The sequence below is a fragment of the Sorangium sp. So ce1504 genome, from assembly GCF_051521635.1.
Lineage (GTDB): Bacteria > Myxococcota_A > Polyangia > Polyangiales > Polyangiaceae > Sorangium > Sorangium cellulosum_B.
In genome coordinates this window covers 5,847,501-5,962,843 of record NZ_CP150365.1, presented here as the reverse complement: position 1 = coordinate 5,962,843, position 115,343 = coordinate 5,847,501, and the positions used below count along the sequence as shown (strand labels likewise).

At 70.9% G+C, this 115,343-nt stretch carries 80 protein-coding genes and 1 pseudogene; 38 read left to right on the top strand and 43 right to left on the bottom strand.

Annotation, left to right across the window (positions count from 1 at the left end):
• Positions 1 to 107 precede the first annotated feature (107 nt).
• From WMF39_RS22365 to WMF39_RS22350, 4 genes are all read left to right on the top strand, one after another.
• The gene (locus WMF39_RS22365; protein ID WP_437747486.1) at positions 108 to 680 is read left to right on the top strand and encodes a hypothetical protein; all 573 of its coding nucleotides are present in this window, start codon (positions 108 to 110) and stop codon (positions 678 to 680) included.
• A 349-nt stretch (positions 681 to 1,029) separates the two neighbouring features.
• Positions 1,030 to 1,851, top strand: coding sequence for a hypothetical protein (locus WMF39_RS22360; protein ID WP_437747485.1), 822 nt, complete (start codon positions 1,030 to 1,032; stop codon positions 1,849 to 1,851).
• Positions 1,852 to 2,077: 226 nt separating this feature from the next.
• Positions 2,078 to 2,473, top strand: coding sequence for a hypothetical protein (locus WMF39_RS22355; RefSeq protein WP_437747484.1), 396 nt, complete (start codon positions 2,078 to 2,080; stop codon positions 2,471 to 2,473).
• Positions 2,474 to 2,875: 402 nt separating this feature from the next.
• On the top strand, positions 2,876 to 3,508 hold the full coding sequence (locus tag WMF39_RS22350) for a hypothetical protein (protein ID WP_437747483.1): 633 nt from the start codon (positions 2,876 to 2,878) through the stop codon (positions 3,506 to 3,508).
• Positions 3,509 to 3,575: 67 nt separating this feature from the next.
• Here WMF39_RS22350 and WMF39_RS22345 read toward each other — a convergent pair whose 3' ends face one another.
• The 5 genes from WMF39_RS22345 to WMF39_RS22325 form a co-directional block, all read right to left on the bottom strand.
• Positions 3,576 to 4,520, bottom strand: a complete 945-nt coding sequence (locus WMF39_RS22345) for a formylglycine-generating enzyme family protein (protein WP_437747482.1) — start codon at positions 4,518 to 4,520, stop codon at positions 3,576 to 3,578.
• Positions 4,521 to 4,526: 6 nt separating this feature from the next.
• Positions 4,527 to 5,168 (bottom strand): hypothetical protein, encoded by a 642-nt coding sequence (locus WMF39_RS22340; RefSeq protein WP_437747481.1) that lies wholly within the window; start codon positions 5,166 to 5,168, stop codon positions 4,527 to 4,529.
• Positions 5,165 to 7,357 (bottom strand): hypothetical protein, encoded by a 2,193-nt coding sequence (locus WMF39_RS22335; RefSeq protein ID WP_437747480.1) that lies wholly within the window; start codon positions 7,355 to 7,357, stop codon positions 5,165 to 5,167. The genes WMF39_RS22340 and WMF39_RS22335 overlap by 4 nt, the downstream gene beginning before the upstream one ends.
• Before the next feature lie 145 nt (positions 7,358 to 7,502).
• Complete coding sequence (locus tag WMF39_RS22330; RefSeq protein WP_437747479.1) at positions 7,503 to 8,114, bottom strand: 50S ribosomal protein L11 methyltransferase; 612 nt, start codon at positions 8,112 to 8,114, stop codon at positions 7,503 to 7,505.
• Positions 8,115 to 8,247: 133 nt separating this feature from the next.
• Entirely contained in the window at positions 8,248 to 9,114 is an 867-nt protein-coding gene (locus tag WMF39_RS22325; RefSeq protein WP_437747478.1) for a fibrinogen-like YCDxxxxGGGW domain-containing protein, read from the bottom strand.
• 538 nt (positions 9,115 to 9,652) lie between these two features.
• Here WMF39_RS22325 and WMF39_RS22320 point away from each other — a divergent pair.
• The 11 genes from WMF39_RS22320 (at position 9,653) to WMF39_RS22270 (ending at position 29,493) form a co-directional block, all read left to right on the top strand.
• The gene (locus tag WMF39_RS22320) at positions 9,653 to 10,972 is read left to right on the top strand and encodes a CmpA/NrtA family ABC transporter substrate-binding protein (RefSeq protein ID WP_437747477.1); all 1,320 of its coding nucleotides are present in this window, start codon (positions 9,653 to 9,655) and stop codon (positions 10,970 to 10,972) included.
• Between the two features lie 81 nt (positions 10,973 to 11,053).
• On the top strand, positions 11,054 to 11,851 hold the full coding sequence (gene ntrB, locus WMF39_RS22315; protein ID WP_437554691.1) for a nitrate ABC transporter permease: 798 nt from the start codon (positions 11,054 to 11,056) through the stop codon (positions 11,849 to 11,851).
• A 5-nt stretch (positions 11,852 to 11,856) separates the two neighbouring features.
• Complete coding sequence (locus tag WMF39_RS22310; RefSeq protein WP_437748010.1) at positions 11,857 to 12,687, top strand: ABC transporter ATP-binding protein; 831 nt, start codon at positions 11,857 to 11,859, stop codon at positions 12,685 to 12,687.
• A complete protein-coding gene (locus WMF39_RS22305) occupies positions 12,684 to 13,565 on the top strand; it encodes an ABC transporter ATP-binding protein (protein ID WP_437747476.1) in 882 nt (293 codons plus the stop codon). The genes WMF39_RS22310 and WMF39_RS22305 overlap by 4 nt, the downstream gene beginning before the upstream one ends.
• A 387-nt stretch (positions 13,566 to 13,952) precedes the next feature.
• A complete protein-coding gene (locus WMF39_RS22300) occupies positions 13,953 to 15,707 on the top strand; it encodes a hypothetical protein (RefSeq protein WP_437747475.1) in 1,755 nt (584 codons plus the stop codon).
• A gap of 56 nt (positions 15,708 to 15,763) precedes the next feature.
• Positions 15,764 to 17,005 (top strand): vWA domain-containing protein, encoded by a 1,242-nt coding sequence (locus WMF39_RS22295; protein ID WP_437747474.1) that lies wholly within the window; start codon positions 15,764 to 15,766, stop codon positions 17,003 to 17,005.
• A gap of 360 nt (positions 17,006 to 17,365) precedes the next feature.
• The gene (locus WMF39_RS22290; RefSeq protein WP_437747473.1) at positions 17,366 to 22,426 is read left to right on the top strand and encodes an AAA family ATPase; all 5,061 of its coding nucleotides are present in this window, start codon (positions 17,366 to 17,368) and stop codon (positions 22,424 to 22,426) included.
• A 187-nt stretch (positions 22,427 to 22,613) separates the two neighbouring features.
• On the top strand, positions 22,614 to 23,636 hold the full coding sequence (locus tag WMF39_RS22285; RefSeq protein WP_437747472.1) for a sugar-binding protein: 1,023 nt from the start codon (positions 22,614 to 22,616) through the stop codon (positions 23,634 to 23,636).
• A 72-nt stretch (positions 23,637 to 23,708) separates the two neighbouring features.
• Positions 23,709 to 25,235 carry a sugar ABC transporter ATP-binding protein gene (locus WMF39_RS22280; RefSeq protein WP_437747471.1) on the top strand — a complete coding sequence of 509 codons (1,527 nt, stop codon included), beginning with the start codon at positions 23,709 to 23,711 and terminating at the stop codon, positions 25,233 to 25,235.
• Between the two features lie 24 nt (positions 25,236 to 25,259).
• On the top strand, positions 25,260 to 26,396 hold the full coding sequence (locus WMF39_RS22275) for an ABC transporter permease (protein WP_437747470.1): 1,137 nt from the start codon (positions 25,260 to 25,262) through the stop codon (positions 26,394 to 26,396).
• A 469-nt stretch (positions 26,397 to 26,865) separates the two neighbouring features.
• Complete coding sequence (locus WMF39_RS22270; protein ID WP_437748009.1) at positions 26,866 to 29,493, top strand: glycoside hydrolase family 15 protein; 2,628 nt, start codon at positions 26,866 to 26,868, stop codon at positions 29,491 to 29,493.
• Positions 29,494 to 29,517: 24 nt separating this feature from the next.
• On the opposite strand, the gene WMF39_RS22265 is transcribed toward WMF39_RS22270, so the two are convergent.
• From WMF39_RS22265 to WMF39_RS22255, 3 genes are all read right to left on the bottom strand, one after another.
• Positions 29,518 to 30,708 (bottom strand): ATP-binding protein, encoded by a 1,191-nt coding sequence (locus WMF39_RS22265; RefSeq protein ID WP_437747469.1) that lies wholly within the window; start codon positions 30,706 to 30,708, stop codon positions 29,518 to 29,520.
• Positions 30,705 to 31,928, bottom strand: a complete 1,224-nt coding sequence (locus tag WMF39_RS22260; RefSeq protein WP_437747468.1) for a sensor histidine kinase — start codon at positions 31,926 to 31,928, stop codon at positions 30,705 to 30,707. The genes WMF39_RS22265 and WMF39_RS22260 overlap by 4 nt, the downstream gene beginning before the upstream one ends.
• Before the next feature lie 241 nt (positions 31,929 to 32,169).
• Positions 32,170 to 33,678 carry a cobalamin-dependent protein gene (locus tag WMF39_RS22255; RefSeq protein ID WP_437747467.1) on the bottom strand — a complete coding sequence of 503 codons (1,509 nt, stop codon included), beginning with the start codon at positions 33,676 to 33,678 and terminating at the stop codon, positions 32,170 to 32,172.
• A gap of 209 nt (positions 33,679 to 33,887) precedes the next feature.
• Between WMF39_RS22255 and pucL the strand changes: the two genes are divergently transcribed.
• Positions 33,888 to 34,733, top strand: a complete 846-nt coding sequence (gene pucL, locus WMF39_RS22250; protein WP_437747466.1) for a factor-independent urate hydroxylase — start codon at positions 33,888 to 33,890, stop codon at positions 34,731 to 34,733.
• Positions 34,734 to 34,792: 59 nt separating this feature from the next.
• Positions 34,793 to 36,004 carry a PAS domain S-box protein gene (locus WMF39_RS22245; protein ID WP_437747465.1) on the top strand — a complete coding sequence of 404 codons (1,212 nt, stop codon included), beginning with the start codon at positions 34,793 to 34,795 and terminating at the stop codon, positions 36,002 to 36,004.
• Between the two features lie 97 nt (positions 36,005 to 36,101).
• Here WMF39_RS22245 and WMF39_RS22240 read toward each other — a convergent pair whose 3' ends face one another.
• The 4 genes from WMF39_RS22240 to WMF39_RS22225 all read right to left on the bottom strand — a co-directional run bounded on the left by WMF39_RS22240 (position 36,102) and on the right by WMF39_RS22225 (position 41,005).
• A complete protein-coding gene (locus WMF39_RS22240; RefSeq protein WP_437747464.1) occupies positions 36,102 to 37,433 on the bottom strand; it encodes a hypothetical protein in 1,332 nt (443 codons plus the stop codon).
• A 37-nt stretch (positions 37,434 to 37,470) separates the two neighbouring features.
• Positions 37,471 to 38,508 (bottom strand): hypothetical protein, encoded by a 1,038-nt coding sequence (locus WMF39_RS22235; protein ID WP_437747463.1) that lies wholly within the window; start codon positions 38,506 to 38,508, stop codon positions 37,471 to 37,473.
• Between the two features lie 326 nt (positions 38,509 to 38,834).
• Positions 38,835 to 39,806, bottom strand: coding sequence for a hypothetical protein (locus WMF39_RS22230; protein WP_437747462.1), 972 nt, complete (start codon positions 39,804 to 39,806; stop codon positions 38,835 to 38,837).
• Between the two features lie 275 nt (positions 39,807 to 40,081).
• Entirely contained in the window at positions 40,082 to 41,005 is a 924-nt protein-coding gene (locus WMF39_RS22225; protein ID WP_437747461.1) for a LysR family transcriptional regulator, read from the bottom strand.
• Positions 41,006 to 41,087: 82 nt separating this feature from the next.
• On the opposite strand from WMF39_RS22225, the gene WMF39_RS22220 reads away from it, so the two are divergent.
• The 5 genes from WMF39_RS22220 to WMF39_RS22200 all read left to right on the top strand — a co-directional run bounded on the left by WMF39_RS22220 (position 41,088) and on the right by WMF39_RS22200 (position 48,706).
• Positions 41,088 to 42,149 (top strand): MBL fold metallo-hydrolase, encoded by a 1,062-nt coding sequence (locus tag WMF39_RS22220; RefSeq protein ID WP_437747460.1) that lies wholly within the window; start codon positions 41,088 to 41,090, stop codon positions 42,147 to 42,149.
• Positions 42,150 to 42,774: 625 nt separating this feature from the next.
• Positions 42,775 to 44,289, top strand: coding sequence for a DUF1592 domain-containing protein (locus tag WMF39_RS22215; protein WP_437747459.1), 1,515 nt, complete (start codon positions 42,775 to 42,777; stop codon positions 44,287 to 44,289).
• 1 nt (position 44,290) lies between these two features.
• Positions 44,291 to 45,673 (top strand): DUF1552 domain-containing protein, encoded by a 1,383-nt coding sequence (locus tag WMF39_RS22210; protein ID WP_437747458.1) that lies wholly within the window; start codon positions 44,291 to 44,293, stop codon positions 45,671 to 45,673.
• A 165-nt stretch (positions 45,674 to 45,838) separates the two neighbouring features.
• Positions 45,839 to 46,846, top strand: coding sequence for an NAD-dependent epimerase/dehydratase family protein (locus WMF39_RS22205; RefSeq protein ID WP_437747457.1), 1,008 nt, complete (start codon positions 45,839 to 45,841; stop codon positions 46,844 to 46,846).
• 150 nt (positions 46,847 to 46,996) lie between these two features.
• Complete coding sequence (locus tag WMF39_RS22200; protein WP_437747456.1) at positions 46,997 to 48,706, top strand: RICIN domain-containing protein; 1,710 nt, start codon at positions 46,997 to 46,999, stop codon at positions 48,704 to 48,706.
• 169 nt (positions 48,707 to 48,875) lie between these two features.
• Here WMF39_RS22200 and WMF39_RS22195 read toward each other — a convergent pair whose 3' ends face one another.
• Together WMF39_RS22195 and WMF39_RS22190 are read right to left on the bottom strand one after the other, a co-directional pair.
• Positions 48,876 to 50,819, bottom strand: a complete 1,944-nt coding sequence (locus tag WMF39_RS22195; RefSeq protein ID WP_437747455.1) for a hypothetical protein — start codon at positions 50,817 to 50,819, stop codon at positions 48,876 to 48,878.
• 263 nt (positions 50,820 to 51,082) lie between these two features.
• Positions 51,083 to 53,545, bottom strand: coding sequence for a heavy metal translocating P-type ATPase (locus WMF39_RS22190; RefSeq protein WP_437747454.1), 2,463 nt, complete (start codon positions 53,543 to 53,545; stop codon positions 51,083 to 51,085).
• A 192-nt stretch (positions 53,546 to 53,737) separates the two neighbouring features.
• On the opposite strand from WMF39_RS22190, the gene WMF39_RS22185 reads away from it, so the two are divergent.
• Complete coding sequence (locus WMF39_RS22185) at positions 53,738 to 54,373, top strand: cadmium resistance transporter (protein WP_437747453.1); 636 nt, start codon at positions 53,738 to 53,740, stop codon at positions 54,371 to 54,373.
• A gap of 204 nt (positions 54,374 to 54,577) precedes the next feature.
• Here the strand turns inward: WMF39_RS22185 and WMF39_RS22180 are convergent, their stop codons facing one another.
• On the bottom strand, positions 54,578 to 55,588 hold the full coding sequence (locus tag WMF39_RS22180) for a hypothetical protein (protein ID WP_437747452.1): 1,011 nt from the start codon (positions 55,586 to 55,588) through the stop codon (positions 54,578 to 54,580).
• A gap of 68 nt (positions 55,589 to 55,656) precedes the next feature.
• On the bottom strand, positions 55,657 to 57,108 hold the full coding sequence (locus tag WMF39_RS22175) for a protein kinase domain-containing protein (RefSeq protein WP_437747451.1): 1,452 nt from the start codon (positions 57,106 to 57,108) through the stop codon (positions 55,657 to 55,659).
• A 385-nt stretch (positions 57,109 to 57,493) separates the two neighbouring features.
• Here WMF39_RS22175 and WMF39_RS22170 point away from each other — a divergent pair, with 385 nt between their 5' ends.
• Positions 57,494 to 58,297, top strand: coding sequence for a hypothetical protein (locus WMF39_RS22170; protein WP_437747450.1), 804 nt, complete (start codon positions 57,494 to 57,496; stop codon positions 58,295 to 58,297).
• 83 nt (positions 58,298 to 58,380) lie between these two features.
• On the opposite strand, the gene WMF39_RS22165 is transcribed toward WMF39_RS22170, so the two are convergent.
• A complete protein-coding gene (locus WMF39_RS22165; RefSeq protein ID WP_437747449.1) occupies positions 58,381 to 59,766 on the bottom strand; it encodes a glycosyl hydrolase family 18 protein in 1,386 nt (461 codons plus the stop codon).
• 483 nt (positions 59,767 to 60,249) lie between these two features.
• Positions 60,250 to 61,659, bottom strand: coding sequence for a sigma 54-interacting transcriptional regulator (locus WMF39_RS22160; RefSeq protein WP_437747448.1), 1,410 nt, complete (start codon positions 61,657 to 61,659; stop codon positions 60,250 to 60,252).
• Positions 61,660 to 61,877: 218 nt separating this feature from the next.
• Here WMF39_RS22160 and WMF39_RS22155 point away from each other — a divergent pair, with 218 nt between their 5' ends.
• The gene (locus WMF39_RS22155; RefSeq protein WP_437747447.1) at positions 61,878 to 63,614 is read left to right on the top strand and encodes a cellulose binding domain-containing protein; all 1,737 of its coding nucleotides are present in this window, start codon (positions 61,878 to 61,880) and stop codon (positions 63,612 to 63,614) included.
• Between the two features lie 297 nt (positions 63,615 to 63,911).
• On the top strand, positions 63,912 to 64,922 hold the full coding sequence (locus tag WMF39_RS22150; RefSeq protein ID WP_437747446.1) for a glycoside hydrolase family 11 protein: 1,011 nt from the start codon (positions 63,912 to 63,914) through the stop codon (positions 64,920 to 64,922).
• Between the two features lie 87 nt (positions 64,923 to 65,009).
• Here WMF39_RS22150 and WMF39_RS22145 read toward each other — a convergent pair whose 3' ends face one another.
• Positions 65,010 to 65,810 (bottom strand): DeoR/GlpR family DNA-binding transcription regulator, encoded by an 801-nt coding sequence (locus WMF39_RS22145; protein WP_437747445.1) that lies wholly within the window; start codon positions 65,808 to 65,810, stop codon positions 65,010 to 65,012.
• 190 nt (positions 65,811 to 66,000) lie between these two features.
• On the opposite strand from WMF39_RS22145, the gene WMF39_RS22140 reads away from it, so the two are divergent.
• Positions 66,001 to 67,218: an MFS transporter gene (locus tag WMF39_RS22140; protein ID WP_437747444.1), complete on the top strand. Its 1,218-nt coding sequence runs from the start codon at positions 66,001 to 66,003 to the stop codon at positions 67,216 to 67,218.
• Between the two features lie 66 nt (positions 67,219 to 67,284).
• Here WMF39_RS22140 and WMF39_RS22135 read toward each other — a convergent pair whose 3' ends face one another.
• Positions 67,285 to 67,914, bottom strand: a complete 630-nt coding sequence (locus WMF39_RS22135; protein WP_437747443.1) for a class I SAM-dependent methyltransferase — start codon at positions 67,912 to 67,914, stop codon at positions 67,285 to 67,287.
• Between the two features lie 133 nt (positions 67,915 to 68,047).
• Between WMF39_RS22135 and WMF39_RS22130 the strand changes: the two genes are divergently transcribed.
• Positions 68,048 to 69,313: a sulfotransferase family protein gene (locus WMF39_RS22130; RefSeq protein WP_437747442.1), complete on the top strand. Its 1,266-nt coding sequence runs from the start codon at positions 68,048 to 68,050 to the stop codon at positions 69,311 to 69,313.
• Between the two features lie 30 nt (positions 69,314 to 69,343).
• Here WMF39_RS22130 and WMF39_RS22125 read toward each other — a convergent pair whose 3' ends face one another.
• The 3 genes from WMF39_RS22125 to WMF39_RS22115 form a co-directional block, all read right to left on the bottom strand.
• The gene (locus WMF39_RS22125; protein WP_437747441.1) at positions 69,344 to 70,177 is read right to left on the bottom strand and encodes an alpha/beta fold hydrolase; all 834 of its coding nucleotides are present in this window, start codon (positions 70,175 to 70,177) and stop codon (positions 69,344 to 69,346) included.
• Between the two features lie 122 nt (positions 70,178 to 70,299).
• A complete protein-coding gene (locus WMF39_RS22120) occupies positions 70,300 to 70,449 on the bottom strand; it encodes a hypothetical protein (RefSeq protein ID WP_437747440.1) in 150 nt (49 codons plus the stop codon).
• Between the two features lie 156 nt (positions 70,450 to 70,605).
• The gene (locus tag WMF39_RS22115; RefSeq protein ID WP_437747439.1) at positions 70,606 to 72,930 is read right to left on the bottom strand and encodes an adenylate/guanylate cyclase domain-containing protein; all 2,325 of its coding nucleotides are present in this window, start codon (positions 72,928 to 72,930) and stop codon (positions 70,606 to 70,608) included.
• Between the two features lie 995 nt (positions 72,931 to 73,925).
• On the opposite strand from WMF39_RS22115, the gene WMF39_RS22110 reads away from it, so the two are divergent.
• Entirely contained in the window at positions 73,926 to 75,395 is a 1,470-nt protein-coding gene (locus WMF39_RS22110) for a protein kinase domain-containing protein (protein WP_437747438.1), read from the top strand.
• A 103-nt stretch (positions 75,396 to 75,498) separates the two neighbouring features.
• Here the strand turns inward: WMF39_RS22110 and WMF39_RS22105 are convergent.
• The 5 genes and pseudogenes from WMF39_RS22105 to WMF39_RS22085 form a co-directional block, all read right to left on the bottom strand.
• A pseudogene (locus WMF39_RS22105) lies at positions 75,499 to 76,021 on the bottom strand (transcriptional regulator); the annotation flags it as partial.
• A 70-nt stretch (positions 76,022 to 76,091) separates the two neighbouring features.
• A complete protein-coding gene (locus tag WMF39_RS22100; protein ID WP_437747437.1) occupies positions 76,092 to 76,799 on the bottom strand; it encodes a DUF4336 domain-containing protein in 708 nt (235 codons plus the stop codon).
• A gap of 66 nt (positions 76,800 to 76,865) precedes the next feature.
• Positions 76,866 to 77,471 carry a glutathione transferase GstA gene (gene gstA, locus WMF39_RS22095; RefSeq protein WP_437748008.1) on the bottom strand — a complete coding sequence of 202 codons (606 nt, stop codon included), beginning with the start codon at positions 77,469 to 77,471 and terminating at the stop codon, positions 76,866 to 76,868.
• 44 nt (positions 77,472 to 77,515) lie between these two features.
• The gene (locus WMF39_RS22090; protein ID WP_437748007.1) at positions 77,516 to 78,250 is read right to left on the bottom strand and encodes a Uma2 family endonuclease; all 735 of its coding nucleotides are present in this window, start codon (positions 78,248 to 78,250) and stop codon (positions 77,516 to 77,518) included.
• Between the two features lie 274 nt (positions 78,251 to 78,524).
• Positions 78,525 to 79,649, bottom strand: coding sequence for a formylglycine-generating enzyme family protein (locus tag WMF39_RS22085; RefSeq protein WP_437747436.1), 1,125 nt, complete (start codon positions 79,647 to 79,649; stop codon positions 78,525 to 78,527).
• Here WMF39_RS22085 and WMF39_RS22080 point away from each other — a divergent pair.
• From WMF39_RS22080 to WMF39_RS22065, 4 genes are all read left to right on the top strand, one after another.
• The gene (locus WMF39_RS22080; protein WP_437747435.1) at positions 79,638 to 81,086 is read left to right on the top strand and encodes a radical SAM protein; all 1,449 of its coding nucleotides are present in this window, start codon (positions 79,638 to 79,640) and stop codon (positions 81,084 to 81,086) included. The genes WMF39_RS22085 and WMF39_RS22080 overlap by 12 nt on opposite strands.
• Complete coding sequence (locus WMF39_RS22075) at positions 81,076 to 81,675, top strand: LysE family translocator (RefSeq protein WP_437747434.1); 600 nt, start codon at positions 81,076 to 81,078, stop codon at positions 81,673 to 81,675. The genes WMF39_RS22080 and WMF39_RS22075 overlap by 11 nt, the downstream gene beginning before the upstream one ends.
• Positions 81,676 to 82,051: 376 nt before the next feature.
• Positions 82,052 to 82,408: an FG-GAP repeat protein gene (locus WMF39_RS22070; protein WP_437747433.1), complete on the top strand. Its 357-nt coding sequence runs from the start codon at positions 82,052 to 82,054 to the stop codon at positions 82,406 to 82,408.
• A 222-nt stretch (positions 82,409 to 82,630) separates the two neighbouring features.
• A complete protein-coding gene (locus WMF39_RS22065) occupies positions 82,631 to 83,752 on the top strand; it encodes an acyl-CoA dehydrogenase family protein (protein ID WP_437747432.1) in 1,122 nt (373 codons plus the stop codon).
• 64 nt (positions 83,753 to 83,816) lie between these two features.
• Here WMF39_RS22065 and WMF39_RS22060 read toward each other — a convergent pair whose 3' ends face one another.
• Positions 83,817 to 89,840 carry an AAA family ATPase gene (locus tag WMF39_RS22060; protein ID WP_437747431.1) on the bottom strand — a complete coding sequence of 2,008 codons (6,024 nt, stop codon included), beginning with the start codon at positions 89,838 to 89,840 and terminating at the stop codon, positions 83,817 to 83,819.
• Positions 89,841 to 89,904: 64 nt separating this feature from the next.
• Positions 89,905 to 90,891 (bottom strand): response regulator, encoded by a 987-nt coding sequence (locus WMF39_RS22055; RefSeq protein WP_437747430.1) that lies wholly within the window; start codon positions 90,889 to 90,891, stop codon positions 89,905 to 89,907.
• A gap of 933 nt (positions 90,892 to 91,824) precedes the next feature.
• Here WMF39_RS22055 and WMF39_RS22050 point away from each other — a divergent pair.
• From WMF39_RS22050 to WMF39_RS22040, 3 genes are all read left to right on the top strand, one after another.
• Entirely contained in the window at positions 91,825 to 91,947 is a 123-nt protein-coding gene (locus WMF39_RS22050; RefSeq protein WP_437747429.1) for a hypothetical protein, read from the top strand.
• A 462-nt stretch (positions 91,948 to 92,409) separates the two neighbouring features.
• The gene (tkt, locus tag WMF39_RS22045) at positions 92,410 to 94,398 is read left to right on the top strand and encodes a transketolase (RefSeq protein WP_437747428.1); all 1,989 of its coding nucleotides are present in this window, start codon (positions 92,410 to 92,412) and stop codon (positions 94,396 to 94,398) included.
• 156 nt (positions 94,399 to 94,554) lie between these two features.
• A complete protein-coding gene (locus WMF39_RS22040) occupies positions 94,555 to 95,493 on the top strand; it encodes an AEC family transporter (protein WP_437747427.1) in 939 nt (312 codons plus the stop codon).
• Positions 95,494 to 95,536: 43 nt separating this feature from the next.
• On the opposite strand, the gene WMF39_RS22035 is transcribed toward WMF39_RS22040, so the two are convergent.
• The 4 genes from WMF39_RS22035 to WMF39_RS22020 form a co-directional block, all read right to left on the bottom strand.
• Positions 95,537 to 97,084, bottom strand: coding sequence for an Hsp70 family protein (locus WMF39_RS22035; RefSeq protein ID WP_437747426.1), 1,548 nt, complete (start codon positions 97,082 to 97,084; stop codon positions 95,537 to 95,539).
• A gap of 62 nt (positions 97,085 to 97,146) precedes the next feature.
• Positions 97,147 to 97,725, bottom strand: a complete 579-nt coding sequence (locus tag WMF39_RS22030; RefSeq protein ID WP_437747425.1) for a Uma2 family endonuclease — start codon at positions 97,723 to 97,725, stop codon at positions 97,147 to 97,149.
• Positions 97,726 to 97,938: 213 nt separating this feature from the next.
• Complete coding sequence (locus tag WMF39_RS22025; protein ID WP_437747424.1) at positions 97,939 to 98,343, bottom strand: PEGA domain-containing protein; 405 nt, start codon at positions 98,341 to 98,343, stop codon at positions 97,939 to 97,941.
• A gap of 123 nt (positions 98,344 to 98,466) precedes the next feature.
• Positions 98,467 to 98,853: a VOC family protein gene (locus WMF39_RS22020; protein WP_437747423.1), complete on the bottom strand. Its 387-nt coding sequence runs from the start codon at positions 98,851 to 98,853 to the stop codon at positions 98,467 to 98,469.
• Between the two features lie 283 nt (positions 98,854 to 99,136).
• Between WMF39_RS22020 and WMF39_RS22015 the strand changes: the two genes are divergently transcribed.
• The gene (locus tag WMF39_RS22015; RefSeq protein ID WP_437747422.1) at positions 99,137 to 100,969 is read left to right on the top strand and encodes a M2 family metallopeptidase; all 1,833 of its coding nucleotides are present in this window, start codon (positions 99,137 to 99,139) and stop codon (positions 100,967 to 100,969) included.
• 16 nt (positions 100,970 to 100,985) lie between these two features.
• Here WMF39_RS22015 and WMF39_RS22010 read toward each other — a convergent pair whose 3' ends face one another.
• From WMF39_RS22010 to WMF39_RS21980, 7 genes are all read right to left on the bottom strand, one after another.
• Positions 100,986 to 101,807, bottom strand: coding sequence for a GNAT family N-acetyltransferase (locus tag WMF39_RS22010; RefSeq protein WP_437747421.1), 822 nt, complete (start codon positions 101,805 to 101,807; stop codon positions 100,986 to 100,988).
• A gap of 287 nt (positions 101,808 to 102,094) precedes the next feature.
• Positions 102,095 to 102,664 (bottom strand): hypothetical protein, encoded by a 570-nt coding sequence (locus tag WMF39_RS22005; protein WP_437747420.1) that lies wholly within the window; start codon positions 102,662 to 102,664, stop codon positions 102,095 to 102,097.
• Positions 102,665 to 102,975: 311 nt separating this feature from the next.
• A complete protein-coding gene (locus tag WMF39_RS22000; protein WP_437747419.1) occupies positions 102,976 to 104,220 on the bottom strand; it encodes a ferritin-like domain-containing protein in 1,245 nt (414 codons plus the stop codon).
• A gap of 71 nt (positions 104,221 to 104,291) precedes the next feature.
• Complete coding sequence (locus WMF39_RS21995; RefSeq protein ID WP_437747418.1) at positions 104,292 to 105,584, bottom strand: cytochrome P450; 1,293 nt, start codon at positions 105,582 to 105,584, stop codon at positions 104,292 to 104,294.
• 49 nt (positions 105,585 to 105,633) lie between these two features.
• The gene (locus tag WMF39_RS21990; protein ID WP_437747417.1) at positions 105,634 to 106,245 is read right to left on the bottom strand and encodes a hypothetical protein; all 612 of its coding nucleotides are present in this window, start codon (positions 106,243 to 106,245) and stop codon (positions 105,634 to 105,636) included.
• Between the two features lie 114 nt (positions 106,246 to 106,359).
• Entirely contained in the window at positions 106,360 to 106,713 is a 354-nt protein-coding gene (locus WMF39_RS21985) for a hypothetical protein (protein ID WP_437747416.1), read from the bottom strand.
• A 716-nt stretch (positions 106,714 to 107,429) separates the two neighbouring features.
• Positions 107,430 to 108,116 (bottom strand): DUF1349 domain-containing protein, encoded by a 687-nt coding sequence (locus WMF39_RS21980; RefSeq protein WP_437747415.1) that lies wholly within the window; start codon positions 108,114 to 108,116, stop codon positions 107,430 to 107,432.
• A gap of 94 nt (positions 108,117 to 108,210) precedes the next feature.
• Here WMF39_RS21980 and WMF39_RS21975 point away from each other — a divergent pair, with 94 nt between their 5' ends.
• On the top strand, positions 108,211 to 108,693 hold the full coding sequence (locus WMF39_RS21975; RefSeq protein ID WP_437747414.1) for a hypothetical protein: 483 nt from the start codon (positions 108,211 to 108,213) through the stop codon (positions 108,691 to 108,693).
• Positions 108,694 to 108,712: 19 nt separating this feature from the next.
• Here WMF39_RS21975 and WMF39_RS21970 read toward each other — a convergent pair whose 3' ends face one another.
• Positions 108,713 to 113,338 (bottom strand): HEAT repeat domain-containing protein, encoded by a 4,626-nt coding sequence (locus WMF39_RS21970; protein ID WP_437747413.1) that lies wholly within the window; start codon positions 113,336 to 113,338, stop codon positions 108,713 to 108,715.
• Between the two features lie 143 nt (positions 113,339 to 113,481).
• Positions 113,482 to 115,041, bottom strand: a complete 1,560-nt coding sequence (locus tag WMF39_RS21965; protein ID WP_437747412.1) for a hypothetical protein — start codon at positions 115,039 to 115,041, stop codon at positions 113,482 to 113,484.
• Positions 115,042 to 115,343 lie beyond the last annotated feature (302 nt).

The following is a 115,343-nucleotide window of genomic DNA, read 5'->3' as shown; positions in this document are numbered from 1 at the left end:
GAGCTGGCGGCGCCGGCACGGCGGGCGCGGCGCCGACCGGTGGCACGGGCGGCGCGTTCCCGGCCGGCGACGAGTTCGAAGGCAGCGCGCTCTCGCCGGACTGGACCGTGCTGCGGCCCGACCTCGCGGACGTGGTGGTGGGCGGCGGCGCGCTCTCGCTCACGCCGCACGGCGGGGCGCTGTGGTACCAGGCGAGCCAGGGCGTGCTTGTCTACAAGCTCGTGACCGGCGACTTCAAGGTCACCGCCACCGTCCACGCCCGGCGGGCGTCGAACCGCGACCAGACGCCGAACCAGTTCGCCGACGTCGGCGGCCTCATGGGCCGGAATCCGAGCGGGAGCTCCGAGAACTACGTGCTGGGCGTGGTCGGATACGCCGAGATGAACCAGCTCGCCGTCGAGCACAAGAGCACCACCAACAGCAAGAGCACGTACGGCGAGACGGCCTTCACCGCCGACGCCGAGCTGCGGCTCTGCCGGACGGGCGCGACCTTCACGATCTACTATCGCCACCCGGGCGACACGGGGTGGCCGACGTCGGTCGCGCCCATCACCCGCGCCGATCTGCCGGCGACGCTTCAGGTCGGCATGATCGCCTACACGGGCGTGCCGTCCCCCGACTACGTCTCCATCTTCGATCGCATCACCTTCGAGCCGGTCGGCGCAGGTTGCGATCGCTGACATGACGTGGCCGGCGCGCCTCCACAGTCGTTCGGCCAGCGAACCTTCCCGTGACCGAGGCAGCTTTTCCTCTTCCAGCGCCGCGTATCTGTCGTCAGGGATCGTCGTGAGGCGCTCCATGAGAGCTTGTCCGTCGGTCTCCGCGATGTACGGCCCCAGCCGCTTGCCGCTTGCCCCTCTCGCTGCGCACGGCAAACGTCGTCTGGTCCTCGGCGCTCTTCTCGAAAACGCCGCCCCGCGCGAGCCGTAAGCCCCGTGTCCGTTGTCACCGGGTCGGGTCAGCGTAGCATTGCCGTCGCAGCGCGCCGCCTCGGCCCGCTGCGTTCGAAAAGGGGAACATCCTATGCACATGCAACTAGCTCGCGCTTGTCTTCGCGTGCTGTCGGTCGCTTCGGTCGTCGCCCTCCTGGGGTGCAACGTCGAGGTCGAGAGCCCGGATCAGGGCAACGGCGACGTCGACGGGGGCGAGGACGAGGCGATCGGCACCGCCGAGCAGGCGTTTGCCGCGTTCGGGTACAGCAGCGCCACCGCGACGTCGGGCAACGCCTTCCAGAACCTCGGCACCTGGAGCGGGAACGCGGCCTACATCATGGGCGTGACCGGCAACCTCCGGGACGGTGGCAACGTCGCGATGTACAGCTGGCTCGGCACGGCGCGCGTGTTCGCGCACGCCGACTCGGGTGTGTCGGTTCGTGCCTACGGTGGGCTCGCCAACCCCGGCACCATGATCACGCAAGTCGGTTACTCCAACAACAGCTATACCACGACCAGCCCCAGGGTGTACCTCGCGTCCACCAGCAACAACCGACGCTGCTTCCTGACGCAGGTCATCAACTACGAGGGCGGCGACAACTTCGCCAGCGCGTCGGACTACATCGGCGTGGAGAAAGACGGCGGCTCTTGGTACCTCCACGGGCAGGGGAAGGTCGCCGGCTACGCGAGCTGCGTACAGGTGACGGACTACCTCGGCGAGGCTTACCACGGCATCCAGGCAGGGTCGGTGAACCTCGGCCCCGCGGTGGACGGCAAGACGTGCTGGCTCAAGGGGATCGGCGGCATTCTCCGCGGCGGCGTCTCCACCGGCGTGGTCGTCCAGTACGACGCCACCCAGTCCAGGTGGGAGATGAACGTCTCCACGAACACGCAGGGCTTCGTGGAGTGCAGCATCTGATCGGCCGAGGTCCGGCGCCGGCGATCCTCTCGAGGACCGTCGCGCGCTCGGCTTCGTTGGCCGCTCGCGCTCAGGCGGTCGCGTTCTTGCGCTTCCGCGCCGGGAGCGCGCGGCCGCTACGAGGAGCCTGAATTTCAGATAGCGTTTGGACTTCTCGCTCCTGGACTGCGGCCTGCGGTCACGACCCGACGCCTCGCGCGTTGGGGCGAATGGACAGGAGGTACCGATGGACGAGCCCTGTGGACGCGATCTGGCGAACAACGCGGTGGTTCCCGAGCGGCTGGCGGAGCTGTTCCGACACGTGGCCGACAACCTGGAAGCCCACGCGCGCTGGGTGGGCAGCGCCACGCCCGAGGCCCGCCTCGAAAACGACGCGATGCGCCGGGTGGCCGCCGGCTACCGCGAGATCGGCGAGGCGGCGGGCCGCGCCGCGGAGACCATGCGGGCTGCGGGCGATTTGCCCGCCGCCCCCCACGACCTCGCGCGCTTCGACCACGGCGCCTTCGAGGCGTGGATGCGCCGCAAGATCGAGCTTCAGCGCGGTTTTGCGGCGCTGCTGCTCGAGCACGCCGAAGCCTCCGAGCGCGTCCTGCGCTCCATGGCGGCCGACGATCGCGGGTGACGGCCGCGCGCTGCGTCAGACCCTCAGCGCATCGAGCTGCCAGCAGCGCTCGCGTGGGGCGCGCTGGCAGCAGAATTCGAGGCATTTGAATGCGGATCGTCGATCGAGCCACGGCTCGCTCCTGCGGATGCGACGAGGCGCTCAGACGCAAGCGGAACGACGCCCCACCAGGGCCAAGGGAGACGTCCATGCCGAGACGACGTGCACTGACGACGCCGAGCGCCGCCGCTGCCGAGCTGAAGCCGACCAGCTGCGCAAAGAGAGCGCTCAAGCCCTTGATCTCAGGGCTGCCTCATCGTCGATGTAGGGATGATTCTTTCTGATACGGCGCCACTTTTCAGGAGGAAGGTCGATCGTGTAAGGGATTTCTAGATTAACCAACGTGTGTAACGTGGCTGTACGGTGGACGGCCGCTACGACGAACTTGACTCCCGGATCGCTCTTGTATTCTCTAGATCCCACCATGCGCCCATCTTTTCGCTGCCTTGGGATCCCTGCGTCGTCGATACGTCCTGCATCTACTCGGCGGACCTCGGGGGCGGTGTCACGCAAACTGCGGCGGCTGGTTATATCATCAACTGCGGCGCAGGCACCGGGGACAGCGCGTGGGGATGCAGGTGTTGGGACGACTGGAGCGACGTGTATTTCGACATTCCCAGCAATGCGTCCGGCTCGGAGATCTGCACGAACCTGGCAGAGCCATGCAAGTCGCTTCATCCCGAGACGGTGCTTCGCGATGCCACCTGCAGCCGGGTTCACCGAACTGCGAGCCGTGGCGTCTGCTATTCCGAGCTCGATTGCCAACAGCCGTCCAGCTTGGGAGGGCTGGATGTCGTGTTGCACACGTCGTTGAACATCAGCTGTAAGCAGGAAGATCCGGCATTGGGGTGGCAGTGCGGGTGCAGCGCAGCGGACCATCAAGTCATCACCGTCGACGCCGAAGACGCGCTGGGCGCCTGTGACGCCGCCGCCGCACCGTGCCAGGAACTGGCAAAACGGGGCGCGACCGCTGCAACCTCTGCAACCGCTGAGTGACGCGTCCGGTGTCAGGGATGGCATTCCCAGCCGATGGCCGTCTGGCGCTCGGCTGACGCGGCGTCGCCTACTTCGTCGCCTGGGCCGCCGGCTCGACGACGCAGCGGATGCCGAGGAACCCGCAGCGGTACGTCGCCTCGAAGCCGCCCGGCCGCGCGGTCCTGACGAGCGGCGCGATGCCGTCGCGCCAGCTGCCGCCGCGGGCGATGCGCATCTTGCCCTTGCCGTCGTTGGCGCTGGTCGTCCACTCGAAGACGTTGCCCGCCAGGTCCTGGATGCCCTGCGGGGTCGCGCCGGCCGGGAAGCTCCCCACGTCGCACGCGGTCTTGCGCGCGGCGCCGCCGCCGGACCAGCAGAGCTGATCCTTCGGGGCCTCCTCGCCCCACGGATACGGCCGCGCCTCCTCGCCGCCGCGGGCCGCCCACTCCCACTCGTCGTCGCGCGGCAACCGCTTGCCCTGCGCCGCGCAGTAGGCCTGGGCCTGCGAGAAGTCGACGCAGACCATCGGCTGCTTCTCCTTGCCGGCCACGCCGTAGGTCGACGCCTCCTTGGCGCAATTGGCCAATGTATCCGTGCACTTGCCATCCTTGACGCACGCCGCGAAGGCCTCCGCGGTGACCTCGGTCCTGTCGACGCAGAGGTCACCCACCGTGGCCTTCACCTTGAGCGGGCCCATCACGAAGCTGCCGCCCGGGACCCGGGCCATGCCGTCGGGGCAGCCGTCCGATGGCTTCGCCGCCTCGGCGGGCGCGGCGGTCGGCTTGGCGCCGGCCTGCCCGGCGCTCCCGGGCGCCGAGGCCACCGCCGGGTCGGGCTGGGGCGGCGCCGGGGCGAGCGCCGCCCCGGCAGTCGAGGCGGGGCTCGTGGCCGTGGGCTGCGCGGCGGGCGCCTGATCGGCAGGCAGGCCGCCGGGAGCCGCGGGGGCGGCGCCGCACGCGACGATTAGGACGCCGCTCGCAGCGGCAAGGAGGAACAGCGAGGAGATGGCGCGAGGCGTGGTGGGGGATCGCATGGTCTCTCAGGAGGCGGTCACGGTCGGCGCCGGCTCGTCTTCCAGCCATTGCTCCTGGATGACGATCGCGGGCAACAAGGTGAACGGCCCGTCGTAGCCCGGGCCGAACGTCAGGATCTGGATCACCCGCCGATCGCCGCGGCGGATCGGGAACATCACCTCGCCCCCGCGCGGGAGCTCGCTGCCGCCGCGGGGCGGATCGATCCAGAAGGCCACGCCCTCGGACTTCCCGCCGAGCAGCGAGATGGCCGAGACGGTGAGCTCCGGGCAGCGGATGCGCAGCCACTCCCTCGCCCTGTACGCGCGGCAGCCCGCGGCCGCGGGGCCGGCGCGGGAGAGGCGGACGCGGGGCGCCGCCTTCCACTCGGCGGCTGTGGGCTGCCTGGACGGCTCGGGCGGGAAGGGCGCGGCGTCGAGGGGCAGCTCGTCGCCGGCATCGGTCGCGCCGGCGTCGGTCGCGCCGGCGTTCCTCGCGCTGGCGTCGGCCGTGGCGCCCGCCGCGGCCTTCGCGGCGCTGGCGTCGGTCGCGGCGCTGGCCGCGGCCTTGGGCGCGCCGTCTGGCTGCGCTCCGGGCGCGCCGGACGCCGCGGCCAGGACGGAGGCCACGCCAGCGCCCATCAAGGCGAGCAGCACCGAGCGCGGCCTCATAACGTCTCCAGGAACGCCACGAGCGCCGCCCTGTCCTCGGGCGACAGGTGGCTGGTCTTGCCCATCCAGTCGGCGTTCTGCTCGATGAGCTCTGCCAGCGTGCCGGCGCGCCCGTCGTGAAGGTAGGGCGGCCGGCCTCCGACGAAGCGCAGCGACGGCGTCTTGTACTCGGGGCGCGGATCATCGTCGTAGCCCGGCGGCGGCGGTCGCTTCGGCATCGGGTACGCCGTGCGATCGGTGTAATCGCTCGTGGGGACGTGGCAGCGGGAGCACTTCGCCTCGTCGCTGTGGAAGATCTCCCGGCCGCGCTTCACGCGCTCGTCCGGCGCCCTTTCGGCGCTTGGCGGCGTGACGAGGCCCCGGCGGAGGAACATCGCGAGATAGGTCGCCCGCGCCGCGAGGCTGGTCGGCGTATGGTCGATCGGCAGCCCGCCCCAGCGGTGCAGCCGCATGCCCGTCCGGAGCCTGCTCACGAGGTCCTCGCTCTCGCCGTGCCAGCCGTACGGCCCGGCCGCGCCCACGTTGCCGGCGAGCATCGGGGTGCGCCGCGGAACCCCTCGCTTCTTGGCGACCTCGGGGATGTTCTCCGGCCGCCCGACGAAGTTCGCGTGCTCGCCGTCGGCCGTGCTGAAGGTGGCCTCGCGCCAGACGTACCCGTCGTCGCGCCCGTCGGGGTGGCATCCCGCGCAGCCGAGGTTGCCGCTCACGGTGGCGTCGAGCGCGTTGTAGAAGAGCCGGCGGCCCTTCGCGACCTCCGGCCCGAGCGGATCATCGGCGAGGTGCACGAGCGCCGACGGCCCTTCCGCCGCGCCCGCGGCGGCTGGCGCCGGCGCGGGGCTGGCCGAGCCCGCCAGGCCCGCCGCTCCCACGGGCGCGACGGTCGAGCCCGCCGCCGCGTCGTGCAGCCGGATCGCCGCCACGTCGCCGGTCGATCGGCAGAAGATCCACGCCGTCGCCTCGTCCGCGGAGAGCGCGAGGCCGGTCGGCGCGCCGCACGTGCCGGCCACGCGGATGTGCGGATCGTAGCGGCCGCCGACCGGGTAGCTCCTTACGATCGCGAGCGTCGGATCCACCGCGGTCGCGTCCACCTCGAGCACGAGATCGTCGCCCTCGCCCGCGACGAGCAGCGTGCGCGCGCGCTTGCGGTACGCCATGGCGCGCGGCTGGGTGACGGGCGTGACGCCCGCGCCGGGCAGGGTGATCACGCTCTCCGGGGTGATCACCTGCTCCGCGAACGCCGACCGGAGCACCGGCAGGTTGCCGTGGTGCGGCGGGGCGAGCGGCTCGTCCCGGCCGGTGATCAGCACGTCCACGGTCGCGGCGCCGAACCACGCGGCGTGGCCCATGGCGCCGAGCGCGTGCCGCGCCGCGAACAGGCGCCGCCCGTCCTCGGAGAGCGAGAGCGCATAACCCAGCGACGCGGCGAGCCGCTCGCCCGACGGCGCGCGCAGCGGCGAGGCGGGCAGGGCGACGCGCCGGACCTTCGGCGCCCCGCCGAGATCGTCGATCCTCGTGAGATCGGCGCCGACGAGGTGGCTCACGTACGCGGCGCTGCCGTCGGGCAGCACCGCCACGCCCCGCGGCTCGCGCGCCACGTCGACGGTCCACCGCGTCTGCCTGGCCTCGAGGTCGACGGCCGAGACCTTGTGGGTCCACGCCGAGGTCACGATCGCGGTCTTCTCGTCGGGCGTGACCGCGATGCCCCACGCGTCGGCGGGCAGCGGCACGCGGCCCACCTCGACGAGGCCGGCCGCAGGATCCGGCCGGAAGATCAGCAGCAGCCCCGGGTCGCGGACGGTGGCGAGCACGCGTGCGTCGTGCTCGCCGCGCCCGCCGAGCGCGAGCACCTGCGCGGGCCTGCCTGGCGCGGGGACGCCTGCGCCGGGCCGGGCGGGGTCGAGCGGCAGCGGCACGACGCGCACGACGCCGTGGTCCTCGTCGGCCACATAGAGCGCGTCCCCGCGCGCGGCGCGGGACAGAGCGCCGCCCTCGCGGACCGGCGCGCGCAGCGGCGTGGCCGTGGACGGAGGCAGGGGAGCGGCCGGAGCGCCCGCGCCGCTGGCCGAGGAGCTCGCGCTGCCGGCCGGGCCAGGCCCCGCGTCCGCGCCGGGCGCAGGGCCGCGGGAGCAGGCGCTCGCGGCGAGCGCGAGGAGCGCGGCGAGGTGGCGTGTCGCGGGGAGGGTCGGCAAGGGGTCGCCGGATGTTCGCGCGCCCTCGCGCCCCGGGTCAACGGCCGCGCTGCGGGAGGGCGCGACGGCGCTGCTCCCTCATGCTCCTCCTCCGGTTCCGGTCATGGAGTCATGCGGTCGTCCGGGTGAGCCCGCCGCGCCGAGATCATGTCGCGGCTCGGCCATCGGCGCGCGGCTCGGCGTCGCGCCACACGAGCGCGCGCCACGCGCCCCGCTCGAAGATCTCCGGTCGACGGTCGGCCAGGAGCGGCGCATAACGCGCCACGATCTCCGGAACGTCGGTGGACACGAGCCCCGAGAGGATCAACGTCCCGCGGGGAGCCAGGCGCGCCACGATCCGAGGGGCGAGCGCCGTGAGGACGTCCCGAAGGATGTTGGCCACGACGATGTCGAACCTCCCGTCCGGCCACGTCGCCGAGAAGCTCACGCGCGCTTCCACCGCGCTCCGCCGCGCGTTGTCCGCCGCGATCGCGTTCGCGGCGGCGTCGATGTCGACGCCGATCGCCTCGCCGCCGAGCTTCGCGGCGCCGATCGAGAGGATCCCCGTCCCGCTCCCCACGTCGAAGAGGCGAAAGCCGCTGCGTGGCGCGAACGACGCGAGCGCCTGGAGGCACATCCGCGTGCTCTCGTGCCGGCCGTCGCCGAACGCGTGGCTCGGGCCGAGGACGATGGTGCGGTCGTCGACCTCCTCGCCCCGCGGATCGGTGATCACGCGAAAGCGAGGCGGCACGTCAACGGGGGTCGAACGGTCGCTCATGCGTCGTCGAAGTCTGCCACCGCGGCAGCCCGGGTGTCAGCCGCGCGATGGCCCTCGGGGGCGCCGAGCGGCGGGGGTTGGCGACGCCCCGGCCCGGCCCAGCGGCGAGCGATCTGGTCCGGGCGGGGCGCGATCACCAGCGGGTCCAGCGGGAGATCCGCTGCAAGCGCGTATACCCGCTCCCGTCGTCGGAGAGCCCGTACGACGTCGCGTCCGGAGTGCTCATGTGCGGGCCCCAGCCCTCGTCCTCGATCGGCTCATCGTCGTCCGCGCCGAGGTTGTAGACGAAGCAGTGCCCGTAGTGCTGTGTGACGCCCGCATAGGCGCCCGCGCAATTGCCGTCGTCCTTGGTGTCTGCGTCGAAATCCGGCGACGACCACCCCGTGGCGAATTGCCACGAAAAGAGGTGCTCATCCCCGCCGACCCGTATCGGCGTGAGGAGGTGCATGTCCCCGGTGTCGATGCCCTCGGCGGTCGCCCGCATCACCTCGGCGACGGTCCCTGCGATGTCCTCGATCTCGTCGCGGTATTCCCGGCCGGCGATGTACAGCGACGGCTGGTAAAGGTTGTCGCCGAGCGACGGCGTCCCCTTGGTGGCGAGCCGATCGGCATACAGGATCTTCCAGAACGGGAGCGTCGCGCCGTCCGCTGACCCGACGCTGTTGTAGACGAGCGCCCAGCGATCGCCGTCCACAGGCTCACCGCAGTAGACCTCGGCCTGCTCCTCTGGGCCGGGCCCGTCGGGATCGAGCGCGTAGACGCCGCTCGGGGCGCTCTCGGGGACGGCGCCGCACCGGTCATAGACGCACCCTTCGCTCGCCTCCTCGGCGCAGTCTTGCCCGCCGGCGCCACCGCCACCCCCACCCCCACCGCCGGCGCCCCCGCCCGCCTCCAGGTGATACGGCCCATCGAGCCCGGCGAGGGACGTACACCGGCACGCCAGAAGGCACGCCGCCGCCCCCACCCACGTCGCGGACCCGCTCGTGATCGTCGCTCCCATGACCTGCTGCCTGCCGCATCACACCCGCCGGATCGGCGTGGCGCTCCTCCTGCGCCGCGCGGACGCTACAGCCTCACCCCAGGCCTGGCAAGCAACCGGTCCGTTCGCGACGCTCCCCGACCGCTCGCTCGGGCGCGCCGCTGCCCCGCAGTCATTGAAACTGAAGACGAAGGCGGCGTGGCGAACGCAACGAACATGACCGACATGACGAACGCAACGAACATGACGAACGCAACGAACGTGAAGTGAATGAAGAAAAATATCCTACAGAAACTTCATAGAAACAGGCGCCCATGCATCGTCCTTGGCAAATCCTGGGCCCGTGTATGGCTGAGGCCATCCAGGGCGCACACCCGCGGCGAGAGCGAGCTCACCCTGCCGATCTCGCCGCGGAGCTGGCCTAGCTCATCCTCGAACGAACAGGCGATTTCACGGACGGCGCCCCGGAGCGCAGCCCGTCCAGTCTGCCCCGACCGGCGGGCGTGTCCATCTCCATGCGCCCGAGGCTCCACGGTCATCCCAGCAAAGGATCTTTGGAATGAAGAGACGAGAACCTGCGAGTGAGGCCCCGAGCGCCACGCCCCTCCACCGCCGGCGTTTCCTCGGCGGTGCGCTCGCGCTCGGGGGAGCCGCGCTCCTCCCCGCTTGCGAATCGCGGTCCGAAGCGTCGGCGAAGCCCGCGGCGAACGCCGCGCCCCTCATCCCGGACGCCGCCAGGCCCGAGGTGTCCGATCTGCGCTTCGGCATCATCGCGCTGACCGACTGCTCTCCTCTCGTGATCGCCCACGAGAAGGGGTTCTTCAAGAAGTACGGCATCAACGCGACCATCGTGAAGGGCGCGAGCTGGGCCGCGATCCGCGACTCGCTCACGAACGGGGATCTCCAGGCGACGCACATGCTCTTCGGCATGCCCCTCGCCTCGACGATGGGGCTCCTCGGATCGCCGAAGATGCCCATGGTCATCCCGTGGCTGCTCAACCGCAACGGCCAGGCGATCACGATGAAGAGCGACCTCCGGGGCAAGGTGGCCGGAGATCCCAGGGCGCTCAAGCCGTTCGTCGAGGAGGCGAAGGAGAAGGGGGCGCCCATGACCTTCGCGATGACGTTCCCGCCTGGAACGCACGCCATGTGGACCCGTTATTACCTGGGCGCGGGCGGCGTCCACCCGGACAAGGACGTCGCGCTCGTGACCATCCCGCCCGCCCAGATGGTCGCCAACATGAAGGTGGGCAAGATGGACGGCTTCTGCGTCGGCGAGCCGTGGAACGCCAGGGCGATCGCCGACCAGATCGGCTACACGGCCGTCACCACGCAGGAGCTCTGGAGGGACCACCCCGAGAAGGTGTGCGCGTTCACCGCCGAGTTCGCCGACAAGAACCCGAAGACGGTGAAGGCGGTGATCAAGGCGCTCCACGAGGCGAGCGTCTGGCTGGACAAGCTCGACAACCGCCCCGAGCAGGCGGACGTCGTGTCGAGGCCCACGTACATCAACTGTCCGCCGGAGCTCATCCTCGGCCGGCTGCAGGGGCGCTACGACTACGGCGACGGGCGCACGAAAGAGGACAAGGACTACATGATCTTCAGCGAGCGGGGCTGCAACTACCCGCAGCCGAAGTACGCGCTCTGGTGGATCAGCCAGTTCCGCCGGTGGGGCATGGTGGAGGGGAAGCCGGACTACGAGGGCGTCGTCAAGCAGGTCATGCGCCCCGATCTCTACGAGGAGGCGATGAAGGAGCTCGGGGTCGCGCACGGCGGCTGGAGCGACGCGCCCGAGACGCTGTTCGACGGCGTGACGTTCGATCCGAAGGACCCGGAGAAGTACGCGACGTCGTTCCCGGTCCACGCCCTGAAGGGATGAACCCACATCGCCATCGCCGCGCCGGCGGGAGGCGCGGCGGCGGAAGCGGAAGCGGAATCGGAAGTAGAAGAGGAGTGCTGCATGAGCGAGGCGAAGGCGATCTCTCCGAGGATTCGAGTCGACCACATGATCCTGCCCCTCTTCGGGGTGGCGTGCGTGATCGGGCTGTGGGCCGCCGCGAGCAGCCTGTGGACCCAGGCGTTGCCCTCTCCGCTCAAGACATGGGAGGTGAGCAGGCCTTACATCTTCGAGCCGTTCGAGAAGCGGGGAGAGCTCGACCAGGGCATCCTCCGCTTCACCTGGTACTCGCTCCAGCGGGTCGCCAAGGGCTACACGCTGGCGATCCTCCTCGGGACACCTATCGGCTTCTTCCTGGGCGCGTCGAGGCTGTTCAGGTCGAGCTTCGATCCCATCATCCAGATCCTCCGCCCGGTCTCGCCGCTCGCGTGGCTCCCGCTCGGCCTCGTGCTCTTCCAGAAGCCCGACCCCGCCGGCGTCTTCACCATCGCGATGTGCTCGATGTGGCCGACGGTCCTGAACACCGCGCTCGGGGTGCGATCGATCCCGCAGGACTACATGAACGTCGCCCGGGTGCTCCGGCTGTCGCGCATGAAGACGCTGTTCAAGGTGCAGCTCCCCGCGGCGCTCCCCTACATGTTCACGGGCTTCCGGCTCAGCCTGGGCATCGCCTGGCTGGTCATCGTCGCCGTGGAGATGCTGACCGGCTCGCCCGGGGTCGGCGGCTTCCTCTGGCAGGAGTACAACAGCCTCATCTACGAGCACATCATCCTGTGCATCATCACCATCGGCGTCGTCGGCTTCCTCCTGGACGCCCTGATGAGCCTCGTCGAGCGCCGGCTCAAGCTGGCGGGAGCGTGACGTCCATGCCGCTGGTCGAGCTCTGCAACGTCGGGAAGAGCTATGGTGGCGGGGCCACCCGCACCGAGGTGCTCAGGGACATCCACCTGGAGATCGAGAAGGGCGAGTTCGTCGCCGTCGTCGGCTATTCTGGCGCCGGCAAGACGACGCTCATGTCCCTCATCGCCGGGCTCCTCAGGCCGGACACCGGGGAGGTCAAGCTGAACGGGAAGGTCGTCCTGGGTCCGGGCCCCGACCGCGGCGTCATCTTCCAGAACTATTCTCTCCTGCCCTGGCTCACGGTCTACGAGAACGTCTACCTGGCCGTGGACCAGATCTTCGGCTCCTGGTCCACGGAGAAGAAGCGGGAGCACACCGAGCGCTACATCGCCATGGTGAAGCTCACCGAGGCCCGCGAGAAGAAGCCGGCGCAGCTCTCCGGCGGCATGCGCCAGCGGGTCTCGGTGGCGCGGGCGCTCGCCATGGATCCGGAGGTCCTCTTGATGGACGAGCCGTTCGGCGCGCTGGACGCGCTCACGCGCGCGACGCTCCAGGACGAGCTCGCGCGGATCTGGCGCGCCACCCGGAAGACCGTGCTCCTCATCACGAACGACGTCGACGAGGGCATCCTCCTCGCCGACCGGATCCTCCCGCTCAGCAAGGGCCCTCGGGCCACGCTGGGGCCAGGGATCACCGTCGATCTCGAGCGCCCTCGGGATCGCAAGGCCCTCAACCACGACCCGCGCTTCAAGGAGATCCGCGGCGCGGTGATCAGCTACCTGCTCGGCCCGGGCGCCGGGCCCAAGGCGGGCGAGAGCGCGCCCGATGCAGCGCGGAGCGCGGAGGCGGTCGCATGAAGAAGTACCTCGAGATCTGGAATGTCACGAAGACCTTTCCCTCGCCGAAGGGCCCCTCGGTCGTCGTCCGGAGCTTCGATCTGAACCTGAGGAAGGGAGAGTTCCTGTCCCTCATCGGCCACTCCGGGTGCGGGAAGTCCACCGTGCTGTCGATGGTCGCGGGCCTCTCCGAGATCACGAGCGGCGGTATCGTCCTCGCGGGCAGGCAGATCCACGGTCCTGGCCCGGACCGCGGGGTCGTGTTCCAGTCACCGTGCCTCCTGCACTGGATGACGGCGCTCGAGAACGTCCTGCTCGGGGTCGAGCAGGTCCACCGGCAGAAGAGCAGGAAGGACTGCATCGAGATCGCGACGCACTACCTCGAGCTCGTGGGGCTCGAGGAGTCCATGCACAAGAAGCCGCGCGAGCTGTCGTCGGGGATGCAGCAGCGGGTCGGGCTGGCGCGCGCCTTCGCCCTGTCGCCCAAGATGCTCCTCCTGGACGAGCCCTTCGGCATGCTCGACTCGCTCACCCGGTTCGAGCTCCAGGAGGTGCTCATGAACCTGTGGGCAGAGGACCAGAAGACGGCGCTGATGGTCACGCACGACGTCGACGAGGCCCTGTTCCTGTCGGACCGCATCGCGATGATGACGAACGGCCCGGGGGCGCGGGTCGGCGAGATCCTGGAGGTCCCGTTCCCGCACCCGCGGGACCGTCAGGAGGTGCTGGAGGACCCGATGTACTATCCTCTCCGAGAGCGGCTGATCACCTTCCTCGAGGGCCAGGCCCACAAGGAGAAGCCCACCGAGGAGAGCGTCCGAGAGTCCGTCCCGGAAGGCGCCGTGAAGACGGGGCGGTTCTGGAGCGCGCTCTGGAAGGGGACGAGGACATCAGCGTAGAGCGGGGGAGAAGGGAGCGGACGGCCGTCGCCGGGCTGCCCCCATGAACGTGCCTCTCCAAACAGCCTGCATGTCCTCTCCTCTCAAAGACCGTACAGCGTACAACGTCGCTTCCTCCGTCGAGGGCTCTTTGCGACGAACCTCACCAAAGCGCGGATTGCGGTCTCGCTGACCGTTCTGGGCAGAGCTCATCACGGCCAGGCGAACGCGAGCTCTGCGCTGCGCGCACAGGTGCGCGCAGCGCTTACGAGGCTCACCACCTCCGACAAAAATGGAGGGAGAGGGGCATGCCCTGAAACAAAAGCCATACGGACAAGCTGGAGTTGCGCGAATGTATCCTTTCTCCGACTGCGTCGGTTGCGGCAAGCGATCAAGCGAGGAAAGTGTATGCGCGTATCTCGAATCTTCGCGGCTGTCGGCATCGTATGGCTCTCTGGCGCCTGCGGCTCGTCCGAGGGCACCGGCTCGGGAGGCGAAGGTGGTGTCGCCACCACGTCAGGGCCCTCCAGCGGCGCGGCCGGGGGCAGCTCCTCGGCTGGTGGCTCTGGAGGGGCCAACGCTGGCGGCGGCGGGACGACTGGAACGGGCGGTGGCGAGACGACCGGAACGGGCGGCGCAAGCGCGACGGCCAGCTCTGGAGAAGGCGGCGCGGGCGCGGGCACAGGTGTTGGTGGCGCGGGTGCGGGCGGCGCGGGCGGCGCGCTCGCCAGCGGTACGGGCGCCGGCGGTACGGACGGCGTCGGCGGCGCGGGCGGTCCTGACACGGGGGTCGAGGTGCCGACCTGCGCGCCTTACGGGTCCACGTGCGCGGGCTCCGGAGATTGCTGTTCCGGCATCTGCGACAGCGCGACGAGCACCTGCGCGTCGCCGCTCAGCGTCTGCCTCGGGACAGGCGCCGCTTGCGAGGAATCCTCGGAGTGCTGTAGCCTCAACTGCGCTTCGGGCAGGTGCAGCGCGACCGCCTGCCTCCCCGACGGATCCGGCTGCACGGCAGGCGGCGCCGCGTGCTGCAGCGGCATGTGCGCCGGCGGGACGTGCAGCGACGTCAACGGCGCCACCGCATGCCAGACGGGCGGCAACCCGTGCACCGAGGACAGCCAGTGTTGCTCCCAGCTCTGCGGGCGAGACAACCGCTGCGTCCTCTACTCCTCGTTCTGCGTTCAGCGCAACGACGTCTGCACCGGCGACAGCGACTGCTGTACCGGCGTGTGCGTGAAGCGGAACGCATCCGACCCCGCGGGCTACTGCGGCGCGGAGCCGGCGACGTCGAGCCGCTGCAACAGCGGCGGCATCGACGGCGCGGTCTGCGACAGCTGCGGCTTCTGCTGCAGCCGCGTCTGCGCGCCGTACGGGCCCACCGGGATCGCTGTCTGCCAGCCGCCGAGCGGCTGCCGCGTGAACGGCGCCCTGTGCCAGCGCAACGAGGACTGCTGCGGCGGCGATCCCACCGCCGATCTGCCGGGCGCGGGCAATGTCGTCTGCGATAAGTCGGGGGATCCGGACGGGGAGATCGGCCGCTGCCGCAACCCGAACGGCTGCACGCCCCAGGGCGGCGTCTGTCACTTCAAGGACAGCTATTGCGCGGATACGTCCACCAGCGCCCCCAACAACTGCTGCAACTACCTGGGGAACGCCAGCAACTGCCGCCTCGACGCCCTCGGCGTGCCTCGGTGCAACGCGCTCACGGCCTGCCGCCAGTCAGGCGAGGACTGCGCCTCCGCCGACGATTGCTGCGACGGCGCTCCCTGCGTGTGGAACAGCGGTGCTGGGAAGCTCCAGTGTTATGACACGCCCGGAGAGACGACGCCCCAGTGTGTCACGGCAGGCGGACCCTGCACGAACAACGGCGACTGCTGCGTCGGAACGACGTGCGAGTACGAGCCGGGCTCCCTGTCGGGCACGTGCACGACAGACTCCCCGACAGGCGCGACCGGGAGCTCGAGCGCGACCGGGAGCTCGAGCGCGACCGGCGGAACGGGCGGCGCAGGCGGCGCAGGCGGCGGCGGTGGCTCGGACGGGGCGGGCGGCTCCACCACGCCGCGATGCGCCGAGTACGGGCAGCTCTGCGACGCGACGTCCGACTGCTGCAACGCCGGAACCGTGCAGTGTTACAACGGCATCTGCCGCATTCCTCCGGGCTGACGCCGCGCGCTGGCGCGTTGACTCGTGTCGATTCACTCGTGTCGAGGAGAATGGCTATGATCGGCAAGAACCGCGGGAACTACGCCCGCTCCTTGTTCCTGACATCGCTCTGGTGCCTGGGCTGGGCGCTCGCGTCGGGATGTTCGGTATCGGATGGCGGAACGGGCGCGGGCGGCGATGGCTCCGGCAGCGGCAGCTCCGCAAACGGCGGCGCCGGTGGAACGGACTCCGGTGGAACGGGCGGGGAGCCCTCCCTCGGTGGCGGTTTCATCGCGTCCGGGCCGGGCGCCAGCTCGGGCGGGGGGGAGGGCGGCGGCGACTGCGGCGGCCAGCAGGTCGAAGCTCAGCCGCGGCAGGTTCACCTCGTGATCGTGCTCGATCGCTCCGACAGCATGACCAAGGACTGGGAAGGGAGCGACCGCTGGACGATGATGAAGGGCGCCCTCGGCACCGCGCTCGACGTGATCCAGGACAGGATGTCCGTCGGACTTCAGCTCTTTCCCTCCGACGAGCACTGCGGCATGCCGGCGGGGGAGGACCTGAGCGTGGCCGTGGCGCCGGGCGCGACCTCCGTCCCCGCCATCAAGACCCTCCTGGATGGCACTGACCCCGGCGGCGCGACGCCGACCGCGGACGCCCTCGCGCGCGCCCTCGGGTACCTCACCGTGGGAGCTGGCGGCACCCTCGAAGGCGACAAGTACGTCCTCCTGGCGACCGACGGCGGTCCCAACTGCAACCAGGATCCGGCCATGACCTGCGAGGCCGCGACCTGCACCACGAACATGGATGGGGACTGCCCTTCGGGCGTGCCGAACTGCTGCGTCGCCGGCTTGACGGACGTGTGCCTGGACGACGTGCGCACGGTGCAGCGGGTGAAGGACCTGCGCGCGGCCGGTATCAAGACCTTCGTCGTCGGCATCCCCGGCGCGACGGCCTATGCCGCTGTGCTCGACCAGCTCGCCGTCGAGGGCGACACGGCCACGTCGGAGACCTCGCCCCGTTATTTCGAGGTGGTGGACGCGGCGAGCCTCGGCGATACACTGACCAGCATCACGAGGGATCTCGTGAGGACCTGCGAGCTCTCGCTGGAGACCGAGCCGCCGGACCGCGCGAAGGTGAACGTCTTCATCGACGATGAGGTGCTGCCGAAGCCGGGCGACGACGGCTGGGACTACGACGATTCGACGACCCCGCCCACCATCGTGATCAAGGGCGCCACGTGTGAGCACGTGAAGTCCATGGGGGCGGAGAGCGTCCGGGTCGAGTTCGGTTGTCCCACCGTCGAGGTGCCGCAATGACCTGCGCCTGTGACGCGCCCTCCCGGCGCGCCGCGTGATCGACCTCCTCCAGCCCTCCGAGAGCCAGCCCACATCGCATGAAGCGCCGCGCTAGCGCGCCGCACCGCCGCGCTCGGTGACGGGCGCGAACGCCAGACTCCGTCCGAGTTGGATATTAGCGCACAAATACTGAAAAATATCACCACGGACGAATCGATGTTCCGATTTCGGTGGTGACTCGGGGGCAGCGATCTAGACATAATCCGCCCATGGTGCGCTTGTGCGAGAACACCGTCCGTCCTGTCTGCTCGACGCGAGCAGCAGCGGCGGCGGGCCGGCCGAGCGCCCCGGCGAGGTGAGATGCTCTCCGCGACCTGTTCCGTGAGCCAGCCGATCTACGTCGACTCGAGCATCGAGGTGTTCGAAGGAACCTGGGGTGACGAGCGCAAGCCTGCTGTCTTCAAGGTCCTGAAGAGCGAGTTCCCGAGCGCGCGTGAGCTCGCGGCGCTCCGGCACGAGTACAACGTGCTCTGCGCGCTCGACGTCGAGGGCGTCGTCAAGGCCTACGGGCTCGAGAAGCACAGGAACGGCCTCGCGCTCGTGCTCGAGCGGCCGAGCAGGACGACGCTGCACGACATCCTGCGCGCCGGCCGGCTGGAGCTCAAGGCGGCGTTGACGATCGCCCGCTCGGCGGCCCGGGTCCTCGACGAGTTCCACCGCCGCAAGGTGATTCACAAGGACATCAAGCCGCACAACCTCCTCGTCGACCCGGACACGCTCGAGGTCCATTTCGTCGGCTTCGGCATCGCGACGCTCCTCCCGCAGGAGACGCAGCAGGCGATAAGCCCCGAGGCGCTCGAGGGGACGCTCGCGTACATGTCGCCGGAGCAGACCGGCCGGATGAACCGCGTGATCGACCGCCGCACCGACCTCTACTCGTTCGGCGTGACCCTCTATCAGATGCTCACCGGCGTCCTGCCGTTCACCGGCAGCGACCCGCTCGATCTCATCCATGGCCACATCGCGCGGACGCCGGTGCCGCCGCCCGAGCGAGTCCCGGGCGTGCCCGACGCGGTGTCCCGGATCGTGATGAAGCTCCTCGAGAAGAACGCGGAGGACCGGTACCAGAGCGCCTTCGGGCTCTTCGCCGATCTCGACGCGTGCCTCCGCCAGCTCTCGACCTCGGGCGCCGTGGCGCCCTTCGCGCTCGGCCTGCGCGACATCCCCGATACGCTGCGCATCCCGCAGAAGCTCTACGGCCGCGCCGAGGAGGAGCGCGCGCTGCTCGCCGCCTTCGAGCGCGCCGCCGGCGGGGAGGGCGAGCTCCTGCTCGTGTCGGGGTACTCGGGCATGGGCAAGTCGGCCCTGGTGAACGAGATGCACAGGGCCATCACCCAGCGAGGCGGCTACTTCACCGCAGGCAAGTTCGAGCAGCTGAACCGCGGTGCGCCGTACGCCTCGCTCGCGCGCGCCTTCCGGGAGCTCCTCCGGCACATCCTCACCGAGCGACCGGAGCAGCTCGCGCGCTGGAGCGCGGCGCTCGGCCGCGCGGTCGGGAGCACCGGCCAGCTCCTCGTCGACCTCATCCCGGAGCTCGAGTGGATCATCGGCCAGCAGCCCCCGGTCCAGCAGCTGCCGCCGGCGGAGGCGCAGGGCCGCTTTCACGCGATCTTCAAGGCGTTCGTCCGCGTCTTCGCGACCGCCGAGCACCCCCTCGTCCTCTTCCTGGACGATCTGCAATGGGCCGATCCGGCCTCGCTCAAGCTGCTCCAGGTCCTGGCCGCCGATCCAGAGCGCGGCCACCTGCTCCTCCTCGGCGCCTTCCGCGACAACGAGGTGTACGCGGCCCACCCGCTCCGCGTCGCGCTCGACGAGATCGAGAAGGCGGGCGCGCCGCTCCGCGAGCTCAAGCTGAGGCCGCTCGCCCTCGCCGACGTGATCGCGCTGCTCTCGGACGCGCTCTCCGCCGCCCGCGCAGACGTCGAGCCGCTCGCCCGCGTGGTGTTCGACCGGACCCAGAGCAACCCGTTCTTCGTGCGGCAGTTCCTGGGCTCGCTCCACGCGGAGGGCCTGCTCCGCTTCGAGAAGGGCGCCTGGACGTGGGATCTCGACGGCATCCGGCGGCGCACGGTCACCGACAACGTCGTCGACTTCATGGCGCGCAAGATCGAGGAGCTCGAGCCCGAGCTCGTCCGCGTCCTCCGCCTCGCGGCCTGCATCGGGCACGAGTTCGACCTGCGCACCCTCGCGGTCATCAGCGAGCGGCCGGCGCACGAGACCGTGTCCGCGCTGTGGATGATCCTGCAAGAGGGCCTGATCGCGCCCGTGGACGCCGACTACCGCCTCGCGCACGCGACCGACGACGAGGCGCAGACCGGCGTCGACTGGCGCGTCACCTACCGCTTCCTGCACGACCGCGTCCAGCAGGCGGCGTACTCGCTCATGAGCGAGGATCGCAAGCGCGAGATCCACCTCAGGATCGCGCGGCTCATGCTCGCCAGCTGCGAGGGCGCCGCGCGGGACGAGGCGCTCTTCGACATCGTCAACCACGTCAACATCGCGGCGTCCATCGTGACCTCGCCCGCGGAGCAGGCCACGGCCGCCGAGCTGAACCTCGCCGCCGGCAGGAGGGCCAAGGCCGCCACCGCCTACGAGGCGGCGGCCGGCTATTTGCGCGCGGGGCTCGGGTTTCTGCCCCACGGCGGCTTCGACGACCACTACGAGCTCGCCCTCGCGCTCCACAGGGAGCGCGCCGAGGTCGAGTCGCTGTGCGGCGCCTTCGAGGAGGCCGAGCGGCTCTGTACCGCGGCGCTCGCGCGCGCCCGGACGGCCATGGACAAGGTCGCTGTCCTCCTCGTCCAGGCGAACCAGTACCTGCTCCAGTGGCGCAATCACGAGGCGACCCTGGTCCAGAAGGCCGGCCTCCGGCTCCTCGGCTGTCCGATCCCCGAGGCCCGGGAGGAGGTCGCCGCGCTGCTCGAGCAGGAGCTCCAGGCGGTGCCCGTCCTCCTCGGCGCGCGCAGCATCGAGGAGCTCGCCCGCGCCCCGAGGACGACGAGCCCCGAGCACCCCGTGACGCTGGAGCTGCTCGTGAACCTGTTCTTCGGGGCCTACAACTCGAGCGACCAGACGCTCGCGAACCTCGCCATCGTGAAGATGGTGACGCTCTCGCTGCAGCACGGAAACAGCGATATGTCCGCGTTCGGATACGTCGCGTACGGCATGGTGGTCGGGCCGTTGCTCGGCGAGTACGAGACGGCGTATCGGTTCGGCAAGATGGCCGTCGAGCTCGCAGACCAGCTCGACAACCTCGTGCTCCGGGCCAAGACCTACCACATCTTCTCCGCGGACGTGCACAGCTGGACGCAGCCCCTGCGGAAGGCAGATCCCTATTACGACCGGGTCTACGACCTCGGGCTCCAGGCCGGCGACTGGACGGCCATGGGGTACATGATCAGCCAGAGCGGCTCGGACCGGCTCACCTACGGGATGAACCTCGCGGAGCTCTCGCAGCTCACCGAGACGCACCTCGCGTTCCTGCAGCGCGCCCGCAGCCATGACATCATCGATATCCTCCTCGCGGGCGTGATCCAGCCCCTCAGGTGCCTGCAAGGGCTGACGAGGGGCCGGTTCAGCTTCGACGACGACGGGTTCGACGAGGCGTCCTACGCGGCGAAGCACGGCGGCTCGCCCTACCACATGGGGTGGTTGTATTACGCCAAGATCCGGAATGCCTACCTGTTCGGCGACAGGGCGAGCTTTGCCGATCTGATGCCGAAGCTCGCCGTGATCGAGGGCGCCTTGCCGACGCACGCCAAGGTGCCCGAGGCGACGTTCTACGCGGGCCTCATGCGGATCGCCGCGTGGGAGAGCGCCGAGGGCGCGGGGCGGCGGGAGCACGAAGCGCACCTGCTGCGGCTCCTCGGGCGGATGAAGCGCTGGGCCGACGCCGGGCCGGACAACGTGCTTCACAAGCACCTGCTCCTGCTCGCCGAGCAGGCCCGCGTCGAGGGGCGCAGGGCCGAGGCGATGGACCTGTACGAGCGGGGCATCGAGGCCGCGCGGCAGGCCGACTACATCAACAACCAGGCGCTCGGCAACGAGCTTTACGGCAGGTTCTGGCTCGCCCAGGGCAGGGTCGAGTTCGCGCACATCTTCCTGCGCAAGGCGGTTTACCTGTACGAGCGCTGGGGGGCGACCGAGAAGGCCAAGGCGCTGCGCGAGGAGCTCGCGCCGGCCGACCCCTCGGCCCTGGGCCAGCCTCTTCCGCTCTCGCCGACCGGCACCGCGGTCCAGGGCCTCGTCGCGGGGGAGAGCTTCGATCTCGCCACGGTCCTCAGCACCGCCCAGGCCATCTCGAGCGCGATCGTGCTCGACAAGGTGATCGAGCAGGTCTTGCGCAGCGTGATCAAGAGCGCCGGGGCGAGCCGGGGGTTCCTCATCCTCGCGCGCGGCGAGGTGCTGACGATCGAGGCGATGATCGCGGTCGGCCCCGACACGGTGAGCCTGGGCCTCTCGATGCCCCTGGAGGCGCGCCTCGATCTGGCCCGCTCGGTCGTGCATTACGTGGCGCGCTCGCGCGAGGCGCTCGTGATCGGGCGCGCGGACGACGACCCGCGCCTCGCCGGCGATCCGCACGTGATCGCGCGCCGGCCGAAATCGATCCTGGGCTTGCCGCTCCTGCACCAGGGCCGGCTGAGCGGGGTGCTGTACCTGGAGAACCACCTCGCGGAGCACGCGTTCACCGCCGATCGCATCGAGCTCTTGCGGCTCCTGTCCTCGCAGGCGGCGGTGGCGGTCGAGAACGCGCTGCTCTACGCGGACCTCTCGGCCGTGAGCGCCGAGCTCCGTGAGGCCAACGAGCGGCTGGAGCAGGAGGTGAAGGAGCGGACGGAGGAGCTCTCTCTGGCCAACGTGCGCCTCTCCGCACAGAGCGCCGAGCTCCGGGACGCCAACGTGCGCCTGTTGCACGAGCTCGGCGAGCGCGAGCGCGCCGAGGCGGCCCGGGCCGAGCTGCAAGAGGAGGTGATCCGGTTCCAGCGGGCGAAGATCTCCGAGCTGTCGACCCCGCTCGTGCCCATCACGAGCGACGTGATGGTCATGCCGCTCATCGGCACGCTGGACGAGGAGCGCGCGCACGACGTGCTCGAGACCCTGCTCGACGGCGCGACGAGGAGCGGCACCCGCACCGTCATCATCGATGTCACGGGGATCAAGGGGGTCGATCAGCGCGTGGCGAACGCCCTGCTCAAGGCGGCGAACGCCCTCCGGCTGCTCGGGGTCCAGGCGGTGCTGACGGGCATCCGCGGCGAGGTCGCGCAGGCGCTCCTCCGGCTCGACATCGACATGTCCCGCATCGTGATCCGCGGGACGCTGCAGGGCGGGATCGCCTACGCCGTCGGCCGATCGGGCGGCATGAGCGCGCTGGGCACGCGGCGCTAGGGGGGCGAGAGGCGCGTGGCGATCTGCGCGTCGAATCGTGTAGACACGTCTGGAGCGGATCGCGCATCATGAGCTGGCCAGTTGACCGGGGATTCCAGCTGTGTCGTGGCCCGTGCGGCGGCACGAGGCGTATGGGCCCGTCGCGCGAGGCGGCTCGTGCCGGGTGGACGGGTGGAGGGGAGAGCGCATGTTGAAGAGCATCGGTCGGTTCATCGTCGGGGTGTGCGTGGCGGCGGGGCTCGCGACCCTGGGCTGCGACAACGGCGGCGCGCCGGCGGCGGGGGGCAAGCCGAAGCTCGCCTACATCACGAACGGCGTCGCCCCGTTCTGGACTATCGCCGAGAAGGGCGTCATCGACGGCGCGAAGGAGCACAACGTCGAGGTGAGCGTCGTGATGCCGAGCGACGTGAACGACCAGCTGCACCGGGTCGAGGATCTCCTGATCCGCGGCGTCGACGGCATCGCGATCAGCCCGATCGACGCGGAGAACCAGGTCCCGCTGCTCAACAAGGCGGCCGCGAAGACGAAGCTCATCACGCAGGACTCGGACGCTCCGAAGAGCGATCGCATCGTGTACATCGGCATCGACAACTACGTCGCTGGCCGGATGGCGGGGCAGCTCGTGAAGGAGGCGATCCCCGGCGGCGGCAAGGTGGCCATCCTGGTCGGGCGGCTCGAGGGCGACAACGCCCGCAAGCGCCGTCAAGGCGTGCTCGACGAGCTGCTCGATCGCCAGGACAATAGCGCTGGGAACGACCCGCTCAACCAGGAGCTGAAGGGGGCGAAATACACCATCGTCGCGACCCTGACCGACCAGATCGACGCCGCCAAGGCGAAGAGCAACGCCGAAGACATGATGTCGGCGCACCCGGACCTCGTGGGCCTGATCGGCCTGAACGCGTACCACACGCCCGCCCTGCTCGAGGCGGTGAAGCAGGCGGGGAAGATGAGCTCGATCCAGGTCGTCGGCTTCGACGAGCAGGACGCGACGCTGCGCGCGATCCAGGACGGCGAGGTGGTCGGCACGGTGGTGCAGAATCCGTACATGTACGGCAAGGAGTCGGTGCGCGTGCTCGCGGCGCTCGTGCGGGGGGATAACTCCGTCGTGCCCCAGGACAAGTTCATCTCCCTGCCGGCCCGGCAGATCCGCAAGGGCAACCTGGACGAGTTCTGGGCCGATCTGAAGCAGAAGGCGGGCAAACAACAGTGAGCCCGGCGTCGGGCAGCGCGGCGCCCGCGCGGCGCGCGCCCCGGGCTGGCGACGCTCGACGCGCTGACGCGAATGACAGCCTCCTCGCCTGAACCGGACGCGACGCCGCTGCTCGAGGCGCGCGGCCTGACCAAGCGCTTCCCCGGCGTGCTCGCGCTCAGCGGCGTGCACCTCGCGCTCGGCCGAGGCGAGGTGCTCGGCATCGTCGGCGAGAACGGCGCTGGCAAGAGCACCCTCATGAAGATCCTCGCCGGCGTCGAGGCGCCCGACGCCGGCGAGATGCTCTTCGACGGGCGGCCTGTCGCGCTCGGCTCCGTCAGGGAGGCGCTCTCCCGCGGCATCGCGCTCATCCACCAGGAGCTCAACCTGGCGGACAACCTCGATGTCGCGGCCAACATCTATCTCGGCCGGGAGCCGCGGCGGGGCGGCTTCATCGACGAGGGCAGGATGGAGCGGGAGGCGCGGGCGATCATGGCGCGCGTCGGCCTCGCGTGCTCGCCGCGCGCGCTCGTCGGCGGCCTGTCGCTCGGGCAGCGGCACCTTGTCGAGATCGCGAAGGCGCTCTCCGCGAACGCGCGGGTGCTCATCATGGATGAGCCCACGTCGTGCCTGTGCCCGCACGAGGCCGAGGCGCTCTTCCAGGTGGTGAGGGAGCTCCGCGCGGGCGGGATCAGCGTCGTGTACATCTCTCACCGCCTCGGCGAGGTGAGGGCGCTCTGCGATCGCGTGCTCGTGCTGCGCGACGGCGAGAACGCGGGCGAGCTCGCGCGCGGGGAGGAAATGAGCCACGAGCGCATCGTGCGATTGATGGTGGGCCGCGATCTCTCGCAGTTCTATCCGCACGTGCCGAACCCGCCCGGCGAGCCGGTGCTCGAGGTCTCCGGCCTCCGGACGTCGAGGCACCCCGAGCGAGCGCTCTCCTTCACGGTGCGCGGCGGCGAGATCGTCGGCGTGGCCGGGCTCCTCGGCGCGGGGCGCACGTCGCTGCTCCGGACGCTGTTCGGCGTCACGCCGGCGGCCGGAGGCGCCGTCCGCGTGGCCGGGCGGGCGATCACGCCGCGCGCCCCGCGAGACGCCATCGCCGCCGGGATAGGCCTGGTCCCGGAGGACCGCCAGCAACAGGGCATCATCCTGGAGATGGCGATCCGGGCGAACGTGAGCCTCCCGAGCCTCCGCGCGGCGCAGCGCTACGGCGTCCTCGACCGCGCGGGCGAGCGCCGGATGTCGGCGCAGACGATCCGGGAGCTCGGCGTGCGGACGCCGAGCGACGTGCAGCCGGTGCAGCACCTGTCCGGCGGCAACCAGCAGAAGGTCGTCATCGGAAAGTGGCTCTCGATGTCGCCGCGCGTGCTGCTCCTGGACGAGCCGACCCGCGGCATTGACGTCGGCGCCAAGCACGAGATATACCAGCTGATGGAGCGATTGGCAGCGAGCGGCATGGCCACCCTGTTCGTCTCCAGCGACATGGAAGAGGTGATAGGCATGTCCGACCGTGCGCTGGTGATGCACGAGGGGCGCATCGCCGGCGAGCTCGGCCGCGCCGAGCTGAGCGAGGAGGCGATCATGCAGCTCGCGACCGGCAGCGACGCCGCGGCGTGACAGGAGCCATCGAGGCCAGAGAGCATGTCTGTGACGACGACACATGACCTCGGGGCGCGCGGCGCCGCGCCGGCTGCGCTGCTCGTGCCCACCACGCGGCGGAAGGTGCTCGGCGTCTTCTGGCTCCTCCTCGCTGTGTCGCTCGGCACCGCGCTCCTGAACGGGAGGTTCCTCCTCGCGGAGAACCTCGAGAACCTGATCCGGAGGACGGCGCTGTTCGGCATCCTCAGCATCGGCGCGGGCTTCGTGATCATCACGGGCGGCATCGACCTGTCGATCGGCTCGGTCGTGGCGCTCGCCGGCTGCATGCTGCCGTGGCTCCTCTCGGTGCAGCACTGGCCGGCCTCGCTGGCGGTGCCCGTGCTGCTCGGCATCTCCCTCTGCATCGGGCTCGCGCACGGGCTGCTCATCACGAAGCTCCGGCTCCAGCCGTTCGTGGTGACGCTCTGCGGGCTCCTGCTCTACCGGGGCACCGCGCGCGGGATCTCCGGCGATCAGACGCAGGGGTTCGGCGTCGGGTTCGAGTCGCTGCGCTACCTGTCGGTTGGCACCCCGCTCTCGGTCCCCGTGCCGTTCCTCTCGTGGATCTCCGAGGGGCGCTTCAGCCCCTACGCGGTGCACCCGTTCACCGGCGTGAAGACGCGGCTCGCGCCGATCACGTGGATCGACATCCCGATGCCGTTCCTCTTGTTCCTCGCGATCGCGGTGGCGGCGTCGATCTTCCTGAACCGCACCGTCTACGGCCGCTATCTGATGGCGCTGGGCCGCAACGAGCAGGCGGCCCGCTACAGCGGGGTCGATACCGACAGGATGACGATCCTCGCGTATGTCCTCTGCTCGGTGCTCGCCTGCTTCGGGGGCATGCTGTTCGCGCTGGAGGTCAACTCGGCCCAGCCGGTCGATTTCGGCAATTTCTACGAGCTGTACGCGATCGCCGCGGCCGTGCTGGGCGGCTTCAGCTTGCGCGGCGGCGAGGGCGCGGTGCTGGGCGTCATCCTGGGCACCGCCCTCATGCAGGTGCTGCGCAACGCCATCAACATGCTGGGCGTCCCGACCCAGATCGAGTTCGCGGTCATCGGCGCCGTCATCCTGATCGGCGTCATCGCGGACGAGGTGGTCAAGCGCTACGCGGCGGCGAGGCGCAAGCTGGTTGGCGCGTGAGCTGATGAGCTCGCGGCGGCGAGGTCGACGCCGCGCTCCGTCGAGCCCGCGACGCGAGCTGCGCTGTTTGCGTCGATCGCCCTGCCGCGTGATGGTCTCGGTGCTGGTGGATCCGCGTCGACACGGCGCATAGAGCGCAGCGTCGCTGTCCTTGCCAGGAGCTCGGCATGGCGGCGCGCAGGTGCGCGCAAGCGCGCGAAGATCGCGTGCTACGCTACAGCATTGCTGGCGTCCCACGCGGAGCCGGAGCGAAGTGAGCGCAGGGGGCCCGGGCCGCGATCCGCCAGTTCCACGTAAAAACATCAACCAACTCGCTGGCTTACGGTAGCCGTGGAGCGGTCTTCACGCGACGGCCACCCGATGGAAGGGGAATGGCGTGATGCTGAAGCGCATTTCTTGTGACACTGCAATTATTTGCCTGGCACTCGGGCTCGCGGGCTGCGCGCTCGACACGGATGCAGAGGAGCCGATGGCCGGGGAGTCCGCTGTCCCGTTCCCGTTCGGCACCGTCGGCAGGGCCCCGTCGAAGGCAGAGGCCCTGAAGGCGCTCGGCGCAGGCATTGCCGCCAAGGGGGTCGGGGTACCCTCTGTGTGGGGACCTGCTGGGAAGTCCTTCCTCGGCACCTCGACGACCGCGGCCTCGAGGGTCTACTTCACCGGTCATCGCGGCGTCGTGTCCGAGGTGTTCTATCCGGTGCTCGACACCGTGAACACCGTCGATCTGCAGTTCCTGGTGGGGGACACGGCGAAGACCTTCGTCGACGAGGAGAAGCAGCAGAGCTTCACCGTGACCCAGCCGGACAAGCGGTCCATGCGCTGGCAGGCGACGACGACGAACAGCGCCCACAACTGGCGGATCACCAAGACCGTCTTCACCGATCCGGGGCGCCACGCGTTGATCCAGCGCGTCCGGTTCGACGCCCTGGGCGGCAGGAACGTCACCCAGTTCAACCTCTACGTGCTCCACAACCCGGCGATGGACAACTCCGGGGCCGGCGACACGTCGAGGACCGTCGAGGCAGGGGGGCGCACGCTGCTCGTCGCCTCGGAGAACAGCCGCGCCTCGGCGCTCGCCGCGTCGCGCCCATGGAAGGTGGTGAGCGGCGCGCCGATGGTGTCGAGCGGCTTCGTCGGCGAGTCGGACGGCTGGACCGACCTCCTCGGCGGGAACGTCGACAGGACGATGACCTGGCGAAACGATCTGGCGAGCGGCGGCAATGTGGCGCAGATGGGCTGGATCGACCTCGGCGCGAGCGCCGTCACCAGCGTCTCGTTCGACGTCGTGCTCGGCTTCGGCGCGACCGAGACCGAGGCGGCCTCCACCGCGAACGCGACGCTCGGCAGCAGCCTGAGCACGCTGCAAACCACCTACGACAACGGGTGGAAGACCTACGCGGCCGGGCTCAGCAGCCAGAGCGCCACCGCCGACGACCAGTATTACCTCGCGGCGATGTCGCTCAAGGCGATCCAGGACAAATCGAACGGCGCCATGATCGCGGGGATGGGCACGCCCTGGGGCGAGACCAACGGCGACGGCAACAACGGCGGCTACCACCTGGTCTGGGCGCGCGATCTGTTCAAGTTCGCCAGCGCGCTGGTGACGGCCGGCGACACCGCGACCGGGACCTCGGTTGTCAACTACCTGTTCAACACCCTGCAGCAGTCGAGCGACTGCGGCGCCGCCGAGTACGACGCGCCGGGCTGCCCGCAGGGCTACAGCCGCGTCGGCCGCTTCCCGCAGAACGCCTGGGTCAGCGGCTGGCAGTACTGGCAAGGCACGCAGATGGATGAGCAGGCGATGCCGATCATTCTCGCGTGGCGGCTCGGACCTTCCGTCTACAACCCGCTGTGGAAGAAGATCAAGAGGACCGCCGACTACATCGTCAACACCGGCCCATGGACCCAGCAGGAGCGCTGGGAGGAGAACGCCGGGTACTCGCCGTCGACCATCGCGGCGGAGATCGCGGGCCTCGTCTGCGCCGCGACGATCGCCCGCGCGAACGGCGACACCACCAGCGCGGCGCGCTACATGGCCGCCGCCGACGCCTGGCAGCAGGGCGTCGACCGCTGGACGTTCACGACCACGGGGTACCACGGCGACGGCCGGTATTACCTCCGCATCAACCCCTCTGCGCGGGGCAACACGGGCAGCGGGCCGCAGGTGTACAACCCGGTGTCCAGGCCGGACGCGGCGGTCACCTTCACGATCGGCAACGGCGGCGGCACGCACGACCAGCGGTACATCGTCGACGGCGGGTTCCTCGAGCTCGTGCGGATGGGGGTGAAGCGGGCCGACGATCCCTCGATCGTCGCGACGCTGCCCGAGTACGACGCCATCCTGAAGCGGACCATCGCCGGCAAGGGGGACGCGTGGTTCCGCTACAACTACGATGGATACGGCGAGAAGAACGACGGCGGCAACTTCGACGGAAACGGCGGTCGGGGCCGGCTGTGGCCCATCTTCACGGCCGAGCGCGGCATGTTCAAGATCGCCAGCACGGGTGTCGGCGCCGACGGCAACCCTTACCTGACCGCGGTGAAGGCGTTCTCGACGCCCCAGGGCTTCATCCCAGAGCAGGTATGGAGCGAGACGACGGACGTCACCGGCTGGTCCGTCCAGAAGCCGGCGAACGTCGCGGCGGGCACCCCGACGCGGTCGATGAGCCCCCTGAACTGGGCCATGGGAGAGTACATCAGCCTGGTGGCGTCGATCCGGGCGGGCAGGGTCGTCGATATCCCCTCGGTGGTCTGCGGCCGCTACAACGCGTGTGTGGTGCCGCCCGGCTCCGGCGAGGCAGGCGTCACGGTCAACGTCACCGCGACCACCGTGGTTGGCCAGCACATGTACGTCACTGGCAACACCGCGGCGCTCGGCAGCTGGAACACCGATCTCGGCGTCCCGATCGATCCGCGCAGTTACCCCGTGTGGACGAACCGCGTCAACCTGCCGGCCAGCAGCGCGTTCCAGTACAAGTACTATCGCAAGAACGCCGACGGCACCGTGACCTGGGAGAACCTCCCGGGCGGCGGCAATCGCACGATGAGCACGCCCGCGTCCGGCGGGACGCTCACGCTCGACGACACCGTGAGCTGGTGAGCCAGGCGCGGCGCGCGGGCGAGCCTACGCCGCGGGGCGCTCGGGCTCGCAGGCGCGCCCGGCCTTCATCGGGAGCGTGAAGAACACCCGCGTTCCCCGGCCGAGCTCGCTCTCCACGCGGATCGTGCCGCCGTGGCGCTCGATGAGGTCCTTGCAGATCGACAGGCCGAGCCCCGTGCTCTTCTCGCCGCCGGTCGACCGCGTGCTCGTCCTCCGGAACTTGCGGAACAGGCCGCTGATCTCGTCCGGGCGAATTCCCAGGCCCTGATCCTCGATCATCACCTCGATCGCCTGACCGAGCCTCCGCGCGCGCACCGTCACCGTCGTGCCCGGATGAGAGAACTTGAACGCGTTGCTGAGCAGGTTGCTCAGGACCTGCTCGATCCGCCCGACGTCACAGCAGACGAGCGGGAGATCCGCGGGCACGTCGACGTCCACCGAGATCCCCTTCCGGCCGGCGCCGTGCTCGTTCAGGGAGACCGCCGCCGCGACGATGCCTCGCAGGTCGGCCTCCTGCAGGCGAAGCGCGACGTTCCCGTGCTCCAGCGTCGTGATGTCGAGCAGGTCCTCGAGCAGCTGCAGCGCGAACTCGGCGTTGTCCTGGATCTTCAGGGCGTAGCGCCGCGTGTCCTCGGGCCCCGCGCCGGCGCCGGCCAGCTGCATCTTCGAGAACCACTGGATCGCCGCGATCGGATTGCGCAGATCGTGCGCGGCGACGCCCATGAGCTCATGGGTCCTCTGGGTCACCTCGGCGAGCTGCTGGTTCTCGAGGTGGAGCGCGTCGGCGCTCGTCTTGAGGCTCGAGAGGAGCCGCTGGAAGCGGCTGATGCGCTCGTGCTGCGCGAACGCGTCGCTCACGACGCCGGCGAGCTCCGGCGGATCCCATGGCTTGGAGATGAACCGGTACACGCCGCCCTCGTTGATGGCCTGGATGGCGGCGCTCGTGTCCGCATAGGCGGTCATGAGGAGGCGGACGGTCTCCGGGAATTCGGCCTTGAGCCTCGCGTAGAACTCCGTGCCCGTCGTGCCCGGCATCCGCTGGTCGCTGAGGACGACAGGGATGGGCCGCTCGCGCAAGATCGCGTGGCCCTGCTCGGCGCTCTCCGCGATGAGCACATCGTAATCGCGCCGGAGCTCGCGGCGGAGCGCCTTCAAGGTCTCGCGCTCGTCGTCGACGATGAGCAGCGCGGGCCGCTCGCCGGAGGCGCGCGTCATCGGTCGACCTCCTTCGGCAGCGTGATCGTGAAGGAGCTGCCCATCCCGGGGGTCGATCGGACGGTGATCGTGCCGCCGTGCTGATCGACGATGATCTTGTGCGAGATGGTGAGGCCGAGCCCCGTGCCCTGCCCGACAGGCTTGGTCGTGAAGAACGGATCGAAGATCCGGCCGAGGACGTCAGGGGGTATCCCGGCGCCGTTGTCCTCGAACTGCAGGACGACCCGGCGCGCTTCGTCGCGCCCGCGGATCACGATGCGACCGTTCCCCCGGCCCCGGCACTCGACCGCCTGGGCCGCGTTGATGAGGAGGTTCAGGAACACCTGGCTGAGCTCCGCCGGCTTGCAGCGCAGCATCGGCAGCTCGGCCCACTCGACCGTCACCTGGACGCCGCCGTTCTTCAGCGTCGGGCCCGCGATCGCGAGGGTGCTCTCCAGGCACTCCCTCAGGTCGCAGCGCTCCTCCTCCGCCCGGTCGATCCGCGTGAAGGTCCTGAGATCCTCGACGATCTTCTGCACGCGCGCGAGGCCGCCCAGCGTGCCTTTCACGAGATCCCCCGTATCCTCGCGCAGAAAGTCGGGCTCGACCTCCGCGCGGAGCGCCTCGGCGAGGCCCTTCACATCGTCCGAGCCTGCGCCGACGGCGGCCCGATCGAGCGCCTCGTAGGCGGCGAACAGCCGATCGAGCGACTCTCCCAGGGTGTGCACGTTGCTGCGGACGAAGGCGAGCGGATTGTTGATCTCGTGGGCCACGCCGGCGGCGAGCTTGCCGAGCGCGTTCATCTTCTCCGAGTGGACGAGCATCGATTGCGTGGCGCGCAGCTGCTCGAGCGACCGCTCGAGCTGCTTCTGCTCGGAGACGAGCCGCCGCTGGAGGCTCGTGATCCGCGAGTTGAGCGCGGACACCTCGGCGACGACGCGCTCGAGCTCGATGACGTCGAACTCGGCGAGGAGCAGCAGGTCGTGGCCGAGCCGCCAGACCTCTCCCCGGAGGCTGTGCGCGATCGACCGGAGATCCCCGAAGTGCAGCATGCCGCGGTAGATCGGCTCCTCGCCGCCGCGCCCGGCCGCGGCGAGCTCCGCGAAGCTCGGGCTGACGAGGCGAGCCTCGGCGCGACCCGGCTCGCCCGCCCCCCCGAGCAGCCGGCGCATGCCGTGGTTGGTGAGCCTCGGCGCGCCATCCGGCGTGAACACGCCGATCGCGAGCGCAGTCGAGGCCATGAGGAAAGCGGCGGCGCGCTCTGCGACTGGACCACTGAGCTCGTGTCCCGGCGGAGGGGTCACGAGCGGCGCTCCTTCATCTTCTCCTGCGCTTTGCGCCCTGCGCGGTTCCATCGGAATCATCGGAATCCGAGCCTCTCCCTCGCTCGCGGCGGAGACGATCTGTCTTTGGCAGGCCGGCGCGGAGCTCGCTATGCGAAACGCACCCCGCGTGGCCGGCGGTTGAAGGCGCGGAGCGGGGTCATGCGCTCCGCGCCGCGAGGAGCTGCTCCGCCGTGCGGACGGCCCGCTCTGCGCTCGGCGCCGAGCCGTCGGCCCCGAGCTGCCTCCAGAGGTCGTCGACGACGCGGAACGGCTGGCCGCCGACCAGGACGACGACGCCCCTGCACCGATCGTCGCCGCGCACCGCGGTGATCACCTGGCGGACGCTCGAGAGCTGATCGCTGAGCGCGGCCGAGATCGCGAGGACGTCGGCCTTCCGGTCGACGACCTCCTGGATGACGTGCTCGGCCGGCGTGCTGGCCCCGAGATAGAAGGTGTCCCACCCCGCCATCTCGAAGTAATCGGCGACGAAGCGCGCGCCGATCTCGTGGAGGTTCCCGTCCACGGCGGTGGCCACGAGGCGACGGCCGGCGCGATCGGCGCTGACGATGTGCGGATAGAGCTGGCTCAGGATCATCTGCGTGACCGCTGTGCAGTAGTGCTCGCCGGCGATGCTGAGCTGACGGAGCTGCCAGCGCCGGCCCACCTCGTACTGGCACGGCTGCAGCACGTGAGCATAGATGTCCTTGATCGGCGCGCCCGCGTCGAGCGCCTCCCGGATGGCCCGCACCGCTCGCCTCCGGTCCCGCGCGATCAGCGCGTCGAGGTAGCTGCACGCGACGGCGCCGAGCGGAGCCTCCGGGCGGACGAAGGTGGGATTCTCGGCGTGCGTCGAGGTGAGCCGCTCGAGCGCCGCCGCCAGGTACCGCCGCGGCGCCTCGGCGAGGCGCTCCGGCAGCGTGAGCGCGAGGACGTCGCCGAGCGCGCGGAGGTAGCCCACGAGCTCGGCGGGGTCGAGGCCGTGCTGCACCAGCAGCGTCTGTGCCCACTCCGCATAGGCGCTGAACAGCTCCGGCGACCCGTTGTCGACCGCCGCGGCGAGCTGCGCGACGTGGCGCCTGGCGTCGTCGAGGCAGAGGGCGCGCTTCGCGCCGGCGGCGAGCGCGTCCGCCGGGCGCCGCATGAAGCTGAGCGCGACGCTCATCGGCGCGATGCGCGCCGCCGAGCGCTCGATGGCCTCCGCCGGCGAGCCGGCCTCGCCGGCGGCGCACGGGGCCTCGGGGATGGCCGCCAGCGCGGCCGGCGTCACGAGGGGCGAGGCGCAGAGGCGCTCCCGGCCCGCGGCCAGCGCGTCCTGCGCCAGCGAAGAGAGCGCCGGTTCGAGCTGCTCGCCGATGCTCTCGCTCAGCGCGTCGAGCGCGGCGCCGAGCGCGCGCCGGGGCACCCCGAGCGCCTCGAGGAACACCGCCGTGAACGCGCAGTACTCGCAGAGCTGCCGGGCGCCCGCCGCGCGGAGCGCCGCCGCGAGGGCGTCGATGTGCGCCGCGAGGTCCACGTGGCAGCGCGAGAGCGCCTCGCGCTCGCCGCGCGCTCCGAAGGCGCGCGGCGCGACGGACGCGGCCTCGAGGCGGGCGAGCGCGGCGTCCCTCAACGATTCACGGCGAGCGACGAGCTCATCGGCCGCCCTGTCACGCTCTGTGGTCACCATGCCCGCGTATGTGGTGACGCGCCCTCGTCGCCGCACGCGCCATATCGCACGGGCCCGCCCGACGACGCTCCGGCGGGCGGCCGCCGCCGGAGCGTCGTCGGGTCGAGGGCGAGGGGACCCGCCAGGCTTGAGCCGGCGTCGCGCTTCAAGCTACCGTCTCTCCCGCGTCTCAAAAGAGCGTCGTCGCCCGGCGCGGGAGCTGAAGAACGATGTCAATCTCGTTGGTGCGGAACGCCTATGGCAAATCGAGGGTGCGGCTCGTGAAGGTCCGCCGCGCGGGCGCGCGGCACGAGCTCACCGACGTCCAGGTCGATGTCCAGCTGGAGGGCGAGTTCGACGACGCTTACACGAAGGGTGACAACAGCAAGGTGCTGCCCACGGACACGATGAAGAACACCGTGTACGCGCTCGCCAAGGGCCACCCGGTCGAGCCGATCGAGGACTTCGGCGTCCTGCTCGCCGAGCACTTCCTCGGCAAGCCGCACACCCGGCGGGCGAGGGTCGCTATCGCGGAGAACGTCTGGTCTCGCATCGACGCGGGCGGCGCGCCGCACCCTCACGCCTTCCTCCGCGCGGCTGGGGAGCGGCGGACCGCGGAGATCTCCGCGGCTCCCGGCGCGGTCGAGATCACGTCCGGCATCGCGGACCTCCTCGTCCTCAAGACCGCCGGCTCGGCGTTCTCGGGCTTCCCGCGCGACGAGTACACGACGCTCAAGGAGACCGGGGACCGCATCCTCTCGACGCTCATGGTGGCTCGCTGGCGCGCGGCCGGCCGCGACCCGGCGCCGACGGCGACGTGGGAGCGCGCCCGCCGCGCCCTGATCGAGACGTTCGCAGAGCGACACAGCCTCTCGGTGCAGCACACCATTCATGACCTGGGGGAGGCGGTGCTCGCCGCCTGTCCTGCCATCGACGAGGTGAGCCTCTCGCTCCCCAACAAGCACTGCCTGCTCGTCGATCTCGCACCCTTCGGGCTCACCAACGACAACGAGATCTTCGTGCCGGTCGACGAGCCGCACGGGCTCATCGATGCCACGATGAAGCGAGGGAGCTGACCGTCGGGCGCGGCCGTTTTTCTCGACATGCCGAGGACGTGCCCGGTACAGTGCGGCGCATGGACCAGGTGGCCGGGCCGGACGAGCTCGAGATCGCGACGAGCTACATGAACGCGGTCCTCAACGGACCGTTCATCGCCGTGGAGTGCAACGGCGACGTCGGGTCTCTCGAGATCGCCGCGTGGAGCGCCGGGGCGGAGCGGCTGCTGGGTTATACCGCGGAAGAAGTGATTGGCCGCCGCCTCGCGGACACGGCGTTAAGCAGCCCCGACGTCGACCTCTGGCGACGCCTCTGCGACGGGCAGGGCGGCGCGCCGCTCTCCGCCGAACACCGGCGGAAGGACGGGCGGGTCGTCGCGTGTGCGTGGGTGCACGAGCCGATGCGCGGCGCCGACGGCCAGGTGGTGCGCAGGCTCTTCCTCGGGCAGGACGTGACCCACCGCGGCCGCCTGGCGGACGCCTCGCGGGACGACTCGATCATCCTGCGCTCCATCCTCGATTACGTTCCGATCGCCGCGTGCAAGTATGATCGCGATGGGGTCTTCACCCATCATGACGGCAAGGGGCTCGAGAACTCGGGCGTGAAGCCTGGGGCGCTCATCGGCAAGAACGTCTTCGACCTCTACGGGTCCAGCCCGGAGGCCGCGGACGGGATGCGGCGCGTGCTGGCGGGAGAGGTGGTGGAGAACCAGGTCGAGACCCACGGCGTCACCTGGCGGTCCTGGCTGCTCCCCGTCCTCGACGAGCGCGGCGCGCCGAACGGCGCGGTCTCCGTGACGTTCGACATCACGGACATGAAGCGCAAGGAGGTCGAGCTCCAGGCGAGGCTCGACATGATCCAGGCCCAGCAGCAGGTGATTCGCGCGCTGTCGACGCCCATCATCGAGGTCTGGGATCGCGTGCTGACGCTCCCGATGGTCGGCGTCGTCGACAGCGTGAGGACCTCCGAGGTGATGGACAGCCTCCTCGACGCGATCTCGACCAAGAGGGCGCGCTTCGCGATACTCGATCTGACCGGGGTCGACGCCGTCGACACGAAGACGGCGAGCTACCTCATCGAGATGGTCCGCGCGATACGGCTCCTCGGCGCGGAGGGCGTGATCACGGGTATCCGCTCGAACGTGGCGCAGACGATGATCGCGCTCGGGGTCGATCTCTCGGGGATCATCACGATGGGCAACCTCCGCGCCGGTCTCAAGCTCTGCATCCAGCGGATGAACCGCGCCGACGCCGCCGCGGCCGACGGCGCGCGGCGGGCCGAGCCACGTTGATCGGAGCTTCGAGGGCACGATCGATATCGGCGCCTGACCGGTCACGAGCCCCGAAGCGGAGGGGTCGATGCGGGCATGGCGTCGCGCTCGGATCGGGCTATGGCGCCTTCGTCCGCGGCGGCGAGACGTCGAGATCCGCCATCTTTCCCTCTCGCTCCAGCCGCCAGATGTCCTCGTCGGTGACGAACTCCTGCGCGAGGAGCTCTCGCGCCCGCTTGATCTTCGCGAGGAGGACGGGCTCCATGACCGGTGTGCTCGACTCCTTGGTCGGCGCGGGCGGCGGCTTCATCAGCGAGAACGTCCCGCGCGCAGCGTTCCCTTCGGCCGTCTCCCCCTCGATAAAGTACGTGATGGTGAAGACATCCGGTTCACGCACCGTGTCGAGCCTCACCTCCACATCGACCCCTTGCCCCGGTGGGATCTCGACCAGGCCGAGCGACGCGTTCTCGCGCGGTGAGGCGTCCGAGGCTCCCGCGTAGTACCGCACCGCCGTGACGGTATCGATCCGGACCGGCGCGTCGCGGTGATGCCACAAGCGGAAGGCCTGCCGGACCACGCCGTCGCCGTCCTGCTCGGGAAATCGGGGCGTCGGCGTCGCCGCGAGGGTCACGATGCCTCGCTCGGCGAGGTCCTGAAACATCATGTTCGGGATCTGGAGCAGGGTACGGCCGGCGAGCTTCTCGCCCGCTTCGCTCTGGACCTCCACCCGGATCAAAAACTCGGAGACGAGCGCGGTTTGCGGCCGGCGCTCGTAGCTGTGGGTCACGAACGGCGCCTTCGTCTTCTCCGAGCCGCCGTCGTCGAACACCCAGGCATAACTCGCGGGCTTGAACGGCCTCGCGTCGGGGTTGTCCTTGACCCCGACGTCGACGATCCGCGCCGTGAGCTCGTAGTCACCGGGGGTGCTCGGCAGGAGCCTGTGGGTGATGACGACGATCCGCTCCGGCTTGCAGGCCTTGACCTTGTATCTCGGGACCTCGCTCTGACTCACCACGTTGTTCCGCCCGAACACGGCGATGGTCGGCATCTCGTATGAACCGTCCGTGTCGGGCCAGATGCGGAGCGGCACCCGCGATCCGGTTCGCGTGCCAATGACGCTGTGGAGGTATTCATCCGTACCGTTCGAGGTATGGGCGCGCACGGTGATGAGGTTCTCCTCGCCGGCGCACACCTCCGGCTTCTCGACCTCGATCTCGTCGATGCGGGGCGCCGGGTCTTCCGCGGGCGCCCTCGTGCTCGCCGCGGCGACGCTCGCCGCGCGCCTCGCGCTCGGCGGGGCCTCCGGCGCGCTCGCCTTCGGCGCTGCCCGGGCGGGCTCGGGCACCTCGGGAGGGCGGACCGACCAGACCCAGAGCCAGAGCGCGGCGGCGAGCGCCGCCACGCCGACCCACTGCGCCTTTGACCGACGCGCACCGATCCTGGTCCTCATGGCCTGAGCTCCTCATGTCAGCGTGCTCGAGCGATCGTCAGTACCAGCACCCGTACACATTGCCTCCGGAGTTCCACTGGACGTTGTGGTTCGTATCGGCGGACCAGACGGTCGCGCCGGCCTGGGTCCCCCAGGGGTGCCCGCTCCAGCCGCCGATGCGGTCGGGGCTGATGGACTCGGCGACGGTCTTCGGGTCGTCTCGGACTCCTCTCCACAAGCTGCCGCTGCCGGTGTCGCAGGCGTGCGAGGCCATGCAGTTCGCGACCTGATTGGCGGCCTTCTCGCAGACGTCCGAGAGGCAGGCGATCGATGTGCCGATCGAGCCCCAGAACCCCAGGCTGTTCTCGCAGCTGTCCATCACCCCGCCGTGAAGGGCGTTGGCCGCGCTCGCGAGCTTGGCGTGGCTGTACGTGTACGGGGGGATGGCGCCCTGGCCGTCGAGATGGTGCGCGTAGGCCAGGAATGACGAGCAGACCATACCGTTGTTCCACGCCGGCCCGCCGGTGGGCGTGCCCTCGGTGTTGCGGTACTGGAAGAACGAGTAGTGCACCCGGTCCCCGCGGACGCTCAGCCGAGGGATCTCGACCCCTCCGTCGATGATCGAGCGCTCGGCGTAGTAAGGCACCTCCCACCAGATGGTTTCGCCGATCGACGCGGCCCGCTTGGGATCGCCGACCTGATACGTCAGCGCGGCCGGGCCGATCCCGCCGCTCCCGTAGAGGAAGCGGTAGATCCCACCCTGGTTGACCTGCGCGAGCCCGGGATAACCATCGAGCAGATCGTTCGATACGATGGGCGTGCTGCACACCTCGGGCCAGGAGTTCTCGCGCGGCTGCTTCATGGTGGCATGCGTCACCCACCGTCCGGGGCCATGCGACAGCATCGAGTGCGTCCGGAACTCGCCGACTGCGTTAAGGACGTCTCCGATCGGCCCCGAGCCGGCGCTGAACACGGCCGCGCCGTTCGGCGCGTTCCAGCCGGCGCTGGAGTACCCGCACGCCTGCTCGGCTGCGGCAGCGGCGGAGGCGAGGCACGACGATACGATGACGAGCGGTAGGACGATCGCTGGTTTCAAGGGCGCACCTCCGATCGAGAGCTTGGCCGTCGGGACACGGGGCAGTGAAGCGGGCGCGTGGAGCGTCCCGGGCTCTGACGGACGAACGCCGCGAGCGGCCCGAGCCGGAGGGGGCGCTCGCTCGAGATACGAAAGAATGACGCTCCGAGGGGCGGCGCGTGCGGCTGCCCCACCCCCGGCAGATAGTGTGGTCCGAGGAAACCGTGGGCAAGCAGAAAATGGAGGCGCGATTGCCTTCGACCGCCGTGGTCGAGCCCGTCAGGCGGTCGGGCCTGGCTGATGCACAGGATGATGCACAGGACGGACCGGCGGGACCCGGGGACGCCTCATCGGTCGACAGGAGGCGGCGATCCCCCTCCCGGGGCTCCGAGCACCTCGACCGCCCCCTCCGACGACAGCAAGATCTGCGGATTGGCCTGCGCCGGCGAGATCACGTTGAGCACGCCCCTCGCGCGCACGCGCAGGCCTGGTTTGATGAACTTGTTGCGCGCGTCCACCGGGGCGCCGGGGTGCGCCGCCCAGCCCCGCGCGAGCTTGTCGCGGATCGCCTTGAAGAGCTCCGGATCGCTGAAATTGACGAGCGTATACTCGCGCTCCACCCGATCCCTGTCGACGACGCGCAGCGCCCAGATGTCGAATTTTATCTGCGGGCTCCTTGGGAAGAGCACGAGATCGCCCTCCAGCTCGACCGGCCGGCCATGACCGGCCTGCATGCGCTCCAGCACCTCGATTGGCCTCGAGACGGCCGGATCGAGCCGCAGGTGGATCGGGCGATCGGGGTGCTCGGCGATCACGTAATGCAACCGGATCTTGTCATTGCGCCACAGGTCTCGGACGTGCTCCGGGCGGGTCACGAAGACCGGCACCACCTTGTCTGCGAGCTCGACAACGAGGATCTTGCCCTCGGCGTCGACGCCGTGCACACGACCCACGAGCTCGCGCCCCCCGAGCAGCGCCGCGCGCGTGGTCGTGTCGTGTGCATACGGCGGCGCGTCCACGCCGGAGGAGAACCGCGTGATCACCTCGATGCGGCGCACGCGGACATGGCGCTGAGGGCCCTTCTTCTCGAGGCTGCCGAACACGCGCAGCCGGTCATGCCGCTGGAGCCCGGCGAGCTCCCGCGCGACCTCCGGCGACCCCGGGATCATCGGAAAGTCAGCGTAACGGAAGAAATCGTGCGGGAGCCGGTAGGTGAATACGAAGAGACCGGACGCAGGCGCCGCGCCGTGCATCCATCCATCGAGCCCGTGGCCGGCGAGCGCCGCGGCGATACCGGCATCATCGTCCGGGTCAATCACGGCCGACGGATCGCGCGGGGTCGGAGCCGCGTGATGGCTCGGAGTCGCGCGCGCGGGCAGCGCGGCCGGCGCCTGTGTTGGCGGGGGATGGCAGCCGGACGGAACGACCAGGAGGGCGAGAAGCCAGCCGAACACCGCGACCCAGCGTTGACCCATGCGCCAGCATAGCAGTATCGGAGTCGAACCTGCACGGAGGCCGTGGAGTGCCTGAGCGGCGCTATCGCGTGCTCCGGTCGAATCGCACCCGCAACGCGATCCACACGAACGTTGGAGGCTCATGGGGACGCCCTGGAGCGCCCTCTCGCGGTGGAGCTGGAGATCAGGCTCTCCCGGACGCTGCGATGGCGCGGGTCGGTCGTCCAGCGTGGATGAAACACGATGTGGAGCGTGAAGGGCTCGACCTCGAAGGGGACCGGTCGGGTCGTGAGCGGGAGCCCCGAGGCGCGGACGATGCGCGCGGGCAGGGTAGCGACGAGATCGGTCTCCGCTGCCAGCGAGAGCGCGAGCAGCAGCGACGGCACGCGCGCCTGCACGTCCCGCGATCGTTCGAGCCGCGCGATCGCCCGCTGCACCGACGAGAGCCCCGGCAGCGAGGTGCCCACGACGACGTGCCCGCACGCGAGGTACCGCTCGAGCGTCGCGCGCCCGCGCGTGAGCGGGTGCCCACGCCGCGTCACGATCACGTGTTCGTCGTCGACGATGGGGCGGAACACGAACTGCTCCAGCCCGTCAATGTCCACCCGCGGGACGAGCGCCAGGTCGACCTCCCCGCGCTCGAGGGCGCCGATCGTCTCCAGCGAGGGCTGGACGATGCGCAGCGTCGTCATCCGCCGCGCCTCGGCCTGCTGCGCGAGCCACGGCCTCAGCACGACCAGGGTGCCGTAGTCGGACGTCGCCACGCGCAGCGGAAACGGCTCGTCCTCGCGCTTCTGGCGGACCATGGGATCGAAGACCGTGCGCAGCGCCGACAGGGCGCGCTCCACGTCGGGCTGGAGCGTGAGCGCCATGGGCGTCGGCTCGAGGGCGCGGCCGGTGGACACGAACAAGGGATCGCCGAAGACCTCTCGGAGCCGCGCGAGCGAGCGGCTCATGTTGGGCTGCGTCGTGCCGAGGCGCCGCGCCGCCTGGGTCACGCTCCGCGTCTCGAGCAGGTGGTGGAGCGCGCGAAGCCCGTTGAAGTCGACGTCCTCGATCCGCATCGCCGGATCATATCCTGCACGACATACCAGGCATCACGCCGAAGCATGACCCGTGTGCGACCACGCGCCGTAGAACCGAGGCATGCGTGATGTCCCGCTCGATGAAGCTCCTTCGCTGACGCCGCCCGAGCCGCCGATCGTGCCTCGCCGGCCCTCCACGTCCATCCGCCCGTGGCTTCGCCGGATCGGCGCCGGGCTCGGCGCCGTCGTCGCGCTCGCGGCGGCGCTCGTGATCTGGGCCGGCGTTGGCAGCCCATCGAAGCTCCCGCGCGTGGAGCTCGCCGTGCCCCCGCAGCGCGCCTCCGCGTGGGAGGACGTGTTCGCGCGCGGCCAGCGCGTGCGCCTGTGCACCCTGGAGACGGGCGAGGTCGGCGGAGCGCGCTCGATGTTGCTCCGCAGCGACCACGTCGCGTTCGATCGCGCCCGCGAGCACGAGCCGCTGCCGATCTACGCGCACCTCGTCCGCCATCCCGCGCGCGGCGACGTGCTGATCGACGCCGGCCTCTCCGCCCCGTTCGAGCGCGAGCCGTTCGGCGACATCCGCGCGCCGGTGAGCTGGCTGCACCGGGCGATGGGCACGCGGTTCACGCTCCCCGCGGGGCGCTCGCTCGGTGCTCAGCTCGCGCGCTTCGGCTCGCGCCCGCGTCAGGTCTACCTGACCCACGTTCATGGCGATCACACCGCCGGCCTCGGCGAGCTCCCCCGCGACGTCGAGATCGTGACCGGCGAGGGCGAGGCCGACGATCTCGCGGGGCACCTGGGCTACGGGCACTTCGCCGAGGGGGCGACGCTCTCGGAGCTCTCGTTCGCGCGCGGCGTCCCCATGCCGCCGTTCGACCGGGCCATCGACGTGTGGGGCGACGGCGCGCTCTGGGCGCTCCCGACGCCTGGCCACTCGCGCGGTCACCTCTCGTTCGTGGTCAACGCAGAGTCCGGTCCGGTGCTGCTCATCGGCGATGCGTCGCATTATGCCTGGGCGTTCGAGCACGGCATCGGCCCGCGCGGTCCCTCGGCGAGCGACGAGGCCGTGGGACAGCGGAGCCTGGAGCGCCTGCGCGAGCTCGTCCGCGCCCACCCGAGCCTGCGCGTCGTCTACGGGCACGAGGCGCCCCAGGTGATCTGCGAACTCTCCCCCGCGCCGTGACGCCTCTAGGCGAGGCGCGCGTGACGTCGCTGGTCGAAATTGGAGAGCTTTCGGCGGTTCGTGATCAATACGCGCCGGAGCGGGAATTCTTCCAATGACTACTCGTGTGCGCGGCGTGTTTGGCCTGGAGAGGTGCGACGGAGTCGCGCTCTCGCCTCGCTGCCCAGGCCGTAGTGCGCCCGGTTCTGCTGGGCTGACGCGGCGCGTGCCGCGTCAAGTGACGGCCAGTCGATCCATAATATGACGGGAGTGGAGTCTTCGGGCAGTATCAGACTTCGCCAGCCGATGGTCCGTTGTTGACCGCTGTCCGGCCATTCAACGCTGGCGTCTTGCGCCGTGGATTGATGGGAGCAGCGCTTGACGTCTGCCGAGGCTTCACCGTAGGTTGTGACCGACGGTAGGAGGTCACGGTATGGCTGACTTAGGATATCGTCGCTGGCGAGCCGGTCACGCGCTCATAGCGACGCTCGCGCTGACGGCCGTAGCCGGGTGCGGTAACGGGCAGATCGGAGCGGCGGGCTCCGGCTCTGGCTCCGGCTCCAGCTCCGGGGAGGACGGCTCGACGTCCGGACAAGGAGATCCCCCGGTGTGCGGCGCCGAGCGGATCCTCGCTCCGCAGCGGCGTTTGACGCGATTCGAATACAACAACACGGTCCGAGATCTCCTCGGAACGTCCCTCACCCCTGCCGATCAATTCCCCCCGGATGAGATCGCCGGCGGCTTCAACAACAACGCGACGGTGCTGACCGTGTCTGCGCTGCACGCGGAGAAATACCTCCTGGCTGCCGAGGCGCTCGCGACCGAGGCCGTCGCGGGCGATCTGTCGAAGCTCGTGCCGTGTGATCCGGCCGCGGTCGAGGGGCAAGTCGCCCAGGAGGAGGCGTGCGCGCGGCAATTCGTCCAGGACTTCGGCCGTCGCGCGTACCGTCGGCCGCTCGAGACGTCGGACGTCGACCGGCTGATGCGCGCCTACGCCGCGGGACGCACGGACGGATCGTTCCGTGAGGGCATCGAGGTCGTCATCCGGGCCGCGCTGCAATCGCCGAAGTTCCTGTTCCGCCTGGAGCTGCGTCACGATCTCGATGCCTCCTCGTCGCGGGTGCGCCTCGACCCGTACGAGATGGCGTCGCGCCTGTCGTACCTCGTCTGGGCGTCCGGCCCCGACGACGAGCTGCTCGATGCCGCCGAGGCGGGCCTGCTCGATACCCGCGAGCAGCTCGCCGAGCGAACCCGCCAGATGCTGGAGCACCCGCGGGCGCGCCGGGCCATCACGGAGTTCTACAAGCAATGGCTCAACCTCGGGAAGCTCGAGACCATCGTCAAGGAGGAGAGCCTGTTCCCCGGGTACGACGACGAGCTCGTCGCGGGGATTCGCGCCGAGACTCCCGCGTTCGTCGAGCACGTGCTGTGGTCCGGGGACCACAAGCTCTCGAGCCTGCTCATGCTGCCCGTCGGCTTTGCCACCGAGTCCGTCGCCGAGCTCTACGGCGTGACGGTCCCGCCCGGCTCGACCACACCCCAGCTCGTGGAGCTCCCGCCGGACCAGCGCGCTGGGGTGCTCACGCAGCCCGCGTTCCTGGCCGTCCACGCGCACCCCGATCAGACCTCTCCGGTGCTGCGCGGCAAGGCCATCCGCGCGAAGTTCATGTGCCAGGATCCGCCGCCTCCTCCTGACGACGTCGACCTCACGCCGCCCACCGGCGAGGAGGGCGTTACAGCGCGTGAACGGTTCAACCAGCACGCCTCCGATGCCAGGTGCGCCGGCTGCCATCAGCTGATGGATCCGATCGGCTTCGCGTTCGAGAACTTCGACGCCGTGGGCGCGTACCGCACCGAGGAGGGCGGGCAGGTCATCGACGTCTCCGGGGAGATGGTCCTGTCCGATGACATGGACGGCCCGTTCGTCGGCGTTCGCCAGCTGGCGGAGAAGCTCGCCGGGAGCGTGCAGGTCCGCGAGTGCCTCGCGACGCAATGGTTCCGCTACACGGCGGGCCGCTTCGAGAACATCGACGACGAGTGCTCGCTCGACGGGCTGCGCGCAGGGTTCCACGGCTCCGAGGGTGATCTCGTGGAGCTCATCGTGGCGACGACGCAGACCGACGCGTTCCTGTACCGCAGCGCGATCGCAGAGGAGGAGTGACATGAAACCGCGAATGATCTCTCGACGGCGGATGCTCCAGGGCGCGCTGGCGGCGACGGCGACGATTCCGCTGCTGAACTCCGAGCTGGCCCGCGGGCAAGAGGCCACCGCGCCCAAGCGCTTCGTGGTGTTCTACACGCCGAACGGCACCATGGAGTCGAAATGGATGCCCACGGGCACCGAGACCAACTTCACGCTGAGCCCGCTGCTCCAGCCGCTCTCGCCGTTCAAGTCGAAGATTATCCCGCTGCGCGGGGTCAACATGAACGTCGTGGTCAACTCCAACATCGGCTCCGAGCACGCTCGGGGCATCGGGGGCCTCTTGACGGGGCGGGCGCTGCTCAAGGGCAACTTCAAGAGCTTCATGTCCACCAACGCAGGCTGGTCGTCGGGGATCTCGCTCGATCAGCACATCGCGAACAAGCTGCAGCCGAGCACGCTGTTCCGGACCCTGGAGCTCGGCGTCCAGGTCCGTGACGCGGAGGTGCGCGGTCGGCTCAGCTACGCCGGGCCGGACCAGCCCATCCCCCCCCGCGAGGACCCTTACGACACGTTCCAGCAGCTCTTCGGGGCCACGGTGCCTGGCCAGGGCCAGGACCCTGGCGGGTCCACCGCGCTGGATCGGCTCCGCGCGCAGCGGCGGACCGTGTTCGATATCCTCCGCGAGGACATCGCCGACGTGCGGCCTCGCATCGGCAAGGAAGATCGCCTCAAGCTCGACTCGCACCTGCAGTCGATCCGGGACATCGAGGCGCGCCTGGCCGGCGGCGGCTCCTCGACCGGCGGCGGCGGCACCCCGACGACGAGCTGCCAGGCCCCGGCGCTCGGCGACCGCATCGACCTCTCGAAGGACGACAACATGCCCGCCATCGGCAAGCTCCAGATGGATATGATGGCCGCGGCGCTCGCGTGCGACCTCACGCGGGTCGCCACGATCCAGTGGTCGTACGCCGAGAGCGAGCACCTCTACCCGTTCCTCGGTCTCACGCAGAATCACCATGCCATCTCCCACGAGTGGAACGCGGCGGGCGACGAGAAGTACATGAAGATCCACACGTGGTTCGCGGAGCAGCTCGCCTACCTGCTCGGTAAGCTCGACTCGTACGCGGAAGGGGATCGCACGCTCCTCGACAACACCGTCGTCCTGTGGGTCACCGAGATCGGCGAGTCGAGGCAGCACGCGCTCACGAACATCCCGTTCTTGCTCGCCGGCAGCGCGGGCGGGGTCTTCCGCACCGGCCGCTTCGTGGACTATCTGGCGAACGGCGGCTCTGCCCGCCAGCACAACGATCTTCTCGTCACGATCGCGAACGCGATGGGGACCGACGACAAGACCTTCGGCGACCCGCAGTACAGCACCGGCGCGCTTCCCAGCCTGACGTAGCCAGCTCGGCTCGGCACACACGGGCTCCCTGAGGACCCTCCTCCAGGGAGCCCCGGGTCGCGCACAACGCGCGGCCCGCGTCCCGGGTAGGTCTTGCATTTTTGCCGTGAAGTGTTGCATTTCTGGGCGTTGTCTTGCGTGAATGCAAGGGCCATCTTGGCCCCCATGAACAACCCATCGCTCGCCCCCAGCCCCTCGTCTCGCCTCCACGTCGTGCTCGGCGCCGGCCAGATCGGCCCGCGGGTCGCGGCTCTCTTGCTGGCGCAGGGCCATCGCGTGCGCCTGGTGCAGCGCACCCGCCGGGCCCCGGAGCGGCCGGGGCTCACGTCGGTGTGCGGCGACATCACCGATCTCGCCTTTGCCGAGGAGGCCACGCGCGGCGCGAGCGTGGTCTACGATTGCATGAACCCGCCCTACCACCTCTGGGCCACGCAGCTCCTGCCCATCGCGCGCGGCGCGGTGCACGGCGCGAGCAAGGCGGGCGCGAAGCTCGTGGCCCTCGACTGCCTGTACATGTACGGCGCGCCCGACGGGGCCATGCGAGAGGACTCGCCGCGCCGCCCTTGCAGCAGGAAGGGCGCGCTGCGCGTCGAGCTCGAGGAGCTGCGCCTCGCGGCCCAGCGCCGCGGCGACGTGCGCGTGGCCATCGGGCGCGCCAGCGACTTCTTCGGCGCCGACGTGCCGCTGTCCGCGTGGGGCGACCGTTTCTACGCGCGCGCGCTCGCCGGAAAAGCCGTGGAGTGCATGGGTGATCCCGAGATGCCTCACTCGTATACCTACGTGGAGGACGTGGCGCGGGGCCTCGTGACGCTGGGCGAGCGGGAGGAGGCGATGGGCCATGTCTGGCACCTGCCGACGGCGCCTGCCGAGAGCACGCGGGCGCTCGCGCAGCGCCTCGGGCGCGCCCTTGGCGTCGAGGTCGAGGTGGCGCGACTCCCGCGCGTCCTGCTGCGCGCGGTCGGCCTGTTCTCGCCCTTCATGCGGGAGGTGGCCGAGATGGCGTACCAGTGGGACGTGCCCTATGTCATCGACGACGCGCGCTTCCGCGAGGCCTTCGGCTGGTCGGCGACCCCCGTCGAGCGGCAGGTCGCCGAGATCGCCGCCTGGGCCCGCGACAGGTACAAGATCGCCGCCCCGCGCGGAGCGGCGGCGATCCCCGCGGCGCGGGCCTGATCGGGCCACGAGCGCGCTGCCGAGATCTCCCCGGCGCGCAGGCTGGCAGATCGCACGGGAGCGGATCAAATCACCCAGGCCGCTGCGCGCGAGAAGGACTTGACTCGTCCGGTTGAAGGCACCGAGATCTCGCTCTTTCTGGAGGGCGTCATGCGTCTCGGTTCCTTGTCTCCGGTGATGGGCCTGCTGGTCGTGGGGCTCGGCGTCGCGTCTTGCGCTTCCGGCTCGGAAGAGCTCCCTGGGGGCTCATCGGAGGGCGGCGGCGGCGCTTCCGGGGTCGGCACGTCGGTGGGCTCGTCGTCCGGCGGCGGCGGGGCGCCCGGCGCGTCGGTGGGCTCGTCGTCCGGCGGCGGCGGGGCGCCCGGCACCTCCAGCGCTTCGGGGGGCGGGGCGCCAGGCGCCTCCAGCGTGTCTGTCGGCTCGGCGTCCGGCGGCGGCGGCGGGGCGCCTGGCGAGGGTGGGGGACCGGAGCTGCCGCCGGCGGTCGGCCCCCTGGTCAATGGGATCCAGTGGGCCGACACCTCGGGCAAACCCATCCAGGCGCACGGGGGAGGGGTGATCCGGGTGGGCGACCATTATTACTGGTTCGGAGAGAACCGGAACCCGGACGGGACGTTCTATGCCGTCTCCTGCTATCGCTCGACCGATCTGCGGCGCTGGGAGTTCAGGAACCATGTCTTGACGATGGACTCGGACAAGGACCTCGATCCGGCCAACATCGAGCGCCCGAAGGTGGTCTACAACGCGTCCACGGACAGATTCGTGATGTGGATGCACTGGGAGAACGGGGTGAACTACGGCGAGGCTCGCGCCGCGGTCGCGAGCTCGAGCACCGTGGACGGCGACTACACGTATCACGGCAGCTTCCGGCCGCTCGCCGGCAGCGGGGTGACCGATCACGGCAAGCCCGGGTACATGTCCCGCGACTGCGGGCTCTTCGTCGATGACGACGCCAAGGCCTATTTCATCTCCGCCACGAACGAGAACTACGATCTCAACCTCTACGAGCTGGCCCCCGACTACCTGTCCATCGCCCGCCTCTCCGCCACGCTCTTCCCCGGCGGGCACCGGGAGGCGCCGGCGCTGTTCAAGCGGAACGGCACCTATTTCCTGCTGACCTCAGGCGCCACGGGCTGGTCGCCCAACCAGGCGAAATACGCGACGTCCCGCTCTCTCGACAGGGGCTGGTCGGCGATGACCAACGTCGGTGACGGCACGACCTACCACTCCCAGTCGACCTACGTGCTGCCGGTCCAGGGCAGCTCCGGGACGGCCTACCTGTACATGGGAGACCGGTGGGCAGGGGCCTGGAGCGGACCGGTCAACAACTCGACGTACGTCTGGCAGCCGATCTCCTTCCCGTCGGACACCACCATGAGCATGCGCTGGAACAACACGCTGACCATCGACACGTCGGCCGGCGCCGTCGCCGGAGCGACGAACAATTTCAAGCTCGTCAACAAGAAGAGCGGCAAGGTGATGGATGTCGTCGGCGCGTCGGGCGAGGACGGGGCGGACGTCGTCCAGAACGCGGACAGGGGCGGAGACAGCCAGAAGTGGAGCTTCAACTACAATGGCTCGGGCTACTTCCGGCTGACCAACGTCAAGAGCGGCAAGGTGCTCGATGTCCCTGACGAGTCGACGAGCGACGGGGTCGCGCTGGTGCAATGGGAGAACCATGACGGCGACAACCAGGCGTGGCTGTTCATCGATCTGGGCGGCGGTGATTTCCAGATCAGGAACAAGAAGAGCGGCAAGCTGATCGGGGTCTACCAGGGCTCCACCGAGGACGCCGCCGCGATCGAGCAGCGGGGGGGCGGCGGCGAGGAGCAGCGATGGCAGATCGTCGTCGCCGAGTGATGGGTGGATGACGGGAGGGGCGGCCGCGAGGGCAGGGCCGCGACGAGGCCGGCCAGAGAGAAGCGCGGCGCCCCGGCCCGATCGAGGTCGACCGGGCCGGGTGGAGGAGCGCGGCGCCGCTACGACCGCGCGCGCCGCCGCCGCCCGAGCACGAGGCCCGCGACCGCCGCTACGACCGCGCGCGCCGCCGCCGCCCGAGCACGAGGCCCGTGACCGCCGCCGCGAGCGCGGCGGCGCTGCCCGCGGAGCCCGCCGGGCCAGAGGCGCTGCACCCGGCCGCGGCCGGCGCGATGTTGCCGTCCGTGTCCGCGTCGGCCGACGCCGGCAGCGCGTCCGGCTCGTGCAGATCCCGAGCCCACATCGGCTCATCGAGCACCTCGTCCACGGCGAAGGAGGTGGACAGCACCTCGCGCTCGCCGCCCAGGCCCTCTTCCGGCGCGAACTCCGCGTTCCCCGGCGCGGCGAGGCGCGCGACGGCGCCTTGTGCGCTCGAGACCTGGAGGATCGTGTTCCCGATGGTCACATACCAGCTCCCGTCGAGCCAGCGACCGTGCCCGAGGGACGAGCCGATGCTCTCGGGCGCGCCCCCCGCCCGGCCGAGATAGCGCTTGCCGCCGTTCAGGAAGAGGACCTCGCCCGTGTCGCTGATGCCGTCGTGGCCGACCCGGAGCTTCACCTGATCGAACTGGCTCGACGTCGTGAAATCGCTGATCTGATGCTGCTCGCCGTCGGGGGTCCGCAGCCAGACCTGGTTGACGGCGCCGTCGCTCTTCAGGAAGGCGGCGTGGCCCGCGTGAACCAGCAGCCCGGCCGAGGTGCCGGTGATCGAGTCGCCCAGGAACACCTCCTCTCCCTCCGCCGTGTACAGGTAGCTCGAGCTCGTCATGCCGTCCCACCACCGGCCGGCGACGTTCGTCCCGTCGGTGATCGGCCGCTGCAGGTTGCCCGCATGATCGCCGAGGCGCACCCTGCTCGGCCCGACGATGGCGGCATCCTCGTAGGTGCCGAAATAGACGCCGCCGGAAGGCGTGATGTCGGCCTGGAACGGCGACCTGCTCCCGTCGACGCGCCAGAGGGTCCTGTTCGTCCCCGCCGACAGCGAGGTAGCGACGGCCCAGTCGTCGCTGTTCGTCGTCCACACGATGTTGTCGCCGTTCACCGCGTCGAGGCGCGCCGCGCTCGTGACGGTGCGCCGGGCGCCGTTGACCCAGGCGAGGATGTGGCCCGTCGTCGACTGGTGCACGGACCCGGACGGCGTGAGCGCCCCGTAGACCTCGCTGATCGGCAGATCTCCTTGCGGGATGGTCGCGACCCACGTCACCTGCTGCGTGGCGCGGTCGAAGATCCCGAGGCGCTGGTACGGGTCCCGGAAGAGGATCCGCGCGGCGTCGAAATCGAGGATGGTGCCTGGCGCGCGCTGGACGGCGGTGAGCCTCGGGCTCCGCTCGACGTAGATGGGGCCGATGGTCTTTGTGACGGTGGGGCCCACGCCGTCGCTGGCCTCGAGGGTCAGCGTGTACGCTCTGCCCGACGGGATCTGGTAGCCATACCAGGCCTGCTCTTCCTTGAGGTAGAGGTGCCCCGGCACGGGCTGCGGGTTCTGCGCCGAAAGGGTGACCTTTCCTTCGGCGCTGCGGAACGTCGCCTGGAGGCTCTGGCACGTGTACGGCGGCGTGGGGACGCACTTCGCGGCGAAGCGCCAGCCGTCCGTGAGGGTGTCGTGCGCGAGCGCGTTCCATCCGAGCGTCAGAGGCGCGTACCGGTGCACGGTGCCCTGCGCGCTCGCCACCTCGCCCAACGTGCTGTACGCGTGGACCGTCACGACGTGAGGCCCATAGGCGAGCTCGCCCGCGAGCTCGCCGAGATCGAACGCTCCCTGGAAATGACCCCCTTCCGTCGGCGTGAGCTCGATGGTGAGCCCTTCGAGCTCCGCCTCGACATAGTAGATGTCCTCGGGGGACGACGCCGTTGCGTGCACCGGGATCGTGCTGCCCGCGATGATCGCATTGGTCGGCTCGATGAGCCCGACAGTGACCGCGGCATCGGCCGCGTGGGCCGAGAGGGACAGGGCAAAAGCAATGGCTGTGCCAATATGATGGCGGTAAGCTCGCATGGATCCTCCGTATTTTTGAATGCTTCGGTGCATCCGTGGCTCCGATCATTCACTCGCCGGGCGCCGGGTAGCCGCCCTGCGAGCGGCCGTGACGTGGAGCGATGCACCGGGGCCGAGCGCCTCGCTGGCGCGAAGAGCCGGCTGCTCGGGATATCAGCGCGATGAGCGCGCTGCTCGTCGGCTTCTTGCTTACCGCGCTGGGCTGCAAAGGTGACAGCGACGCGCCGCTCCTGCTGTGCCCGCCAGCGCCCGCGCGTGCCGGTCTACGTCCGGCCGAACGCGCGTAGCCGGAGGGAGTTGGCGAGCACCGACACGCTCGACAGCGACATCGCCGCGCTCGCGAGGACGGGCGACAGGAGCCATCCGGTGAGCGGGTAGAGGAGGCCCGCCGCGATCGGAACGCCGATCACGTTGTAGATGAACGCCCAGAACAGGTTTTGCCGGATCGTCCGGAGGGTGGCGCGGGCGAGCCCGAGCGCCACGGGCAGGCCCGCGATCCCGCCGCGGATCAGCGCCACGTCCGCGGACGCGACGGCGATGTCCGTGCCGCTGCCCAGCGCGATCCCCACGTCTGCGCCGGCGAGCGCGGGCGCGTCGTTGATGCCGTCGCCGACCATGGCCACCCTGCGGCCGGCGGCCCGCTGCTCGCGGACGATCCTCGCCTTGTCCTCGGGTCTCACCTCCGCGAACACGGCGCGGATGCCGAGCTCCTCGGCGACGGCGCGCGCGGCGCCCGCCCGATCGCCCGTCACCATCGCCACCTCGACGCCGAGCTCGGCCATGGCCGCGACGGCGCGGCGCGCCTCCTCGGTGGGCCGGTCGGCGACCGCCACGAGCCCTGCGAGCCGCCCGTCGACGGCCACGAACGACGGCGTGCGGCCCAGCGCGGCCAGGCGATCGGCATCGGCCTCCAGCGCGACCGTGTCGACGCCCGCCCGCTGGAGCCACGCCGCGGTCCCGATGCGGACGAGGCGCCCCGAGACGCGCGCCTCGATGCCGTGGCCGATCTCCGCGCGGAACGCCGAGGCCGGCGCCATGCCGACCCCGCGGCCGCGGGCGCCCTCGACGATCGCCCGCGCGACCGGGTGCTCGCTCTCGCGCTCGGCGGCCGCCACGAGGCCGAGGAGCGCCGCCTCGCCGTCGCCCGCGAGGTCCACGACGTCCGTGAGCTCGGGCCGACCCGAGGTCAGGGTCCCGGTCTTGTCGAGCAGCACCGTGTCGATGCGGCTCGCGGCCTCGAGCGCCGCGCCGCCCTTGACGAGGACGCCGAGCTCCGCGCCGCGCCCTGTCCCGACGGCCACGGCGGCCGGCGTGGCCAGCCCGAGCGCGCACGGGCAGGCGATCACGAGCACGGCGACGAACCGCTCGACCGCCGTGGCGAGCCCCGCGGCGGTCGGGTCGATCGCGAGCCACGCGGCGAAGGCGAGCGACGCGACGCCGAGGACGACGGGCACGAAGACGCCGCTCACCACGTCGGCGAGGCGCGCGATCGGCGCGCGCGACCCCTGCGCCTGCTCGACGGCCTCGACGATGCGCGCGAGCGCGGTGTCCGCGCCGGTCTTCGTGACGCGGAAGACGAGGGCGCCGCTCTGGTTGAGCGTCCCGCCGAGCACGGCCGAGCCCGCCGTCTTGTCGACGGGCATGCTCTCGCCGGTGAGCATCGCCTCGTCGACCGCGGACGCGCCGTCGACCACCTCGCCGTCGGTCGCGATGCGCTCGCCGGGCCGCACCCGCACGAGGTCGCCCGGGGCGAGCGACGAGGCGGGCACCTCGTCCTCGGCGTCGCCGCGGACGCGCCGCGCGGTCTTCGGCTGGAGCGCCACGAGCCCGCGCACCGCGTCGGCGAGCCGCTTCCGTGCGCGCGTCTCGAGGAGCTTGCCGAGCAGCACGAAGGTGACGATCGCGGCCGCGGCCTCGAAGTAGACGGGCGGCGCGTGGCCGTGCTCGGCGTGCGGGAAGAGGCCGGGGGCCGCGACCGCGGCGGTCGAGTAGAGCCAGGCGGCGCCGGTCCCGAGGCTCACGAGGGTGTTCATGTCCGCGGCGCGGTGCCGGAGCGCGCTCCAGGCGAGGCGAAAGAACCGGCGCCCCGGCCCGAAGACCACGATCGTCGCGAGCGCGAGCGAGAGCCAGCGCGCGGAGGCGCCTTCGAGCGCCGGGATCGCGCCGTGGGACATGGCCACGGCGAGCAGCGGCGCGGTGAGCAGCGCGGCGATCGCGACGTCGCGCCGGAGCGTTCGCTGCTCCTTCTGTTCGGCCGCGTCCATGGCGGCGGCGCGCTCGGCCGCGCTCGACTGCGGGCGCTGCGGTGGGGCGTCCGCCGTCGCCGCCGGGCGCTCGGGCGCCGTGGAGGCCGCGTGGACGCCGGCGCTCGTCGGGCTTGCGGGGACGCCGTCGGCCTGCGGGGCTGCGGAAAGGCCCGTGATCGGCGCGGCTTCGGGGACGCTGGCCGCCGAGGGGACCTCGGGCACCTCGTACCCCGCCTCCACGATGGCGCTGGCGAGCGCGGCCGGCGTTGTCGCCTGCGCGTCGTAGGTGATCGTCGCGCGCCGGGTCACCAGGTTCACGGCCGCATCCTGGACGCCGGGCGCGGCGCGCAGCGCCTTCTCGACGCGGCGCACGCACGCCGCGCAGGTCATGCCCTGCACCGGAAGCTCCGTCCGGGCGCCCTGCGCGGCGGGCGCGGCCTTCGCGCTGGTCGGCTGCACGGGCTGGGGAATCGTCGCCATGGCTTCTCCTTACACGAGCTCGTGGCTCGTCTCCTGTCGCCTGCGCAGACGCGCCGTCGCTCCGCTGATTACGGTCTACCCCGGCAGGCCCGGGTGAGCTCCGGCGTCGGCCGGTTCGGAGCGGCGCCCGCGGCGCCTGCGCCCCGCCGAGCGGACGTGAGCCGCGGGAGGTGGTACGTCCGCGGGCGCGCCATGGAGCAGATCCTTCCGATTCTCGGGGTGAGCGTGGTCGTGTTCGTGTCCACGAACATCGATGACATCCTCCTTCTCTCGGCCTTCTTCGCGGATCCAGGCTTCACTCCCGCTCAGGTGGTGGCCGGCCAGTTCCTCGGCAACGCGGCGCTCGTGATCGCGAGCGTCGCGTGTGCGCTGCTCGCGGTCCGCGTGCCGGACGGATGGATCGGCCTGCTCGGCCTGGCTCCCCTCGCGCTCGGCCTGAGAGGCCTCTGGGCGCTTCGGCGGGGCTCCAGGGCCAGGGAAGCAGGCGTGGCGGACAGAGCGGATCTAGCAGACAGCGCGCGCGAGCCCCATGGCAGCGCGTCGCGCTTCAAGGTGATCGCCGTGGCGAGCGTGACCCTCGCGAACGGCGGGGACAACCTCGGCGTTTATATCCCGCTGTTCTCCAGCTCCCCTGCGCACATCCCGTTCCATGCGGCCGTGTTCGCGGTCATGACCGGCGCCTGGTGCGCGCTCGGGCACCGCCTTGTCAACCACCCGATCCTGGGCACGCGCATCCGGCGTTCCGGCCGTGCGGCGCTGCCGTTCGTCTTGATCGGCCTCGGGCTCTGGATCCTGTCCGACGCCCTCGTGCTTGTCCGTGCGGGGTAGCGCCCTCGAGCGCCATGTCGCCGTCCGCCTTCAGCTGGTCGACGGCAACATCGAAGTTGACCGCGCCGCGCGGCTCGACGGTGCACCCGGACTTATGACAATCGCAAACGAGCCTTGTACACAGGTCCACGCAGCGATCACCTAGTATCCCGGGCGTGGCGTGCTGGGCGGCTCATGGGCTCGCGGCGGCGCGCGCGAGCCGCGTCACCAGCGGCTACGCACCACGACGCCGCCACCGGCCTGGCCCGCCGTCAGCTCCCAGCTCACCTCGGACGCCGCCTGGCGGCGCGGGGACGGCTCCAGCAGGAAGACCAGCGCCGACGCGCCGGCGAGCGCCACGCCGGCGCCGAAGCCGACCGTGCTCACCAGCCCAAGCTGCTTCGCGCGGTTGCCAGCGTCGAGCCCGTCGGGCTTGCATCGCGCCCGGTCGGGGCTCACGTCCCTGCAGTTCTCGGCCGCGACGCCGCTCGCGTCGAGCGCCATCCACCCGGTCACCGATCCGACGATCAGCCCGGCCACGCCGAGCCCGCCCGCCACATAGGTGACCACCCGCAGGCCGCTGGGCCCCCGATCCGGCGCCGGCGCCGGTGCTGGCGCCGGCGGTTCGGCGCGCGGCGGCTTGGCGCCCGCCGGGGGCTTCACCTCGAGCACGATCGCCCTCGACTCCGACCGGTCGATCGTGAATCGCGTCTCGGTCACGGCCCCTCCCGGCGCCTGCGTCGTCACGACGTGCTCTCCGGGATCGACGGGGAGCGCGACGCCGAGCGAGGGTTGCTCCAGCGCCATGCCGTCGCACTGCACGCGCGTCCCCGCCGGCGCGCCCGGCGGCAGCGACAGCGTGAGCTGCGGCACGAGCGGCGCGAGCGCGCTGCGCTGCCCGAGCGCGATCTTGTGTCGCACCGACTGCTTGACCCGCTCGGCCTCACTCATGCGATCGACCATCGCGAGATAGTCGTTGTAGCGCGCGACCGCGGTCGCGATACGCCCCCATTTGGCCTCGCACTCGGCGAGCGTGAATAGCCGCCCCGGGCGAGGATCGAGGCGCTGGCTTTCGGCGAGGGCAGGGCAGCCGGTCTCGTACCGGCCTGCCAGCATGTCGGCGAGCCCGCGGTCGAAGTGCGATTCCGCGACGGCGAGCGCCTGCGCGCTGGCCGGCGCCGCGACGGCGACGCCCAGCACGCCAAGGCAGATGGACCGGAACCAGGAGAAGCGCATGCGTGAGCCGCCAAATACCATCGTTCCCGCTCGCTCCTGGCAAAGAAGTGTCCGCCCTGCCATCGTGCTCAGTCCGGCTTGTACAGCAACTCAGGGCTCGGCTCTGCGGCCGACGGGGCTGGCGCGAGCCTGCGCCGTGAGCCGAGCGCTGGCGGCGGCGACGCGCTCGCCGCCCCCGTCGCGGGGGCGAGCGCGCGGCTGCCCTTGCCCAGCGGCACGGAGGCCGCGGGAGCGGGCGTCGCGACGCCCGGCGCTGTGGCTGTCGCCGAGGCGTCGGGGAGAGGCGGCGTCGGATGGACTTCAGGGGGCGCGGAGGCGGGCGAGCGCGCGTCCCCCGCGGTCTGCGCGGGCTCCGCGGTCTGCGCGGGCTCCGCGGTCTGCGCGGGCTCCGCGCTCCCGCCAGCGGGGAGCGCGCCGCGGCTCAGTGAGGCGAAGGCGCCAACGCCGCCGCCGAGGAGGACGAGCACCGCGACGGTGATCGCGGCTCGGCTCCGTTGCTTCGTGGGGGGCAGCGCGGTCACCACGGCCGCGGTCGGGAGCTGGACATCGCTCTGCAGCGACAAGGAGCGGGAGCTCAGGGGGCCATGTCCACTCGGCGCCTCCGGGGGGAGCAGGCGCGACGATCGCACCGGCGCGGCGGGCAGGTCGAAGACCTCGGCGAGCGCCTCGACCGCGGCCGAAGCGGCGGCGAAGCGCGCCTCGGGGGCGCGGGCCGTCACCTTGGCGAACCACGCGTCGAAGCCCGGAGGCAGCTTCACCCCCTCGGCGTCCGCGCGCGCGGACGCGGGCTCCTGCGGGCCGTTCACGGCGAGCGCCGCGAAAGCGAGCGCACTGTCGTACTTCCGCCTGTCGTTCAGCCAGTACGCCTTGCCGACGAGGAGCGTGTACGCGATCATGCCGAGGGCGAAGATGTCGGCAGCCCGCGAGACCGACTCGCCGCTGAATTGCTCGGGCGCCATGTAGAGCGGCGTGCCGAGGATCGCGGTCGCCGCCGAGTCCGTCGCCGTTTCGACGACGAGCTTGGCAATGCCGAAGTCGAGCACCTTGATCCGGGGCGCGCCGTCGTCGGTCTCGGCCAGGAAGAGGTTGGCGGGCTTGAGGTCGCGGTGGACGACCCCGGCGGCGTGTGTCTTGTCGAGGGCGATGGCGGTCTGGCGCAGGAAGGCGACGGCCTCTTCCGGCGGCAGGCGCCCGGCGTGGCGGAGGCGCTCGTCGAGCAGCGTGCCGCGGAGCAGCTCCATCACGAGGAACGGCTTGCCGGTCTCGGCGTCGATCCCGGCGTCGAACACCTCCACGATGTGGTCGCTCTCGATGCGCGCGGCGACCCGCGCCTCCAGCTTGAACCGGGCCTGGAAATCGGGGTTGCCGGCGAGGTGCGAGTGCATCACTTTGAGCGCCCGCCGGCGCTCCGTCTCGATGTGCAGAACCTCGTAGACCGCGCCCATCGCGCCGCTGGCGATTCCGCGCACCACGCGGTACCTGCCAGCAAACAGCATCCCGTCGTCCAGACTCAGCGACATGGGTTCCACCAGCAGGCGAACTTATACACCAGCGTACGCGACGCCTGCACTCAGGAACTGACGGATCGAAGCGCGATTTACAGTGTTCCAGTAAAGATCCAGAGCGGTTCCCACCCGCCCTGGTACGAGCGTCGCAGAGCGGCGGTCACCCGCACAGGAGACGGGTCCAGATCGGCGTTTTCGGCGCGCAAGCGCACTCCGGTGCGCTGAGCACCGAAAACGTCGAGATGGGCCCGTCTCCGAAGCGGGTGACCGCCGCTCTGGTCGCTCGCTGACTGATCGGTGACAGCCGTATGACTTGATGGGGGCATCATTCCGTTTCGGCGGCCAACCTGATATCCTCCGCGACCAAAACCTCTCGAAATTTCACATGAAAATGAAGACGATGCTGGCTTTCGTTCGGTGCGCCGGCGGATGTGCCATGGCGCTGCTCGGGCTCGGATGTGCGCAGCTCTTCGGCTTCGACAAGGTCTACGAGCCCGAGGACCAGATCTCCGGAGGCGGTGGCGCAGCGGGCTCAGCGGCCGAGAGCGGTGGCGGCGGTGCGGGGGATCCATGCGAGATCCTCGCGGTGCTGCCCGGGGAGACCCTCGCCCTGTCGATGATCGACGACATGGAAGACGGAGATACCCGGATCTCCGGAGGGAACGGGGCGAACCCTTGGGCAGGGTTTTGGTTCGAGGACAACGACGAATCACCGGAAGGGAGGCAGGAGCCTGCGAACCCCGCGGACCTCGTGAGCACCCTTGACCCTCCGCGCGGCGCCAGCATCAAGGCCGTGCACACGAGCGCCGATGACGGCTTCCTCCTCTGGGGAGCCGGCGTTGGCTTCCATCTGGACGACGAGGCCTACTACGACGCATCCGAGTACCGTGGCCTCACGTTCTGGGCCCGCGCCGAGGAGGGCTCCACCAGGAGAATGAAAGTGATGTTCATCGATCAGCAGACCTATCACCTGGGGGGCATCTGCAACGAGGCCGAGGGGGGATGCAACAATCACTTCCACAAGCCCGTCGTGCTGGAGAGCGACTGGAAGCACTTCAAGATTCCGGTGGAGTGCCTCGAGCAGGAGCCCTACGGTAACCAGCTGTTGGCGCCCGCCCTGGAGCGGCTCTGGGCCATCGAGTTCTTCTTCGACAAGGAGCAGGCGTTCGATATCTGGATCGACGACGTCGCCTTCTACCGATAGGCGCAGACCTCCTTCGAACAAGGGGAGCGCGCGCTGTCCGCGATCGGCGGGCGGAGTCGCCGCGCGCTCCGCCCGATCCCGCTTCAGTCCGTGACGAGAGGTCCCACGCCGTCGGCGAACTGCCACCCGAGGCTCTCGTCGATGTGGATCTGCCAGTCGAACACCCCGCGGAGCGTCGGGTGGTTGCTCTCGACTTGATTCCACGTGGGGATCGCCTCGTCGATCGACATGTAGTATTGCTGGTCCCAGATCCCGAACCCCACGGCGACGTGCGTCGGACCGAGCAGCGAGACCCACTCGTTCACGCTGTTCACGATGTACGACTGCTGGTCCAAGTCGCGGCCATCGTAGTACTGCGGGGCCGCGTAGTCCATGGCGCCGGCGTCCACCATCTCTTTGCAAAACGTCTTGTCGCGGTCGTTCCAGGGGGCCGGAGGCGCGGTGATGATGAAGCCGGGGAAGCGCTGCTTCAGCTCCTTGCTGATCCAGATCATCTCGGAGGTGTCGGGGGCCTGGTCGGCCTCGAAGGTGTTCCAGTCGATGCCGTCGAACCCACCCAGGCTGTCGTAGATCCCGACCACGCTCTCGACGAACGTCTGCGACTTCGCGCGCGTCGGGAAGCTCATGCCATTGTGGGCGCCGCCGACGGAGAGGATGATCTTGCGACCTTGGTTCGTCCGTGCGTACTGGATGTCGGCGTTCAGGTTCGTCGCCGCTCCCCTGCCATCACCCGGCGGCGTCCAGTAGACGGCGCCCGTCGTGCCGGGCGATCCTCCCACGGGCTGCGCGGCGAAGAGATAGATCACGTTGTAATTGCTGTTGATGTCCCGGATGCGGATGGGCGCTTCCGTCCAGTTGGGGTAATAGCCAGCGACGACCTTCGCGGGGAGCCCACCGCCCGCGCTGGGGCTGCCGCCCTCGCTGGGGCTGCCGCCCTCGCCGGGGTTGCCGCCCTCGCCGGTGCTGCCGCTGCAGCCGGAGTACGGCTCCCAGTAGTACGTGCTGACCGTCGGGATGTAGCCGGGATTGCCGTACTCGGCGATGTAGGCCGACCCCTGGTAATTCACGATGGCGCCCGCGTCATACCACTGATCCTCCTGCCATTGCGGATAGCCGCACGAGCCCTCGGTGGGCTCGGTGGGCTCGGTGGGCTCGGTGGGCTCGGTGGGCTCGGTGCTGCCGCTGCAGTCGGAGTACGGCTCCCAGTAGTACGTGCTGACCGTCGGGATGTAGCCGGGATTGCCGTACTTGGCGATGTAGGCCGACCCCTGGTAATTCACGATGGCCCCCGCGTCATACCACTGACCCTCCTGCCACTCCGGAATGTCTGCGCACACGGAAGATCCGTTCTGAGCCGCGTCGATCTCGCCCTCCGGCGATACGGAAGCAAGGCATCCGAGCCCGCTCATGGTGATGGCGACGAGGAGAAGCGACAGCTCAGGAGCAATGGCAGTAAGATGAAGAGACATGGTAACCTTCCTTTGACTAGAGACGAACGATCGCCGACCGTTGCCTCGCCCGATGCAGCATTCGCCATGCTGCACTCCGGCGCCGCGGGGCCGTGACTCACCGCTGGGGCTCGACCGCGATCACCCTCCGTGGATGAGGCCCATCGTGGTTCCGAGCGAGGCCAGGTCGTCGTAGCTCGCTGCTGCAGGCCGGAAGAGCAAACGACGTACCAGTCGTGGCGATGGCCCCCACGATCGGCGCACGGAGCCGCGGCAGCCCATCCTGCGCTCTTCCTGGAGCGAACCCAGGGTCGACGCGCCGTGATCGTGTCCGGCGATCCGGGCGCGCGGGGGGTGATCGGAGCGATCGCGGCGCGATCGCCGGGATCGCATGCAAGGGAATTCTCGGATCGCCCCCGGCGATCCGGAGCTCTCGGGCCGCCCGGAGCTCACCCGCGACCTGCCGCGTGCCTGTCGCCAGCTGGACGCCGGCGCCGCAGGACGTCAGGTGGATCGCCGGGCGCGCAGGATCTGGAAGTACCGCCGCGCGATGCCCGACGCGGCCGCCGCGCTCCGGACATTGCCCCCGTGCTGGGCGAGGACGCGCTGCACGTAGCGCCGCTCGAAGTGCTCGACGATCCGCTCCCGCGCGCGCGGGAGGGGCAGGTTGAGCGCGAGGATCTCCTCGATGACGTCGCCGGACGTCCCGGGCTCTGTGCCTCCGCTCGCGCCTGCAGGTGTGGAGGCCGGGGCCAGCGCGCCCGGGGAGGCCAGTCCGGCCCGGGTGGTCTCGATCGGCGCGGCCTCTCCGAGCGCCACGCGCCGCGCCACGGCGTTGTAGAGCTCGCGCACGTTGCCCGGCCAGTCGTAGTCTTCCAGCCGCTCGCCGAACCCCTGTGGGAAGAGCGCGCCGCGGCCCGCGAGCTGCCGAAAGAAGTGGTGCGCGAGCACCGTGACGTCGCCCCGCCGCTTGCGCAGCGGCGGCAGCTCGATCCGGGCCACCGCGAGCCGGAAAAACAGATCGTCCCGGAACCGACCCGCCTGGATCTCACGCTCGAGATCGCGCCGCGTCGCCGCGAGCACCCGGATGTCCACGCGGATCCAGCGGTTCGAGCCGACGCGCTGCACCTCCGATCGCTGGATCGCGCGCAGCAGCTTGGCCTGCAGGCTGAGGTCGAGATCGCCGATCTCGTCGAGCAGCAGCGTGCCGCCGTGCGCCTCCTCGAAGACGCCGCGGCGTGCCTCGCTCGCGCCGGTGAAGGCGCCGCGCTCGTGCCCGAAGAGCGCCGACTCCACGAGCGTCGGCGGCACCGCGGTGCAGTCGAAGACCACGAACGGCCCGGCCGCCCGCGGCCCCTGCTCGTGGAGCGCCTCCGCGAGCACCTCCTTGCCGGTCCCCGTCTCGCCCTCGATGACGACGGGGACGCTCGAGGCCGCGAGGCGCTCGCACAGCGGATAGAGCCGCCGCATCTCCTCGCTGGCGCCGAGGAGTCCGCCGAACTGCACGGCGGGCGACAGCTCGGCCGCCTGCGTGACGCCGAGCGCCTCGACGCGGAGCACTGTCTCGCCGATCCGGACGAGCTCGCTGCCCTGGAGGTACGCGTCGCCGACGCGGATCCCCTGGACGAAGGTGCCGTTCGTCGATCCGAGGTCGGTGACGCGGAGCCGGGCGCCGGCGAGCTCGAAGGCGGCGTGGCGGCGCGAAACGAGCCGGTCCGTGAGGGGGATGTCGCAGGCGGGGCTCGTGCCGGCGAGCACGCGCGAGGGCAGCCCCGGCGCCACCGTGAACCGGCGGCCCTCGTCCGGGCCCGCCATGACGGAGAGGGCGAAGCTCTCGGCCGCGGCCGCAGCGGGGCGCACCGGCCCGGGCAGGAGTTCGGTGGAGGCGGCATCATCGTCGCTCAACGGAGGCATGCCTGCCATCTCAGCAGGCCTCCGCGCCGACGTCACGTGAGGCCGATCGCACCCAAAGGATCGCCGGGATCGCCCTCGTACGCACTCCCGGCAATGATCCGTTGAGCCTGTCGCTTCGAAGCCCAATTCGGCGCTGCTCAGCGCTGGCACGCGCCGTGCTCGAAGGCGGCTCGGCGATGTCGCGCGGTGTGGGCGTGAAAGGAGCACGATTGACAATCATGAACTCGAACTATCTACATGCTGTCGAGCGGGTGAGATGGACTGGCCGGCGCACACGTGTGACGCTCCTCGAAAGGATGGCCGAACTCCTGCGGGCTCGTGCCCTCCGCCTTGCGTGCTTGAGCATCTTCGTCGCGCTCTCGACTTGCGGTCACTCGATCGGTAGTTTCGCCGGGACGACCGACTTTACCGTCCAGTACAGCAACTATGACGCCGCCGCGCCGAACGACACCATCGTCGAGGCCGGGATAAAAATTCGCAACAACACCGCTGCCCCGATACCGCTGAGCAGCATCGTCATACGCTACTGGTTCACGAAGAACGGCGCGACGACGGTGGCCCCGGCGTGCTGGTGGTGGAGCTCGGGCTGCAGACGAATCACGCTGACAACCGGGACAGTGTCCTCTACGGGCGCCGATCGTTACGTGCAGATCGGCTTCACCAGCGCCGCCGGGAGCTTGGCTGCGGGGGCGACGACCCAGCCGATCGACCTCGGGATCGAGTTCAATACGAACGTCGTCGAGACCGACGATTACTCGTATGGAAACCAGACAACCTTCTCCGACTCCAGCCGTATCACCGTGCACGACGCCGGCTCCGCGCCCACGGGCGGCCTGCGCAGCGGTACGCCGCCGAGCGGCAGTGTGTCGCCGCCTCCGGCGCCGATCTCCCTGACGGCTACGGCGTCGAGCGCAAGCGCGATCTCCCTGAGCTGGGCGGCGAGCAGCGGTGCGACAAGCTATGATGTCTACCGATCGACAACGTCGGGTTTCACGCCTGGCACGGGAAGCCACATCGCCAGCGGCGTGACCTCTACCAGCCATGACAGCACCGGCCTGGCTGCGTCGACCACTTACTATTACAAAGTCACGGCCCTGAATGCGGGCGGCGCGTCTGCCGCCTCCAATCAGGCGAGCGCGACGACCCGGGCCGGCAGCGCGGTCACGGCCGAGTTCTTCGACGATTTCAGCTACAACGGGACCAGCGACGCCAACTTCACGAGCTGGTGGTCGCTGCGGAGCTGGTCGGGGGCGCCCGGGGTGAGCGGCGCGGCGTGGCTGGAGTCCAACGTTTCGCTGGTCGCTGACCCGCAGAGCTCCACGAACAAGCTGATGCGTCTCGAGGCGAGCACGAGCGGCACCGGGGCGACCACCTCGCAGGCCGAGGTGATCACCAATGCCCAGAAGTTCCGCTTCGGCACCTACGCTGCCAGGATCAAGTTCAACGACACACCGCTGTCCGGCACGCGTTTTTACGCCGACAAGCCCGTCGAGACCTTCTTCACCTTGACCGAATGGGCCGTCGGCGACCCGGACTACTCGGAGCAGGATTTCGAGTACATGCCCAACGGCGGTTGGGGCCAGGGCAACACGAGCACGATGTGGCTGACTTCGTGGGAGACGTCGGACGTGAACGTCTCGAGCTTGGTCTCCGCGAACTTCAACGGATTTCACACGCTCGTTCTCCACGTTACCAGCACGTCCATCAGCTATTACATCGATGGGGTGCATCGCGCGACGCACGGTTCCATGTACGTTCCAGAGGTGGATCAATTCATCTTCTTCAACCTCTGGTACGATGAGCTCGATGCCGCGAAGGGCAGCTCGCGGACATACCACGAGGATGTCGACTGGGTCTACTTCGCCGAGGACGCGATCCTGTCGTCCACCGAGGTCGACGCGAAGGTAGCTAACTTCCGCTCTTCGTCGATTTTTCGTCGAGACACGGTGCCTTAGACCGGAGATCACGTTCTTCGGATACAGGCCCACCTCGGCGTTTTCGGTGCTCGGCGTACAGGAGTCTCAGGACCCTGGTTGTCTCACGTGGATGGCCGAACGGGTTCTGCGGATCGCGGGAGGGCCTGTCGAGCCGGCGCTCGTCACCGCGCCGGTGAGCCTGTCGAGCAGCCCATGGAACGGGATGTTTGCGCGGGTCTGGAAACTTCTGCCCGATGCGGCGAGCCGACGACGAGCTCTCCTTCCAGCGGTTCGCCTCCCTTGATCCCCGTGTGCAACCCCTGGCATGCTCCAACCATGAAGGCTCTCGCTCCGTCCCGTTGGTCGTTGGGTACCCTCGCCGCTTGCCTCGCTGCCGCGGCTTTCACGGGCTGTTCCAGCTCCGGGGAAGGGAAGGACGACGGCGGGAGCGGCGGATCGATCGCGGGGTCCACCGGCGCGAGCGGAGGCGGTGGTCAACCGGGCGCCGGGGGCGCGGGCGCTACCTCCGGAGGCGTCACGGGGAGCGGCGGCGCGAGCAGCAGCAGCAGCGGGCTCCCTGGTGCGGGCGGAGCGACGGGTGGAGGTGGCTCCCCCGGCGACGGCGGCGGGTCCACCGGCGAAGGCGGGTCCACGGGCAGCGGCGCGAACACCTGCCCGCCGGCGACACCCCTGACCGGAGGCAGGGAGTATTGCTCGAACAGCAAAGGCAATGCGGGCAATGGGTACGGTTATGAGCTCTGGGCGGAGGGAAGCGGGACGGGCTGCATGACCGTGCACGGCGTCGACGCCGCGTTCAGCGCGGAATGGAACAACGTCGAGGATTTCCTTGCGCGCGTCGGCCTCGACTTCAACCAGACCCGGAAGCATGCCCAGATCGGCACCTTCTCGGCGGAGTTCGCGCATACCAAGACGGAGGAGGACGGTGGCTTGACGTACATCGGTATCTACGGCTGGACCGTCAACCCGCTGCGCGAGTTCTACATCCTCGACGACTGGGGGAGCGTAAAGCCGGCAGGGTTTTCTTCCGACGGGACGCCGCGGGACGAGGTCGGCACGCTCACCGCCGACGGCGAGACCTACGACGTGTGGAAGAAGACCCGCGTGAACAAGCCGGCCATCACGGGTTCAAGCGAGACGTTCGATCAGTATTTCAGCATCCGGCGGACAGCTCGCACGTGCGGCACCATCTCCGTTTCCGAACACTTCACCAAGTGGGAAGCGCTCGGCCTTCCCCTGGGGAACCTGCACGAGGTCAAGCTGCTGGTCGAGTCCCAGAACAACAGCGGGACGGTCAAGTTCACGACGGCGAAGGTCGTCGTGAAGTGAGCGGAGGCGTCCAGGTACATCGAGCTCGGCATGGCCAGCGCGAGCCTGCGCCTCCTGGAGTCGTGGCAGGCTCTCTGACCCGCTGGTTCAGGCCGGCTCCGCCTCGAGGTCCTGCGTGACGGTGACGCCCGCGGCCCGGTAGGGCGCGAGCGCCTCCTTCGACACGCCGCGCTCGGTGAAGAGCCACGTGAGCTCGCTCAGCGGCGCGACCACGTACGGCGACACGGTGCCCAGCTTGTCCGCGGTCACCAGCGCGACGACCTCGGCCGAGGCCTCCACCATCGCCCGCTTCACGTACGACTCGTCCAGATCCAGCGTGGTGACGCCGAACGTTGGATCGAGCGTGCACACCCCCAGGTAGCAGAGGTCCGCCCGGATCTGGCGCACCCCCGCGATGGTCACCCCGTCGGCGGCGGCCAGCGGATCCTTGCGCATGCGCCCGCCCAGCAGGACCACCTCCACCCGCGGGTGCTCCGAGAGCGCGATGGCGACAGGAGGGCTGTTGGTCACGACCGTCGCCTCGAGATCGCGCGGGAGGTGGCGCGCCACAGCCACGTTGGTCGTCCCGCTGTCGATGAACACGACCTGACCCCGCTTGATCAAGGTCGCCGCGGCCCGCGCGAGCTCTTCCTTGGCCTTCGGCCGCTGCCGCTCGCGCGCAGGGAAGCTCGGGTTCACCCGCGAGACGGGCAGGCCACCGCCGTGAACCCGCTGCAAGAGCCCCTCGTTCGCCATCTCGCGCAGATCGCGCCGGATCGTGTCCTCCGAGACGCCGAAGGCACGGCTCAGCTCTGCCGCCACCACCTTCCCATCACGTTCCAGTACCGCGAGAATATGCTGGCGCCGCTCGGCCACCATCAGGCCGGAGGTGTCTGCGTTGTTTTGCACGGTTGTTCCTGTTTGTGCACGAAGTTGCTTGCTCCGGTCCCTTCCGGCCCCATGATCTTTCCCTGATGTTCACGAAAATGCACGAACCTTCCGGGGAGCCTCCAACTCTCACCGCCGTCCTCCGGACGGCCTTCCCCTGGCCGCGGCTGTGCGCCAGCGGCTCGCCTTGTCCTGCGCCGGGGGTGCCGTGATGGGCGTCCCGCTCTCGCTCGTCGATGACGTCGCGCGCGCTCGGCGCGCCGTCTCGGTCATGTTCGTGGCGAACGGCATCGCCTTCGCGTCCTGGGCCGCGCGGGTCCCTGCGGTCCGCGAGCGGCTCGGGCTGCGCGACGGCCTGCTCGGCCTCGCCCTCCTCGGCCTCGCCTGCGGGGCGATGCTCGCCTTCCGCGCCGCCGGGCCGCTCGTCGCCCGCTTCGGGAGCCGGCGCATCACCCGGGTCTCGGCCTTGCTCCTGTGCGCGGCGCTGCCCCTGCCCGCGCTCGCCCCTTCCTTCGCCGCGCTCGTCGCGGCCCTCCTGCTGCTCGGCGTGTGCAACGGCCTCATGGACGTCGCGATGAACGCGCAGGCGGTCGAGGTCGAGCGGCGCTCCGGTCGGCCCATCCTCGCCTCGGTCCACGGCATGTTCAGCCTCGGCGGGCTGATCGGGGCGGCCCTTGGCGCGCTCGCGGCCGACCGGGCGCTGTCGCCCGCGGCGCACCTCGTCGCCGTCGCCGCCGTCCTCGCCGCGGCCGTCGCGCGCGAGGGCAGGGCGCTCTCGGCCGACGCGCGCCCCGAGCCCGCGACCGCGGCCGGCCCCGGGGCCGCCCGCTCGACAGCGCTCCTCCTGCTCGGCCTCGTCGCGTTCTGCTCGTCCGTGGGTGAGGGCGCGATGGCCAACTGGTCGGCCGTCTACCTCCGCGACGAGCTCCACACCACCGCGGCCTTCGCGGCGACCGGCTACGCCGCGTTCTCGCTGGCGATGCTCCTCGGGCGGTTCTCCGGGGACGGGCTGACGCAGCGCTTCGGCGCCGATCGGGTCGTGCGCGCGGCCGGGGTCGTGGTCGCAGGCGGGCTCGGCGCGGCGCTGCTCGCCAACGCTCCCGTCGCCATGCTGCTGGGGTTCGGGTGTGTGGGCGCCGGCCTGTCCGTCGTGGTGCCGCTGGTCTTCCGCGCCGGGGCGAGCGCCCCCGGCGTCGCGCCCGGCAAGGCGCTGGCGACGCTCGCCACCCTGTCGTACGGCGGCTTTCTCGTCGGCCCGCCGGCCATCGGCCTGGTCTCCGACCACCTCACCTTGCGCGGCGGCCTCGCCCTCGTCGTGGCGCTGGCCCTCGTGATCGTCGCGCTGGGCCCGGCGGTCATCCGCGGGCCCGCGTCCCGCGCCCCCGCCGCCCGCACGCCCGCGCGCCCGCAGGTGATCAGGGCGCACTGACCGCGGGTACCCGCGCGTCTCCGCCTGCTTCGGGGCGACGGATTGCAAGCTGCTCGCGCCGAGGGCTCAGCGCTTGCGCCACACCGTCGCCAGCCACGGCTGCTGCTCGCGCGGCCGGCCTGCCGGTCGATAGTAGTGCTCGATCTCCTCGAACCCGGCGGCGGTCACGTGCTCCCGCCACCGCTCGAGCGACCAGGTACAACCGTACCGGTCGCCCGACCACCCCTCCCGATCGTCGCCGCGCGGGTTCGAGCTGAAGAGGACGCCGCGCGGGCGGAGCGCGGCGTGGAGCTCGCGGAGCACGCGCGGCAGCTCCTTGCTCGGCACGTGGAACAGCGAGGCGTTGGCGAATATCCCGTCGAAGCGCCCGGCCTCGAGGTCGAGGCGCAGGAAGTCCTGGTGGAGCACCTCGCAGCCCGCGTGCCGCCGCGCCATGTCGACGAACCGCGCGGACCCGTCGAGGCCGACCGGGTTGTGCCCCGCGGCCCGGAACGCCGCGAGATCGCGCCCGGGGCCACAGCCGAGATCGAGGATCGTGAACGGGCCTGCCCCCTCCAGGGCCGCGAGCAGCGCGGCGCGGTTCTGCGAGACGTCGTGATCGCGCGTGCCCTCCCAGAACGACAGGGCGTGATCGTCGTAGTGAGCCAGGGTCCTCTCGGTGAGCGCGGAGTGCCGGGGGGCGCTGTCGTCGTGCATGGCGGCAGTGTGGGCCGGGAGCGCCCCGCCGAAAAGGACGGCGAGGCGCTCGTGGCGCGGCCGCCGCCCGGCCCGCGTGCGCCCGTTCGGCGCTACCCCTCCGTGCGGCGCGCGCCTACCCTGAGGCCGGCGCATGCACGGACCCACGAGATCGACCTCCCATCCGTACCGCGTGTCGATGCCGTTCCGCGCGCTCAACGCGCTCGGGGCGCGGATGGGGCGCTCGGCCCTGCGTGCGCTCGCCCCCCTGGACGTCGACGTCCTGTCCGAGCGCGCCCGGCGGCGCACGGGGCTGACCGATCCCGGCGAGGGCTGGTTCTGGGAGGGGCTGCGGGTCCTCTCCGCCTCGCTCGAGGACGAGGCCGATCTGGCCCTGCTCGGGAGGCTCGGCTTCGGCGACGAGATCGAGCGGCAGATCGCGAATCGCCTGCTGCTGCGCGAGGACGTGCGGCGCGAGCCACGGATCGTCGAGCAGCGCACGCCGCGCCCGGTCTTCATCGTCGGCTATCCGCGGACCGGCACGACGCTGCTGCACAACCTGATGATCCTGCACCCGGACGCGCACGCGCCGCGCCTCTGGCGGCTCCAGGCGCCGTCGCCGCCGGTCCGTCCCGAGGACGAGGCCCGCGACCCCCGGCGCGCGGCGGCGAGGCGCCGCGTCCGCCTCGCGCACACCGTCTGTCCGATCTTTGCCACCATCCACGAGCTTTCCGCGGACGGCCCGGAAGAGTGCGTGTTCCTGCTGCAGAACACCCTTCTCCCCTGTGTCCGCGCCGAGACGCCGTCGTACGGGAGGTGGGCGCTCGCGCAGGACCTCGTCCCGGACTACCAGCATCACCGCCGCCAGCTGCAGGTCTTGCAATGGGGGCGCCCCGAGGGGCGCTGGGTGCTCAAGTCTCCCTTCCACCTGCCGGCGATCGCCGCGCTCCTGCAGGTGTATCCGGACGCGTGCGTCGTGATGACGCACCGCGATCCGCTCCGGGTCGTCCCGTCGTTCTGCAGCCTCGTCGCGGCCGCGCGCGCGATACACCAGCGGCGGGTCGAGCCGCGCGCGGTCGGCCCGGGGGCCCTCGAGCTGCTCGGCGCCATGATGGACCGCTTCCTCGAGGCCCGCGCGCGGCTCGACCCGGCGCGGTTCCTCGACGCGAGCTACGAGGAGCTGACCGCGGATCCCGCCGGGCTGGTGCGGCGCATCCACGAGCGCTTCGGGCTCGGGTTCGACGGCGCTGTCGCCGCGCGGATCGAGGGGTGGATGCGCGAGCACCCGCAGCACCGGTGCGGGGTCCATCGCTATGCCCTCGACGAGTTCGGGCTCACCGAGCGGGAGGTGCTGGACCGGTTCGGGGGCTACCTGGAGCGGTTTGGCGAGCTCGCCGCGGGGAAGCGAGGGCGGAGCTGAGCCGGAGAGCGGGAGCGCCGTATTCCGGGCTCAGGCGGCGTCCAGCCATGCCTCGAGCTCGGCGGCGAACGCCGCCGGCGCGTCGAGCATCAGCCAGTGGCTCGTCTCCGGCAGCACGACCGCCGTGAGCGCGGGCCTCAGCGCGTGCAGGCTTTGCGGCCATGCGTTCGAGGGGGCGACGATGGCGTGGGCGCGGGCGCCCGGGGCGGCGAGGTAGCGGTCCAGCGCGTTCACCGCCTCGAACTCCAGCAAATGCCGGGACATGTTGAGCATCCGGTCGTGCGGCGTGGCGGCGACGCGCGTCAGCACCGCCTCCCGGGTCGCGGGCGTGCTGCCCGCGAGCGCCTCGCTGAAGGTGGCCAAGGCGGTGTCACGCCAGCCGTCCGCCGCCAGGGCGGCGAGGTAGGGCGGGAAGTGCTGCGCCTGGACCTCCGCCGGGATCTGCGTGAAATCCCGGGGCGGGTCGGCGAGCAGGAGGCGCGCGACCCGCTCCGGATGGTCGGCCGCGGCGGCGAGCGCCACGAGCGCGCCGTAGCTGTGGCCGACGAGCGCCACGCGGGGGAGCGCCAGGGCGTCGAGGACCGCGAGCACGTCGGCCGCGCACGCGGACGGAGCGTAGTCCGCGTCGGGCGGGGGCTCCGACGCGCCGTGCCCCCGGAGGTCGATGGCGACCGCGCGCCGCCGGCCGGAGGCGTGCGCGAGCGGCGCCTCCCAGAAGCCGGCGTGGCCGACCATGCCGTGCACGAGCACGACCGGCAGCGCCTCGCTCGAGGGACCCGCGCCCGCGGCGGTAGGAGCGCCTGTGGCCGGATGATCGACGACGTGGAGCGCGCCCGCAGGGCCCGCGACGGTCAGGGAACGCATGTGCGTCTGCTACCTCGGTGTGTGTGGCCGCGTGAAGGGGCCGTGTTGCGCTGCGAGCGCGGAGCGTAGGCGAGGCGCCTGTTCGAAGCAAAGGTGCTCTCCCAGGAGCGCGTCGCCGTGGGTTACACGCAGGTCGATGTCCTCGGAGCCGAGGAGAACCGGTCGCCGAGCCGATACGGCTCCTTCAGGAGCACGGGTTCGAGGTGAACATGCCTGTTGACGACCAGGCTCCCGCAGAGCGCCCCGGAGAGCGTCGTCTCGCTCTTTTCCACGAGACCCTGAGTTGGCCCGTCGTCCGCTCCCCGGCACCAGGGGAGGGCTCGAGTTCGTCCCAGGTCCCACGCGACGAGCTCCCTCCCCGGGGGCCGGGCGGCTCGGCAGCCCTCCCGCACACCCAGACGCGAGCCTGCCTGTACGGCGGCGAGCCGCTACGCCTCGGCGCGGTGCAGCTTCTGGACGAACGCCGCGAGCCCCGGCGGCGACGACGTGAAGTGGATGCGCACGACGTCCTCGGCGCGCGCGTCGAGCTCGATCACCTTCGCGTGCAGCTCGCCGCCGAGCTGCTCGGCGAGCGGGCCGGACGGGTGGATCTGGAGGTTCGTGAAGGGCGCGGGCCGCGGATGCAGCCGCAGCACGGCGCCGAAGGGCGAGAGCCCGAGGATGAACGCGGACTGCGGCTCGCCCTCGACCCGCTTGCCCGCGAGGCGCGCGCAGACGACCGGCAGCGGCGACGAGAGCGAGAGGATCTCGACCCGCCGCTCGGGCAGGTAGAGCCGCTCGGGGTTGTCGAGACCCAAAACCTCGTGGACCAGCACGCGGTTCGAGAACCCCTTGACGGCCAGCGCGTGGCTCTGGCCGAGCAGGAGGCCCGCACCGGCGGCGCGGCGCGTGGCGTCCGCGATCAGGATCTGGCGGCCCACCGTGCACGACTCGATGCGGGACGTCAGGTTCACCTGGGCGCCGACAACGCCGTATTTCGTGCGCGCCTCGGAGCCGATGTTGCCGACGACGACAGGGCCGGTGTTGAGCGCGATGCCCATCTGCAGCGTCGGCAGGCCCTCGGCGCTGTTCTTCTCGTTCACCGCGTCCATCGCGATCTGCATCTCCAGCGCGCACGCGACCGCGCGGCGGGTGTCGTCGCCCGCGGGGAACGGCGCGCCGAAGAGCGCGAGGATCGCGTCGCCGATGAACTCGATGATCGTGCCGCCGCGCGCGACGATGATGCGCGCCATCTCGCCGAGATAGCCGTTCAGGAGCCGCATGACGACGTCGGGCGGCATGCTCTCGGTCATCGTCGTGAAGCTGCGGAGGTCCGTCATCATGATGGTCACCTCGCGCTCCTCGCCGCCGAGGAGCTGGGCCTCGGGCGAGGAGAGCAGGCGGTTCACCACGTCGTCGCTCAGGTAGCGGCCGAACGTCTTGCGGATGAACTCGCTCTTGACCGACAGCTCCGCCGCGAGCTGCGAGAGCTGCTCGCGCGAGCGCTTCAGCGTGAGCTGCGTGTCGAGCCGCCCGAGCAGGATGTCGAAGTCGATCGGCTTCGTCACATGGTCGTTGGCGCCGAGCTTGAGCGACTCGACGACGTCCTCGCTCGCGCCGCGCGTCGTCACCATGATCACGGGGAGCTCGGCCTGCGACCGGCTCTGGCGCAGGGCGGAGAGCACGCCGAGGCCGCTGATGCCGGGCATGTTCACGTCGAGCAGCACGGCGTCGAAGCGCTCGCGCGCGGCGAGCCCGAGCGCGCGGGGTCCGTCCTCGGCGGAGGCGGTGCGGTAGCCGTTGTCCCGCAGCACCCGGCAGAGGACGTCGCGGTTGCCTCGGCTGTCGTCGACCACGAGGATGGTGCCGCGCCCGCTGCCCTCGATCTCGGCGTGGACCGCGGGCTCCTCGTGCGGGGAGGGGATGCTGACCTTCACGCTCGAGGGCGCGTCCTCGTCGCCGTTCTCCATCGCCTGGACGATGGTGAGCAGCTTGCGCGACGCGAGCTCGATGTTGCGGATGTCCTCGATGTGCTGCGGCGCGACCTTGCCCTGCAGCGACGCCACGAGCAGGCGCGTGTAGCCGAGGATCTGGTTGATGGGCGTGTACGGGTCGTGGCCCCCGCCGTGCGGTTCGTGGAGCCGCTGCGGCTCGCGCCCCGCGGTCGGCCGGGCCGAAGGCGCGGGCTGATGCGCGGCGGGCAGCCCGCCGGTCGCCGTGCGCCTGGCCGGCGACGACGCCGGCGCGTGGCCACGGCCGGCGTCGTCGTGGCGCGACCCCTCCGGGACGCGCGAGCTCGGCGGCTCGGGCGGCTGGGTCGCGGGCGCCGCGGGGGCGCCCTCGGGCGGGTCCCACCGGTCGAACGGATCCTGCAAGGTGTAGCCGCTGCGCGCCGCGGCCGCGGCCGCGGCGGTCGGCCGCTCTCGCCAGCCGCGCGCCTCCTGCGACGCATAGGCGCCGTGCGGAGAGAGCGGGACGCTCGGCCGATCTCGCCGCACGCGCGCGTCGGCCGGGAAGTGGCTGCCGCGCGCCGGGGGCGGCGCGTGCTGCTGAGGAGGCGGGAGGGTGCTGCCCCCGCGGTTCGATGCGGGCGCCGGCGGCAGGGCGCTGCCGTTGCCGGCGCTGTTGCGTGTCGGAGGCGGCGCTGACGGCAGGGCGCTGCTGGCGCCGGCGCTGGCGCGCGACGGGATCGTCTCCGGCGGAGTCCCTCGCGACGGCACGGGGCTGACCGTTGCCTTTTTGTGCGCGTCCTTGTCGGAGGGGGATCGGCTCATGGTTCCGGCGATTCTACGCCTGCGCGCGTAGACGCAACCATGGATGACACCCGCGCTTCATTTTTTATCGCACCCCTACGCCTCAGCTTCAGCCTCGGCGCGGGTGGATTTCCTCCGCCGGCGTACGCGCGAGCTCCGCGGGTGTCCAGGCCGTCCTCGGCAGGGTGAACTCTTTCAGTGAGCCGGCATCCAGAAGACGAGAGGCTTCAATCCTCCTCCAGAAGACAACCCGCCTGTCGCGGCGCGTGATCCGAGGAAGCGCGAGCGCGCCGCGCGGGTGGAGCTCTGGACAGGCCCGCCCTCCGATGTCGGACGATGCCGACACCCCAATGGATCTCGCCCCGTCCTCGTGATTCCCGCGCTGGATGAAGACACGAGCGCCGTCCTCCGCGCTGCCCGGACGGTGGTTGTGGAGGTAAAATGAAAGACTTTTTTCGAAGTCAAGAGGCGATGAGCCCTCGCGCGCCCCCGGGGGCTCCTCTGGCGCCGCGAGGTGAGCCCATGGATGAAGCCGCAGCGGATCGCGAGCCATGGCCGCACGACAGGCACGCTTGTTCCCGGGCTCCCCACCTGATCATCAGGTGGCCTACCTTCAACTCCGTTGTTCTGCGTCACCGCTCGCGACGACAGGTGCTTTCGGCCGGCCGGACGAACCTGGCGCTCGGCATGCGCTCATGCGCCGACACCGGCGCACGGTGGATGTCCGTCCACGTGGCCGTATCGCACATGAGTGCTCCGTGGCCCGTGCGCTCCTGGGGGATGTAAGAGACGGGTTGGCTTCAATGTGCGCGGATACGCGACACGCGCTCTGACGTGACTGACGTGACTGACGTGACCGACGTGACTGACGCGACCGACGTGGCGGAGAGCACTTTGTTTCTCTTGCAGAGGTAATGAAGGCGTCGTAGTGATCTATTTACGCCATTCGGGCGAGTTTTCGGCTGGAGCTGACGGAACCACCGGCTCGGGCCTGTGCGAGAAGGAGTAGCAGAGGTATGCCCCTGCACACCGGACAGATGGTGACGCCTTCGCTGAGGCTCGTGCGCATCCTCCGGCGCGGCGGGATGGGGAGCATCTGGGTTGCCGATCGGCTTCCGCTGAAGGCTCAGGTCGCCGTGAAGTTCATGTCGCCCGAGTACGCGGATGATCCGGGCTACGTCGAGCGGTTCCGGCGAGAGGCGGTCGCTGCGGCGCAGATCACGAGCCCGCACGTCGCGCAGGTCCTCGATCACGGCTTGACGGCGGAGGGCATGCCGTACATCGCGATGGAGCTCCTCCGTGGCGACGACCTGAGGACCCGCATCAGCCGCCAGGGCCGGCTGCCGCTCGGCGAGGTGGCGCGTATCGTGGCGCAGACGGCCAAGGCGCTCGGGCAGGCGCACCGCCTCGGCATCGTCCACCGCGACATCAAGCCGGACAACCTGTTCCTCACCCAGGTGGACGGGGAGACCTTCGTCAAGGTGCTTGACTTCGGTATCGCCAAGCGGGTCCGGGACCTGCGGGTCACCTCGACGGGGAACGTGGTTGGGACGCCGCTGTACATGAGCCCGGAGCAGCTCGTCAGCCCGAGGGATCTCGATTTCCGTGCGGATCTCTGGTCGCTTGGCGTCGTCGCCTACCATGCGATCACGGGGCGGACCCCGTTCTCCGGAGAGACGCTCGCGGCGCTCACGCTCGCCGTGCACAGGGGGCGGTTCACGCCCCCCAGCGGGCACCGGATCGACGTGCCGGCCGCCGTCGACGAATGGATGGCGAAGGCCCTGCAGCAGGATCCGAGCGCGCGCTTCGGGTCGGCGAAGGAGATGGCAGAGGCGCTGGAGCGTGCGCTGTCGTCACGCAAGTGGGGCACCGAGACGCCGGCTCCGGCGGTCGGGGACGCGGCTGCGGAGAGCGTTGTCGAGGCGCCGCCCGTGAGCTCGCAGGACGGCGTGGTCACCCGGCGCAACCCTGTCATGACGTCCCCGTCGATACCGATCGTGGAGGCGGATCTCTGCGAGGACGACGGCGGCGATGGCACGACGGCGGTCCTGGGCGCGGCGTCGAGCCGCAAGAAGCGCAAGAGGCCATCCGCGCGGCTCGCGGCGGCCGCCGCGATCGGCGCCGTGCTGGCCGGCGCCAGCCTGTTCTTCGGCGTCCGGCTCGCCGCGCCCGCTGCCGACAGCGCCGCGCTCGCCGCCGTCGCCCCCCGCGCCGGGCTGGCGAGCTCGACCGAGTCGACGCTCCTCGCCAGCGTCGTGGAGGCACCCCGGCCGCTGCTCGCGCCGGAGCTCCAGGAGCCCGTCCAGGCCGCTGCGGCGCAGCCCGAGAGCGCGCCCACCAGCGAGGCCTCGCGGTCGACAACGAAGAAGAAGCCCTCCGTGCGCCCCGCGCGATCCCCCGGGCGGACCAAGACCATCCCGTCCACTGGGCGGCACACCCGACGCATCAAGCCTTTTCCCCGCAACGACATCGCGATGCACCGGTAGCGCTCCCGGCGCTGCTCATCGCGATGCACGGGCAGCGCTCTCGGCGCTGCTCAGGGGAGCGCGGGCCGTGCACGGCTCGTCGACGCGCGCGCGGCGCGCGCCCTCAGAGCGGGATCCGAGGGGATTCCTCGGCGGAGGACCCTTGTCCCCGGCGTCGCGCCGTCGCGCGCAGCGCCTCCGCGGTCGCCTGGTCTGCGGGAAAGAACGACTCGACCGCGAGCTCGGACAGGGTGACGTCGATCGGCGTGCCAAAGACCATCGTCGTGCTGAGGAAGCTCAGGATACCGTCCTCCGTCCTGAGCCTGAGCGGCACCGCGACGGCGACCGGGTCGGGCTCGCGGGCGGGTTCGGGGCGCATCGATCCTTCCTGCGATGGATAGCGGATGAGCGAGCACCGGATCGACCGCCCTGCGCGCCGCCGCGAGCGCCGGATCGCCGAGGCTGCGCTCCGGATAGAGCGGCGCGTACCCCGCCGCCACGAGGAGCTGGTTGCGGTCGCGCAAGGGCACATCGAGGCGCTCGGCCAGGTGGATCACCATCTCGCGGCTCGGCTGCGCGCGGCCGGTCTCGAGGAAGCTCAGGTGGCGTGTCGAGATGTCGGCCTCGCACGTCGCGGCGCAGGCGCTCGCCGTCGCGCTCTTCGCGGAGGCGCAGGTCATCGGGCTGCGCCGCGCGCAGGCGGCCGCCTGAGAGCCCTCATCTCGCCGGCAGGAGCCGGCCAGCCCCGGCGCCGATCCACGCGAGCGCGCGGCGCGTCCGGTCCTTCGCCTCGCCTTCGATGACGTCTCCGTGGGCGACGACGACGCGCTCGAACTCCCACGCGAGGACGTCGGCGACGCTGCGCGCCGCTGCGGCGCGGTCCCTCATGAGCACGCGCCACACGTGGTCCTGGGCGGTCTTCCTCCACACGCCGCCCACCCAGAGGAAGACCTTCATGGCGAAGCTGCGGGCCTCATGCACGTTGAACAGGAGATCCGTCACGATGAGCGTCCGCGACCGCGCGTGCAGGAACACGTGCTCCGCGATGTACGGCACGCCCTCGACGAGGCGTACGCCGAGATCGTCGCCGATCTCCGGCGCCACGCCGGATCGGGGCAGCGGGGTGAAGCGGAGGCCGGAGAGCTTCTTCTCGAGCCCGGGCGCCCCGAGCACGCTCGCGCGCGGCCAGCGCTCGGTCGCGGCCCTCAAGAAGACGTGGTGGAGGCAGCTCGGGGCGACGAGGGCGCGCACCTCGCCGAGCGCGTCGATCTCCCGGGCGGTGTCGTCATCGAACGCCAGCGGCGAGTGGATGACGATCCCGCCGTCGGCCCGCCTCACGACCGTCGCGCGCGCCGGCAGATCGCCGAACGGCAGCCGGAAGTCCCTCTCGTACGCCCACACCTCCTCGGCGATCGCCCGCAGCATGCCGTCATGCAAAGTCGCGCGTGATCGAGGCGTCAAGGCGTGTTCCCCCAGGGACTCGAAGGAGGCCTACCGCCTCCGCTCGGCTTCGATGGCGGCCTGCACCGCAGGGCGGGCGCCGACGCGCTCCCTGTAGCGGCCGAGGACGGGCCATCCGCCGAGATCGACGCCCGCGAACCTCGTCCACGTCGTCACGGTATAGAGGTACGCGTCCGCCACCGTGAACCGCTCGCCGAGGAGGTACGTCGTGCCCTCGAGGCGGTGCGCCACGTAGGCGAAGCGCCGGCCGAGGAGCGTCCTCGCCGCGTTCTTCTGCTCGTCCGGCGCCCGCGGCTTGAAGAGCGGCGAGAACTGCTTGTGCAGCTCGGTGCTGATGAAGCTCAGCCACTCCTGCAGCCGGTAGCGGTCCAGGGTGCCGGCCGGGGGCGCGAGCCCGGACTCGGGCCTCCGATCGGCGATGTACTGGACGATCACCGGCCCCTCGGTGAGCACCTCGCCGCGCTCGATCTCGAGCGCGGGCACGTAGCCCTTGGGGTTGATCAAGGTGAAGTCGGCGCCCGACCGGGTCTTCTTCGTGCCGAGGTGGACCTGCTCGAGCTCGAACTGGAGGCCGGCCTCGCGCAGCGCGATGTGCGGAGAGAGCGAGCAGGCGCCAGGGCTGAAATAGAGCTTCATCATGCGCTTCACAGGAGGAGCGAGAGGAGCGCGGGCGCCGATCGCTACTTCAGCGTGTCGGGATCGACGCCGAGCTCCCGGAGCCTCGCTGCCAGCCGCATTGCCTGCTGCTCGGCGGACTCGGCGCGCTGCTCGGCGGACTCGGCGCGCTGCTCGGCGGACTCGGCCCGTTTCGCGAGCTCCTTGCCAGCGGGGACGAGCTCTCCCTCGGGGGTGAAGAAGCGGAGCTGTCCCTCCTGGACGCCAAGGAAGAGCTCGAGCTGAGCGCTCCAGAGGCGCCCGGAAGCATCGGGGGAGAGCGGCTCGTACTGCCCGTCGACGAGGTGGAAGCCCGAGAACTCGAGGGTCTCCGGATGGAACCAGAAGTAGTCCGGCGTCCGGAAGACGTCCTGGTAAATCTGCTTCTTGAGGCCGCGATCGGCGCCTTCGGTGCTCTCCGAGAGCACCTCCACGATCACGTTCGGGTACCGGCCGTCTTCTTCCCAGACGACCCAGCTCTTGCGCGCCCTCCGATCGGTGCCGAGCACGACGAAGAAATCCGGACCCCGGAAGTGCTCGGTCTTGAGCTGCCTGGGGCTGAAGTAGATGGTCAGGTTCCCCGCGGCGAAGAAGTCGGCCCGGTCCTTCCAGAAGAGCTCCAGGCTCTCGAGCAGCAAGATCATCTGGACGAGGTGCTGGTAGGTCTCCATCGGAGGCTCGTTGCTGTACAGATCGCCCGGCGGAGCGACGACGCTGGGGTCGACGATCTCCGCCGGCATCGCGAAGGCGAGGGACGTCATGTCGGAAGCCTGCCGGAGGATCCACCTCCCAGCAAGGTCCGCGGCGCACCTCGCCGTGTCCGCGTAGCCGCTCGACAGCTTGCGGATCCCGGGTGCGCTCATTTCGAAATCCACCCTTCTGTGGCGTCCCCGCCACAGGGTGCCTCGTGTTCGTCCTGCCCGGCCAGCGCAGCGTCCGTCGCTGCCGCACGCCGGCGCGTGGTGGCACCGCGCGCTCGAGCTCAGCTCGCCCGCGTCCGGTCGCGCGAGGGCCGCCCTCGGCGACGGCTCGGCGCTACGGCGTGCGCGCGCAGCGCACGCCGACGCCGTAGTCGCCACGATAGTTCGCCGGATCGTACGAGACCGCCGAGCGATTCGACGACAGGAGGTACGGCATCAACCCCGTGTGGAAGCCGCCGCCAGGCAGCACCCGGTTCGTGGCGCCGGTGAGGTTTGCGCAGTCCTCGCAGGGGCTCACGTAGTTCGCGTAGACGTCGAGGTTCCACTCCCACACGCTTCCCGAGAGATCCCACTGTCCAAAGCGCCCGACGCCGAGCGGCGTGCTCCCGACGTCCGGCACATTCACGACCCCCGTACAAGTGCCTCGCCTGCCGCTCGGATAGTAGCAATCATAGATCGCGTACTGGTTGCCAGAGCCGGGATCCATCGAGCCCCAGGGGTACATGCGCTGCTCGTCTCCACCGGCGGTCGCGTATTTCCATTCGACCTCGGTCGGCAAAAAGCCGCCGTCCCAGATGCAGAAGGCGTGGGCCTCGTACCAGTTCATGAACGTGAGCGGCAGCATCTCGTTGTCGCCGGCGTTCGCCGTCCAGGTGCCGTAGTCCGGGCGGCGGCGCTCCGGGCGAGGAAGGCAGGACAGCGGCGGTAGCGCGGGCGGGAGCAGGGCGCGGGAGGGGCTGCATCGCGTCCCGTGAGGGAGGACGCTCGCAAGCCTCGGCCGTCGGGCGAGCGAGCTCCCCAGGAGAGCTGAAAGTCGAACCGGAGGGTGCCGAGACCCGCCGGAGGAACCTTCGGCTCGCGCGCTGACGTCGGCGCCGAGCAGACACCGGACGTCCGGCAGAGCGCAGTCGATCGAGCAGGTGGTTGAGCCCGAGCCGCGGCTGATCGGCGGCTCGCTCCTGCCGCATGACAGGCTGTTGCTCGACCACGCAATGTGTTGCCTATCTCCCGCGGCGCGCCTCGAGGCGCGCCCTGAACCCCTGGTTGGACGAGGTGCGCTTCTGGCCCTCGTGACGGTCTTTCTCGCCGGAACCGGACGAGGATCGCCGCTGGTCCGACGCTTGCCCCACAGCCTCGGCACAGCGCGCGTCGCGTCGCTGCGGCCCCGGACGGCTGGGCGCCGGAAACGCGGAGTTATCACCCACCCACCAGCACAGCAGGAGGCTCGATGCTGCTGCATAGCAGGTTTGACCACGTCGCCAGGAACACCATCGACTACTGGATGAAGCCCGATAGCGCCAACCTGTCGGCGGCCGAGCTCCTCGACGCATGGACCCTGGCGCCCTGGCTCGACCGCGCCACCGTGCAGCTCTATCTGCACGTCCCGTACTGCGCCCAGAAATGCAGCTTCTGCGCGTTCTCCGGCGGAAATTCCCTGAGCTTCAAGATGGCCGACCGCTACGCGGATCTGCTGATCTGGCAGATGCGCGACCTGCTCGGCCGCAGCCAGGCCAAGGGCAAGCCGATCGCCTCGGTGAACATCGGCGGTGGCAGCCCGGATCTCTTGCGCGCTCACATCGGCAAGGTGCTCCGAGCCGTCCGCGACCTGCCGGGATGCACGAACAGCACGGAGATCTCGGTCGAGTTCACCCTCTCCACGGTGACCGACGAGTTCATCGACGCGTTGATAGAGCATCAGGTCACGAAGGCCAGCTTCGGCGTGCAGGTCCTCGATCCCGCCATCCGGCGCCACCTGCACATGCCGTCGGCGCTCCGGAACATGGATGAGACATGCGAGAAGCTCGCGCGCGGCGTGCCGATCATCAACGCCGACTTGATGACGGGCTTCCCGGGTCAGACCGTCGAGTCGGTGCTGTCCGATCTGGAGTGCATCGTCGACCATCCGCACATCAACGCCGTCAGCAGCTATCTCCTCACGCCCGGCGCGGCGCCGAAGCTCGTCGGGGACATCCAGGCGGGCAAGGTCCCGGCGCAGCCCCGCCACGAGCACCAGGCGCTGTTCAGGCTGCATACCTACGCGACATTGCTGCGTCGGGGATGGATACGGAAGGGGACCAACACGTACATGAACCCGGACAAGATCCCGGAGCGCGCCCTCTCCATCGTGGCAGGCAACGAGTGCATCGGCGCCCGGCGATACGAGGATTTCCTGATCGGCGCAGGCGCCCAGGCGATCTCGTCGATCCCTGGCGCGCGTGCCGAGAACATCGTCGACATCGACGCGTGGAGCGCATTCGCCGAGCGGGGCGAGCACGGGTTCTCGCTCGACAAGTCGTCCCTGTCGCACCAGCGCGACATGGCGCTGTGGGTCTTTCCGCTCATGGGAAACGGGCTCGCCGTCAGCGAGTACGAGGCGCTGCGAGAGTCCGGCGCGCTCGACGAGGCGCAGATGAGCAACTTTCGTTCGTTCATCGAGGAGGGGCTGATCTTCCGGTCGGGGGACCGCTACCAGCTCACCATCACGGGCGAGGTGTTCATGGGGCACCTCGTGCGCAACCTCAAGAAGGAGGCGGATCGAGGCGTCCTCGATGACTACATCGATGAGGGATACACCCTCGGGCAGCTCGTGGCGACGGACAAGATCGTGCCGAAGAACGCCACCAACAACCGACAGCTGTTCCGCCAGATCGTCCGGGGAGCCGACAGTGAGCACTGAGGTGCTGCTGGCCTACTGCATGGCCATCTTCGTCGCGTCCATCATCCCGGGCCCATCGATGCTGCTCGCGCTCGCCAAGGGCGCCAACCACGGCTGGGGGGCAGGGGCGCTCTCCGGGGCGGGAAACATCGCGGCGACGATCGTGCAGGCGGTCGCCTCCTACCTCGTCATCCTGAAGGTCGGCAGCCTGTCGAGCACCCTCCTGCTCGGCATGAAGCTCGTGGGGGCGCTGTACATCTTTTACATCGGCTGGACGCTGATGGGCGTCGCCAATTTCGGGAGCGACCGTGAGGTCGCGGCGCGGGCCGGGTCGTCGTGGCAGCACGTCCGCGACGGCTTCATGTTCGCCATCGTCAACCCCAAGGCGATCGTGTTCTTCGCCGCCCTCTTTCCCCAGTTCGTGGGGCGGAGCGTGGCGGGCAGCGTGATCGCGATAGGCGTCCCGATCGTCACCATCGGCTTCGCCTGCTTCATGATCTATGTCGTGGCGGGCCGCGTGATGGTGGAGATCCTCGGGCACGGGCGGCACGTCGGGAAGATCTTCGGCATCTGCATCATGCTGTGCGCGCTCGCGCTCCTCTTCGCCTGATTCGCCTGATGAACACCTCAGGGGCGCGCGGTCCTCCTCGACCCTGGTGCGCCGCCCCGGCGCCGCTGCAAGGAGGCTGCAGCCTCCAGCAGGTGGAGGCGCGCGCCTCGCGCCCCGAAGCGCAGGCGCGCGCCGCCGTCCGCGATCCGTTCGTTCATCCGACGCCCTCGCCGCTCGCCGCGAATCGCTCGCGCCCTCGAATCCTCTGCCGGTGCAGGCCGGCTCCCGCTCGTCGCGAGGGCAGGGGTCGAGGCGCCGGGCGCGCCGTCTCCCCACCTGGCGGCCGGCTGGACCCAGCGGCGCGATGCTTGCTTGACCGCTGCTCTCACGTGGATGCGCGCGCGACGCACGCCGCGATCTACCTGGAGACCTCACGATGACCGAGCGCGCGTTTCCCCTCGCCCCTTCGCCTCATTCGCCGGCGCCTGCGACGCCGAGCCTCCATCTTCCCTTCGAGCCGATATGCGACGAGTTCTACGGGAACGGCGATCGCTTCGGCAAGGTGCTCCGCGCGGGGGACTACAACAACGATGGAAGGGCGGATCTCGCCGTGTCCGCGCCCGGAAAGAGCCTGACGGTCGACGTCGGCCACGAAGGCATGGTCTTCGCGCTCACCAGCGGCGGCAATTTCTTCGACAGCGATCCGCGCAACTTCTCGTCCGCGCGGTCGCTCCGGCAGGGGAGCGATGGTGTGAACGACCTTGTCCAGGCGAACGATGGCTTCGGGCAATGACGCCTCGATAGACCCGAGCCCGGTGACGCTCGGCCGCGGGCCGAGGGACAGCTCGCCTCGGACGAGCGCGCCCGGCGGCGCCACCTCGATCGCGGTCAGTCGACCGGCAGCGGGCCGGGAGCGCCGCCGCGGCCGGGCGGAGCCGCTCCACCGCCTGCCGCTGGCGCCACGCTCGGTCGGGGCGCTGGGTCGCGTCGCCGCCGCGGCCTACACTCCCTTCGCATGTCCCCCGGATCGCCCACGCCGCCGGCCACGGCCGGCTCCGCCGCGCTGATCGAGCGCGCCCGCCGGCTCGCGACGCTCGTGCTCGCCCCCTCGGCGAGCGCCACGGATCAGGCCGCGGCGGTTCCCCGAGAGCACATCCGCGCCCTCGCGGACGCAGGTCTCCTCGGGATCGCGACGCCTGCGTGCCACGGCGGCCATGGCGCCCCGCCGCAGGTCGCGCGCGAGGTCCTGGAGATCCTCGCCGGCGCCTGCGGTGTGACGGCGTTCGTCCACATGCAGCACGCCGCCGCGTGCCCGCTCATCGCGCGCGGCGAAAACGAGGCGCTCAAGGAGCGCGTCCTGCCTCGTTTCGCCTCGGGAGAGCGCTTTTGCACCGTGGGCTTCTCGCACGTCCGCCGCCCGGGCCCGCCGATGGTCCGGGTCGAGCCTGACGGCGACGGGTTCCGCTTCGACGGCACCGTGCCCTGGTTGACCGGCCATGGGATCGCCGACGATGCCGTCATCGCCGGCGCGCTCCCCGATGGACGCCTGATGTACGTCCTGACGTCGCTGGAGGCGGGGGATTCCATCGAGGCATCACCGCCTCTCCGCCTGAGCGCGATGAACGCCTCGGTCACGGTGTCGCTGACGCTGCGCGATCTGCGCGTCGAGCCCGAGCAGGTGATCGCCATCCTGACGCGCGAGCAGCAGGCTGCCCGCGACGTGGCGGGCCTGCTCACGCCGTCGGCGCTCTCCCTGGGCGCGGCCTGCGCCGCCGCGGCCCTGCTCGCGGAGCTTTCGGAGCGCCGCGGCAGCGCGCGCCTGGCGGACGCCGCGCGGGCGTTCGAGGACGAGAGGGAGGCCGCCCGCGCCGAGGTCGATGCATGGGCGGACCGGCCGGAGGCGGAGGGCCATGCAGAGCACGCGGTCCGCGTTCGTGCCTGGTGCATCGATCTGGGCGTCAGGGCCGCGCACGCGGCGGTCGCTGCGACCGGGGGCAGCGCCAACCTCGTCGACCACGCCGCGCAGCGCCTCTTCCGCGAGGCGATGCTCTATTCGCTCACGGCCCAGACACGCGACCTGCAGACAGCGACGGTGGAGCGGCTGCTCGAACGGGCGACCCGCCCCAGATCGGGGTAACGACCGCGACCCGGCGGCTCTCTCCCGCCATGCCAGGCATCGTCCCCCCGACCTGGGCCACTCGCTACATCGATTCCTGTGGATCCGCGCGGCCGTCGGCGCCGCCTGGGTCGTACACGCCGACAAAGTCCCTCAGCTTCCGGGTCTGGTAGCTGCGTGCCAGCGTCGTGAGCTGCTCGAGCCAAGGTCTGAGCCGCGGATCGTGCTGCGCCATCCGCTCCGCCTCCTCCAGGATCTTGTGGACGAGCCCCTTCTTCGCGAGCGCCGACAGGATCGCCAGCTCTTCGGCCGGAGGCGGCGCGAGGTGTCCGCCGCCTTCGGGCTCCTTCGCCGGCGCGTCCCGAGCGGGGGCGCCATCGCGGCGAAGCCACTCGATGCTCAGCAAGCGCGATATCTTGTCGAGGAGCGCGCTCGCCACGATCGGCTTGGACAAGAAGTCATCGCAGCCGGCGCTGGCGCACTGCTGCCGCTCGGCCTCGGATACGCTCGCCGACGAGGCCAGGATGACGACGTGCCGGAGCTCGGGCATGAGCCTGAGGCGACGCGCTGTCTCGTAGCCGTCCATGTCCTTCATGTAGACGTCCAGCAGGATGAGCGCCGGCGCGCGCAGCGCCGCCATGCGCAGCGCCTCCTTACCGCCGTCCGCCTCGCACAGATCGAAGCCGAGCGGGCCGAGGAGCCCGCGCACCACCGCGCGATTGTCGGAACTGTCGTCCACGATGAGTATCGTGCGGCGCTCCCCCGGATAGCCGACGATCGTGTCCCACCCCCTGGCTTCGCCCGGGCTCGTCGCGAGCTGCGCCTCGGCGAGCGGGAGCGTCACGGTAAAGACACTGCCCTCGCCGACCTCGCTTTGCACCTCGATCGCACCACCCATCTGTTGCACGAGCTTCTTCGTGATGGCGAGGCCAAGCCCTGTGCCCTCGCTCTTCGCGCTCTGCTCCCCCACCTGCTCGAAGGGCTCGAAGATGCGTGACAGGTGCTCCGGGGCGATCCCAGGACCCGTATCCTCGACCCGGAACCGCACCATCCGCCCTGCAGAGACGGTCTCCTCCAGCACCTCGATCTGGAGGGACACGCGTCCCCGCTCGGTGAACTTGATGGCATTGCCGAGGAGGTTCAAGAGTACCTGCATCAGCCGCTTCTCGTCGGCACAGACGGCCTGAAGCGCAGGGCCGCGCAGCTCATGGGAGAACGTGATCCCCTTCGCTTCGGCGCGCACCCGGCACAGGTCGACCACCGTCCGCACGAGCGCAGGCAACCGGAACTCCGTCAGGACGGAGTCCATCTTGCCCGCCTCGATCTTGGCCAGGTGCAGCAGGTCATTGATGAGCGAGAGCAGGTGCTCGCTCGACTTCTGGATGACCCGCAGGCCCTCCCGCCACGCCGGGGGGACGTCGGGCGTTCGCTCCAGGATCTGGGCATAACCCATGATCCCGTTGAGCGGCGTTCGCAGCTCGTGGCTCATGCTGGAGAGAAAGTCGCTCTTGGCCTGGCTGGCGCGCTCCGCGGCCTCCTTGGCGATGCGGAGCTCGACGGTGCGCTCCTTGATCTTGGCCTCCAGGTCCCGGTACAGGAGGGCGTTCTCGACGGCGATCGCGGCCTGCGCGGCGAGCACCGACAGGAGCTCCACCCGCCGCTCGGGGAACGCCGCAGGCACCTCGCGATGCTCGAGGTAGAGCACGCCCACGAGGCGCCCTCGATGCGACAAGGGAAGCGAGAGGAGCGAGAGCACGGAGCGCGAGGCCAGGTGCGGATCGGCCGCGAAGCGCGCGTCCGACCTGGCGTCGTCCACCACGACCGGCTCGTTCGTGCGCGCCACGTAGTGCGCCACCGTCCTCGCCACCTCGCTGCTCTGCGAGAGCGGCTCGGACAGGCCCGTCTCGATGTGGCCTCCCTCCACCGAGAGCCGCGCCACGACCGAGAGCTCTTCGCCTTCGCCCAGCAGCAGGACGCCGCGCTGCGCCCCGGCGCTCTCCAGCACGAGCTCCATCAGACGCCCGACGACCCGCTCCGGGTCGAGCTCGCTCGACAGCGCCCGCGCCGCGCGCACCGCGGTGTTCACATCGAGCTGCGCGCCGCCGGTGACTCCCGTGGTGGTCAGCGTGGCGACGCCCGTCGTGCGGCGGCGCTCCGCCGTCGCGGGCTGGGCAGGCGCACGGAGCAGGGCCGGCCATCTCGCCTCCAGGTGGGCCACCACGGCGTGCGCTTCCCAGCGAACATAAGCGTCCCTGGCCTCGCGCAGGTACAGCGCGGCGACACGGCTCCTGCCCGCCTCGAGGTGAAACTCGGCGCAGAGCTGAGCCGCCAGGGCTTCGATGTGAAAGAATCGCTGCTCGCGCGCGAGCTCGATGGCCTCGTCGTACCTGGCCATGGCCTCGTCGGTCTTGCCCTGCACGCGGGCGTCCTCGGCCTCGAGGAGGCGCAGCTTGTGGAGGAAATTGTCCGCGCTCCCCTCGGCGAAGTACCTCAGCCGCGCGAGGCCTTGCTCGATGTCGTCGCGGAGCCCGGCCCGCTCCCCCGCGTCCGCGGCCGCCGGCCAGCACCTCGCGGCCGCGAGCGCGAGCCAGAGCGGTATGTCCGTGACCGGGGGAAAGCCGAAGATGGACACGCGGAACTGCTCGGCCTCCCGTGCCCGCGAGAGGGCCATCGGGTACGCGCCGGCGACGAGGAACAGGTGCGCCTCGAGGATGCGAGCCAGCTCGGCTGCCATCCCGTCTCCGTCAGCCAGGAGGGAGCGCGATCCTCGTGAGAGCGGCTCGCCCGACAGGAGCCTCCCCGCGCCGTCGGCGGTCGTCAAGAGGTCGCACCACGACGCGATCGCCTCGAAATAGTGCGTCCCGAGCGCGGTCCCCGCGCGCTGCATCAACCCCCAGCGCGCCGCCCGGTGCGCCTCGAGCTGCCCGAGCGGCTGGCCGCGCCACACTCGGTAGTAGAACAGGTCGCCTTCCAGCCCCCAGCTCGTCCCCTGGAACGAGCCGACCTTCAGGCCGGTCGCGCAGGTTCGCTCGAAGATGGGCGCCATTTCATCCGCGGGGCGGCCGTAGGCCGTGTACTGCCCCTGGAAGGACAGACACTCTGCCAGAAAGGGCGACGCGACGCGCTCGGCTGCGCGCACTCCAGGGCCGACCCAGCACGCGGCGCGACGATACATGCCTGTGGTGAGCGACCAGACGTTCGCGAAGCAAACGATGATGAAGGGAGAGACCGGCGTGAGCGCGCGCCGCTCTCGCACCCTCAGCACGGCGCGGGCGATCACGAGCCCGGACAGCACCGGCTGACCGCCGATCGCCGCGCACACCATGAGGTGCATCGTCAGCGCATCGATGAGCACCTGCTCCGGGGAGGGATCGAGGGGCATCCGTTCGAACGCGTCCGGGTCGCGCTCGAACCATCGATCCAGCTCGGCGGACTCCTCGAGGAGCGCGGCGCCGCGCGCCTCGTCCGCGCCCGGAAATGCGATGTCCTGCTCCGTGAGCGCGGCGAGCCCGAGATCGACCCCTCGCGCGAACTGGCCCGCCGCCTGGGCGCTGCGGACGCGCATCTCGTGCGCCGAGAGCCTGGTGAGCGCCGGCAGCGGCCTGGCGAGCAGCCGCGCGCACCGCGCCTCGACGTCGTCGAACTCCCGCAGCAGAAAGGCCCCCTCGATCTGCTCGAGCGCGAGCTCCGCGCACAGCGGCGCGTCCTTGCGCCAGGCGTCATCGCCCAGCAAGTCCTGCGCGGTCTCGGCGAGGCTCAGGAGGAGCCGGTACGAGCTCGCCGCCTTCGCGGCGCGCGCGGCCTCGAGGTTCAGCCGCGCCAGCGCCTCGCGCTCGCCTGCGGAGTCCATCCGCGCCGAGCCCAGGTTGAGGTGCCGCACCAGCTCCAGGAGCTCTTGCGGTGTGCCCCCCTGCGTCCGATGCCGCGCCCACAGCCGCCGGCCGATCTCCAGGTGCGCCAGGACGCGCTGCGCCGGCGGGGCCCGCTCGTAGCTCGCCTGCTGCACGCGGTCGTGCAAGAAGCGGTATTCAGCGTCGAGCGCTCCTTCTCCGGTTCCGGTTCCGGTTCCGGTTCCGGTTCCGGTTCCGGCCGCTCCCAGCGCCTGCGCGGTCCGGTAGGCTCCATCGGCTGGCACCACCAGCTCCTCCCGCAGGGCGGGCCAGAGCGCGCCGGTCACCCGGGCGCGCTCCCATCCGCTGAGCCGCTCCAGGTCGTGGAGGTGGAAGGCGTGCCCCGCGCACGCCGCGAGCCCCAGGAGCTGCTGTGTCGCTTCAGGCATCTCGAGCAGCTTGTCCGTCAGGAGGGCGACGACGTTGTCGGTCACCTGCGCCTGCTCGATCTCCTTCTGGCCCCAGCGCCACGCGCCGCTCTCCGGGTCCCGCGCCACCTTGCTCTGCCGGTGCAGGGACAGCAGCAGCTGCTCCATGAAGAACGGGTTTCCTCGCGTCTTTTGCCACAGGATGCGCGAGAGCGGCTCCACCCGCGCCGCCTCGCTGTTCAGCGCCCGCGCTGTCCATGCCTGCACGTGCTCCGCCGGCAGGGGGTGCACCGACATCCTCGACACCCTCGCCCCGCTCTCCTCGACCGACGCCACGAGCCTCCACAGCGGGTGCTCGGGGGGCGCCTCGTTGTCGCGGTACGCCGCGAGCACGAGGAGCTCTCTTCGCTCTGCGTCGGTCAGCAGCGTCCTCAGGATCTCCAGCGTGGCGCTGTCGGCCCACTGCATGTCGTCGAGGAACATCACGAGCGGCGCGTTCGGCGTCGTGACCGCCCGCACGAAGTTCAGCCAGGTCAGCCTCTGGCGGGCGAGCACCTGCTCGCCGTGCACCGGCGGCACCGGCGCGAGCTTGCCCATGATCAGGTCGAGCTCCGGCACCACGTCGGCGATGAGCCGGGCGTTGTCCCCCACGTCGGCCCTGATTCGCTCCTGCCACGCCGTGAGCGTCGGCTTCGGGCTCGCCAGCCACTGCTGCATCAGCGCCCCGAACGCCTGCGCCATGGCCGCGTAGGGCGTCGACCGCGCGAGCTGGTCGTGCTTGCCCGAGATCAGGAGCCCGCGCCCCGCACGCGCGATGTCCTGGTAGACGGTGCGCACGAGCGCCGTCTTGCCGATGCCAGACGGGCCGCCGATGAGCACGAGCTCCGCCGCGCCCTCGGCGGCGCGGGCGAAGGCTGCGCCCAGGAGATCGCGCTCCTGCTCCCGCCCGACGAGGACGTCTGGCAGCCGCAGCCTCTGCGAGAAATCCTTGTCCCCGAGCGTGAAGCGCTCCACCGCGCCGCGCTCGCGCCACATGCGCAGCGCTCGCTCCAGGTCTTCGGCTGCCCCCTTGGCCGTCTGATACCGCCGGTCAGGGTACTTCGCGAGGAGCCTGGACACGATGGCCGCGAGGCCCGGAGGCACGTCGGGGACGACCTCGTCGAGGGACGGCGGCTCCTTGGCGAGGTGCGCGTGCACCAGCGCGAGCGGGTCGCGCTCGGTGAACGGCAGCCGCCCCGAGAGCGCCTCGAAGAGCGTCACTCCGAGCGAGTACAGGTCGGTGCGGGGATCGAGCGCTCGCGCCGTGCGGCCCGTCTGCTCGGGCGACATGTACGCCAGTGTCCCCTCGAGCCCTTCGGGGATGCTCGCCGCCGTCGCCTCCAGCGGCAGCGACGAGGCGATGCCGAAGTCGAGCAGCTTGACCTGCTCGTACGCCGCGTCGACCAGCACGTTCTGGGGTTTGATATCCTTGTGCGTTATGCCGGCCGCGTGCACGGCCTCGAGGGCTCGGGAGAGGAGCGCTCCTAGCCTCAGCCCCGCTTCCACCGGCAGGCGCCCGCGATCGGCGAGCTGTAGATCCAGCGACCGGAAGCCGGGGTCCTCGATCACCAGCGCGACCGTGCCGCCCCGCTGTAGGAGCTCCCGCGCCCGCGCCACCCCTGACACCTCTCTCAGCTGTGTCAGGATGTGATGCTCATGCAGGATGCGCCCCGTCACGCGCGAGCTCGGCGCGGCCGCCACGGGGAGCTTGAGCACCACCCGGTCGCCGGAGGGACGATGGACCGCGCGGCACACGCGGGTCTCGGCCCCTTCGTGGATCACCTCCCCCACAACGTAGTCTCTCAGATCCATCCCGGTTCAGCTCCTCTTCGGGTCCGGCGGAGACGCCGGGTGAACAGCGGAATTCTCCGGTACTTCAGCGCTCGGGCTTGTGCTGTCGGCGGTCGCGTGTCCGCAGCGCGTGCTCCACGCCCGACTGCAGGGTGGCCTTCGTCACGAGCTGATCGAGGTGCAGGTCGAGCGCCACGAACGTTTGCGCTACCTCCGCGCGGATTCCCGTGACGACCGTCCGCGTGCCGAGCAGCGAGAGCCCCATCGCGGCTTGCACGAGCATGCGCGCAACCGTCTCATCTACTGCCTTTACGCCGGTGATGTCAATGATGAGATAGTCCGCCCTGCGCTCGCTCGCTCCGCGCAGCGCTGTCTCGACCGCTTGTCCGGCACGCTCGACGTCCACCGTGCCGATGAGGGGCATCACGAGGACGCCATCGATCATCGGAATGAGCGGAGCGGACAGCTCGAGGAGCCGCTCCCGCTGGGCCGCGATGATCTGCTCCTGCAGCGCCGCCCTGGCCGCCTCGGCGCGCTCGCTCTGCATCAGCTGCTGCGAGAGCCGCTCGTTCGTGTCGCGCAGCATCTGCACGGCCTGGGCCAGCGCCTCCTCCGCCTTGGCGCGCTCCCGGATCTCCTCCGAGAGCCTCGTATTGCGCTCCTCGAGAGCCCGCGTTGCGCGCCGGAGCGAGATCTGGGTGTGCACCCGCGCCAGGAGCTCGGTCTTCTCGAACGGCTTTGTCACGTAGTCGACGGCGCCCACGCGGAAGCCCTGGAGCCTGAACCTCGCTTCAGCGAGCGCCGTCATGAAGATGACGGGGATGCCCTGCGTCGCCGGATCGGCCTTGAGCCGCCGGCATGTCTCGAACCCGCTGAGGCCGGGCATCAGAGCGTCGAGCAAGACGAGGTCCGGCTGGGCCCGGCTGACCAGCTCGATCGCCTCCTCACCGTCGCGCGCGACAGCGACCTCCAGGCCATCCGACATGAGCGCGTGCGACAGCACGGTCAGGTTGTCCGCGCTATCGTCCACGATGAGGACGAGGCCAGAGAGCGGAGTTTCTTGTTCTTGCATGGGTCTCTGCCGGCTCAGCACGATCGAGCGATCCTCGTGCGCCCGGTCGGCGTGCCCCAACGCACGGCGGGCGAGCAAATACGTACACTGTGAGCCGGCGGCCCCATCACAGGAAACATTCCGTCTTCTCTTCTTCCGTTCGTACCACGGGCTGTTCAGCCTTAACATACCTTTTGTAGGCGGAAGCGGAGAGGGGTGCAGGGTGCGGTGGAGAGGGTAGGCTGAGCCACACAGGCCATCCATTCCATCTACGTACGCATGAGTACGCATGAGATGGGCGCTTTCCGCCTCGTTCCGAGGTCCCATGTCGGCTCGCCTCACTCGCTTTCCTTCGCGACGAGGTCTCCGCTTTTTCCGGCTCTCACGCTCCATCCCCATCTCCAGCCGTTGGAGCTCCTCACGTTCGGGCGTCGTGAGCGCTCCCGGCCGCTGGCCGGAGCTCCGGTCGTCCGCCTTCGCCAGACGTACCGCCTCCGCCTTGAGCTTGGGCGCGAACAGGGCCTCTTTCTCCCGTCCCATCCCTGCCTCCCCGGTGCCTTCTGGGGGGCCACGGAGGTGCGAAGGATCACGGCGTGGCCTGGGCGAGGACAGTTGAGAGCGACCTGGCGTCGGGCGCCGCGACGCCGCGTTCGACCGATCGACCGGCGGCTGCCCGCCCGGGGCTTCTCGCGAGATGAATGTGCTCGCGCGTCGGCGCATCCAGCGCCTCGTGGCCTGCGCTCCTCCCGTGTCCAGAACCAGGGAAGCGCTCGGGGAACCCGTCGTCAATACCCGGAACGGCAGGGTGGAGCGCGTGAGACACGGAGGCACTTGGGTGTGGCAGGGGCTAACACGACGGCGGAAAATTGCCCGGGAGCGGCAGAAAACCCGCCAAGCCGCCTCTGGATCTCGGCGGTGGGCCAGTCCCCGCCGGAACGCACTTTGATAAGAGGTTTGACGACCTGTCGCGCCGACCGCATCGCGCTCGTCGGCGACTTCACGGGTACAGCCGGCTTCGGCACCGGCCCGCTCACCGCTACGGGCAAGGACGGCTTCGTCGCGGTCTTCGCCCCCTGACGCACGCGAGCGCGCCTGCGTCGGGAGTGGTCCGCGGCGGCTCGGTCCAGGTTGGGCGACCCCGACGACGGGCCCAGGTGGGGGTGAAAGCGCGACCAGCGGTCTGGGGCTCCGTGAGCGCCAGCTGGCCGCGCGGCGGAGGCGTTGCGCCTGCGGGTCGACGGCGAGCCGCGGGGGCTGCATCCCGCGTCGACGCGGTCTACCGGCGGGCGGGACAGGCGCCGTGGCGCCCCCCGCGAGGGACGTCTCGTGGTCCCGCCGAGGGAGGAGCGACGTTCGCCGAGGGGGGGTTGATGACCGGCTCGGCCCGATCTCCGCTCCGCGGCCCCGCGCGTCCCACGAAAGCCTGGGCAGTCACGCGAGCGCCGAGGCGCGCTCGGAGCGGTCCAGGCGCCGGGCGGCGGGGTGAGGGGGCCTCGCGAAGGGGCGCGCTTCGCGACGAAGTAGGTTAGAGTGCGCGCCATGCCTGATTTCGCCAAGCTCGCCGCCGCGGCCTCGATCGCCCGCGGCCTCGCCATGGATGCCGTCCACGCCTGCTCATCCGGTCACCTCGGCCTACCGCTAGGGGCCGCCGAGATCGGTGCCGCGCTGTACGGCGACATCCTCCGCCACGATCCGAGCGAACCGCACTGGTTGAACCGCGATCGCTTCGTCCTGTCCGCCGGTCACGGCAGCATGTTCCTCTACGCCTGGCTGCACCTCTCGGGCTATCCGGTGTCCCTCGACGACGTCCGCCGCTTCCGGCAGTGGGAGTCGAAGACGCCCGGCCACCCGGAGTACCATTACACTGAGGGTGTCGAGGCGACGACTGGCCCGCTCGGCCAGGGCGTGGGCAACGCGGTCGGGCACGCGGTGGCCGCCAAGATGCTCGCCGCGCGTTACAACACGCCGGAGCACACGATCTTCGATCTCAATGTCTACTGCCTCGCCGGCGACGGCTGCCTCCAGGAGGGCGTGGCCGCCGAGGCGGCCTCCTTCGCCGGGCACTTCAAGCTCGACAACCTGATCCTCATCTACGATGCCAACGACGTCACCCTCGACGCGATGGCCATCAAGACCCAGAGCGAGGACACGGCCAAGCGCTTCGAGGCCTACGGCTTCGAGGTGCTCCACATCGAGCAGGGCAACGATCTGGAGGCCGTCCACCGGGTGCTCGGCCAGGCGCGGGCGTCGAAGAGCGGAAAGCCGAAGTTCGTCGTCGCCCACACCCTGATCGGCAAGGGGATCCCGGAGGTCGCCGGCACGCAGAAGGCGCACGGCGAGGGCGGCGCCAAGTTCGTGGATCAGGCCCGCAAGAACCTGGGGCTGCCCGCCGAGCACTTCTACGTCAGCGAGGAGGTGAAGCAGTTCTTCGCGACGCGCAAGGAAGAGCTCGCCAAGGTGCGCGGGGCGTGGGAGGCGACCTTCCAGGCCTGGCGCGCGAAGAACCCCGAGCTCGCCCGCCAGCTCGACGACGGCCTCGCGAAGAAGCTCCCGGCGGACCTCGACGCGCGCGTCCCCGCCTTCGCCGCCGGCACCAAGGTCGCCACGCGCAAGGCCGGCGAGACCGTGCTGCAGGCCGTCGCCGAGGCGGTGCCTGCGCTCATCGGGTCGAGCGCCGACCTCTACGGCTCGACGTTCAACTACATCGCGTCGAGCACCGACTTCGATCCGGAGCACCCCGGCGGCCGGAACATCCGCGCCGGCATCCGCGAGCACGGCATGGGCGCGATCATGAATGGCATCGCGTACCACGGCGGCCTGCGCCCGAGCGGCGCGACGTTCCTCGTGTTCGCGGACTACCTGCGGCCGAGCATCCGGCTGGCCGCGCTGTCGCACCTGCCGGTCATCTACATCTTCACGCACGACTCGGTGGGCGTGGGCGAGGACGGGCCGACGCACCAGCCCGTGGAGACCGTCGCCGGGCTGCGCGTCATCGTCGATCTGGACGTCATCCGGCCGGCGGACGCCGAGGAGACGGCCGGCGCCTGGATCTCCGCGCTGGAGCACAACGACGGCCCGACGGTCCTCGCGCTCACGCGCCAGGCCGTCCCGCTGCTTCCGGGGGACGCCGCCACCAAGCGCGAGGGCGTCCGGCGTGGCGCCTATGTCCTGGTCAAGGAGACGGCGGCGCTCGAGACCATCCTGATCGCGACGGGCAGCGAGGTGCAGCACGCGGTCGAGGCCGCGAAGCGGATCGGGCCCGGCGTCCGCGTCGTCTCGATGCCCTGCGTGGAGCGGTTCGCGCGCCAGGATCACGCCTACCGCGAGGCCGTGCTGCCCGCCGCTTGCACGCGGCGCGTGTCCATCGAGGCGGGCGTCACCTTCGGCTGGCACCGGTGGGTCGGCTTCAAGGGGATCGCCCTCGGGATTGATCGCTTCGGCACGAGCGCCCCTGGCGACATCGTGATGGATCGGCTGGGCATGAATGCCCAGGCGGTGGTGCAGGCCGTGCAGGACCTCGTGCCCTGACCCCCTGAAGAAGCGAGAAACCGCCGGGAGCGCCGGGAAGCAACATTCCTCGGCGCTCCTGGCGTGGTCTCGATCTCCCGCCCCGCTGCCGGCCGGCCGGCCGCATGACAGGCGACAGCGCTGGACGCCGCCCGCCGCCGAGCTAAAAGCGGGCCCGTGCCGTCGGGCGACCTGATCTCGCAGCTGTTGGCTCTCTTCGCGGTGCTCGGGGTCGGCGTGCTGCTGCGCGCGCTGGGCCGCGCCGGTCAGGCGGACGCCGCCGTGCTGCACCGGCTGGTCATCGACGTCACCACGCCCGCGCTGATCGTCAGCGTGCTCCGCCGCTCAGGCATCGGTCACGGCGCGTGGGGCGCGGTCGCCGCGTCGACCGTCGCGCTCTTCGCGTGCGCCCTCGCGGGGGTCGCCGTGGCGCGGGCGCTCGGGCTCCCGCGCGCCGCGCAGGGCGCCGCCGGCCTCGTCGGCAGCTTCTCCAACACCGGCTTCCTCGGCGTGCCCGTCGTGCTGGCCCTCTACGGCGACGCGGGCGGCGCGGCGGGGACGGCGATCCTCGTCGACAGCATCGTCACGGCGTTCCTCCTGTGGACCTTCGGCGTCGCGCTCGCCGCGCGCATGGGCGGGGGCGGCGGCGGGGACGGGCGGGGCCTGCTCGCGGTGCTCCTGCACCCCAACGTGCTGTCGATCGCCGTCGGGCTCACGCTCCACGCGGCGCCGATCCCGCTGCCGGTGTGGTTGGAGCACGCGCTCGGCGCGCTCGGGAGCGCGACCCCGACGCTCGTGTTCCTCGCGCTGGGCCTCAGCCTCGACCTTGGCTCGCTCCGCGGCCGCGTGCGCCCGCTCGCGGCGGTCGCCGCCGTGAAGCTGCTCCTGTCGCCCGCGGTTGCGCTCGGCGCCGCGGTTGCGCTCGGCCTGAAGCGGCCCTCCTCCGAGGTGGCGGTGCTTCAGTCCGCCATGCCGACGTCGATGGTGTCCGTGATCGTCGCCGCGCGGTACGGCTGCGACGGTCAGTTCGCGGCGGCCACGGCGGTCGTGACGACGCTCGGGGCGCTGGCGAGCCTGCCGATCGTCATCGAGGTGCTGCGCCGGCTCCTCCCGTGACTCCCGTGACGTCGAGCGGCCGCGGACACGGCCGCTCCGCCCCTCACGCCCCGACCTGGTAGACGCGCCGGTACCCTGCCTCCACGTCCGTGATCGTCACCTCGACGATCCCGTGCGAGGTGATCGCGTACTGCTCCTCGATCAGCGGCCCCTCGCTGCCCATGCGCTCGACGGTCACCCCGCCGAGCTCGGCGGCGCGGTCGCGGAGCCGCCGGTCGAAGGGGAACACGACCTCGTTGAACGCCGTGATGTCGCCGTGGGGCACGCCGAGCCGGTCGAGCGCGGCGCACTCGACGAACCGGTAGCGGCCGACGTTGTGCGCCGCCCGGTACACGCGCCGCGAGACCACCGGCGCCTCGTGGCTCGACGGGATGCGCGCCTCCCGGTCGAAGATCGGGTCGAAGACCACCTCGTCCCCGCCGCTGCCCTCCCGGAACACGCCGAAATGGCGCGAGAGCCGGTCGGAGAGCTCGAAGCCCGCGTCCTCGTCGACGGCGATGGCCAGGCCGATCGCGATGGCCGCCGAGGGGTAGGGTGAGCGATGGACGCGGCGCCCGAAGCGCTCGCGCAGCGTCCGCGCGACGATGGGCAGCGAGCTGGCGCCGCCGACGACGTAGATCCCCGCGATGTCGGCGAGCGCCTCGCCCGCGCCGGCGTCGAGGCGCGCGATCACCGGCTGCATCGCCGTGATGGTCGACTCCACGAGGGGCACGCACCGGTCGTAGTAGTCGGAGGTCGCGATCGTCACCTCGCGGGCGGTCGAGAGGTCGCCCAGGCAGGCCTCCAGGTCGATCACGATGCGCCGAGAGTTCGGGTTGAGCCGCTCCTTCACCTCGCGGCACTGGTCCGCGAGCGCCGCGAGCGCGCGCGCCGGCAGGCCCTCGCGCTCGATCTTGCCGGCGTCGAGCGCCATCGAGGCCAGCGCGGCGTCGAAGTCGTCGCCGCCGAGGTGGTTCAGGCCCGCGGTCGTCACGGCGTCGTGGCTGCGCCCGGTCATGTGGACCAGCGACGCGTCGAACGTCCCGCCGCCGAGGTCGTAGACGACGATGTGCTCGCGCTTCGACGTGATGGTGCTGCGGTGGCGGTGCGTGTACTCGAAGCCGGCGGCCGACGGCTCGTTCAGGAGCGCGATGACCTCGAAGCCGGCGCGGCGGAAGGCGTCGAGCGTCACGAACCGCTGCGACCCGTGCGCGTTGGCCGGGGTCGCCACGACCGAGATGAGGCGCCCGTCGTCGTCCTTCTTGGGCCGGTTCGACCGGTTCAGCACGGCGTCGCGGAGCGACCGCAGGAACAGGGTCAGGAGATCGAGCACCCGGAGCTTCGTCCCGCCGATCTCGACCTCGACGTCGGGCGACGCGCGCGGGCCGGAGAGCACCCGCTTGAACGACCGGAGCACGATCCACTCGGGATCCGAGGCGACCGCGAGGGCGTCGAAGCCGAACCGGAGCTCCCCCCGCCGCTCGGCGGCCACGGAGGGGTAGAAATCGACGGTGTCCCCCGCCGCGTCCTGGAAGCTGATGACAGGGTAGTTCCCGCGATCGCAGCACGCGACCACGGTCCGCGTGGTTCCGAAATCGATCCCGAGGCGCAAGGTGGGGTCTCCTCCGGCCCCATGCTGCCACATCCGGCCGCCCGCGGTGAAACTCTGCGAGGTCAGTCGGCTTCTAGCTCGAAGGCACCGTCGTAGATGGCATCGACGGAGATCTGGGCGCCGTTCGCCAGGGCGATCGTATCGCCTCGCTCGAGCACGCGATACCGCCAGGAGCCGTCCCCCTCGCGTCGGTAGTGCTCGATACGCACGTGCCATGGTGAGACGAGCAGGTAGTCCGTCAGGCAGGGGAGGCGCTGGTACCCCTCCCACTTCTCGCCCCGATCGAAGGCCTCGGTGCTGCGCGAGAGCACTTCCACGATGGCAGTTGGGTTCGAGAGGACGTCGCTGGCGCCTGGCTCGGTCTGCACGCCGCCGCACACGACGACCGCATCTGCGTAAACGTAGCGCTGTCCCTGTTTGGCCGAGATCCGTTGATCGGACGAGAGCACGTGGCACCCCCTGCCGCGCACCGCCGCGCGGAGCTCTGCGCCCGCGGCCGTCGACAGGAAGTTGTGCCGCGGGCTGCCGCCGGCCATCGCGAAGACCTCGCCAAGATGGTACTCGTGCTTCGCGTGCTGCTCGCGCTCCCACGCCAGGTACTCGGCGGCGCTCATGTGTCGGCTGGCGGCGGCATCGCCCATGGCACGCACCTTAGCGCGGCGACGGATGGCTGGCGACAAGCGAGGGACCGGCTGGCGCGCCGCCGCCAGCCCACGCATGAGCGCCGCCGACCGGCCATCGCGGTGCCGCCGCGGGTAGCTCAATCCTCCGCGACCTCGATGGTTCGCCGTGGCTCATCCCGCAGGGAAGATCTCGCGCTCCTCGCGCCCGAGCAGGCGTTCGCTCTTCTGACGCTACTTCTTCTCGCCCTGCTTGTCGCCCGTCGCGCCGCCGCTCGCCTCCACGAGGGAGGGCGGCGGGTCCGACTGGACCGTCTTCGCGTCGCCGGGCTCGAGCGTCACCATCATGGTCCGGTTGCCGCGCTCCGGGTCCACGAACGTCACCTCGTGCGACCCGGGCGCGACCTTTCGCCCCGAGATCGGCGTCGTCCCGATGGGCTTGCCGTCCAGCAGGATCTCGGTCGGCTGCGCGGCGATCACGTCGAGCATCGGCGCGTCGTCGAGCGGCGGCTCGGGCTCGGGCTCGGGCTCGGGTTCAGCCGCGATCGGCGCGGGTTGCGGGGGCTCCTGCGGCGGCTTCGGGGCGCCGCCGCAGCCGGCGATGGCGAGGGTGACGAGGAAGGTGGAGGTGCGAACCATGGACCCGAAGCTAGACAGGAAACGCGCGGGAGGAAATGGCGAGGACGACGTCACGCGCGCCGGCAGCCCGCGGCCAGGCGCCGCGCAACCCGGGGATCCTTCCCCGGCCGAGCGATCGCTCCGTCATCCGCCGCCGCTGCCGTAAGGGCGGGTGATGATCTCGAGGAAGTGCCCGTCGGGATCGGGGAAGTACACGCCGCGCCCGCCGTCATGGTGGTTGATCTCCCCGGGGTGCTGCGCTCTTGGATCGGCCCAGTAGGGGATCTGGCGTTCGCGGATTCGACCGAAGATCTCGTCGAACTCGGCCTCGCTGACCAGGAAGGCGAGGTGCTGGGAGCGGATCTCACCAGGGGTGTCGATGAAGTCGAGCGTGACGTCGTTGTCGAGCCGTACCGTCAAGAAGTGCCCGAACGGCACCGGCGCCGAGAGGCCCAGGATCTCGGTCAAAAAGGTAGCGGACGTCGTCTTGTCCCGCGCCGGGACGATGGTGTGATTGAGCTGGACGGCCATGCTCGCTTCCTCCCTTTCGTGGGCGGTTGCCCATCTCCGGCGGATCTTGAGCGATCTCGCGGCGAGGGGCCACCTCCAGGCTGGCGCGATGACCTGGATCGAGCGGACTTTGCCGCCTCGTGGCCCTCGCCGCGGCGCGCCCGAGAGGATTGCTGGAGCCGGCGAGCGGCCTTAGGAGCCCCACCAGGATCGCGGCGCCGAAGCGCACCCCACGCCCTCTGCGCGTCCGGGGTGGAGGGACGGTTTTACGCCGGAGCTGTCCGCGATCGAGGAGCGGCGAGAAATGGTGCGCATTCCGATGTTCGTCGTCGCGTTGCCCTGCAGCATGCTCGCGCTCACGGCGGCCTGCTCCGATCCCGCCCCGCCCACGCCGCCGCAGCCCGCCACCGACCCGGCGGCGGAGGAGGCCGCGCGGTTCATCGATGCGGCCGAGGCGGAGCTGCACGAGCTCAGCACCTACAACAACCGCGCGGCGTGGGTGGCGGCGACGTACATCACCGTCGACACCGAGATCCTCGCGGCCGCGGCGAGCGCGAAGCTGCTCGGAGTGCAGGCCGATTACGCGAAGCGGGCCGCCCGCTTCCTCGACCTCGATCTGCCCTATGACGTCCGCCGTCGGCTCGAGCTCCTGCGAACGTCCCTCACGCTCTACGCACCCGCCGATCCCGCGAAAACGAAGGAGGTCGCGACCATCGCGTCGAGGCTGGAGGCCATGTACGGAGCGGGCAAGTACTGCCCCGCGAGCGGCGAGTGCCTCAATCTCGAGGACCTGAGCAGGACCCTCGCGAAGAGCCGCGACCCCGAGGAGCTGAAGCGGGCGTGGGTCGGCTGGCACACGGTCTCTGTTCCCATGCGGGGCGATTTCACGCGGCTCGTCCAGCTGGCGAACGAGGGCGCCCGCGAGCTCGGGTTCAAGGACACAGGCGACGCGTGGCGCTCGAAATTCGAGATGCGGCCCGGCGTGCTGTCGCGGGAGGTCGATCGCCTCTGGGGGCAGGTCAAGCCGCTCTACGACGCGCTCCACTGCTACGCGCGGGGCCGGCTCGCCTCGAAGTACGGCGAGGACGTCGTGCCCGGCAAGGGCCCGATCCGGGCGGATCTGCTCGGCAACATGTGGGCGCAAGACTGGAGCAACATCTACGATCTCGTGGAGCCCGAGGGAGCGGCGCCGATCTACGATCTCGACACCGCGCTGCAGGCGAAGGGGTACACGCCGATCGAGATGGTGAAGACGGGAGAGCGCTTCTTCGTCTCGCTCGGGTTCGAGCCGCTCCCGGCCACCTTCTGGGAGCGGTCGCTCTTCGTCAAGCCGGCGGATCGCGACGTCGTCTGCCACGCGAGCGCGTGGAACATCGACGACGAGGAGGATCTGCGCATCAAGATGTGCATCGAGATCACGGCCGGCGACTTCCAGACGATCCACCACGAGCTCGGCCACACCTTTTACCAGCGGGCATACAAGGACCTGCCGCTCCTGTACCGCGACAGCCCCAACCCCGCGTTCCACGAGGCCATCGGCGACACGATCGGGCTCTCGGTCAGTCCGGAGTACCTCCAGCGGATCGGGCTCGTGGACCAGCTGCCCCCCGCCTCCAGCGACCTCTCGCTCCTCCTCCGCGAGGCACTCGGCAAGATCGCCTTCCTGCCGTTCGCCGTCTCGGTCGACCGGTGGCGCTGGGGGGTGTTCTCGGGGGACATCCAGCCGGCGGGATACAACAAGGCCTATTGGGAGATCCGGAGGAGGTACCAGGGGGTCGTGCCGCCGGTGCCTCGCTCCGAGTCGGACTTCGATCCTGGCGCGAAGTACCATGTGGCGGCGAGCGTCCCGTATATCCGGTACTTCTTCGCCCATATCCTCCAGTTCCAGTTCCACCGCGCGCTCTGCGACGCAGCGGGGTACAAGGGGCCGCTCCACCGCTGCACGATTTACGGCAGCGAGAAGGCCGGCGAGCGCCTCCGGCGGATGCTGGAGATGGGGCGGAGCCGCCCGTGGCCGGAGGCGCTCGAGGTGGTGACGGGATCGCGGCGGATGGATGCGGCGGCGATGCTCGACTACTTCGGGCCGCTCAAGGACTGGCTCGACCAGCAGAACCGCGGCAAGACGTGCGGGTGGTAGGCGGGGGCGCGCGGGATCAGGCCTGCGGCGGCGGCAGGTAGTCCGGCGGCGGCGTGTAGAAGGCGAAGCGCGTGACCGCGTGGTAGCCCATCACCTCGTACACGGGCCGCCCCAGGTCCGTCGCGTGGAGGACGGTCTTCTGGGCGCCGGTGGCGCTCAGCGCATCGTCGAGACAGCAGCGCATCACCGCCTCGGCGTAGCCTTTGCGCCGGTGTTCGGCCGCGGTGGCCACGAAGCCCACGTACCGGATCCCCGCCACCATGAACGTCGCCGCGCAGCATACCGGCTGGTCGCCCACGTAGCCGACCCGCCCGAACGCCCGGTCGTCCCACAACGCCTCGTGGGCAAGGGCGGCGCGCCCGGTGGGGAGCGGGAGGCCGTAGGCGACGGAGTTGAGATCGGCGACGGCGGCGCGCGTCTCGGCGTCGCCCACGCGCCTGAGCTCCAGGCCGGCGATCTCCCGCCGCGGGGCGGGGAGCGCGTCGGCCACCATGCCCATGATCGACACCGCAGGTTGGAAGCCGAGCCCGGCCAGGAGCTCGGCGGTCGCCTCCGCGTCGCCGCCGGGCGCCCAGCTGTCGGACAGCGCGAAGAACCAGGGAACGCCGCCGGTCCGGGCGAGCTCGGCGCCGATGCGCGCGCGCCGCTCCAGATCCGTGAGGTTACCGGCCGGCGAGGAGAGCGTGGCGATGTTGAGCAGGGCCATGTCCGTGCCCGAGAGGATGACGGAGACACCGTCCGTGTGCTCGATCCGGTGGCCGGGGAGGCAGCGGCTGAAGTGGATCCAGGCGGCCAGGAACTGCGCGTTGCACTCTGCGATCTCGGTCGGGTCGGACATGGGAGACCTCCTCTGGATCGAGATATACCGGGCCAGGCGCCCGGCGATCGAGCTTTCGCAGTCGAGCGCGCGGGCCTCGCGATGCTGCCGTGGCCGTCGGCTCGGCAGCAGCAGAGCGCTCTGGCCGGCAGGATGATCCGATCGAACCTGGCGGATCAGGGCGCCGGATGTGATGAAACCAATACGAAGGCGCCAATCCCAAAAGGACGCGGACCGGAGGGCGGAGGTGCGCCGACGGGCGCGAGGGGGCCGAGGTCAGCGCCGCTCGTCCCCCCCCTCGGGCGGCCTCACGGCTCGACCGACCCCAGCGTGTGGCAGTTGTTGCACGAGAAGTCGCCATTGCCGGTCGTGGGGTCGTACTGGACGCGCTGGAGCAGGCTGGCCATCTCGGGCACGACCTTCTCGAACATGAAGGTGCTCCACTCCGCGCGCTCGGGGTGCTCCGGGTCTTGCACGTACTCGAGGAACCCCTCCTCGGAGTCGGGCAGCACGGCGATCTCCGGGCTCGGCATGGCGTAGGCGCGCGTGGGCCCGTCGGCGCCGTGGCACGTCGCGCAGTCCATGGTCTCGAACGCCGGGTCGTACGCCACGAACACCTCCTTCATCCGCGGCAGGACGTCGCTGTTCATGTACGCGACGCGCTGCTCGAAGCTCATGTCCTTCCACGCGGTCGGCTCCGGATCGCTGGAGTCCTCCGCGCCACCGCACGCGGCGACGAACAGGCACGCTGCCATCGAGACGCGCCTCACGACCGCGCTCCTCGTCCGGCGATCGGAACGCGGCGGCGCGTGATCCGGCAGCTCTCGCGCTGCCTTCGCGTCGTTGGTGGCCGGTTCCGCGGTGATCATGGATCGCATGTCGTATCTCCTCTCCTGGGTCGAGCTGGCTCGAAGCGGGTCGTCCGGACGGCACTGACCGGATGCGCCCTGGTTCTACCGTCACGACGAACGGGCGGGCCCGAGATCGACACGCTCAGCGATGTTTTTTTGCTGCCGCCATCTGTCGACAACTGCTTGAAACTGCTGGGTCATGAGCGCGCCGTCGCGGCGAGCCCCAACGTCGACTGACGTCGCCTGATGTCGCCTGATGTCCACTGATCTCGGCTGAGTTCGCCTGATCTCGACGGACGCGAACCGGGCCAGGGGCAGGGATGCTTTCTTGGAGCCTCTCACGAGGGCGACGCCGCGGCGCCGGGGCTGGCGTCGGGCGAGGGAGCGGAGAGGGGCGCGGACAACAGCGCCTCTGCGCACGGCGCGATCACGGCGCGCACGGCGTTTAGGTGGCAGCGCGCCCGCTCCGCCTCGGTGAGCCGGCCGTGGTCGCGCCATGCGGCGGCGTCGATCCCGGCGCGCTCGCCGAGGTCCGCGCCGCGCACCTGGGCGAGCGCCTCGTCGAACGCGCGCGCCACGGCCGCGCGCACCGGCTCGCCGCCGCGCGCCACGGCCCAGCGCACGAACGCCCACGCGAGCTCGGCGTGAGCGGCCTCGTCGGCCGCGATCCTGTCGAGGCTACGGCGCGCCTCGGGGTCGCGCGCGCGGTCCCGCTGCGCGCTGGCCAGGAGCGCGGCGAGCGTCTCGCCCACGCAGCCCTCGCGCACCGCGCTGGCCGCGGCGCCGGCGAGCGTGGGCGCGCCGAGCGCGCCGTCCATGGCCATCGGCCCCGGGCCGAGCGGCCGGCCGGCGTAGCGGCTCGCGAGCGTGAAGCACGCCCTCGCGTGCTGCAGCTCGTCCGACAGGGCGCGGTGCGCGGCGTCGATCAGGGCGGGCGGCGCGCCGAGGGCGAGCAGATCGAGCGTGAAGCGCGCGAAGGACGCGATCGAGGCGTGCTCCAGGCGCGCGTCGGCGAGCCACGCCTCGGCTAGGGCGGCGCGCGTCGCGGGATCGAGCGCTGTCACGTCGTCCGCCGCAGGATCGAGCACCCAGTCGGCGCGCGCCTCGACGCCGGCCAGGCGCGGCTCGCCGCCCACGAGGAACGGGCGGCCGCAGGCGCCGATGCCCGGGTCGTCGACGTCGTAGCAGCACTGACCGTCCTCCAGCCGGCCATTCTCGTAGCTCACGCAGGACACGGGGTTCGGATGGTAGTCGCTCGGGCAGGCCTCGGCGCTCCCTCCCGCGCCGCCGGCCCCGCCGTCCCCGTCGCCGGCGTTTGCCTGGATCTCTTCCAGCGAGAAGCACCTCGTCTGGACGCTGCTCTGACCGCCGGCGCCGCCTTGACCCGCAGCGCCGCCCTGACCCGCGGCGCCGCCCTGACCCGCAGCGTTGCTCTGACCGCCGGCGCCGCCCTGACCACCCGCGCCCGTACCTGTCTCCGTGCCCTCCACGGCGCCATCGACGCAGCCGACAGCCAACGACAGGCCGGTGAACATGCCGGCTCCCACGACGTGCATGATGCGCGCCCGAAGATCTCTTGTCATGGTGCTTTGCCTCCTGCGATGTGCCGTCCCTCGGCACAGCATCAGGATGTTTCCTGATCTCCGGGACGCGGTCACGCCGCGCCGAGCGTCACCGGCACGGCCGTGGGTTTTCTGAAGAACAGGCTGGGCGCGTAGCTCGGTCGCGCCGTGGCGGCGAGGCGTAGCCCGGGGAACGCCGCGCGCAGCGCCTGCACGGCGCACCTCGCCTCGATGCGCGCGAGGGGAGCGCCGATGCACGTGTGGACCCCCCAGCCGAAGCCGAGGTGCCGCCCGCGCGGGGTGGCGACGGGGCGGGTCACGTCGAACCGCTCCGGGCTCGGGAAGACCGTGGGGTCGTGGTTGGCGGCCCCGAAGAAGGCGAACGCCGTGGCGCCCGCGGGGATCTCGACGCCGCCGACGACCGCGGGCGCCGTCGCGCGCCGCGGCTCCATCTGCACGGGCGCGTCGATCCGGAGCGTCTCCTCGATCGCCGCCTGGAGCAGCGCCGTGTCGCCGCCGATGGCGTCCCAGAGCGCGGGCGCCTCCAGCAGGCGGAGCACGAGCGATCCGATCAGGCTCGCGACGGTCTCGTAGCCGGCGAAGAACAGGACGATGATATGCGAGATCATCTCGTCGACCGACAGCGGCGCCTCGCCGTCGACGCGGGCGCCGATCAGGGCGGTGATGAGGTCGTCGGCGGGCTCGGCGCGGCGCCGCTCGATGAGGGCGGCCAGGTAGCGCTCGTAGGAGACGAACCGCCGCGCCGCCTCCACCTTTCGCGCCGTGTCGGCCGTCGGATCGTAGAGAATGAACCGCTCGTCCTGGCAGGCCCTGAGCAGGGGCGCGTCCTCGAGCGGTATCCCGACGAGGGCGGCGCTCATCTGCAAGGGGAGCGGGAAGGCGAGCGCCTGCATCAGATCCACAGGGCCGCTGCCGGGGTCCATGGCGCGCACCAGCGCGTCCGCGGCCCGGGCGATCGCCGGCTCGAGGGAGGCGACCCTCGCTGGCGTGAACCCCTTGGAGAACAGCGCCCGCGCGCGCGTGTGCCCGGGAGGGTCGTTGTTGAAGAGCGCCGGCGGCAGCTCGTACACGCCCTGCTTGAGCTCGGCGATCACCTCCGGCGGCAGATCCGGCGGCAGGTCGAGGATGTGCGCGGAAGAGAAGGCGACCGGCTCGCGGAGCACCTGCGTGAGCTCGGCGTGGCCCGTGACGAGGTAGGCGGAAAACGCCTCGCTGTAAGCGACCGGCGCCTCCCGGTGGGCCGCCTGATAGAACGCGCGCGCGGGGTCGTCTGCAAAACCCGGCGAGAAGGGCTGGAACAGCGCGCCGACCCGGCGCGCGCTCTCGCCGGCCGGCGGGCGCTGAGGGGTGTTCTCGTCAAGCATCGGTCCCGAGCGTACCGGGTCCGGCGAGCGAGGGAAACAGCCCGGGAGATCAGTAGAACGCCCACCCGAGGAGGGCGCTCGCGCGCAGCGCGTCGGGGCCTGCGAGCCACGCGTCGCCGCGGAGGATGAGCGTCGCGTTGCCCGACGCGTCGGAGCAGCACGGGCCGATGTGCAGCCCGATCTCCGGCGAGAGCGAGGGGCGCACCACGGGCCAGAACTCCACGGTCGTGCCCAGGCCTGCCAGGAAGCCGAACGCCCCGCCGCTCGGGTGGTAGACGCCGCGGTAGCCGGCGCGCGCGCGAAACGTCACGTCGGCCTGTTCGCCCGCGGTCGCGCCGCGCTGCTCGCCGAGCGCGAGGCCGGGCGCGAGCACGACGCGGTGGTTCGTGAGCACTGCCGTCTTCGGCTCGGAGCCGTCCAGAACCACGGGGATCTGAAACGACCACGCGGCGAGGAAGCGACCGCCGCCCTTCGAGCCGAGCGCCAGATCGCCGCCGAGCTCGGACGGGAGGAGCGAGAGCCCGACACCCACGGCGATCGCGCGCTCGAGGCCGTCCAGCGGCACCGAATCCGCGCGGGCGGCGCGCGGCGCGCAGGCGTAGACGAGGACCGCCGCGATGGTCATGCTCGCGGCGCGGTGTGCGGAGGGGCCAGCGTGCACCACGCGAGTATATCGCGGCGTCGAGGGGGCCACTACCGCCCTCGGCGCCGCCTCGATCTCGATCAGGCGGCCATGCTCGGCCGGGCCGTCGCGCGGCGCGCCGCCGGCTGGGCTCTACAGGTCGGTGATGAAATCACATCCGATGCTCCTGCCGAGAGAGTGGCAGTGGATGGCGGTCTCCGGCGCCAGGTCCGTGCGATGGATGTTGGGGGTCCGGTAACAGGTGGACTGGTCATTGCCGACGATGATGTACGCCCACCGCCTCCCCGTCGGGGTGGGGCCCGACATCGTGCAATCGAGCCTGCTCCCTGCCACGAAGCCGGTCACGATCGCTTGCTCGGTCTCGCCGGCTTCTTCGCTGTCGACCGACGGATCCATGGAACCCACGCACGCCGAGCCGGTGACGCAGACGAGCCCTGTCACGAGCGCCATGCCGAGCCAGTTCTGGAGATTGCGACGATTGCTCATACTTCCCCTCTTTCTACGACGGAGGCTCGTTACGGTGGAGCCCCGGTGGTCACCGTTCGCGAGCCTCGTCGGATTCACGAGCAAGAGCTATGCTCGGGGCGTCTGTCACCCGACGCTACAGCGTCACTCGCATGACTTCAGATATCGAGGCATCTCCGCTCCCGGGGCAAAATCTTGCGACAGGGACGCGGAGAACGTCACGAGAGACTGGGAAACGAGCGACATCGAAGATGGATAAGGTCGCCAGCGACACGCCGCCTGGCGACAGGACATGGAGAACGCCGCCAGGGACACGGAATCGAGCGACTTGGATATGGAGATCTTGGCCAGGGACAACGGCCGGGGCCGATGGCGACCTGCGGTATTGTCGCCAGAGACACGGAGACCGCCGTCAGGGCCGGGGTATGGCGGGACAGGGACGGGGTACGGCGCGCTAGGGACAAGACGCGACGTACCAGGGACACCCGGGAGCGCCTTCGCCTGTCCCTGGAGCGACAAGCGGGTGGAAAACGCCTGAAAAGAGCAAAATTTCGAGCCGCCAAGGCGCCAAGGACGCCAAGATAATGTTCTGTTCTTGGCGCCTTGGCGGCTTATTTCTCGCTTGAACGACGTGAGACGTGCTTCCGCGCTGCCGTCGCGCCAGATCCTGCGCGCTCACGGGCGCCGCGGGGGAGCGCGCAGGACGGGGCCGCGCGCGCCATCGCGCGGCCCGCGCTTCACAGCACGTGCGGGAGCGGCAAGGCGATCCCGGTGAGCGGCGGCATCTGACCAACGCGCGCCAGCGCATCACCGTACGCGGCGTCTCCGCTGCGGAGGTCGCCGAGCCGGCGCCGCGCGAAGCGGATGTCGTCGAAGACCGCGGTGCAGCCGTCGCCCGCGGGCGACTGGGCCGAGAAGCCGACGGCGAGCTCCGCCGTGCTGCCCAGCGAGAAGCTGCGGACGAGGTGCCATGTCGTCCCGTCGGTGGAGGCGTGGAACGCGCACACCCGCCCGAGCCGCGAGACGCGCAGCCAGACGTGATCCGCATCGACCTCGAAGGATCGGCGGTCGTCCGACAGGCCGCGGGTCACCACGGAGACGACCGTCGGGGCGCCCTCCGGCGAGAGCTCGAAGCAGAGCTTCGCCCACGAGCGCTCGTGCGCCCAGAGGAGCAGCACGCCGGCGTCGCGCACGGCCGAGAAGCCCACGGTCACCCGCGCGCTGGCGAGGAAGTCCCCGTGCGGCGTCCCGAGCAAGCGCGGCGCGTTCAGCGCGCCCCGGGTGCGCTCCGGATCGAGGAACAGGTCGGTCTTGCCGCCCGCCGTGACGGTCAGGCTCGACGCTTTCCCGGCGCTCCAGCTCCTGGGTGGTACCTCCCAGCGGAGTGGTGTGGGCCACGGCGTTAGGTGCACAGGTTCACTCACCTCGTCTCCCTCCCCTGCATCGCGTCGATGGTACCGGAGTGTGCTCCTGCGTTGTCGTGGAATCGTTTCGGTGTGTATGGAGGATCTCGGTTCTATGCGAATTACCGTCCTTCTGATCTCCTGCTGCTCGGTTGGAATCCTGGCAGGGTGCTTCACCTCGCGGAAGGGACCGCCGGAGTTCCTTCTCGGCGCGAGGGCGGTGCGGACATCACCTGGTGGCGATGGCGCCCGGGACGAAAACGCAGGCACCGGGGTCACCGGCACCGGCTATGCGGACGCCGCGGCCGCCCTCGTCGGTGCGGCCGGATCGACCGTCGCGAACCGCGCGGTGTACGACACCTGCTACGCGGCGTGTCCAACCGGGACGGCGTGCGACGCGGCCACGGGGATGTGTGTGCGGCAGCCGTGCGGGGGGAAATGCCCGGCCGACTACCGCTGCAAGGTCGTCGAGGGGAAGGAGGCCTGCGTCCTCGGCGAGCCCGACCGCGGCGCGGTGTCGCCGCCGGCCGCGCCCGGGGCAGGGGAGCTCGGGCCGGGAGCGGCGCCCGGGGATGCGCCGGGGCCGCGCGTCAACTGAGGAGCGACGCCCCGCTCGCTCACCGCCCCTCGATCCGCCTCATCACCTCTGCATAGACCTCGCGCCGGTCCGGCCGAGCGCGGCCCAGCGCGTCCTTGAGCGCGGGGATCGCCGGCGCGCCCACGTGCCCGAGCCCCTCCGCGGCCGCGCGGCGGACGACCGCGTGCGGGTGCAGGAGCAGACCCACGATCGCGGGGAGCGCCGGCGGCCACGGCGCAAAACAGAGGATCCGGATCGCCGAGCGGACCACGTCCGGCAGCGGATCCGAGAGGAGCGCGCACGTCGCGCGCAGGTAGGCGGCGCGATCGACCGCGTCGCGGAGCAGCCGGTGCGCGTGGAGCCGCACCCGGGGGCGCCGATCGCCGAGCAGCTCCACGAGCAGCGCCGCGAGCTCCCCGTCGGGCGCCCCGGCCAGCGCCGAGAGCGCCCGGCGCGCCTGCTCCGCGTCCCCTTCGCGCGCGAGCCGCACGAGCTCCTGCCGCGCCGGACCTCGGTCGCTCGCCTCGGGCGCCCGTGGCTCCCGGCGCGCGCGCAGCGCCTCCAGCGCCCGCGCGTCCTCGGCAGCGCGTCCCCCTCCGGGCGGCCGGAGCGGGCCATCGTCGAGCGAGAGCTGCCCGGCCAGATCGGCGCGCCCCTCGGCGCGGAGGCGCTCCACCACGGCCTCGATCTCCGGCGTCCGGAGCAGCCGCTCCCCCGCGATCAGATCGAGGTAGCCCCACGCCCCCTGCCGGAGGCGATCGACCAGCCGAGCCGCCCGCGCGTCGGGCGCGACGCGTCGGATCGCCTGGGCCGCCGCCGCGCGCGTCGCCGGCGCGCCCGACTCCCACCACGAGAGCAGCTGCGGGAACAGGCGCTCCGCTTCCGGCGGCATCAGCAGGTCCGCGAGGCGCGCTGCGCGCTCCCGGCGCGCCTCGTCGGCCGGGTCGCCCCGGAGCTCTTCCTGGGAGAGATCGAGCAGCGAGGGCGCCAGGGAGGGCAGCCCCGGGCGGTCCACGCCGTCCATGTCGCCGCGCAGGTAGGCCTGCAGCGCGGCGGCGCGGGCGTCGGGCTCCGGCCACGAGAGGAGCGCGACGGCGGCCTTGCTCCGGAGCTCGGGCGCGGGCGCGGCCAGCATCGACAGCAGGCGCTCGCGGAGCGCGGCCGAGCGCGGCTGGTCGAGATCGGACAGCCGGGGCACCCGAGCGTCGCCGATCGGCGCGGCCGCCTGCTCGGCGAGGGTCCAGGGCGGCGCGCCGATCGGCTGGAGCGACTCCATCCAGTCGAGCAGCGCCGGCCGCGCCGCCTCGGCCGCGGCCGGGAACACCTCGATGAGCGCGGCGAGCTGCGCGCGCGAGCCGAGGCCGCCGCGCGGCCCCGCCCGGAGCGCCGCGAGCGCCGCCGGCTCCAGCGCCGCGGCCCGGAGCGCCGCCCGCCATGCGGCCGCGCCCTCGGGACCCTCGCCATCGCCCGCCTCGGCCGTCGCCCCGAACGCCTCGCGCAGGATCGCCGGCTCGGCCGTCCACGGATCGGCGGCGGCGCGCGCCATCGCGAGCGCCTGAACGACGTCGGCGCGCCCGAGGATCGCCCCGCACCGCCGCAGCAGCGCGAGCGGCGATCGGCGCGCCCCCGGCGCCGGCGCGAGCCCGCGCACGCGCGCCGCGACGCCGAGCGCCTCGGCGCGCGCGAGCTCGGGCGCCGCCTCCTCGAGCAGCGGGAGCAGCCCGTCGCGCAGATCGGCCGCCGCCGCGGCGAGCCCGTCGAGCAGCACCGCGGCGTGCCGGGCGTACAGGCGCGCCTCGGCGGGCGACCACGGGGCGGTGGACGCGCGGACGATCAGCCGGAGCGCCGCGTCGCGCAACGCCGGCTCGTCCGCTGCCAGGCGGAGCCACTCCGGCGCGAGCTTCCTCAGGGCGGCGAGCCACCGCTGCGTCAGCGCCGCCTGCCGCTCGAGCAGGCGCCGCGCCGTCGCGTCGTCCCAGCCGTCGCGGGCGAGCGCGGCAGCGAGCGCGTCCGCGGCGCCTGCGGGCGCGTCCGCGGCGCCTGAGGGAGGCGCGGCGCCCGGCCGCCCTCGCTCGCGGGCGGGGAGGCCGTGCGCCTCGAGCTCCACGGCGAGCTCGTCGGCGGTCCCGGAGGCGAGGGCGATCTCGCCATCGACCACCCGCTCGAGCAGCCGCGCCGCCGCGGCCGATCCCTGGCGGAGCCCGCTCCGGATCGCCTGCGCCGACAGCTTGCCGCTCAGGGCGTCGAGCAGCCGGTCGCGGGCGCGCTCGTCCTCCACGGCCCCTGCGGCGGCGAGGATCGTCGCCTCGCAGGCCGGCCCGACGATCGCCCGCAGCGCGGCCTCGAGCGCCGCGCGCAGCCCCGGGTTGTCGTGGCGGCCGAGCCAGAAGACGAGCTTCGGCGCGGCCTCGGGCCCGCCCGCCCGCGCCAGGGCCTCGGCAGCCGTCTTCTTGATGCTCATGTTCGGGTGATCGAGGCACGCGGCGATGGCGGGGCAGGCCCAGCGCGCCCCCATGCCCCCGAGCGCGCGCAGCGCCTGCCTCGCCGTCTGCACGTCGCCCGCGCCCGTGAGGAGCGTCAGGCTGGCCGAGAGCGCCTCGGCGCCGTCCTCGGCGAGCAGCGGGATCACGCGCTTGCGCACGCGGGGATCGCGGTGGCGGAGCAAGCGCGGGACGCGCGAGCGCGCGGCCTGACCGCGCGCCGAGCGCAGCAGGTCGACGAGGAGCGCGCGCTCGCCCGCGGACACGCCGGGTCGGTCGAGGAGATCGAGGGCGAGGCTCGCGAGCAGCGCGTCGCCGGCAGCGCTCTCGCTCGCGGCGTCGAGGAGGCAGACAGGCCGGATCTTCCGGCGCTGATGGAGCCGCCGCCCGAGGCCGCGGATCGCCTCCGCGACATCGTCCGGGATCGCCGGCTCCGCGGGCCGCGCCGGGCCCCAGTCGAGGTCGCGATCGGGCGGCTCGGCTGGCCCGCCGGGGGCCCACGCTGCGGCGTGATCCGCCGCGATCCGGAGCAGCAGATCGGCGATCGCCGGCAGGGCGCTCGCGTCGCCCGCGCGCGCGAGCGCCCTGAGCGCGTCCGCTGGCGTGCACCGCTTCACCGCGCGCTGGAGCACCGCGAGCTCCGCCGCCTCGGCCCCGGCGAGGTCGGCGGCGATCTCGGCCGGCAGGTCCCGGGGGTTCAGGCGGGCGACGAGCGCGCGCCGGTCCGCCGGATCCTCCGTCAGGTGCCAGAGCAGCGCCGCGGCGCGGTGACGCTCGCCTCGGAGGTGCGGGGCGATGGCCTCGCCTGCGCCGCCCTTGCCGAGCGCGACCCGGAGCGCCTCCGCCGTGCGCGGGCCGCCGATCGCGGCGAGCGCCTCCAGGGCCGCGGCGGGCGCGCGCGGCAGGGCGGCGAGCACGTCGTCCTCCGCGGCCGCGTGGCGCAGGGCGCCCAGCGCGCGCAGGAGGGGGGCGGGCGAGGGCGCGTCGCGGAGCTTCTCGGCGAGCGCGTCGCCGAGCGGGAGATCCGCCGCGCCCTGCCGTGCCATGGCGACGATGATCTCGGCGCGGCGCGGCCAGCTCGCGTCGCCGCCCGGCGCCGCGACGAGCGCCGACAGGAGCGCGCGCCGGCAGGTGAAGGCGATCGCCGCGACGTCCTCCGCGGCGATCGCGGGATCGGCGAGGGCGAGATCGAGCAGGGCCGCCGCGTGCTCCGGGGCGGGGAAGTGCCCGCGCCGGTGCAGCGCGCGCAGGCAGGTGATCGCGCTCGGGCCGAGCAGCAGCGGATCGCCCCCCGCGACGCTCAGGATGGCGCCGACGTCCTCGCGGGTCGCGTGCTCGCCGAGGAGCGTGAGCGCCCGCTGCCGGAGCCGCGGCGGCGCGTCCTCGCGGGAGACGAACGCGCGGAGCGCGGCGCCCTCGCCGTGGCGCGCCGCCGTCTCCAGCGCGGCGGCGGCCACCTCGGGGGCGCCGCCGAGGAGCTCCTCCAGGCGCGCGCCCGGGAGCGGCGCGCCGGCGAGGACGGCCCAGGGCGCGGCGAGCTCCCGCAGCGCGCCTGCGACGATCGCGGGCGCCGCCGCGTCGAGCAGCGCGGCGAGCACCGCGCGCGCCTGATCGGGCGCGAGCAGCGCCGCGTACAGGCAGCGCCGGGTGAGGTCGAGCGCCGCGGCCGCGAGGACCGGATCGCGGCGCGCCGCGAGCTCGGGGAGGAGCGCCTCGGGCGCGGGGATCTCGGCCGGATCGAGCGCGTGGAGCGCCTGGTAGAGGAGCTCGCCGGCGGGCTCGCCGCGGACGGCCTCCGGCCGCGTGAGGATCTCGGTCCGGAGCCACGCGACGCGAACGGCGGCGGGGAGCGAGGCCTCGCGCCACGCCGGGAGGCGCTGATCCGGGAGGGAGGGCCACAGCTCGCGGTAGAGCCCGGCGAGGAGCAGCGCGACCTCCGGCGTCCTGTCCAGCGTGCGCGGGAGCAGCGCCGCGAGCTCTCGCCGCCCTGCGCTGCCCTCACGCCGGGCGGCCTGGGCCATCCGCGTGAGCCCGAGGTACCGCACGCGCTCGTCCTCGTGCTTGACGAGCTGGCGGAGCATCTCCTTGCAGCAGCGCGCTTCATCGACGTGCTCGACGTGCTCGGCGAGCCACCGCACGTCCGCGCGGCGGAGCGCCGCGGCGAACGTCTCGTCCAGGTGCACCATGGCGGCGCCATCGTAGACCGGCGCGCGGCGGCGCGGCGCCGGCAAAGCGATGGCCAGCGCCTTGTCACCGAGGCCGTCGGCGCGCGCTCACCGGGATGCCCGGCGCCTTGTCACCGAGGCCGTCGGCGCGCGGTCACTCCGAGTCACTCCGACGGCCTGCTCCCCGTCACGGCAGCGCGCGACAGATTCAGCAGCGCCTTCGCGCGCGAGTATGCGATGTACGGGTTGTCCGTGGAGCCGCCAAGATCGTCGGCGTCTTCCCCTGGCCCCTGCGCCCTCACCGGGAGCCAGAGGTAGTCGGGGTGCATCAACTTGCCGTTGATGCCGTTGACCAGGGCGGGGTTCCTGATCCACTCGCCGCCGATCACCGCCAGCCGATCGTCGAGCTCGAGCACGTAGTGGAGCTCCACGTTCATGACCGGGATGTTGCGCTGCGCGGGGGGCTGGAGGAGCTGCTCGGCGCTCACCTCGTCCGAGACCATCCCGTAGCGCCCGCTGACGCGGACGAAGCGCCTCGCGTACGGGTTGAACCGGTAATTGTAGCAATCCGCCCCCTGGAACCCGCCGTTACACACGAGCCGCGCTGCCTCCTGCGCGCTCACCTCCGCCATCGTGTCGATGGCGAACGACGTGACCGGGTAGCTCCACACCTCGCGGTGCCAGGTGTAGTCGACGACGAACGCGCGCCGCGCCCGAGCGCTGGATGTCGAGCTGATGGAGCTTGCGCCCAGCCCGAGGAGGCCGGTCATGGCGATGTGCATCGTCGCGGGGTTCAGGTCGCGGCACGCCGGATCGACGGGCCTGCCGTACTGATCGCGCTGGACGAGGTCCTCCCGCGCCTCGCAGCGCCGCCCGGACACCGTGGCCGAGTCGCTGTGGTACAGCTCGGTCATGAGCGCCTCGATATCGGCGGTGCGGAACAGGATGCACCCCGTCTCCACCGAAGCGCACGTCGTCACCTTGCCGCCCGAGAGCTTCACGCGGATGTCGCGCTGCGGCGGCCCGCCGTCCTCGGCGACGACGTAGGCCGCCCAGCCGTTGCAGTGTCCCCACCAGTACTCCGGGGTCACCCCTTGATACAGGCCGTGGTTCTTCAGCTCCCAGTACGTCGTCGGCCCCGCCACGCGCGTCGCCCGGGGAGCGCGCAGCCCGTCAGCCCGGCTCACCCCCAAGGTGATTGTGCCCGCGGGCGCATCGAGGGACCGGCCCTGTCCCGCGTAGAACAGGAGGTCGTACTTCTCGGCCGGCGAGAGATTGTCTGGATCGGACGTCAGATCGCCGTAGTCCTTGACCGCGGAGTTCCACCGGTCCGCGATGCCGTTCCTGTTTTGCGGCCACCACTGCGAGGCGAAGGGGCCCGTGGACTGGCCTTGCAGCAGGCTCGAGTTCAGGGCCACGTACGACCCCCTGAGCTCCGGATGCAGGCTCGTGGGCAGGTTCGCGCCGTCGATGGCCTCTCGCGTCCCGGTCAGCGGGATGAGGAGCGTGTGCGAGCCGCCGAGGATCTGCCCGGTCTCGGGCGAGAAGCCGAGCACGTACGGAATCGATCCACCCTCGATGAAGCGCGCCGTCTCCAGCCGCGCGCCGCTCCGTATCTGCAGAGCGGCCACGCCTTCGCGTGGCGGCTCTTGCTGATCCAGGTCCATACAGCCCAGCGCGAGAACCGCTGAGCCCACCGCCATCGCCCCGATGCGCATTGTCATGGCCGCTCCCCCCGACGCCTACCCTGTGCCACCTGGGTCGCCGGTGTCTGCAGAGGTCAGGCCAGCGGAGAGGAGGATGCGTCGCGCAATCGATGCACGCGCGCGGTACGCACGCGCAGCCGTGCTGCAGTGAAGGTCTCGTTAGTCCTTTGCGTACTCCTTTGCGTGCGGGCGCATGCGCTCCAGACGGCCGATGGTGCGCTCGCGCGGCTCTGGCCCGCGCACGGAGAGCGTCCACGGCGGGCTTTCGCCCGGGAGGGGCTCCTGCAGCGTCACGTCCTCGTGCGAGCCGAGGTCGTGGC

Excerpts from the sequence above, each read along its gene's own strand:
- WMF39_RS22360 (WP_437747485.1), top strand. The coding sequence starts at position 1,030 with ATGCAACTAGCTCGCGCTTGTCTTCGCGTGCTGTCGGTCGCTTCGGTC.
- WMF39_RS22355 (WP_437747484.1), top strand. The coding sequence starts at position 2,078 with ATGGACGAGCCCTGTGGACGCGATCTGGCGAACAACGCGGTGGTTCCC.
- WMF39_RS22345 (WP_437747482.1), bottom strand. The coding sequence starts at position 4,520 with ATGCGATCCCCCACCACGCCTCGCGCCATCTCCTCGCTGTTCCTCCTT.
- WMF39_RS22340 (WP_437747481.1), bottom strand. The coding sequence starts at position 5,168 with ATGAGGCCGCGCTCGGTGCTGCTCGCCTTGATGGGCGCTGGCGTGGCC.
- WMF39_RS22330 (WP_437747479.1), bottom strand. The coding sequence starts at position 8,114 with ATGAGCGACCGTTCGACCCCCGTTGACGTGCCGCCTCGCTTTCGCGTG.
- WMF39_RS22325 (WP_437747478.1), bottom strand. The coding sequence starts at position 9,114 with ATGGGAGCGACGATCACGAGCGGGTCCGCGACGTGGGTGGGGGCGGCG.
- WMF39_RS22320 (WP_437747477.1), top strand. The coding sequence starts at position 9,653 with ATGAAGAGACGAGAACCTGCGAGTGAGGCCCCGAGCGCCACGCCCCTC.
- ntrB (WP_437554691.1), top strand. The coding sequence starts at position 11,054 with ATGAGCGAGGCGAAGGCGATCTCTCCGAGGATTCGAGTCGACCACATG.
- WMF39_RS22310 (WP_437748010.1), top strand. The coding sequence starts at position 11,857 with ATGCCGCTGGTCGAGCTCTGCAACGTCGGGAAGAGCTATGGTGGCGGG.
- WMF39_RS22305 (WP_437747476.1), top strand. The coding sequence starts at position 12,684 with ATGAAGAAGTACCTCGAGATCTGGAATGTCACGAAGACCTTTCCCTCG.
- WMF39_RS22300 (WP_437747475.1), top strand. The coding sequence starts at position 13,953 with ATGCGCGTATCTCGAATCTTCGCGGCTGTCGGCATCGTATGGCTCTCT.
- WMF39_RS22295 (WP_437747474.1), top strand. The coding sequence starts at position 15,764 with ATGATCGGCAAGAACCGCGGGAACTACGCCCGCTCCTTGTTCCTGACA.
- WMF39_RS22285 (WP_437747472.1), top strand. The coding sequence starts at position 22,614 with ATGTTGAAGAGCATCGGTCGGTTCATCGTCGGGGTGTGCGTGGCGGCG.
- WMF39_RS22280 (WP_437747471.1), top strand. The coding sequence starts at position 23,709 with ATGACAGCCTCCTCGCCTGAACCGGACGCGACGCCGCTGCTCGAGGCG.
- WMF39_RS22275 (WP_437747470.1), top strand. The coding sequence starts at position 25,260 with ATGTCTGTGACGACGACACATGACCTCGGGGCGCGCGGCGCCGCGCCG.
- WMF39_RS22270 (WP_437748009.1), top strand. The coding sequence starts at position 26,866 with ATGGCCGGGGAGTCCGCTGTCCCGTTCCCGTTCGGCACCGTCGGCAGG.
- WMF39_RS22265 (WP_437747469.1), bottom strand. The coding sequence starts at position 30,708 with ATGACGCGCGCCTCCGGCGAGCGGCCCGCGCTGCTCATCGTCGACGAC.
- WMF39_RS22260 (WP_437747468.1), bottom strand. The coding sequence starts at position 31,928 with ATGGCCTCGACTGCGCTCGCGATCGGCGTGTTCACGCCGGATGGCGCG.
- WMF39_RS22255 (WP_437747467.1), bottom strand. The coding sequence starts at position 33,678 with ATGGTGACCACAGAGCGTGACAGGGCGGCCGATGAGCTCGTCGCTCGC.
- pucL (WP_437747466.1), top strand. The coding sequence starts at position 33,888 with ATGTCAATCTCGTTGGTGCGGAACGCCTATGGCAAATCGAGGGTGCGG.
- WMF39_RS22245 (WP_437747465.1), top strand. The coding sequence starts at position 34,793 with ATGGACCAGGTGGCCGGGCCGGACGAGCTCGAGATCGCGACGAGCTAC.
- WMF39_RS22240 (WP_437747464.1), bottom strand. The coding sequence starts at position 37,433 with ATGAGGACCAGGATCGGTGCGCGTCGGTCAAAGGCGCAGTGGGTCGGC.
- WMF39_RS22225 (WP_437747461.1), bottom strand. The coding sequence starts at position 41,005 with ATGCGGATCGAGGACGTCGACTTCAACGGGCTTCGCGCGCTCCACCAC.
- WMF39_RS22220 (WP_437747460.1), top strand. The coding sequence starts at position 41,088 with ATGCGTGATGTCCCGCTCGATGAAGCTCCTTCGCTGACGCCGCCCGAG.
- WMF39_RS22210 (WP_437747458.1), top strand. The coding sequence starts at position 44,291 with ATGAAACCGCGAATGATCTCTCGACGGCGGATGCTCCAGGGCGCGCTG.
- WMF39_RS22205 (WP_437747457.1), top strand. The coding sequence starts at position 45,839 with ATGAACAACCCATCGCTCGCCCCCAGCCCCTCGTCTCGCCTCCACGTC.
- WMF39_RS22200 (WP_437747456.1), top strand. The coding sequence starts at position 46,997 with ATGCGTCTCGGTTCCTTGTCTCCGGTGATGGGCCTGCTGGTCGTGGGG.
- WMF39_RS22195 (WP_437747455.1), bottom strand. The coding sequence starts at position 50,819 with ATGCGAGCTTACCGCCATCATATTGGCACAGCCATTGCTTTTGCCCTG.
- WMF39_RS22190 (WP_437747454.1), bottom strand. The coding sequence starts at position 53,545 with ATGGCGACGATTCCCCAGCCCGTGCAGCCGACCAGCGCGAAGGCCGCG.
- WMF39_RS22185 (WP_437747453.1), top strand. The coding sequence starts at position 53,738 with ATGGAGCAGATCCTTCCGATTCTCGGGGTGAGCGTGGTCGTGTTCGTG.
- WMF39_RS22180 (WP_437747452.1), bottom strand. The coding sequence starts at position 55,588 with ATGCGCTTCTCCTGGTTCCGGTCCATCTGCCTTGGCGTGCTGGGCGTC.
- WMF39_RS22175 (WP_437747451.1), bottom strand. The coding sequence starts at position 57,108 with ATGTCGCTGAGTCTGGACGACGGGATGCTGTTTGCTGGCAGGTACCGC.
- WMF39_RS22170 (WP_437747450.1), top strand. The coding sequence starts at position 57,494 with ATGCTGGCTTTCGTTCGGTGCGCCGGCGGATGTGCCATGGCGCTGCTC.
- WMF39_RS22165 (WP_437747449.1), bottom strand. The coding sequence starts at position 59,766 with ATGTCTCTTCATCTTACTGCCATTGCTCCTGAGCTGTCGCTTCTCCTC.
- WMF39_RS22160 (WP_437747448.1), bottom strand. The coding sequence starts at position 61,659 with ATGCCTCCGTTGAGCGACGATGATGCCGCCTCCACCGAACTCCTGCCC.
- WMF39_RS22155 (WP_437747447.1), top strand. The coding sequence starts at position 61,878 with ATGAACTCGAACTATCTACATGCTGTCGAGCGGGTGAGATGGACTGGC.
- WMF39_RS22150 (WP_437747446.1), top strand. The coding sequence starts at position 63,912 with ATGAAGGCTCTCGCTCCGTCCCGTTGGTCGTTGGGTACCCTCGCCGCT.
- WMF39_RS22140 (WP_437747444.1), top strand. The coding sequence starts at position 66,001 with ATGGGCGTCCCGCTCTCGCTCGTCGATGACGTCGCGCGCGCTCGGCGC.
- WMF39_RS22135 (WP_437747443.1), bottom strand. The coding sequence starts at position 67,914 with ATGCACGACGACAGCGCCCCCCGGCACTCCGCGCTCACCGAGAGGACC.
- WMF39_RS22130 (WP_437747442.1), top strand. The coding sequence starts at position 68,048 with ATGCACGGACCCACGAGATCGACCTCCCATCCGTACCGCGTGTCGATG.
- WMF39_RS22125 (WP_437747441.1), bottom strand. The coding sequence starts at position 70,177 with ATGCGTTCCCTGACCGTCGCGGGCCCTGCGGGCGCGCTCCACGTCGTC.
- WMF39_RS22115 (WP_437747439.1), bottom strand. The coding sequence starts at position 72,930 with ATGAGCCGATCCCCCTCCGACAAGGACGCGCACAAAAAGGCAACGGTC.
- WMF39_RS22110 (WP_437747438.1), top strand. The coding sequence starts at position 73,926 with ATGCCCCTGCACACCGGACAGATGGTGACGCCTTCGCTGAGGCTCGTG.
- WMF39_RS22100 (WP_437747437.1), bottom strand. The coding sequence starts at position 76,799 with ATGCTGCGGGCGATCGCCGAGGAGGTGTGGGCGTACGAGAGGGACTTC.
- gstA (WP_437748008.1), bottom strand. The coding sequence starts at position 77,471 with ATGAAGCTCTATTTCAGCCCTGGCGCCTGCTCGCTCTCTCCGCACATC.
- WMF39_RS22090 (WP_437748007.1), bottom strand. The coding sequence starts at position 78,250 with ATGACGTCCCTCGCCTTCGCGATGCCGGCGGAGATCGTCGACCCCAGC.
- WMF39_RS22080 (WP_437747435.1), top strand. The coding sequence starts at position 79,638 with ATGCTGCTGCATAGCAGGTTTGACCACGTCGCCAGGAACACCATCGAC.
- WMF39_RS22085 (WP_437747436.1), bottom strand. The coding sequence starts at position 79,649 with ATGCAGCAGCATCGAGCCTCCTGCTGTGCTGGTGGGTGGGTGATAACT.
- WMF39_RS22070 (WP_437747433.1), top strand. The coding sequence starts at position 82,052 with ATGACCGAGCGCGCGTTTCCCCTCGCCCCTTCGCCTCATTCGCCGGCG.
- WMF39_RS22065 (WP_437747432.1), top strand. The coding sequence starts at position 82,631 with ATGTCCCCCGGATCGCCCACGCCGCCGGCCACGGCCGGCTCCGCCGCG.
- WMF39_RS22060 (WP_437747431.1), bottom strand. The coding sequence starts at position 89,840 with ATGGATCTGAGAGACTACGTTGTGGGGGAGGTGATCCACGAAGGGGCC.
- WMF39_RS22055 (WP_437747430.1), bottom strand. The coding sequence starts at position 90,891 with ATGCAAGAACAAGAAACTCCGCTCTCTGGCCTCGTCCTCATCGTGGAC.
- tkt (WP_437747428.1), top strand. The coding sequence starts at position 92,410 with ATGCCTGATTTCGCCAAGCTCGCCGCCGCGGCCTCGATCGCCCGCGGC.
- WMF39_RS22030 (WP_437747425.1), bottom strand. The coding sequence starts at position 97,725 with ATGGGCGATGCCGCCGCCAGCCGACACATGAGCGCCGCCGAGTACCTG.
- WMF39_RS22025 (WP_437747424.1), bottom strand. The coding sequence starts at position 98,343 with ATGGTTCGCACCTCCACCTTCCTCGTCACCCTCGCCATCGCCGGCTGC.
- WMF39_RS22020 (WP_437747423.1), bottom strand. The coding sequence starts at position 98,853 with ATGGCCGTCCAGCTCAATCACACCATCGTCCCGGCGCGGGACAAGACG.
- WMF39_RS22015 (WP_437747422.1), top strand. The coding sequence starts at position 99,137 with ATGGTGCGCATTCCGATGTTCGTCGTCGCGTTGCCCTGCAGCATGCTC.
- WMF39_RS22010 (WP_437747421.1), bottom strand. The coding sequence starts at position 101,807 with ATGTCCGACCCGACCGAGATCGCAGAGTGCAACGCGCAGTTCCTGGCC.
- WMF39_RS22005 (WP_437747420.1), bottom strand. The coding sequence starts at position 102,664 with ATGCGATCCATGATCACCGCGGAACCGGCCACCAACGACGCGAAGGCA.
- WMF39_RS22000 (WP_437747419.1), bottom strand. The coding sequence starts at position 104,220 with ATGACAAGAGATCTTCGGGCGCGCATCATGCACGTCGTGGGAGCCGGC.
- WMF39_RS21995 (WP_437747418.1), bottom strand. The coding sequence starts at position 105,584 with ATGCTTGACGAGAACACCCCTCAGCGCCCGCCGGCCGGCGAGAGCGCG.
- WMF39_RS21985 (WP_437747416.1), bottom strand. The coding sequence starts at position 106,713 with ATGAGCAATCGTCGCAATCTCCAGAACTGGCTCGGCATGGCGCTCGTG.
- WMF39_RS21975 (WP_437747414.1), top strand. The coding sequence starts at position 108,211 with ATGCGAATTACCGTCCTTCTGATCTCCTGCTGCTCGGTTGGAATCCTG.
- WMF39_RS21970 (WP_437747413.1), bottom strand. The coding sequence starts at position 113,338 with ATGGTGCACCTGGACGAGACGTTCGCCGCGGCGCTCCGCCGCGCGGAC.
- WMF39_RS21965 (WP_437747412.1), bottom strand. The coding sequence starts at position 115,041 with ATGACAATGCGCATCGGGGCGATGGCGGTGGGCTCAGCGGTTCTCGCG.